This window comes from Providencia rettgeri, from assembly GCF_013702265.1.
In the GTDB taxonomy this organism is placed as follows: domain Bacteria; phylum Pseudomonadota; class Gammaproteobacteria; order Enterobacterales; family Enterobacteriaceae; genus Providencia; species Providencia zhijiangensis.
Window position 1 is genome coordinate 2,304,688 of the sequence record NZ_CP059348.1, and the last position, 115,343, is coordinate 2,420,030.

A 115,343-nucleotide genomic window follows, 5' to 3' on the forward strand; every position below is an offset into this window, starting at 1 on the left:
TACCAATCCACGCCATATAAGCTGGGTCATCAAAGCTCACAGAATGTTCTTTGTGGGTTAACCAACTAATTTGACGAATATTCACTAAGCCGTTTTGACGTTCTTCAATCACCAACCAGTTATTAAATAATGCAAAATCTTCAAGGTCTATATCATCGCGAGGTGCGATAAAACTCACCCATGGTGCCGTGGCATTATCCGCAATATACAACCCAAATAATGGATGCTGATGATTAGAACGAATATAGAATTTACCGTTGAAATGATCAGGGTAATATTCCACACCCGTTTTGCGAGGTTGTAGTACTACCGCATCACGTTCCGGTTGGTTCGCATCCAGAAGGCGATATTCTGACGTTTCGGTGCTAGTGATCCCAATCAGAATATAATCTTTAGAGGTGGATTTCGCTAAACTGACATAGTAAGTATCATCTTTCTCTTCATACACCAATTTATCAGTAGATTGCGCCGTTCCATATTGGTGTTTAACCACTTGATAAGGCAACAGTGTTTGTTTGTCTTTATTAACATAAAACAGTGTGCGATTATCATTTGCCCACACAATATTGCCGGAGGTGTTAGTTAGGACATTCTCTTGCCACTTTGCATCATCAACTTTGCGGAACGAAACCGCATAATCATTACGACCTTGGCGGTCTTCAGCAATCGCGATCGTGGTGTTATCTGGGGAAATGGCTAACGCCCCCATTCGGTAATATTCAGTGCCTTCCGCGCGTTGGTTACCATCAACCAAAACTGTCCATTCGCCATCACTATTAATAGGGCGTCTTTCATAAATGGAGTAGTTTTTACCGGCGACAACGCGAGAACGGTATGTATAGCCATTGTAATTGTATGGCACCGACTCATCATCTTGCTTTACGCGAGATAATAATTCGTCGTAAATTTCCTGTTTTAATGGCTCACCCAATTCAAGCTGCTGCGTGGTATAGGTATTTTCTTGATTCAGATATTCAAGGATCTCTGGGGCTTCACGGTTATCGTCTCTTAACCAATAATAGTTATCGACGCGCTGATCCCCATGGATAGTCATAGTGTGGGGCTGTTTTTTCGCTATTGGTGCTAGCATTTTGTCCTCCGCAGCACTGCTGGCCGCATATAACCCAAGTAGTGTAACCACGCAATAAGTGGTGATTCTATTACGCATGGTTTTATTATGTATGGTTTTATGACGCATGGTGAGTCCAATCTATTTATCATTAAGAGTAAAATCAATAGGTAACCTAACCGTTATCCGTCCATTCTTGAGAATTTCTGCTGGCGGTACGGGTAACGGCGCCGCGCGAGATAACACCTGCTGCGCTTCTTTGTCTAAAGAACGTGTGCCTGATGAGTTCACTAAACTGCTATCAAGTAAAAAACCTTGGCTATCTACCGTAAACATCACCACCGGTTTCCCTATGCGGTTACGCCTTCCTGCATCTTCAGGGTAACGTTTATATTTATTCAATTTTCCAAGCACCATCGCTTCCCACTGTTTTTGTAGGCTATCAAGGGCTTCGGACTGGCTATTAAGTTCCGCAGCAATTTGCTGGCTTTGGACGAGTGCCGCCGCATCGCTGGTCACTGGCGCATCGCTGGCTTTCGAATCTGTGGTTTGCACCTTCTTCACTTGCTGCTGCTCTTGTTTCTGTTTTTTTAACTCGGGCTTTGGTTTTTTCGCCGTTGTTTTCGTCAACTGCACTTCCGCTTGCTCATTAACAGGCAATGGGGGAATAATGGCTTCTTCTGCTTGCGCTTTATGGGATTCACTCGCCACAGCCAGCTCTTGAGTTTGACCAATATTCACTTCCGTTAATTGTTTAGCTTGTGCTTCGATAGATAATTCCATCACCACTGAAGGGGGCGGCAGTGACTCCTCCCATCGCGCATTGTGTGTTATCCAGATAAAAAAACCCACAATGACAATATGCAGTGCCACGGCTAAAACCAGCCAGCCGCCCATTTTGGAGGTTCTACTCACATACCCACTTTCAAACGTTATTGTGCTCATATTCATCTTACGTGCTTTTACAGAGTTGCAAATGATAATTAATAACGAATGCAAATGGAAATTATTTGTAAATAAATGTGATGATTACTTCACAAAATTAACGATTTTAAATCATCATATTGCTCGCACTTGTTGATTATTTCGGCGTGTACCACACATAATCTGCATGCAAGTTATCGATTTCCTCGCCTTGCTCCGAAAGAATCAATACTTTCAATGACTCATCTGGCGCTAAATCGAGTACATGTAACGGCACACCAATCGCTCGCGTTGCATGATAACCCCCTGCAAATAGCAATGCGGGTGCCGGAGCATCCAATAATCCTTGAGCCATCGCCCTATCTCTTAGTTGCTGGATCACCAGCATCTTTTCCGCTTGTTTATCATCCAACTCACCATTGTGTGAGCGTTTAATGGTTTCGCTGATCAGTTCCTGAATAACGGGCTGCGTTGAATGTGTTCCAGTGAGCGTAGGCGGATTGTCATAAGCCTTCAGTACAGCATCTCGGTTAATATTCGCCGCTAAAACTGGGGATGGCTGAGCCAGTAAATACTTCACGAGTTCCCCATATTGCGCCCACGGCCAACCACTATTCCAATGTATAACCTCTTGCAGTTTTTCATCCCGAATATACGGGTTCCCCTGCATCTGTTTTTGAACATTGTTTACTCGACTTTGTTGATCAGGGGTAAGCATTTCCAGTAACACCGCACCTTGGGGGCGTATTTTCTGCATTTCTTGGGCGACCCACTGCTCGATTTGATGATGGTAAATATTGTCGTGTTTCTCCCCGACAATCACGCGAGGTGAGGCAGCAAGCTCTTGAATTAACTGCTGAGGAGTGATGGATTTGCCCGAATCTAAATCAATGATTTTGCCGGTTTGTGTGAGTTGGGGATCCAGTTGTTGGGCGGGTTTTGGTGTTTGTGAGGTACATCCTAACTGTGTGAAACTCAAAACGAAAAGCATCCCTAAACTCAACAGTGAGGGTTTTTTCGTTAAATAATTCAAAGAACGTGCTGATATCATTATCTTTTCCATATAGTGACTTTGAAGTCATTCAAAATACAGATAATGATAATCATTTTCAAATAAAAAAGACTCCCATTAACCACAATGGAAGTCTTTATGCGGAACTCGATGATTAATCAATCATTCGAGAAACTATTATAATGATGCTAATTACAGTGGGTTCGTTTGAGCTTCCACTGCGGCTAACGCCACCATGTTGACAATACGACGAACAGATGCAATAGGCGTTAAGACGTGGACAGGTTTTGCAACCCCCATTAGCACAGGCCCCACGGTGACACCATCAGAACTTGTCACGCGCAGCAAGTTATAGCTAATACGCGCTGCTTCCATATTTGGCATAATCAGTAAGTTCGCTGAGCCTTTCAGCGGGCTATCTGGCATCACATCTTTACGGATTGACTCAATCAACGCCGCATCCGCATGCATCTCACCGTCAATTTCCAAGTTTGGTTCACGCGCTTTCACTAATGCCAGTGTATCGCGCATTTTTTGTGCTGAACCACAATCTGAAGAACCAAAGCTTGAGCGAGATAACAGCGCCACTTTAGGCTCAATACCAAATCGACGAACCGTATCCGCTGCCATTAACGTGATTTCCGCTAACTCTTCTGGCGTTGGATCTTCGTTCACATAAGTATCGGCAATAAAGGTATTACCGGTTGGTAATAACAAGGCATTCATTGCCCCAGCTGTATGCGCACCTTCGCGGAAACCGAACAAGTCTTTGACGACTTGGTAGTGTTCACTGTAGCTACCGATTGAACCACAGATCATCCCATCAGCTTCACCACGCAGAACCATAATACCGCCGATAATCGTTGGGTTAGCAACTAATGCGCGACGCGCCATTTCTTGAGAAACACCACGACGTTTCATGATTTGATAATATTCTTGCCAGTACTCTTTAAAGCGTGGGTCATTTTCATTGTTGACCACTTCAAAGTCTTTACCTAGCTCAATATGCAGACCCAGTTTTTGGATACGCATTTCAATTACGCTAGGACGGCCAACCAGAATAGGGAATGCTAAGCCAAGGGAAACCAGCTCTTGAGTCGCATGTAATACACGCTCTTCTTCCCCTTCCGCTAATACGATGCGTTTTAGCTCTTTTTTCGCTTGAGAGAAAATTGGCTTCATAAATAAGTTTGTTTTATGGACAAACTGATTCAGTTTTTCAACATATGCATCCATATCCGTGATTGGACGTGTCGCAACGCCTGATTCCATTGCCGCTTTTGCCACTGCTGGCGCAATTTTCACGATAAGGCGCGGGTCAAATGGTTTTGGAATGATATATTCAGGGCCAAAGAATAAATCTTGGTTACCGTACGCTGATGCAACTTCTTCACTTTGCTCCGCCAGCGCTAAGTCCGCGATAGCGTAAACACAAGCCAGCTTCATCTCTTCGTTGATTGTTGTTGCGCCGACATCCAGCGCGCCACGGAAGATGAATGGGAAGCACAGTACGTTGTTCACTTGGTTCGGGTAGTCTGAACGACCTGTACAGATAATGGCATCTGGGCGAACTTCTTTCGCTAATGGTGGCAGAATTTCTGGCTCAGGGTTAGCTAATGCTAAGATCAGTGGGTCTTTTGCCATGGTTTTCACCATTTCTGGTGTTAACACGCGAGGGCCTGAACAACCTAAGAAAATGTCAGCATCAGGAATAGCATCCGCTAATGTGCGTTGACCGTTATCGTCAATGGCATACGCGGCTTTAGTCGCATCCATTCGCTCATCACGACCTTTATAAATCACCCCTTTTGAATCGCAAACGGTGATATTTTCGCGCTTTAATCCTAACGCCACTAATAAGTTCATACAGGCAATCGATGCGGCACCCGCACCGGATACAACTAAACGAACATCGCCAATGTCTTTTTTAACAATGCGCAGACCATTAATCACCGCCGCAGTACAGATAATTGCGGTTCCGTGTTGGTCGTCATGGAACACAGGAATATTCATGCGTTCACGTAATTTTTGTTCAATATAGAAGCACTCTGGCGCTTTAATATCTTCGAGGTTGATACCGCCGAATGTTGGTTCCAGCGACGCGATGATATCAATCAGTTTATCAGGATCGGTTTCATCGACTTCAATATCGAAAACATCAATACCCGAGAATTTCTTAAATAGTACCCCTTTCCCTTCCATGACAGGTTTACCTGCCAATGCACCGATGTTCCCTAAGCCTAGTACCGCAGTACCATTAGAGATAACACCCACAAGGTTACCTTTCGCTGTATAGCGATACGCTTTTAGAGGTTCTTCTGCGATTTCTAGGCAAGGTACGGCAACGCCCGGGGAATACGCTAAAGCTAGGTCACGTTGCGTGGTTAATGGTTTGGTTGGTGTTACAGTAATTTTCCCAGGATGAGGAAACTCATGAAAATCGAGAGCACTTTGTTTTAATTTATCATCCATCATCAAGTCCTTTCAAAATTTGGTAAGGTAAGAGCCATCACAGTATAAACACATCTTGTTAGCAAATCATGATCACGCCTATGATTTCCAGAAAAATCTTTCATTTACAAGGAATTTACACGGATTTGCCACAAAAATACAATGGTGAATTTCTAGAGATACACAATATTGTTATTATTTTTATTCATATCATTTTTTAAATCACTTTAATTTTTTTCAATCTTAGTTATTATTTTTTTGAAATTAATGTATTATTCGAAAGCTCGTTTCTTTTTAGCCTTAAATATATCCAGCTTCATAGTTTTCGCTTCCATTATTCATGCTTTTATACAGCTAATTAATTTATCAATTAAGAATAATGATTTCATGTAATCTTAAATATATTATATTTTAACTATATCAATTCTAGTTAATCTAATAAGTTGTCAGACATAAAAAAGGAACCCACTATGTCTAATTATACGGTTATGATTATCGATGAACATCCTATCTTTCGTTTTGGACTATCTCATTTATTAAAATCAAAAGCTGACTTTGACGTAACGGCGGAGGTTTCAAATAGTAAAGAAGCGCTGAATATCGCTACCAGCAAACAACCCAATATGATACTGATAGATACTATTCTTCATGGTAATAAAACATTCGAGACGATTCGATTACTACGTAAGCATTGCGCTAACAGTTATTTGCTGGTTCTTTCACTCTCAACGATGAAAACCGATATCTACGCCGCTATCGATGCAGGTGCTCAAGGCTATTTATTAAAAAATAGCGAACTCGATATGCTGCTTAATAGTATGAAAAAAGCAATGGAGGGGCACCATGTATTTAGCGAAAAAGTTTATCAGCATCTGATTACCCGGCATCAATCCAAAGATCCTCTTTCCACATTAACTCGCCGTGAATGCGAAATATTGCACGAAATGGCAGCTGGATTAAAAAACCGAGAAATCTCTCAACTATTATTTATTTCTGAAGAAACCGTTAAAGTTCACATCCGAAATGTCTTAAAGAAATTACGAGTTCGATCTCGTTTAGAAGCCAGTTTAATATACATGCGTTCAAAATAAATTCATCTGATTTAATTTAATTAACGTAAGCTTCCTAAATTAATTATTTTATTATTTATATATAATATTATGAATATTAACTCTGCCTTAGTTATTATTAAATCGCTTATTAGATTAATAAATCTTTTCGATTCAAAGGGGTAGACCATAATTGTATTTTCCCGCATTATGTAGGGCATACATTGTTCGCCATTAGAGGAAAATCATATGTCCAACACCCCTGCATCCCCTTATATCATGTACGGAATTAAAAACTGCGATACCATTAAGAAAGCTCGCCGTTACTTAGACGATAACGCAGTTAGCTACCAATTCCATGATTACCGTGTTGATGGCATCACTGATGCACTCCTTTCTACATTTTTGCAACACATCGATTGGGAAACCTTGGTGAATAAACGCGGTACAACTTGGCGTAAGCTCAGCGATGAAGAGAAAAATGCAGTTGTCGATGCTGATAGCGCGAAAAAAGTCTTACTGGCTGAACCTGCGATGATCAAGCGCCCTGTTCTTGTTTCTGCTAATGGTCATTACCTTGTCGGGTTTAATGCCGACGACTACAAAAAATTCACAAAATAAAAGGTGACTCAATGAACTGCCCTGTCATTGAACTTGCAAAACAACTTATCGCCCGTCCCTCTATCAGCCCGGATGACCAAGGTTGCCAAGATTTACTCATCGAACGTTTGAATAAAATCGGCTTTACGGTGGAAAAAATGCCATTTGGGGATACTCTCAATTTTTGGGCTCACCGTGGCAATAATGGCAAAACCCTCGCCTTTGCGGGTCATACCGATGTCGTCCCTGCAGGCGATCACAGTAAATGGCAAACTCCGCCATTTACCCCAACAATTATTAACCAACATTTATACGGTCGTGGTGCTGCCGACATGAAAGGCTCCATTGCCGCCATGGTGGTTGCCGCCGAGCGCTTTGTAGAAAAACACCCTAACCATACTGGTCGTCTTGCGTTTTTAATTACCTCTGACGAGGAAGCGAAAGCTACCCATGGTACCGTGAAAGTTGTTGAAACCTTGCAAGCCCGTAATGAACCAGTCGATTACTGCCTAGTGGGAGAACCATCCAGCCAGTCTGCACTTGGTGACATCATTAAGAATGGTCGTCGCGGCTCTATCACCGCACACTTAACTATTTTGGGTACTCAAGGACACGTTGCCTACCCACATCTTGCTGATAACCCAGTACATCGTGCAACCGGCTTTCTGCAAGAGTTAGTCTCCACTAAATGGGATGATGGCAACCAATATTTCCCAGCTACCAGCATGCAAATCGCCAATATCAATGCGGGTACTGGTGCCGATAACGTCATCCCCGGTGAGCTAAAAGTGCAATTTAATTTCCGTTTTAGTACCGAACTGACCGATACCATGATCCGCGAACGCGTGACAGACATGTTAGAGCGCCACGGACTGAATTATCATTTAGATTGGTTCTTATCGGGTCAACCATTCTTGACGGGTGACAGCGAATTAGTGAGTGCAACGGTGCAAGCCATCCAAGAAGTGACGGGACATGCCACCACCTTATCCACCAGTGGCGGCACCTCTGACGGACGTTTCATCGCCCAAATGGGAACCCATGTTATCGAACTCGGCCCTTTGAATGCGACGATCCATAAAGTGGATGAGTGCGTTAACGTCGATGATTTGCAACAGATTGCCGTTATCTACGAACGCATCATGGAACTACTATTACTATGACTCTCTCCATCGAAATGTTGACTGGGCGCTCCACCGACCATTTAGTGACTTTGGGCGGTAATCATCGCCTACAGTTTAATACCACTAAAGCGTTTCTTGCCATGCAGCAAGCTGCGGCACGCGCAGGGTTTAAGCTACAATCCGCCAGTGCTTTTCGTGATTTTGCTCGCCAGCAAATTATTTGGAATGAAAAATTTGCAGGTAAGCGCCCTGTTCTTGATACCCATAGCCAGCCATTAGATATTTCAACATTAACGGAAGGCGAATTATGTGAGGCAATCTTGCATTGGTCTGCATTACCCGGGGCGAGCCGTCACCACTGGGGAACTGAGATTGATGTTTACGACCCACTACGTATTCCTGCAGGGCAAACCTTGCAATTAGAACCTTGGGAATATCAAGAAGGGGGTTATTTTGCTGAGCTTAATCACTGGTTAACCGACAATATGGCGACCTTTGATTTCTACCGCCCTTTCACCGCCACCAATGCAGGTATAGCGGAAGAACCTTGGCATATTAGTTATTGGCCGTTGTCCCATGAAGCTGAACAGCTATTGACGCCCGAAATTGTTAGACAGGTGCTCACCGAAGAAGATATTAGTGGAAAAACTTGGTTATTAGATAACCTTGAGTATGTTTTTAACCGCTATATTAAAGTGCCTGAATGATTTATCTGTCACTCAGCCTCTTGCTGAGTGACAGCTTTCCTGATTACAAACCTTCGTTATTCTGATCTGAATTTAACACATCGACGACAGGTAAACGGTACATAAAAATCAGCAACCAACACATCCCTAAAAATAGCCCGACTTTTAGCCAACCATAGCTGACCACCCAAATCGAGAAGGCAAACGTAATAACGATTAACGTCATAGCTTTCGGTTTTACACCTTTTGGTAGCGCGCGATGCGCTTGCCAGTGACGTAAATACCCGCCAAACCATGAACGATATAGCAACCAGTTGTGAAAGCGTGGTGAGGAACGCGAAAAACACCATGCCGCTAATAATAAAAAACAGGTCGTTGGCATGACGGGTAAAATAGCGCCAAGAAAAGCTAAGCCAACAGCAATCCACCCTACTGTAATGAATATGATTTTCTTTATATTCACTCAGGCTCTCCCGTTACAACAAAAAACATGGTTAAATGACCCCACTAAAGCCTACCAACTACGTCATGTGGGCAGGGTTACACATTATTATGATTAAAATAAGAAGGCAAATATGCATTGGTTAGCCGATTACTGGTGGGTCATCCTACTGTTATTAGTCGGGGTCATTTGGAACTCAGTCAAAGAGATGATGCGACTCGACCCCAAAAAATATTTAGATGACAAACCAGAGATTCCGCCTCACAAAGATAATAATCACCTGTGGGACGATGAAGATGACGACTGGCCTAAAGACAAAAAGCACTAATTTGTTGCCTTAAACTTTTCACCTCTTCAGGGTAATAACCATTCAGCCACTGTGCGACTTCTGCTCTTGCCCGTTTTAACCACTGTTTTTGCCCTGCTAACCCGAGTTGCCCAGCAATATGTTCAACAGATTGCCCTTGATGAAAATAAGCCCCAAGGGCTGAACCGGTGATTTCAACCGAATCTCGTTGCTGTAAAACCGCTAAAAAACGCTGTAATGACGCCTCACTTGCAGCCAACGAACGGTGATAATCACTAAAGCCAACCAATTCTAGCCAATCTCCATCATCAAGGTGCTGCTCAGATGTGCTTTTCAGACTAAATTCATTCAGATCCTGACGCCAGAATAAATCCCGCTGCAATCGCTGTTGCCCTAAATAGCAAATTGACTGCACTTCTGCGGATAATGGCAACACCGCCATCGCAGTGAAACAGCCACTACTCGCCTCAACATGCCGCCCAATTCGTACGATCTGGAACCCTGATGATTGCCAAAAAGCCAATAACTCTGGGGTTAAACCAAAGCTGACCGATAGGAAATCTAAACCGTCCTGAATGCCTTGTCCAATTTGCAATTCTAATAACCGGTAGCCAATTTTTTGGCGACGATATCCAGCATTCACGGCAATGCGCATCACTCTGCGAGAACGTAATCTCGGGACTTGAGGAAAATAGCAATGCGCTGCGAGGGATTGAGCAACCAGATTTCCCCGTGGTCGCCGTTGTCCTGCCCAAATTTGCCAGCTCAGTTTTTCATCTAAACCACCTTCATCCACCATCCATACAGCGCCGATAACATCCTGATTATGATGGCTTGCGACGGCAAAATGCTGGTGCTGTGCATCCAATAATCGGCGTAAATCCAACGGCGAGGTTCGATAATGTGCCGCGGTCAATAAACCGTAAAATGCATGGAGCTGTTTAGGATCATTAGCCAGTTGCTGCTGGCTAAGTAGCTTGAAGATAATCGGCTCTGACACGGCCTTCGTCGAAGTAGCGCTTTCCAATAATAAACTTTGATTAATCACCATTTCGAGTGGGTCATGTTCTGCAAAGCGGATCGGCTGAGTGAGCGACAGCGATGTGAAATTTTCGAGGCTATCACAAAATTTCATCATAAAACCACGCCCCGTACCTTCATAACCTTCCACCGTCGTGGTCATAAGTACCCGTGGGAAAAAGGCGATAATCTGCCGCAGAATATGAGATGGAATGGCAGCGGCTTCATCAATAATTAACCAATCAGCATTAATCTGCTGCCCTGATTGGCAATAGTGCAAAAGCGCATCAGGTGCCCAAAATTTGAGTTCATGCTGAGCATATTCGGCCATTACGCCAGTGGTCACTTTCGCTGGCGCGCAACACCAACAAACACCTTGCCATTCCTTAATCAGCATACCCGCAACCGTGGACTTACCTCGTCCACGCGGCGCTATCAATCCCCATATTCCATTCTCTGCACTCAGCAATTGTCCAAGAGCCGCTTGTTGCTGTTCTGTCGGCTGCCCCGTGGGGGCTATCCATTTGGGGTGATCGGGTAGCAAATTCAGTCCGTGCGGCTGTTTTTGTTCCTCAAGCTGTTGATCAATAAACAGTACATCAGGGCTATTCCGGAAAGTGCGTTGCAAATGATGCACAAAGTTAGGTGTGGGGATTTCACCAAATTGCTCATTCCATCTCACACTATCTGCATCATTTTGCTGCGCCCACAGAGATTGAGGTGGCGTGCAAAGCACCAATAAACTTCCTGCTTTTAGGGTTCCCGCTAAGATAGCCAGCGCCTCGCTATGTAACCCTTTACGCGCATCAAAAATACCATGAACAAATTCACGTCCAAGCAATAGTTGGGCTTTTTCTGGTGGAATACTATTGGGTAATTCAGGTGAGAGACAGAGCCAATCCCCCGCTAAGAAACCTTGCAACTCCTGAAGTTGAGATGTAACCCACTCATGCTCTCCAGATAAAACCAGTAAGCGGCGGAAACCGATATGATGTAACTGCTCTACAATCGCTTGTAATGAATTTTTCATCGCCAAGGTGACTATTTACCAATAAGTAATGACAGAATCCCTGCGGCAATCAATGGTCCAACAGGAACACCTCGGAATAAGGCAACTCCAATCACTGTCCCCACCAATAGCCCCGCCACCGTGGAAGGCTGGCTTCCCATCAGTGCAACACCCCGACTGCCTAGCCAAGAAACCAATATTCCAATCACGATTGCCAATAATGATTTCCAATTCAAAAAGGAGCTTAATACATCATTCGCTGAGATTTTTCCGCTCGCAATAGGCGCCATGACACCTATCGTCAAGATTAAAATTCCGATGGTTAACCCATATTTTTCGACCCAAGGGAAGAAATTATTCAGCGGCGTGATCCGCACCACCAGCAAAAATAGCATGGCTAACGTCACTGTCATGTTGTGGCTGATAATGCCTAATCCTGCCAATACCAGCAAAATGATCAGTGTAGGATCCACTTGGCTCATAATTTTCCCCTGTAAAATAAATGCATTGCGGCAACACAGTTCCACCGTGTCAATTGAATTAGTATGTTATTGATCTCGCGTTGAAGAGGCAAATCATCCTTCACCTTTAAACGCTATTTTCTATAGTTTATCTGAAAAAAGTTTATCTTAGAAAATAGGCTCTCCTTCATTCACGGAACCCCAATTAAACTTAAGTTAAATAATCAGAATATTCGAGACTCCACATTGTTTTTTCGCCCACTATTCCGACCTTCTTGATCAATATTTTTTAAGATACAGAGTGTTTCACTAAAAAAAACTGAAAAAAATCCCTTTCCCAGACAGCAAGTTATCTATTCGTATAATAGATTGCCGTAATCTATAAACACGATTTACTAGGATCTCGGCTATGTCTCACGATTTAACCACTTATTCAAACGCTCGCTTTATCGCACTGCGTCTACGTCCAGGGGAAGATGTCATTCTTACCTTACGACAACAGGTCAAACATCATCAGTTGCAAGCTGCATTTATTGCTGGCTGCGTGGGTAGCTTGACCGATGTCTCCTTGCGTTTTGCTGGGCAAGAAAATACCCATCTTATTTCTGGTAAGTTTGAAGTTGTGTCACTGATAGGCACCCTTGATGCCCAGGGTGAACATCTGCATTTGGCAGTTTCCGATGAAAACGGTCAAATGCGCGGTGGACATATGATGCCGGGTTGCACCGTCAGAACCACCCTCGAATTGATTATTGGCGAACTGGAAAATAAAACCTTCACCCGCGAGCCTTGCGCGCTCTCAGGATATGAAGAATTGGTCGTCACCTCTCGTTAACTTTCATTTTATTTTGATTTTTATTCTGGCTTTATTTTACAACTTATTAGGGATATTTAATTCATGGCAAACTCGTCAATCATTTCCAGCCGAACATTGGCTTTAATTGTTTTTTCTATTGCAATCAACATGGTGGTTGGGCAATTAAGTTCCATGTTAAAACTGCCTATCTTCCTTGATTCTATCGGCACTATTATCTGTGCACTGCTCGCAGGTCCTTGGGCGGCTATCTTTAGTGGCTTAGCGACTAACTTGCTTTGGGGCCTTTTAACAGGCCCTATCGCGGCGGCATTTGCGCCTGTTGCGATGATGATCGGCTTAAGTGCTGGTTTACTGGCACGCGCTGGCGGTTTTCGTACCCTACCACGCGTTATTTTATCGGGTGTGGTGATCACTATCGCACTGATGATCGTCGCCGTGCCTATTCGTACCTACTTATTTTCGGGTACTACCGGTAGTGGCGCAGACTTTTTTGTAGCCTATTTCCATGCTGTTGGTGAAAACTTATTAGAGTCTGTGGCTATCACCGTTTTAGGCGCTAATATTGCGGATAAAATAATTTCAGCCATTGTGGCTTGGTTGCTTGTTCGTCGTTTACCTGAGCGCGTTCAACGTACTTTCCCGAATATGGCTAAAGTGCGTTAGGGGTTAGGATGCACCCTTTTACTTCATTAACCTTATGGTTCTGGTTTAGCGCTAGCACATTGATGCTACCGCTAGGCTGGGGGTTAGTTCTCGTTGCTTTCGCTACCCTTGCCGCAGTCATCTTACGCTCAGCGTCATTCCATCGCTGGAAATTTATCGCAGCAATTATGTTACCAATGGCGGTAGGACTTTGGCTAATCCACGGAGGGTGGCTAAGTGAATTATTAACAGGCTCACCGCCACAAGCCCTTCAGCAGCAAAAAGCCATGGCTTTATGGCTGCGTCTGCTCGCCATCATTAGTGCATCTCAATTATGGCTACAGTATGTTCCTACTGAACGATTTATCCGAGCGCTATTTGCCAGTCGTCTCCCGGCCAGTTTTGCCTACGTGCTCGCCGGCCCTCTTTTACTTGTTGAACAACTTCGTCAACAGCTTGCCACTATTCGCGAAGCTCAGCTTGCCCGAGGGGTTCCCTTAGATGGCCACTTTTGGCAACGATTAACTACGTTACCCGCCCTATTGCTTCCTCTGGCGAGCCAAGCACTCAGTGAACTAACTGTCCGCAGTGCAGCCCTTGATATGCGAGGTTTTCGCTACACTCGCCATCGCACCACACTGAATAAACCTGCTGATAGCCGCCTTCAATATATATTGCGTTTTGGCTTATTAGCACTGATCGTAATTGAAGGAGGTATGGCGCTATGTTGGTAAATATCACGGAAAACAGGGTGGTAAACCTTCAACAACTTTCTTTTACACCTCAAGGCATCGATCACCCTATCCTTTCCGGGATTGATTTAACGCTAAACCAAGGTAATTGGCATTGTGTTTTAGGGGGTAATGGCAGCGGCAAAACCACATTAGCCCAACTGTTGGCGGGTTGGTTACCTGATCAGTTAACCGGCAAAGTCACTGGTAATGGTATGATCCTTGCTCAACCATTAGGAGAGCAATCTTTAGTTGAGCTATCGATTGAACGTCAATTCGTGCAGCAATCTCCGCAATTACAACTCTCTGGCTGTACGTTTACCGTTGAGCAAGAAGTGGCGTTTGGCCCCGAAAATTTAGGACTTCCACCTGAAGAAATCGTTCAACGGGTTGAACAGGCTCTTGAGTTAACGTTCAGCCAGAATTTACGTCATCGTCACCCAGCCACCCTCTCTGGCGGGGAAGCTCAACGCGTGGTATTGGCGAGCGCTCTTGCTATGCGGCCACGATTATTGCTATTAGATGAAGCTTTTAGCAGATTAACGCCCGCAGCCACGCATCGATTACTCACTCAGTTAAAAAATTACAGTGAACAAACTGGCTGTTGTGTCATTTTGTTCGAACGGCATTTACTGCCAGCTCTGCATTTTTGCAATGATTTTTCGTTGCTGGAACAAGGCATTATTGCTGCTCGAGGGGATATTGACGCCATATTTATACCCGCACAGCAGACAATCAATATGCCCGATGCGTGGCGTGTTGTCGGGAAATTAATGGCGCATGGTAGTTGGCATTCCCCAGTGCCTCACAATGAACAACAACTGATTCAAGGTATTGAGGCGTGTTATGCTGCAAATTAATCAATTAAGCTTTCAATACACCCCGAAAACCGCACATGCCATTGAAGATCTTACACTTACGCTTCGCGCTGGAGAATGGGTGGCATTAGTGGGAGACAATGGTGCGGGAAAATCCACCTTATTGCGTTTAATGGCAGGTTTATTGCCGCCTTCGCATGGGGAAGTCAATTTTAATCAACAACCCATCAGTGGATTGAAAGCCGCGGAACGCGCTCAACAAATTGGCATTTTATTCCAAGAGGCTGAAAAACAGATTTTTCACAGCACGGTGAAAGATGAGATTATGTTTGGATTACGCCGCCAAAAATTATCCTCGTCGGATATTGCTGAAAAATTAGAGCGAGCTTTAACACTTTGCCATTTAACAGATGTTGCGGATAAACATCCGCTTGATTTGCATTCCGCGCAGCGGCGCATGGTCGCTGTGGCCTGTTTAACTGCGGTCCAACCTAAATTGCTGCTGTTAGATGAGCCAAGCCGTGATTTCGATACACGGTGGCTAGGGTATTTTGAGCAATGGCTAGATTATCAAAAGCAATTGGGTACCACGGTTGTTACGATCAGCCATGATTTGGATTTTGCCGCGCGTCATTTTGCTCGGGCAGTACATTTATCCCAAGGTCGCTTAGTGGCTGATGGCAATATTGAAACGGTGTTACGCCACCCTGAGTTACAGCCAGATTCCGTTTTGCCATCCCCGACTTTGCATTCACTCAGCCATCAGCTGAATCTACCTATCGAAAGCCAAGCTGAGCGTTGGATTCAGCAATTTCTGGTAAAACCATAATTTAAAGGCAAAAAAATAGCCTGCGGTTGGCAGGCTATCATTGTTTCTTTCAAGATGATTTTAGAAACTTAGTCGAGTTTAACGCCGATACGACGAGCCACTTCTTCGTACGCTTCAATCAAGCCACCGAGGCTTTGACGGAAACGGTCTTTGTCCATTTTGTTCAGGGTTTCTTTATCCCATAAACGGCTACCGTCTGGAGAGAATTCATCACCCAGCACGACTTCGCCTTTGAATAAACCGAACTCCAGTTTAAAGTCGACTAAGATCAAACCTGCGTCCGCAAAAATCTTGCTTAAAACATCGTTCGCTTTGTAGCTCAGTTCGCGCATTTTCGCTAAGTTTCCTTTGCTCACCCAACCAAACGTTTCGCAGTAAGATTCATTCACCATCGGGTCATGTTTAGCGTCATCTTTCAGGAATAAATCGAACAGAGGCGGGTTTAAAATCATCCCTTCTTCAACCCCAAGGCGCTTAACCAGAGAGCCTGCCGCGCGGTTACGGATAACGCATTCAACCGGCACCATATCCAGTTTTTTAACCAAGGCTTCGGTATCAGATAACAAAGCTTCCATCTGTGTAGGAATGCCTGCTTCTTGCAACTTAGTCATGATGAAATGGTTAAATTTGTTATTAACCATACCTTTGCGGTCAAACTGTTCGATACGCTCACCGTCGAGTGCTGATGTATCATTACGGAACTCCAGAACTAATAAATCTGGATCCTCTGTGGTATAGACCGTTTTTGCCTTGCCACGATACAACTCAGCTTTCTTTTGCATCTTAAACACTCCAGGGATGTGATTACACTCAATAGAAATCAACCTGCACAGCAGATTCAGATAAGTAACAGTAGAATAAACCGCTAAAAATAGCGGATTCATTGTTAATTTTCTGCTCTGATTCAGTCAGTTATCCAAAAATTATTGATACCGTGCTAACTAACTGATATTCAATATTTTATGATTAACTGCTAATTATGATAATAAAATTCTCGCGCATACGCAAACGATTACTTAGCTGCAAATACTGATTTTTTGTCCATTTGTTTCACTGAGAATTTTATGATGGATAGATGTGCAGATGGGTAGTTAAAGTAATGGATGTTTGCTGATAACAATCAGTTTGTGGGTATATACGTCGATATCTCTACCCCAAAGTTGATTGACCCATTGCTCAAAGAATTCAGACTCAGTCTGGATTTGTGTTAGTGGTCTGTCTTCGAGCGTGCCATCGGAAGCATAAATATAATAGCGCTGGTAAAATGCCCAAGAAATCATAATTTCCCAGAAGCGCTGTCCATCTCGAGTATGCTCTTCATCCGTTACCATGATGCTATGATTGTCGAGTAAATGAATGAAAAATATTCGAGGTAAATCTCCAATATTATTCCGATGCAAATGAGATATGGTGCGCCAAACTTTAATTTGAGTGCATGTAGTTTCACCAAAGACAATATCACTACGCAGTTTCAATTCTAGCAAATATATCGTTTCTGGCTCCCTTCCAGTAGTCACCATCCGATATTGGTTTTTCTTACATACTTTCATTAATTGATATCCTTGAGGTACCACATAATTTGGTAAATTAAAAACAGTTGCACCCTCCTCTAGAAAACTTCTTGTATGAGCAATATTATTTAATGAATTTAGTAAATTATCATTAAAGTTTGTCCCGGCAATTCTTCTTGGCATCGTTATATTATTCCTACTATCCATTGGTTTCGATGCGTTATTATCCATAACTTTTCTTTCACTGTTAGCCATTACAGCCTGAAGTTTATCCAAAAAAAACGCCATCCCATAGGACGGCGTTTTCACTTGATAGAACAAATAAATTAGCTAACTAAACTTATTTTTTAGTCGGTGCTTTACTGAAAGCGGCTTTCAGTGCGGCGACCATTTCATCATTCTGTTTCTGAGTTAATGGTACGCCTTTGGTGTTGATAAACTGTAGGCTACTACGGTTATTCAAATCACCCACTTGAACTTTATAGTCATCTTCCGGTACCGATGGGTCATCAATACCCAGCGCTTGCCACTCAGAGCTGCTCAAGCCTTTGTAAGTCACCATGACGGAACCTGCTGAACGGCTACGGTCACCCACTTTCATACCAACGCTTTCTAATGCGTGAGGTAAACGCTCCCAAACTGCATCGTACGGTGCACGAACGATAACTACTGGTAAGCCAGTGTCATTGCTGCCAGTTTGAACATCAATGATGCCATAGGCGCTTTGCAGACTATTTTTGCTTGAGGTATCACGCAGGGTGTACAGAGCATCAGTTAAATCGTTTAATAACAGTTTGTTATAGCGTTGAATTTCCGCTGCATCTGTTACCGTTTCATCACCTTGGCGTAAGCCTAGGTTAGTCACGGTTAATGCAATCATGCCGTTTTCTGGCTGAACAGTGACTTTATGACGGCTCTCTAATGGGACGTTTTCGTCTGCACGATCCCATTTAATCCAGTCAGTTTCGATAGAACGAGAACCATCGTTCTTCGTAGAAACTGGGATGCCACGCTGTTCTAAAATCATGGTCACTTGTGACCACAACGCATTATTTTCAGGAGTATTATCTAGCAACAAACGGCTGGCTTCTGCGCTGTTTTCAGTGCGTGAACCGGCTAATTGTGAAATCGTCAGTACTGGTGGGCGAATATCTAACGCTTTCCCAACCGCCCCTGTTGAGGTGGTTTTAGGAAGATCATATTCACCGTTAGTTGCTGGTAAAGTGATCCCCTGCGGCGCATTCAGCACTTTCAATGGCGCAGCATTAAGATATTCCTCATCACCACTGACCTGACGTTTATAGCGCTGATCGCTGGAGCAGGCTGCCAGTAACACGACAAGTGACAGGCCAGCAACCTTCATAACCTTCGATTTTTGCAATAATGTTGCCATTAAAATTCCCTAAATTTTACAGTAAACCCGCGAGTTTCAAGGCATCTTCAACCTTTTGCTGTCCAGATACAGTTAACGGTGTCATTGGTAACCGTAAAGTATCATCCGCAATAAGACCTAAACGATGACAAGCCCATTTCGCAGGGATTGGATTCGGCTCAACAAATAACTGATGATGAAGTCCCATCAGCTGTTTATTCAATTCACGGGCCTCAGTATATTTGCCCGCAAGCGCTAAGTCACACATTTTTACCATCTGTGCAGCCGCGACGTTGGAGGTGACCGAAATGACGCCCTTTCCACCGAGTTGCATAAAATCAAGTGCAGTCGCATCATCACCAGAAAGCAGAACAAAATGGTCATCAACCAACTCTTTGATTTGATGAACACGTGCTAAGTTCCCTGTGGCTTCTTTAATTGCCACAATATTCGCCAATTTCGCCAAGCGGCCCACAGTTTCAGGTAATAAATCACATCCAGTGCGCGATGGTACATTATAGAGAACCTGTGGCAAGCTGGTGTTTTCTGAAATTGCTTTAAAATGCTGATATAAGCCTTCTTGTGACGGTCTATTATAATAAGGCGTTACTGTTAGGCACGCAACTACACCACTGTTTTCAAACTCATTTGTTAGCGAAATCGCTTCTGCGGTCGCATTTGCACCTGTTCCCGCAATAATTGGGATACGGCCATCAGCTAGCTCAAGCGTCGCTTTCACTACATCAACGTGCTCTTTATGGTTTAATGTTGCTGATTCCCCCGTTGTTCCCACTGACACAATCGCAGAGGTTTTATTTGCGACATGGTAATCCACCAGCTGTTTCAAGCTTTTTCTATCAACGTTACCCGCTGAATCCATTGGTGTGATCACAGCAACAATACTGCCTTGTAAAAAGTCTTTGTAGTTTACGTTTTGATTAGCCATCGCAATGCCCCCTAAATAGTGAGTTTCCATGTTACGTTTTCATTTCACAGAAGAAAACCACCCAAACGCAAGATTTTAATGAATTTTGTTAATGCCGATGACATTAACTTAAATAGAAGTAATAATTCAGCCATATTTGTCGCAAGAGTGAATCGCCCCACTTGGCAGATTCACAATTTTATGGTTTCCTTACCAGCATCCTGAGTCAATATCATTGACCTAAATTTAGTCAAAATAAGGAAGATACTTTGCCTAAGACTGAACCGCAATTTCTTGTTATTACTGCGCTGGGAACAGATCGTCCGGGCATTGTGAATACAATTACACGCCTTGTCAGTGAATGTGATTGTAATATTGAGGATAGTCGACTCGCTATGTTTGGCGAGGAATTTACTTTTATAATGATGTTATCCGGCAGTTGGAATGCTATCACGCTTCTAGAGGCGATTTTACCAACTAAAGGGGCAGAGTTAGATTTGCTGATTGTGATGAAACGCACGCATAGCGTACAAAAAACCTACTATCCGTCTACTGTAACCGTGAATGTGATGGTCGACGATGCGCCGCGTATTATTGAACAATTTACCAATTTGTTTACCACTCAACAGTGCAACATCGCAGAATTGATTTCTAAAACACAGCCTGCAAATGATACACAACCGGCTCAATTGGAAATTCAAATTACAGCCCATGACCCACTGGATGATAATGGCATAATTATAAAGAATAAATTTCAACAACTATGTACAATGCTAAATGCCAAAGGCAACATCAGTATTGTTAACAACCCCAAAATGCAGAGTTAACGGAGATATATGTAATGAACCCATTGAAAGCCGGTGATAAGGCACCTCAATTTAGCCTTCCTGACCAAGATGGTGAAATCATCAATCTTTCTGATTTCCAGGGTCAACGCGTATTAGTTTACTTTTATCCTAAAGCGATGACGCCAGGCTGTACAGTTCAAGCATGTGGACTGCGTGATGAGATGGATACACTAAAAGCAAAAGGTGTCGAAGTTTTAGGTATTAGTACAGACAAACCAGAAAAATTGGCTCGTTTCGCTGAAAAAGAGTTATTAAACTTCACACTGTTATCCGATGAAGATCATCAAATTTGTGAACAATTTGGTGTGTGGGGTGAAAAACAATTTATGGGTAAAACTTATGACGGTATCCACCGTATTAGTTTCCTTGTCGATGCAAATGGCACCATCGAGCACGTATTTGACGATTTCAAAACCAGTAACCACCATGAAATCGTATTAGCGTACATCAACGCTAACGCCTAATTACTGATACATAGTGACTAAAACCTAATCACTAAAAAGGGTTGCTAATTTAGCAACCCTTTTTTCTTACTGGCTCTTTTCTAGCCTTCTATTTTCTCTGTTGTCTCACTATCACTTAAATCTTGTGGCCACGCGTTAATCACCGCTTTGATTAAAGTTGCAAGCGGGATCGCAAAAAACACGCCCCAGAATCCCCATAACCCGCCAAAAATCACCACCGACAAGATAATCACGAGTGGGTGTAAGTTCACGGCTTCTGAGTACAACAGCGGCACGACGATGTTGCTGTCTAGCCCTTGGATCACCAGATAAACAATAAACAGTGACCAGAACTCAGTACCTATGCCCCATTGGAATAATGCCACCAGCACGACAGGGATCGTCGCCGCAACCGCACCAATATAAGGAATAAGCACCGAAACACCCACCAGTACGGACAACAACACTGAGTAACGCAAATCAAAATAAGCAAAACCAATGTAGGTACAGACGCCCACAATCACCATTTCCGTGACTTTACCACGCAAATAGTTGGTAATTTGCTGATTCATTTCCAACCAGACTTTACTCACTAACTGGCGATTTTTCGGGAGAAGTTTAACAAAGCTTTTGGTGATTTTTTCTTTATCTTTTAATAAGAAAAACATCATCAATGGTACTAAAACCAGATAGATAGCTAAGGTGAAAATACCAATTAGTGAGGCCACCGACGCTTTCACCACAGACTCCGCAACAACTGACAACCTACTGCGCACATTATCTGCCATCATATCAATGATGCCAGCATCTACCAGTGCGGGATATTGCTCCGGTAATCGGCGAGCAAACTCGCTAAAGCGATTGACCATGTTAGGTAAATCCGCCACGAGGTTGATCCCTTGTTGCCACGCTGTTGGTGCAATAATTAAGATCACCATGGCACTTATTCCAGCAAACAAGGTCAAAATGATGCTAACCGCTAAAACGCGGGATAAACCCAGTCGTTGGAGTAAATGTGTTGGCCATTCAAGTAAATATGCTAAGACAATTGCGACTAATAATGGAGCCAGTATACTGCTGAAAAAAAAGATGACCAGAAAGCCAATAACCAGCAAACTAAACAACGCAACTGCTTGCGGGTCAGCAAAGCGCCGACGGTACCATTGTAAAAACATTTCTAACATTCATTGGCTCCTGGGAATGTAAAAAAAAGACAGTTCCTAAATTGAAGAAAATTATACCGAATAACAGATTTTACGATAGCTTTTGCTATCATATCTCCCAATTAATTCGCGTTTTTTGTAGGTAATAAGTGAAGATATGCATGATGACTAAAAAACTGAAATATCCACTGCTCGCTATCCTGATGTCCGCACTTATCCATGGTGCTGTATTACCTGCCTATAGTGCTGTTGAAGATACCCTACCCGATATTGGTACAACCGCGGGAGGAACGCTCAGCATTAACCAAGAAATCATTATGGGTGATGCCATCACTCGTCAAATTCGAGGAAGTACCCCCCTCATTTATGACCCATTACTAACCCAGTACGTGAATAAACTGGGGCAACGTTTAGTGACGAATGCCGATTCTGTCAAAACGCCATTTAAATTTTACCTAGTCAATAACCCGAATATTAACGCTTACGCCTATTTTGGCGGTAACGTGGTTCTTCACTCTGCACTGTTTCGTTATAGCCAAAATGAAAGCCAGCTTGCTTCCGTTATGGCGCACGAAATCTCTCACGTGACTCAGCGCCATCTGGCGCGAATGATGGAAGACCAAAAAGCCACAACGCCGTTAGCTATCGCAGGTACTATCGGTTCTCTATTACTGGTGATGGCGAACCCGCAAGCCGGTTTTGCCGCATTAACGGGAACATTCGCGGGAATGCAGCAAGGGATGATCAGTTTTACACAAGCCAATGAGCAAGAAGCCGACCGTATTGGCCTGCAAACATTGCGTCGTTCAGGGTTTGATCCTCATGCCATGGCTGATTTTATGCAAATCATGTCGGACCAAACCCGCTATATGTCTAAACCGCCAGAAATTTTACTGACTCACCCCTTACCAGACAGTCGTTTAGCCGATGCCCGTAACCGTTCAAACCAATATCCTAAAGTCCATGCCCCATCTTCATTAGACTTTATGTTGGCACGTGTTCGTATTTTGTCCATGTACAGCCCTGCGGATCAACGCAATGCACTGGATCAAATCATCGAAAACTACAGTAAAGGCAATGCTCAAGAGCAAATGGCGGCGAAGTACGGTAAAGCATTATTATTATCTCAAGATAAAAAATACAGCGAAGCGGGCGTTATTATTTCTGAATTGTTAGCCAAGCAGCCGGATAACCCGTGGTTTATCGACTCCATGACCGATATCGATATTGAGCAAAAACAAGTTGGCAAAGCAGTTGCTCGTTTGCAAGATGCCTTGAAAAAATCACCGAAAAATACGGTGTTTATTGTCAACTTAGCGAACGCATACGTCAGTAACGGGCAATATAAAGAAGCCACTAATTTATTGAATAAATATACGTTTGATTACCCTGACGACCCTATTGGTTGGGATCTGCTTGCCGAAGCCTCAGCAAAACTAGGGGATCGTAATGCAGAATTGGCGGCGTATGCTGAAGGCATGGCACTGCGCGGTAACTATGACACTGCCATTAATTATTTAAGCGAAGCGAGCCGTAAAAGCCGCTTAGGCAGTTATGAACAACAACGTTTTGATGCGCGAATCGATGAACTTACTCGATTAAAAGAGCGCGATAGCAACGCAAAACCGTAAGGAATAAAAATAATGACGGATTCAATTAAAATTTATCACAACCCTCGCTGCTCCAAGAGCCGTGAAACGCTGGCTTTATTGCAAGAAAAAGGCATTACGCCAACAGTCGTTGAATATTTAACGACGCCACCTTCAGTGGCTGATATTGAAAAATTGCTGAAGATGCTTGGATTTGCCGATGCGCGCCAATTAATGCGCACCAAAGAAGATATCTATAAAGAGCTGAAATTAGCGGATAACAGCGTTACTCAAGCGCAGCTTATTCAAGCCATGCATGATAATCCAAAGTTAATTGAGCGCCCGATTGTGGTAAAAGGTAAAAAAGCCAAGTTAGGTCGCCCACCAGAGCAGGTGCTGGAAATTTTATAAGCAGGCTATTTGGCAGACAATAAATTGGCAGTCGATGGGCTGCCAATTTTTTATAATTTGAGAATATCTTTAACGAAAGGAATGGTCATTTTACGTTGAGCGACAATCGAGGCGTGATCAAGCTTATTTAAGATATCAAATAAGGTGCCCATCTTTCTGTCTAACCGTTTTAATACAAACCGACAAACATCTTCAGGCAATTCAAATCCACGAATACTGGCACGTAATTGCAGCGCACAAATTTTGTCTTCATCACTTAAAGGGTGCAGTTTATAAATTTGCCCCCAATCTAGGCGAGAGGCTAAATCCGGCAGCTTCAAATCAATCTGGCGCGGTGGGCGATCCCCAGTGATCAGTAAGCACGTTCGACCAATTTCTAAAATGCGGTTATACAAATTGAAGATGGCCATTTCCCACTCTTCATCTCCCGCGATGCATTGAATGTTATCAATACAGACCAGAGAAAGATGTTCCATACCTTCGAGCACATCAGGCACAAAGTAAGCGCGTTTATCCAACGGCACATAACCCACAGCAACACCTTGCTCAGACAACTCAGCACATGCCGCATGCAGTAAATGACTCTTACCGCCCCCTTCTCTTGACCAGTAATAGATATAACTACCATGAGGCTGATTAATCGCCGTTTTTAGCGCAGAGAGTAATCCCTCATTTTCCCCTGCATAGAAACTGGCAAAGGTTTCATCATCAGGAAGAGAAAGTGGTAATGAGAGTTGAGATGGTGTATTCAGAAGCGCCTCTGATTGTGCAGTTCAATTAACGCCATTGAGTTTATCATAAATAACAAGAAGAGATGAACAGCCTGACGGTTAATTGCCGGAGCTTTAGCCACTCCGGCAATCTATTTTACTTAATCGTGACTTATTTTTTATTTTCGTCTAAGACTTTCACTTCTGAAGTCACAAACTGTTTTTCTGGGCGAACAAAGGTAATAAAGCGGAATAACAGCGCCATCAGAATACCGACGATAGTCGCCAGCGCCATCCCTCTCAGTTCAGCTTGACCAATGTGGATCACCGCGCCACTCACTCCGATGATTAAAATCACTGAGGTTAAAATCAGGTTTTGTGGTTTGTTATAATCCACTTTTGAATCAATCAGAACGCGAATACCCGAAGCGCCGATGACTCCGTACAGTAACAGTGAAACACCACCCATGACAGGTACTGGCACTAATTGAATTGCCGCCGCTAATTTACCCACGCAAGAGAGTAATATAGCGATAATAGCCGCACCACCGATAACCCAAGTACTGTAGACCTTAGTAATCGCCATTACGCCGATATTTTCGCCGTAAGTGGTATTTGGCGTTGAACCAAAGAAACCCGATAACATGGTAGAGAAACCGTTTGCAAACATGGAGCGATGTAAGCCAGGATTTTTCATTAAGTCGCGCTCAACGATATTCGCAGTCACCACTAAGTGCCCAACATGTTCAGCAATGACCACTAACGCCGCAGGTAGGATGGTTAAAATCGCAAACCACTCAAAACGTGGCGTATAGAATGTTGGAATAGCAAACCATGGCGCTTCAATTACTGGTGTAAAGTCCACAATCCCCATAAAGTAGGAAAGCGCGTAACCTGATAGGAAACCGATTAAGATTGGGATAATCGATAAGAACCCACGGAAAACCACGGCGCACAAGATAGTGACCGACAATGTGGTGATCGAGATAATTAAGGTGCTTGAATCAACCGCTGCGCCTTCTTTAGGTAATAAGCCCGCCATACCCGCTGCCGTTTGCGCTAATTCTAGACCGATAACCGCGACAATCGCCCCCATCGCTGCAGGTGGAAACATCACGTTGATCCAGCCGCGCCCTGCCACTTTGACAATCAGTGCTACTATACAGAACAGTGCCCCGCAAATAATAAATCCGCCAAGCGCTAGCTCATACCCAAGAGGCAGTAAAATTAATACTGGAGAAATAAAGGCGAAGCTCGACCCTAAATAAGCGGGAATTTTGCCCTTACAGATAAATAAATACAGCAGCGTACCAATCCCGTTGAATAATAAAATCGTTGCCGGGTTCACGCCAAATAAAATAGGAACAATAACCGTTGCCCCAAACATGGCAAACAAATGTTGAAAGCTTAATGGAATGGTTTGTAGTAATGGTGGTCTTTCTTCAACACTTATCGTGCGGCGTGTCATGCTCGTCATCCTCTTATGCGTCGTGAATATTATTTTTTTTATCAAAAAAAAGCCGACTCTTCAGTCGGCTTCATTATTATTTAGTACCAAATATCTTATCGCCCGCGTCTCCTAGACCCGGAACAATGTAACCTTCATCATTTAAGTGTTGGTCAATTGAAGCCGTGTACAGTTCAACGTCTGGGTGCGCTGCTTCTAATGCAGCAATACCTTCCGGTGCAGCAACTAAAACTAAGACTTTAATGGAATTACAGCCGGATTTTTTCAGGAGGTCGATGGTTGCAATCATAGAACCACCCGTTGCTAACATTGGGTCTACAATCAGCGCCATACGCTCATCAATGTTAGAAACTAATTTTTGGAAATAAGGGACAGGTTGTAACGTTTCTTCATCACGGTAAATACCCACTACGCTGATACGTGCGCTTGGGATGCTTTCCAATACGCCGTTCATCATGCCAATACCGGCACGTAGAATAGGCACTACAGTGATTTTTTTACCTTTAATTTGTTCAATTTCTACAGGACCACACCAACCATCAATTGTTACTTTTTCAGTTTCTAGGTCAGCGGTCGCTTCATAAGTCAGTAGGCTACCAACCTCTGAGGCCAGTTCACGAAAGCGCTTAGTGCTTATGTCATGATCTCGCATCAGGCCGAGTTTATGTTTAACGAGAGGGTGTTTTACCTCAACGATCTTCATGGGTTTCTCCTACTTTTTTAAAACGTCACCGGACAAAAAAATCGCGGGATTATACCGCTTTTTTCCCTCAATGCCACTAGTATCATCTTGATTCAGGTCAAACAATCATCAATCACACGTTATTTGCTGAATTAGTATACACATAATATTTTTTATGGTGTAGGCAGCGAATAAAATCATGCGCTTTGCGTCACGACATCACGATTTATTGCATCAAATATTTCAGTCAGAAAGCTATCGCAAACGTTTGCGGAGCCTGATAGAATATCGGCAAATGAAGTTATCTTTTCCAAAATGCAATTGCCTTGGGGGCCGTAGTGACTGATAAAACCTCTCTCAGCTATAAAGATGCCGGTGTTGATATTGATGCAGGTAACGCATTGGTTGAACGTATCAAAGGTGTGGTGAAAGAGACTCGCCGTCCAGAAGTGATGGGAGGATTGGGAGGGTTCGGCGCACTGTGTGCCCTGCCACAAAAATACCGTGAACCTGTTTTAGTTTCAGGCACTGACGGTGTGGGAACTAAACTACGCCTTGCGATGGACTTAAAACGTCATGAATCCATCGGTATCGATTTAGTCGCTATGTGTGTCAACGACCTGATTGTTCAAGGTGCTGAGCCACTATTTTTCTTAGACTACTATGCAACCGGTAAGCTTGATGTGGATACCGCTGCAAGCGTTATCACTGGTATCGCTGAAGGCTGTAAGCAGTCTGGCTGTGCATTAGTCGGTGGTGAAACCGCTGAAATGCCGGGCATGTACCACGGCGAAGATTATGATGTTGCTGGCTTCTGTGTGGGTGTTGTTGAGCGCTCTGAAATTATTGATGGCACAAAAGTCAGTGCGGGCGATGCACTGATCGCGTTAGCCTCAAGCGGCCCTCACTCTAACGGTTATTCATTAGTGCGTAAAATTCTGGAAGTGAGCAAAACCAATCCAGAAACCACGCAATTAGCGGGCAAACCTCTCGCTGATCACCTGTTAGAACCAACCCGTATCTATGTTAAAAATGTCTTAGAACTGATCGCTAAAAACGACATTCATGCCATTGCACACATTACGGGCGGCGGCTTCTGGGAAAATATTCCTCGCGTTTTACCTGACAACACTCAAGCCATCATTGACGGCAACAGCTGGGAATGGCCTGCAGTCTTCGAATGGCTGCAACAAGCGGGCGATGTCACCACTCACGAAATGTATCGTACATTTAACTGCGGCGTCGGTATTATCATTGCCCTGCCACAAACCGAAGTTGAGTCTGCATTAAAACTGCTGACTGCGTTAGGTGAAAATGCATGGCAGATCGGAACCATTGGCGACTTACCTGCGGGTGAAGAGCAGGTTGTTATCCGCTAATGAAAAACATCGTTGTTTTGATTTCAGGCAGTGGCAGTAATTTGCAGTCGATTATTGATGCCTGCCAACGCCATGAAATCGATGGGCAAATCGTCGCAGTGATCAGTAATAAAAGCGATGCTTACGGTTTGGTTCGCGCACAAGAGGCTGGCATTCCAGCCCTTTGTGTTAGCTCAAAAGCGTTCACTGACCGCCAAGCCTACGATGCTGCACTGTTAAACGCTATCGAGCAATACCAACCGGATTTAGTGGTCTTGGCTGGTTTTATGCGCATTTTAACCCCTGATTTTGTGAAACATTTCACAGGGAAAATGCTGAATATCCACCCTTCTTTACTGCCTAAATATCCGGGGCTGCATACTCATCGACGCGCACTTGAAAATGGCGATAAAGAACACGGCACTTCCGTGCATTTTGTCACTGAAGAGCTCGATGGTGGTCCGATTATTTTACAAGGACATGTGCCGGTTTTACCGCAAGACACCGAAGATGATTTGGTTGAACGCGTTAAACTGCAAGAGCACCTGATTTACCCTCAAGTTATTGCGTGGTTTGTTTCTGGTCGCCTCGTGATGCAAGATGGTAAAGCCCTGCTCGATGGCCAGCCGTTATCGGCAACGGGCTATCAAGCAAATTAATGCGCGGTTAGATAAGTTTAAATATATTCGCTCAGATTTGGTGGCAGGTCTGAGCGAATAACTCAAGTTCAGCCATCTCCCCTCCGCAAGAAATGTTTTGTCGGGCAACCCGAGAGGTAGTTTTGAGCGGAAAGCAGGCGTCTGAATGAAATAAACAGACACCCGATAATATTAACCTGAAAAGTTATTTCACTCGTTTCCCTATTTCATCAATAACCCTTTCACCATCCTCTTTAGTAAAAGAGCCTTTCTGAGCTTCAGGTAGAATATCCAGCACAACTTCTGAGGGTCGACAAAGACTTGTACCAAGCGGCGTAACTACAATTGGTCGATTAATCAGGATCGGATGCTGGAGCATAAGATCAATCAACTGCTCATCAGAGAATTTGTCTTCATCAAGACCCAGCTCCTCATATGGTTCAACGTTCATACGCAGTAATGATCGTACAGAAATCCCCATATCTGAAATTAGTTTAATAAGCTCATCGCGGGTTGGTGGCACATCAAGATAGTAAATAATCGTCGGTTCATTACCGCTGTTACGTATCATCTCCAGCGTGTTACGTGAAGTGCCACAGGCTGGATTGTGATAAATAGTAATGTTGCTCATATCAGTATCTCATTACAAAATGATAGATAGCCGCCACGCTAGCGCGGCCAGAGTAAAAAATAAAACTGGCAAGGTCATGATAATGCCAATACGGAAGTAATACCCCCACGTGATTGTCATATTTTTCTGAGCCAGTACATGAAGCCATAACAATGTGGCAAGACTGCCTATCGGGGTAATTTTGGGACCTAAGTCGCAACCAATCACATTGGCGTAAATCATCGCCTCCTTGATAACACCAGTCGCAGCACTTCCGTCTATCGACAGCGCTCCAATCAGCACCGTCGGCATATTATTCATCATCGACGATAAGAATGCGGTCAGGAAGCCAGTACCGAATGTCGCAGCCCATAAGCCTTTATCCGCCAGTATATTGAGTAAGGAAGAAAGATACTCAGTGAGCCCAGCATTACGTAAACCATAGACAACCAAATACATACCCAGCGAGAAAATCACGATCTGCCAAGGCGCACCGCGAAGCACTTTCCCAGTATTAATGGCTTGTCCCCTCTTGGCTACCACTAGCAATACCACCGCACCAACGGCTGCTATCGCACTGACAGGGATCCCCAACGGCTCCAGAACAAAAAAACCAACTAATAGGAACAGCAGAACAATCCAGCCAGCTCTAAACGTTGCGGGATCCTTAATCGCACTACTAGGTATTCTTAGTAATGAAACGTCATATCTGGCAGGGATATCGCGGCGGAAGAAGAGATGCAGCATAACCAGAGTAGCAGCAATAGCCGCCAGATTCACAGGAACCATCACGGAGGCATACTGTGTAAAGCCCAGACCAAAGAAATCCGCTGAAACAATATTGACTAGGTTAGAAACAATCAACGGTAGGCTAGCGGTATCAGCGATGAATCCTGCCGCCATGACAAATGCCAGTGTTGTTGCCTGACTGAACCCCAGTGCGAGTAACATTGCAATCACAATCGGTGTCAGTATCAAGGCTGCGCCGTCGTTTGCAAACAGTGCAGCAACAGCAGCGCCAAGCAGGACTATCCAAGTAAACAACAGACGACCGTGCCCTTTTCCCCATCGGGAAACATGCAATGCCGCCCATTCAAAGAAACCAGATTCATCTAGCAACAAGCTAATGATGATGACCGCAATGAATGCCGCTGTAGCATTCCAGACGATATGCCAGACGACGGGTATATCATCAAATTGGATCACCCCCGTTCCCAGCGCTAGCACGGCTCCAATACTTGCACTCCAGCCAATACTGAGTCCTCTAGGTTGCCAGATGACTAAAACCAACGTCAGTATAAAGATACTCCCGGCAAGAAACATTTCCAGACTCCTTTATATATGTTTATGTGTATATAATTAAACTTATCAGCAAGAAGTACATGCAGATTTTTTCAGGCGTTCACGTATATCATCGCGCAGGCAGTGCCATACCGTCGTTACTGTTTCACTAGCCCATGCGGGAATGTGGGGAGAGAGACGATAGTGAATCCATTTTCCTTCCCGACGATCTAGCACCAGCCCAGCCTCACGCAGGATGGCCATATGACGAGAAATTTTAGGCTGTGATTCAGTAGTAACCGCACATATATCACATACGCACAGTTCACCCGATTCTCTGAGAAGCATGACAATGGCGAGGCGAGTTTCATCCGATAAGATTTTAAAAAGCTGAACAGGTTGTAGCATTACTTACTCCGTTTAGCACACCAAATACATATGATATATCATATATGTTTATTTTGAAATCATCAAAACATCTCGTAGATGAAAACGTAATTATGGCTTGGTTCTGCACATGAGTGAGCACTGTAAAGCGAATGACAAGACCTCGCGTTTCAATCCAACCATGAAAAATACGATGGTATTGTCTGACCGATGCATGAAACGATTGTGTAGAAAAATCAAACACACCTTTAAAGAAAACCGACTTAATCTAGCGTTTTTATTTCTATACTATGTTTATGTTTTCCTTAACGATGTCAAACTACATGCTAACCACTCCCCCTTAAACAAACTAATCTTCGACAAACTCACCCTCACCCTGCTTTCTGTCATTATTTTATTGCAAATAAGTGGTATCCTTATAACAGCGCTAAGTAATTAATTTTCTAGTTGATACTTTCGCCATAAATAGTTTTATAATTAACAACAATCGAGGTGTTTTATGACGACCGGGCAAGCTCATCTGTTTAAGTTGCGCCCACTTGAGCGTGAAGACTTAGCTTTCATCCACCAGCTGGACAATAACGCCAACATTATGCGTTATTGGTTCGAAGAGCCTTATGAGGCATTCGTTGAGCTCAGTGATCTTTACGATAAGCATATTCATGACCAATCCGAGCGCCGCTTTATTGTCGAATCTGACAGTGAAAAAGTCGGTTTAGTCGAGCTGGTTGAAATTGATTATGTTCACCGTCGTTCTGAATTCCAGATTATCATTGCACCCCGCTATCAAGGCAAAGGGTATGCAAGCCGCGCTGCAAAACTGGCCATGGACTACGCTTTTTCAGTGCTCAATTTGTACAAACTTTATCTAATAGTCGATAAAGAAAATGTCAAAGCTATCCATATTTATAATAAACTCGGCTTCCACACAGAAGGCGAGCTGATTGACGAATTTTTCGTCAATGGTCGCTACCACACCGCAATCCGTATGTGTGTGTTCCAGCACCAATATTTTGCAATGAAACAGCAGTCTGAAAACGCGTAATATTTCCAAGAATAGCGCGATAGAAGTCAAAGGTGATAATCGGTTTTTTTATCAGCATTAACCAGTCGAATACGGAGCAACAATGTCCCAAGAACGCCTCTATCATGAAAAAGAGCTCAGCTGGCTCTCTTTTAACGAACGAGTTCTCCAAGAAGCCGCGGATAAGCGGAACCCTCTTATAGAACGAATGCGTTTTTTGGGCATTTACTCCAATAACTTAGACGAATTCTATAAAGTCCGTTTTGCGGATGTAAAACGTCGCATCTTAATCAATGAAGAGCGCGGTTCCGCTAGCGGTGCCCGTCATCTGCTCAAACGCATTCAGTCTAAAGTGGCCAAACAGGAGCAAGAGTTCGACGTTCTCTATAACGACCTGCTCCTTGAAATGGCACGTAACCAAATATTCTTAATTAACGAGCGTCAAATTTCACCTCGTCAGCAAATTTGGTTACGCCAATACTTTCGCCAAAATCTACGCCAACATATCACGCCAATTTTAATCAATCGTGATACTAACTTAGTGGAATTTCTGAAAGACGATTACACCTATCTCGCCGTTGAAATTATTAATGGTGCTGAAGTGCAATACGCTTTATTGGAGATCCCATCGGATAAAGTTCCGCGTTTTGTTAATCTCCCGCCGGAGATGCCAAAGCGTCGCAAATCAATGATTTTAATTGATAATATCCTTCGCTATACCCTTGATGAAATTTTCAAAGGCTTCTTTGACTATGACAAACTCAACGCCTATTCCATGAAAATGACCCGTGATGCGGAATATGATATTGCCACGGAGATGGAATCTAGCCTGCTGGAAATTATGTCATCCACGTTAAAACAGCGCTTAACCGCTGAGCCAGTTCGCTTTGTTTATCAACGTGATATGCCCGATGAAATGGTCGCGCTGCTACGAGAAAAACTGGGATTATCGAGCGATGACTCGGTGATTGCCGGTGGTCGTTACCATAATTTTAAAGATTTTATTAACTTCCCGAATGAAGGAAATAAAAACTTACTCAACAAACCGTTACCACGCCTGCGCCACCGCTGGTTTGATAATTTTCGTAACGGATTTGATGCCATTCGCGAGCGCGATGTGCTGCTCTACTACCCTTATTACACCTTCGAGCACACATTAGAATTGCTGCGCCAAGCGTCGTTTGACCCGAATGTGTTATCCATAAAAATCAATATTTACCGCGTGGCAAAAGATTCTCGCATCATCGACTCCGTGATCCACGCAGCCCACAATGGCAAAAAAGTCACTGTAGTGGTGGAGCTGCAAGCGCGTTTTGATGAAGCCGCCAATATTCACTGGGCAAAACGCCTGACTGAAGCGGGTGTTCACGTTATCTTCTCCGCGCCGGGGCTTAAAATTCACGCCAAGTTATTTATTATCTCCCGCATGGAAGAAGGACAAATTGTTCGCTATGCCCATATCGGTACGGGTAACTTTAACGAGAAAACCGCTCGTCTTTACACCGACTATTCATTACTCACCTGTAACGAGCAAATCACCAACGAAGTGCGCCGAGTATTTAGTTTTATTGAAAACCCGTATCGCCCTGTGACTTTCGATAATTTGATGGTGTCTCCACAAAATACGCGCACCAAAATCACTGAATTAATTGACCAAGAAATTGCGAATGCTGAAGCTGGGTTGCCTAGTGGCATCACGCTCAAAATTAATAACTTAGTCGATAAAGAACTGACCGATAAGCTCTACGATGCCTCCAATGCAGGGGTTAAAATTCGCTTGTTAGTGCGTGGCATGTGTTCACTCGTCTCAGGGCAACAAGGCTATAGCGAAAATATCCAAGTCACCAGTGTGGTGGACCGATTCTTAGAGCATGACCGCGTTTATGTCTTTACCAACGCTGGCGATGAAAAAGTGTTTATCTCCTCGGCCGATTGGATGACCCGCAACATTGACTACCGTATCGAGGTGGCTGTTCGTTTGCTGGATCCGCGACTTAAACAGTTGGTTTTAGATATCCTCGAATTACAGTTCAGTGATACCGTCAAAGCCCGCTTTGTTGACAAAGAACTCAGTAATCATTATGTTCCCCGCGGCAATAAGCGCAAAATTCGCGCTCAATTAGCTGTTTATGAATTTTTAAAAGCACTCGAAATGCCTGAAACAAGAGCTTGATACTATGCCAATTGCCAGTTCATCTACCCCAAGACCACAAGAAATTGCGGCGATTGACTTGGGTTCAAACAGTTTTCATATGGTTATTGCGCGTATTGTCAATGGAGCACTACAAGTTCTAACCCGTTTAAAAAAACGTGTTCATCTTGCTGATGGGCTGAGTGATACCAACGAACTCAGTGAAGAAGCCATGGAGCGCGGCTTGGCGTGTTTATCGCTATTTGCTGAGCGTCTACAAGGCTTCACGCCTGATAACGTCTGTATCGTCGGTACCCATTCATTGCGTGTCGCCACCAACGTTGAAGAATTTTTGCGCCGTGCTAAAGCCATTATCCCCTACCCGATTGAGATCATTTCAGGGCAAGAAGAAGCGCGTTTGATTTTTATGGGCGTTGAACACACGCAGCCGGAAAAGGGTCGTAAACTGGTCATCGATATCGGTGGCGGTTCCACAGAGTTGGTGATTGGCGAGAAATTTGAACCAATTTTAATTGAAAGCCGCCGTATGGGCTGCGTGAGCTTCGCGCGTCACTATTTCCCTAATGAAACCATTTCCCCAGATAATTTTAATCGCGCCTATTTAGCCGCCTGCTTAAAACTGGAAAGCACCGCTATCCTATTTAAAAAGCAAGTTTGGGATGTGGCGATGGGAGCCTCCGGCACCATTAAAGCGGTACATGCGGTAATTGTAGAGATGGGCGATCGTGATGGCATTATTACCCGCGAACGCCTCGAAAAAATCAAACAAGTAGCATTGAAGTACAAAACGTTTAAATCATTAGAAATTCCGGGACTTTCTTCTGATCGTAAACAAGTTTTTGTGCCGGGTTTAGCTATCTTAATTGCGGTGTTTGATTCCCTCGACATCAAAGAATTGCGACTCTCCGACGGCGCCTTACGTGAAGGTGTTCTCTATGAAATGGAAGGTCGCTTTCGTCACCAAGATATTCGGCAACGCACTGCATTAAGCCTTGCCGAACACTATAATATCGACCGTGAACAAGCCAAACGGGTTTTGAAAACCATGGAAGAGCTGTATTATCAATGGCGCCAGCAGAACCCTAAACAGGCCAATCCACAATTAGAATCCATTTTAATTTGGGCGGTTATGCTGCACGAAGTGGGATTGAGTATTAACCATAGCGGCATGCATCGCCACTCCGCTTATATCTTACAAAACACTAACTTACCGGGATTTAGCCAAGAGCAACAATTACTATTAGCTACATTGGTTCGTAATCATCGCCGTGCCATTAAATACGATGAAATCCCTAAGTTTAACTTGTTTAAACGCAAGCAATTTATGCCGTTGATTCAAATTTTGCGCTTATCTATCTTATTGAATAATCAGCGCCAATCAACGACAACGCCTTCGTCTATGCGCATTGAAACCGACGAAGGTCATTGGACACTTTTCTTACCTGCGCAGTATCTCGCCCACAATGCGTTAATGCTGCTCGACCTTGAAAAAGAGAGTGCCTACTGGGAAGAGGTTCCGGGCTGGAAACTCACCATTTGCGCAGAAAATGAGCCATAGGCTTAAATGACTCAGAAATGAGTCTGATTTAGAAAATAGAAACAAAAAATAATGATTTGCGGTCAGTGTTGTTTTGTTCTTCTTATTCGAATTATGAACAAATTTGATATTTTTTTGGGATCAGCGACAATACTGGGTAGAAGTTTCGTCACCTCGCAGGCGAATTAATTTAAAGCGCTTCGGCGCCGAATGGTTTAAGGATTAACATGTCACAAACTGCTTTTTCAACTGATGCGGCACCAATAATCAATCCGCATTCACAAAGACTGGCGTACATCCGCCAGCAAATACTGACGTTATTCATGGAAGACGAAGAGTTTGTTCATGCTCTTGTCGAGAAAGACCAACACGTCAGTATGGATGATAAAGCATTTAGTGAAAAAATTAGCACAGTTAAAGAACTGCTTGTTGACCTCCACACCGCGGATATCGCCGATATTCTTGAAATGCTACCGTACGACGAACGTCTCGCACTGTGGCGCTTAGTCGACAACAACGAACGCGGTGAAGTGCTGGTTGAGGCCTCCGTCTCTGTTTGGGACAGCCTGATTAAAGATATGTCAGACCGAGAACTGCTGCGAGCGGTTGCTGGCTTACATGTGGACGAACAAGCGTATATCGCAGAGCACTTGCCCCGCGATACCATGCGCCGTCTCCTCACCTACTTAGACCCAAGCTTACGCAGCCGTATTCGTGAAGTTCTCCAATACGCCAAAGACAGCGTTGGGCAGATGATGGATTTCGAATTCGTCACCGTGCGTTCAAACGTCACCCTGAAAACAGTGCAACGCTATCTACGCCAACGAGGAAAAATTCCTGAAGCAACGGATAAAATTTTCGTTGTCGATAAAGATAATTATCTGCAAGGCGAATTACCCCTGACCACCATTTTGATCCAAGCGCCAGAACGTATTGTTGCCGACGTGATGAAAACCGATACCGTCACCTTCTTACCCGATGAAAAAGGGGAAGATGCAGCGAGCGCGTTCGAACGTTACGACTTAATTTCTGCCGCGGTTGTGGACAGTAACGGCTTGCTGATGGGGCGTCTAACCGTTGAAGATATCGTTGATAATATCAGCGAAGAAAACGATAACAGCATCCGCCGTATGGGGGGGTTAAGTCCTGAAGAGGACGTATTCGCTCCTGTTGGTCAAGCGGTTAAAACCCGTTGGACATGGCTTGCCATTAACCTGTGTACCGCTTTCGTCGCTTCCCGTGTTATCGGTGTGTTCGAAGATACGATTTCACAGTTGGTTGCCCTAGCGACCTTAATGCCAATCGTAGCGGGTATCGGTGGTAATACGGGTAACCAAACTATTACGATGATTGTCCGTGCCATCGCGTTGCACCAAATTCAGAACGGTAGTTTCTCCTTCCTGATGGTCAGAGAGCTTGGAGTCGCCTTTATTAACGGGGTGGTTTGGGGCGGTATTATGGGCGTCGTCACCTACCTTCTCTATGGGGATCTCGCTATGGGTGCCGTGATGACCCTCGCAATGGTGCTCAACCTCTTGATGGCTGCCATCATGGGTGTTCTGATCCCATTAATTATGATTAAGATGGGTAAAGACCCTGCTATCGGCTCTAGCGTGATGATCACCGCAATCACTGATACTGGCGGTTTCTTTATCTTCTTAGGGTTAGCTACCCTATTCTTAGTTTAACTGCCTACCCGCGTACTTTGCCTTAAGCTAGGTACGCGGGTTTATAAAAACCTGCCGTTTCCTGAAAAACCTCCTAGTCATACTAAAATAGAAATAACTGACAGATCACATCCGCGAGTATTATTTATTTAAATAGCCTTATCCACTGCAAATTAATTATATTATTTTATCTATACCTGTTATTTACTCTATTTAATTTCACACTTAATAAATGAGTACCATTATATTTTTTGCCTTTTTTGTGATTATTTTGCACATCAAAATATACAATCGTCTGTAATTGCTAGTTTATTAATATCATATCGTGGCATTCAATTATCATTTAGAATGGTAATTTGACCTTTTTTAACTAAAAAGAATCTTATGCTTGTTTTCAAGGTGGCGGTTTACAGAATATGAAACTTTCTGCTATAAATGAAGGCACGTTAGAGATACAGAGTATTACCTTGGTTTATTTTCCCTCGTTTTATCTCTCATATCCTTTGCCAAATAATATTAATTACTTCGCTATTTAACGTACCTATTATTACAAATAACCTCATCGCGCTAATATTGAAATGTTGTGTATTTAGAAGGACAGAATTATGACATCGCAAACAACCAGCCAGCCTGCGGCCAGACCGTTAGGCAAAGAAGATTATAAAACATTGGGCTTATCCTCTTTAGGTGGCACATTAGAATTTTATGATTTCGTTATTTTCGTTTTTTACGCGAAAATTATCTCCCAACTATTTTTCCCGGGCGATAATGAATTTCTCGCATTAATGGCGACGCTGGGTCTGTTTGCTGCGGGTTATCTTGCTCGCCCATTGGGCGGCATTATCATGGCCCACTTTGGCGATAAAATCGGTCGTAAGAAAATGTTTACTTTAAGTATTTTCTTGATGGCATTCCCAACTTTTATTATTGGTTTCTTGCCAACATTTGAGACCATTGGTGCCGCTGCACCACTGTTACTGTTATTAATGCGTATCATGCAAGGAGCTGCTATCGGCGGTGAAATGCCAGGTGCATGGGTGTTTATTGCCGAACATACTCCGAAACAGCGTTATGGTTTAGGCGTGGGAACATTAACCTCAGGGATCACTGGCGGGATTTTATTAGGGTCTATCGTCGCGATTATCATTGAGCGTTCTTATACCACCCAAGAAGTGCATGATTTTGCGTGGCGTATTCCGTTTATCTTAGGGGGCATTTTTGGTTTTATCTCTGTCTATCTTCGTCGTTTCTTACAAGAGACCCCGATTTTCAAAGAGATGGCAGCTAAAAAAGCATTAACCAAAGAGTTACCAGTAAAAACCGTGGTTAAATCCCATAAACAAGCTTGCATGATCACCGCTGCACTGACGTGGTCGCTGTCTACCGCTATCGTTGTCACCATTTTGATGACACCTGACGTGGTATTAAAAGGTATTTATGGCATCGATCGTAATATTGCGTTGCAAGCCAACTGCGCGGCAACTTTGACCTTAACTTTAGGCTGTATTTTCTGGGGTTGGTTAGGAGATAAAACAGGGACTCGTACATCGATGACCTTGTCTTGGGGCGGATTAGCGGTTACCGCTATCTACTTCTATTCATCATTGTCATCCGATATTTCTGCGAATACCTTAACGTTTAATTACGCATTAATGGGCTTCTTCGTGGGAGCAATTGCGACAACGCCAATTATCAGTACTCGCGCATTTCCACCAGAAATTCGTTTCTCTGGATTATCCTTTGCGTATAACTTGGCGTATGCGGTATTTGGCGGGTTGACCCCAATCTTAACAGGGGCATGGTTACAGCAATCCCATATGGCACCAGCATACTATGTTGCAGGAGTTTCCTTGTTAGCCGTTGCCGTGGCGTTTATCCCTCTGTCATACAAAGGTTGGACTCGTACCGCAGAAGAGGAACGTAATCCTGCGGCAGTATTGAAAACCAGCGTAACTCAATAAAACGAATTAGAACAATTACTCGCCTGTGGCTGTAAAGTCACAGGCTTTTTTATTTTCTTACGAAAAACCGTGCTTTTATCCATAGTTCTTTTCCATTTTTTCATATTTCCTCCATTTTCTTTTGTTCCCCTCAAGCTAAACTATTAAAATACGCAACTGATTAATTTTTAATATATACCTTATTATATTCAGTTAAATTTATTGGAATGGTTCCTAACTGATTTTACTCAACCTTGAGTTAAGCGAATTACCCACCATGACGACACAGAAACGCCGTACAATTTTGACTCGCTCTGCCCTGTTTGTTGCTCTGTTAGCTGCGGCTGGCGCAACGTGGTATGCCTACCATAAAAATAACCAAAATGAAGTACCAACCACAGCCAGTGCAACCCAAGGCGGACAAGCGAAAAAAGCAGGTGGAAGACCATCACGCCCACTTGCACCCGTTCAATTTGCCACTGCCCAAGAAAAAATCGTGCCGCGTTTTCTATCTGGTTTAGGTACCGTGCAGGCCGCTAACATGGTGACGGTCACTAGCCGTGTTGAAGGCCAACTCATGAATATCTACTTCACCGAAGGGCAATCCGTCAAAGCGGGTGATTTACTCGCGCAAATTGACCCTCGCCCTTTTGAAGTGCAACTTGCCCAAGCTGAAGGTCAATTAGCCAAAGATAAAGCGACTTTAGCCAATGCTCGATTAGACTTGACCCGCTACCAAAAACTGGCGGGAACCAAAGTCATCTCCCAACAAGAGTTGGATAACCAGCGCGCTACTGTATTACAAGCCGAGGGTAGCATCAAAGTTGACCAAGCCGCCGTTGATAACGCCAAGCTGCAACTGACCTACAGCAAAATTACAGCCCCTATTTCTGGACGCATCGGTTTAAAACAAGTGGATGTGGGTAATTTTATCTCTTCAGGGACTTCCACACCGATTGTGGTGATCACCCAAACGCAACCTGCTGACGTACTATTTGCCTTACCTGAAGGTGACATTCCTGCTATCCAACAAGCGCAAGCAGCAGGGAATAAAGTCCTGATTGAAGCGTGGGATCGCAATAATATTGCCATGATTGCACGCGGAGAGTTATTGAGTACCGATAACCAAATTGACCCAGCAACGGGCACACTGAAAATCAAAGCACGCTTTACTAACGAAGAGCAAAAACTGTTCCCGAACCAGTTTGTGAACGTCAAAATGCAGGTAGAGACCTTACAAAATGCCGTCGTGATCCCAACTGCTGCTCTGCAAATGGGCAATGAAGGTCACTATGTTTGGGTATTGAGCGACGATGATACCGTGACGAAACACATTGTGACGGTGGGCATTCAAGACAGCCAACAAGTGGTGATTGAAAGCGGTTTATCCGCTAACACCAAAGTCATTACCGATGGCGTCGATAAGTTAACAGATGGCGCGAAAGTTGAAGTGGTCAACGCTTCAAGCCTCGAAAAGAAACCGGCTTCCACAGAGAGAAAACCTCGCAATAGCGCGGAGAAAGCCTAATGCAGCCGGAAACACATAAAGGCGGTGGCCCATCCCGCCTCTTCATTCTACGCCCTGTCGCAACCACCTTATTTATGGTGGCGATTTTGCTCGCGGGGATCATCGGTTATCGGTTTTTACCTGTCTCGGCATTACCGGAAGTTGACTACCCGACTATTCAAGTTGTGACCTTATACCCCGGAGCCAGCCCCGATGTGATGACGTCGGCTATCACGGCACCGCTAGAAACGCAATTCGGTCAAATGTCCGGCTTACAACAGATGTCATCACGTAGCTCCGGTGGCGCGTCAGTGATCACCTTGATGTTCCAGCTCTCTTTGCCTCTCGATGTGGCGGAGCAAGAAGTCCAAGCGGCGATTAACTCTGCCACCAGCTTGCTGCCCTCAGATTTACCATATCCACCGATTTACAACAAAGTAAACCCTGCGGATCCGCCCGTTTTAACGCTCGCCGTTACCTCAGATGCAATGCCATTAACGCAGGTACAAGATATTATTGAAACCCGCGTGGCGCAGAAAATTTCCCAAGTGACTGGGGTGGGCTTAGTCACCTTAGCGGGGGGGCAACGCCCAGCTGTGCGCGTCAACCTTAATCCACAAGCCATGGCGGCAAAAGGATTAGACAGCGAAACCATTCGTACCGCTATCAATAATGCGAACGTCAACTCCGCAAAAGGGAGTTTTGATGGCCCAACCCGCTCTGTGACGTTATCTGCGAATGACCAGATGAAATCCCTTGAGGATTACCGCAAGTTGATTGTGGCTTTCCAAAATGGCGCACCAGTACGTTTGGGGGATATTGCGACTATTGAACAAGGTGCTGAGAACGCCTATCTCGGTGCATGGGCCAATAGCCAACAAGCAATTGTGATTAACGTTCAGCGCCAACCGGGCGCGAACGTGATTAGCACTACAGATACTATCCGCGCATTGTTGCCTGAATTGATTGAGAGCTTACCGGCATCCGTTAATGTGGATATTTTGACCGACCGCACCAGCACCATTCGCGCCTCCGTCAATGATGTCCAATTCGAATTAATGCTCGCTATCGCCCTCGTGGTGATGGTGATTTACTTATTCCTGCGTAATGGGATTGCGACGCTGATCCCCGGCATCGCCGTGCCATTATCGTTAGTCGGCACCTTTGCCGTCATGTATTTTTGTGGTTTTTCCGTCAATAACCTCACATTGATGGCGCTAACCATCGCCACGGGATTCGTGGTGGATGACGCTATCGTGGTGATCGAAAATATCTCCCGCTATCTTGAAAAAGGGGACAAACCGGTTGTTGCCGCCTTAAAAGGTGCAGGAGAAATCGGTTTTACCATCATCTCCCTGACCTTCTCTTTGGTTGCCGTGCTGATCCCGCTGCTGTTTATGGGGGATATTGTCGGGCGCCTATTCCGTGAGTTTGCGATTACGTTGGCGGTGGCAATTTTGATCTCCGCCGTGGTATCCCTCACCCTCACCCCAATGATGTGTGCCCGCTTGCTTAAACCGGAATCCCAACATAAACATAACCGCTTTGAAATCGCCTGTGAGCATTTCTTTGAGTGGATGATTGCAGGTTACGGTGTTTGGCTAAAACGGATCCTTAACCACCAATGGTTAACTCTGTGTGTGGCATTAGGAACTTTGGTACTAACCGTGCTGCTGTATATGTGGATCCCGAAAGGGTTCTTCCCTCTGCAAGATAGCGGCATTATTCAAGGTACCATTGAAAGCCGCCAATCTATTTCGTTTGCTGCAATGTCGAAGAAGCAGCAAGAAGTGGCGGGCATTATTCTGGCAGATCCGGCGGTTGAGAACGTCACCACCTATGTGGGGATCGATGGCAACAATGCCACTCTGAATAACGCCCGTATTCAAATCACATTGAAGCCCCTTGATGAACGCGACGATCGTGTTCCTACGATTATTCCTCGCTTACAACAAGCCACCAGCGGTATTACAGGGGTTAATCTTTACTTGCAGCCATCACAGGATTTAACCATTGATACGCAAGTTTCCCGTACCCCGTATCAATTCACGCTGCAAGCAGGCTCACTGGATGAACTTAGCACTTGGGTACCAAAATTGCAGGAAGCCTTAAATCAACAATCCGCACTCATTGATGTGAGCAGCGACTGGCAAGATAAAGGTTTAGTCGCGTATGTAAATGTGGATCGTGATACCGCGAGCCGTTTTGGTATTACCATGTCAAATATCGATAACGCGCTGTATAACGCGTTTGGTCAACGCATGATCTCCACCATTTACACCCAAGCTAACCAGTATCGCGTGATTTTAGAACACAATACCCAAACCCGTGATGGAATGGAGGCGCTCAATGATATTCGCTTAAAAGGCACTGATGGCGCCATTGTTCCGCTGAATACCCTCGTGAATATTCAAGAAGGTTATGGGCCTTTAGCGATTAATCACCTCGACCAATTCCCGTCAGTCACTTTCTCTTTCGATGTAGCGGGAGATTCTTCATTAGAAGAAGCAGTCAATGCGGTGAAATTGGCTGAAAAACAGATTGCGATGCCAAAATCGATTACCACCCAATTCCAAGGTGCCACCCTCGCCTTTGAAGCGGCGCTGAGTAGCACCGTTTGGCTGATTTTTGCCGCGATCATCGCGATGTATATCGTGCTGGGTATTCTGTACGAAAGCTTTATTCATCCAATCACTATTTTGTCCACTTTGCCGACTGCTGGGGTGGGTGCTTTACTCGCGCTAATGATGGCGGGCAATGAGCTCGATGTGATCGCCATTATCGGGATTATCTTGCTGATAGGGATCGTGAAAAAGAACGCCATTATGATGATTGACTTTGCCCTCGCCGCAGAGCGTGAGCAAGGTTTATCTCCATATGATGCGATTTATCAGGCTTGTTTACTGCGTTTTCGCCCAATCCTGATGACTACCATGGCCGCATTGCTTGGTGCGCTCCCGCTGATGCTCAGTACCGGTGTCGGCGCAGAACTGCGCCAGCCTCTGGGAGTCTGTATGGTAGGTGGGTTGATCATGAGCCAGATTTTAACCCTGTTCACCACGCCTGTGATCTACTTGATGTTTGACCGTTTAGCCCATCGATTCAATCGTCGTGGGCACAAGGCACAGGAGTCTTAATGAAACGCTTCTTTGCTTTATTTATTAGCCGTCCGGTGGCGACCACGTTAATCAGTGTCGCCATTACCCTGTGCGGTGCATTGAGCTTTCTATTTTTACCTGTGGCGCCATTGCCACAGGTAGACTACCCTGTGATAAGAGTGACAGCGTCACTTCCAGGTGCCTCTCCTGAAACTATGGCCTCCTCTATCGCGACACCGCTTGAGCGCTCATTAGGTAGTATTGCTGGATTAAATGAGATGACCTCGAGCAGTTCGTTAGGACGAACCTCCATTACCTTAGAGTTTGATTTAACCAAAGATATCAATAATGCCGCGCGGGAAGTACAAGCAGCGTTGAATGCCGCACAAAACTTATTACCTAGCGGTATGCCAAGCCGCCCTCGTTACTATAAATCAAACCCATCTGACGCGCCGATCATGATTTTAACCCTCACATCAAAAACCCTCAGTACAGGGGAAATGTATGATGTGGCGTCTACACGCTTAGCTCAGCGTATCGCGCAAATCGATGGGGTCAGTGAAGTTGCAGTAGGGGGTGGTTCTCTTCCTGCTGTGCGTGTGGAACTCAACCCAACAGCCCTATTTAATCAAGGGGTTTCCCTTGATGCAGTGCGCTCTGCCATCAGTAGTGCTAACGTGCGCCAACCACAAGGCTATATCAATAATGACGATAATCGCTACCAAGTTCAGACTAACGACGAACTGAAAAAAGCCGCCGATTACCGTCCAATTATTGTCCATTACAGTAATGGCAATGCCGTCAAACTCAGTGATGTCGCCGTCGTAAAAGACTCTGTCCAAGATGTGCGAGCCGCAGGGATGTCCAGTGGTGAACCCGCAATTTTGATCATCATTCGCCGCGAAGCGGGTGCCAATATCATTGAAACGGTCAAACGCATTCGCGAGGAACTCCCAGAATTTAAGGATATGATCCCCGCCGCCATTGATTTACAGGTTGCCCAAGATAGAACTCCGACCATCAAAGCATCGTTGGCAGAAGTCGAACGAGCATTAATGATTGCGATTGCGCTGGTGATCCTCGTCGTATTGCTATTTTTACGTTCAGGTCGTGCCACTTTAATTCCCGCCATTGCAGTACCTGTCTCGTTAATTGGTACCTTTACCGCCATGTATTTATGCGGGTTCAGCCTCAATAACTTGTCATTAATGGCCTTAACCGTCGCCACCGGATTTGTGGTGGATGATGCCATCGTGGTATTGGAGAACATTTCTCGGCACATTGAAAATGGTCGAAAACCGTTTATCGCGGCTGTTAAAGGGGTTTCTGAGGTTGGCTTTACCGTCGTTTCGATGAGTATTTCTTTAGTGGCGGTGTTTATTCCACTGTTACTGATGGATGGATTAGTTGGGCGATTATTCCGCGAATTTGCCATTACGCTCTCGACTGCCATCGCGATTTCACTGATTATCTCCCTAACGTTAACCCCGATGATGTGCGCACATTTACTGAAAAAACGCGGCGCAGCCAATACCAAGCAACGAGGATTTGGACGCGTTCTTATTCGGTTACAAGAAAGTTACGGCGTCACGTTAAATTGGGTATTATCTCATCGTCGCAGTGTGCTGGCGGTGCTGATTGCGGCAATTGGCTTGAATGTTTATCTGTATATTTCGATTCCTAAAGCCTTTTTCCCTGAGCAAGATACAGGACGTTTGCTGGGATTCGTTCGAGCAGACCAAAGCATTTCATTCCAGTCAATGAAACAAAAAATGACCAGCTTTATGCAGCAAGTGAAAGCGGATCCTGCCGTGGATAGCGTCACTGGATTTACGGGCGGCAGCCGCGTCAACAGCGGGTCTATGTTTATCTCCTTAAAACCGTTGGATGAACGCAAAGAGAGTGCCAACAGCGTGATTAACCGCTTGCGCATGAAACTGGCGAACGAACCCGGTGCCAACTTATTTATGATGCCCGTGCAAGATATTCGCGTGGGCGGACGCCAATCCGAAGCCAGCTATCAATTTACCCTGTTAGCCGACGAGCTGGATGCATTACGTTCATGGGAGCCCGCTATTCGCCGAGCGCTGGGGGATTTACCTCAGTTAACCGATGTGAACTCCGATAAAGAAGATAAAGGCGCGGAGATGGCATTAACCTATGACCGCGATTTGATGGCACAACTGGGGATCGATGTGCGTGATGCGAACAATCTGCTCAACAACGCCTTTGGTCAACGTCAAATTTCCACCATTTATGAAGCTATGAACCAATATAAAGTGGTGATGGAAGTGGCGCCGGAATATACCCAAGACGTCAGTTCGCTGGATAAAATGTTTGTGGTGAATAAACAAGGAGAAGCGATCCCCCTCTCCTATTTTGCTCGCTGGCAGCCCGCCAATGCACCGTTAAGTGTTAACCACCAAGGGTTATCAGCCGCGTCCACCATTTCCTTTAACGTGGCAGACGGCTATACCTTAAATGATGCCATTGTGGCGGTAGAGAAAACCATGACCGCTTTAGGCGTTCCCTCGGCGGTGCGTGGCACTTTCGCCGGAACCGCCCAAGTTTTCCAGGATACCTTAAAATCTCAGTTGTTTTTAATTTTAGCGGCGATTGTCACGGTCTATTTGGTACTGGGTATTTTGTATGAAAGTTATATTCACCCACTTACCATTCTGTCGACGCTGCCATCCGCAGGTGTCGGTGCGTTATTAGCCTTGGAATTATTTGATACGCCATTTAGCCTCATTGCCTTAATCGGCATTATGTTGCTTATTGGTATTGTGATGAAAAACGCCATTATCATGGTGGATTTTGCCCTTCAAGCCCAACGCAATGGGAACTTATCGGCGAAAGAGGCTATTTTACGCGCGAGCCTGCTGCGTTTTAGGCCGATTTTAATGACCACCCTTGCTGCGATTTTTGGGGCGCTCCCTTTGATGCTAGGCACGGGTGATGGCGCAGAGTTACGACAACCGCTGGGGATCGCGATTGTCGGTGGTTTGGTTATGAGCCAACTGCTGACCCTATTCACCACTCCGGTGGTGTATCTCAGTTTTGATAGTTTGAGACAGCGTTTTTCACGCAAAGCGCCTTCAATGCAGGAGAAATCCCATGAAGCTTAAACTCTCGAGCCTCAGTACTCGGTTATTTATCGCTATCTTTGCCACCTGTTTGCTGCTGGTTGCTATCATGCATCAAGGAGTCAGAATGGGCTTCCAGCATGGTTTCATCGACTACATTAAAGAGAATGACCAGCAACGCGCTGAGTTACTCGCTTTAGCGCTTGCCGAACAATATGAGGAGCAAGAAAGTTGGCGTTTTTTGGCGGTGGATGAGCGGATGTTTTTCCGTATTTTACGCAATGTCGATAATCAGCACCAAGGGCAAGGTCATGGCGGTGGTCATAAGCGAATGCGCGGTATGTTTTGGGTTTATGACACCAAAGACAACCTGATTTGGGGGCGTGACCTCCCCCCACCGGATCAAGTCATCCGCGTGCCCGTCAAAACGAACCGAGGCGCAACCGTCGGCTGGCTAGTCGCCAGTTATGAAAGTGGGATCAGCAACCAATTAGACCAACGTTTCGATACCCAGCAGATGCACATTAGCTGGGTAATTGCAGGGTTATCGCTGTTCGTGGCGCTACTAGTGACCCTATTTTTAGCTCGCGGCTTTTTAAAGCCCATCACCCGATTGCTGGAAGGTACTCAACAACTCGCTAAAGGTAATTTCAGTGCGCGGGTATCTGAAGTGGGTCAAGATGAGTTGGGACAGTTGGCGAAAGACTTTAACCATCTCGCCTCTACCTTGGAAAAAAATGAGCAAATGCGCCGCGATTATATGGCGGATATTTCCCATGAATTACGTACCCCGCTCTCCGTTTTACGCGGCGAACTTGAAGCCGTGCAAGACGGTGTGCGCCAAGCAACGCCTGAAACCATCAATTCCCTACTCAATGAGACTCAAACACTGATAAAACTGGTCAATGACCTGCATCAGCTTTCGTTATCCGATAGAGGCTCCTTGGTTTACCGTATGGAATTTATCGATATTATCCCGATTATTGAGATGAATTTAGGGCAAGCCAAATGGCGATTGGAAGATAGGCAGCTAGCGTTAGAAACTCAATTTTCTGCCCATTCCCATCTATTTGCTGACCCTGATCGCATCAACCAACTGTTTTATAATTTGATGGAAAACAGCCTGCGCTATACCGATCCTCACGGTAAAATTTCCGTCAACGTGAGCCAACATGACCAACAATTAGTGATCACGTGGGAAGATAGCGCACCGGGATTAAGTGTTGAACAGTGCCAGCGTCTGTTTGAACGATTTTACCGTGTGGAAGTTTCTCGTAACCGTGCGAGTGGCGGCTCAGGTTTGGGGCTGGCGATTTGCTATAATATTGTCGAAGCCCATAATGGGACTATTTCTGCGGCACCCTCTCCACTCGGTGGCGTGAAGATAACCATTCAACTTCCCATTGCGACGCAGGAGGAGCAATAGTGTCTTTGTCTGAATCCCCTTTATTGGGAGCCAATAGCGCCCATGTTCTGATTGTTGAAGACGAACCTAAACTTGGGCAGTTACTGTTTGATTATCTGCAAGCGGCTGGCTATGTTCCCGCCTTGCTGATGCGCGGTGATGAAGTCATCCCCTATGTACAAAAGCACTTTCCTGACCTGATTTTATTAGATTTGATGTTACCAGGACTCGATGGTATTTCAGTCTGTCGTGAACTGCGTAAATTCAGCGACGTTCCAGTGATTATGGTGACGGCTAAAACGGAAGAAATTGACCGTTTATTAGGGTTGGAAATTGGTGCCGATGACTACGTTTGTAAGCCCTTTAGCCCGCGAGAAGTGGTTGCCCGTGTGAAAACGATTTTGCGCCGTTGCCAAAGAGCCCCTTCTTCTGCGGGAAGCCAAGAGACTCAACTGATTATCGATGAAAATGCGTTCCAAGTCCGTTATGGGGATAAATTACTGGAATTGACCCCCGCAGAATTTCGCCTGCTAAAGTTTTTGTCAGATAACGCAGGTACGGTGTTTTCTCGGGATCAATTGCTGGATATTTTGTATGACGACCATCGTGTGGTCACCGACAGAACCATTGATAGCCACGTCAAAAACTTACGTCGTAAGCTCGAATCGCTGGATGACGAAAAAACCTTTATCCGCTCCATCTATGGTTTAGGCTATCGCTGGGACGACATCTAATCACAGCCAGCGTTTCTGTAACAAAATTATAACCCTGTTTTTTACATGGGAAATTTGGCATTCCCGTCATTTAGCGTTAAAATCCCCACCCTCGAATTTTTACACCAAGCCATCCGGCTTGGTGCTGACCTGACATCAGACTGAGAACTAACATGTTTACACCAGAATTATTATCCCCAGCAGGTTCCTTGAAGAACATGCGCTATGCTTTCGCTTACGGTGCCGATGCGGTTTACGCCGGTCAACCTCGTTATAGCTTACGCGTGCGCAATAACGAATTTAACCATGAGAATCTCGCTAAAGGGATCAATGAAGCCCATGAGCTGGGTAAAAAATTCTATGTGGTCGTCAATATCGCGCCACATAACGCCAAGTTAAAAACCTTTATTCGTGACCTCACTCCCGTGATTGAAATGGGCCCCGATGCACTGATTATGTCCGACCCCGGTCTGATTATGATGGTGCGTGAAGCCTTCCCGGAGATGGATATTCACTTATCGGTTCAAGCTAACGCCGTCAACTGGGCTTCCGTGAAATTCTGGAAACAAATGGGATTAACTCGCGTGATTTTATCCCGCGAATTATCGTTGGAAGAGATCGCTGAAATCCGCCAGCAAGTGCCTGAAATTGAGCTGGAAGTCTTTGTACACGGCGCGTTATGTATGGCGTATTCCGGTCGCTGCCTGCTATCTGGTTATATTAATAAGCGTGACCCGAACCAAGGTACCTGTACTAACGCGTGTCGCTGGGAATATAAAGTTCAGGAAGGTAAAGAAGACGATGTGGGTAACATCGTGCATGTCCATGAGCCAATCCCAGTTAAAAACGTAGCGCCAACACTCGGTGAAGGTGCTCCAACCGATAAAGTTTACATGATTGAAGAAGCGATGCGTCCGGGCGAATACATGACAGCCTTTGAAGACGAACACGGCACTTACATCATGAACTCAAAAGATTTACGCGCCATCGAGCACGTTGAAACGCTGACAAAAATGGGCGTTCATTCACTGAAAATCGAAGGCCGTACTAAATCATTCTATTATTGTGCTCGTACTGCCCAAGTCTATCGCCGCGCCATTGATGATGCAGTAGCGGGTAAGCCATTTGACCCAACCCTGCTTTCTACCCTTGAAGGGTTAGCACACCGCGGTTATACCGAAGGTTTCTTACGTCGTCATACCCATGATGCCTACCAAACCTATGAATATGGCTATTCCGTTTCAGATACCCAGCAATTTGTCGGTGAGTTTACAGGCAACCGAGTGAATGGCTTAGCGGAAGTCGATGTGAAGAACAAATTTAGTGTCGGTGACAGCTTAGAGTTAATGACACCGTCAGGTAATATCGTCTTCACTCTGGATGCATTAACTAACCGCAAAGGCGAATCTGTTGATGTGGCTCCTGGTAATGGGCATGTGGTTTATCTGCCGATCCCCGAAGATGTGGATGTAAATTTTGGCTTGTTGATCCGCAATCTTGCGGGAACGACTACTCGAGACCCGCATCAAGCCCAAGAAGAAAAAGCGTAAAAGCGGAAAAAGCGGAAACTACCGAGCATTCCATTAGCTTATTGCTAAACACGTTTTACTAAATAGAAGCCCATGGTCGATGACTATGGGTTTTTTCTTAGGTATTCGTGTAAAAAACGGTCATTTTATGCTTTATTTTAGTTGAGAATCATTCTCGTTATTGACAGTTTCGTTAAAAAGTGCACTCAATATCCAAATTTATGCAACAGATCACATCAATTGGTTATTCTATATCGTATAGTCACTGTCGAAAACGAAGAACTAGAAAGTCATAAATTAAGACTAGGAACCACCTCCTTGGCTGGCTCAATCTCCCTTGAGCTAGCCATTTCTTTTTTCTAGCTCCCCAAATTCTTACCACCAGCGATGAAAATGGTGTACAGGTCCAAAACCACTGCCGACTTCTAAACTATCCGCTTGCTCCAACGCCCCTTGCAAATAGGCTTTTGCTTCCACAACCGTTTGTTGCCAATTCGCAAAACGCGGTCTCAGTGCGGCTAACGCGGCTGATAATGTACATCCTGTACCATGGGTATTTTTGGTATCGATACGCACCGACGTAAAACGCCACTCGCCTTCTGGGGTGATCAACCAATCAGGGCTTTGAGAATCGATTAAGTGCCCACCTTTCATCAAGACACTTTGGCAACCCAATTGCAGTAAACGTTGTCCTTGCTCACGCATTTGTTCTTCAGTTTGTGCCATTTGCTCATCAAGTAATACGGCTGCTTCGGGCAAATTTGGCGTGATCAGCGAAACCATGGGTAAAAGCTCGCGTCTTAGGGTCTCTACCGCGTCTGGTAATAATAGCGGGTCTCCACTTTTGGCTACCATCACCGTATCGAGTACCACATAAGGTACGGGTGTTTTTTTCAACGCATTGGCGACCACTTGGACATTATCGCGATTAGATAACATACCGATTTTCGCGGCATCAATACGGACATCACTTAAAACAGAGTTCAATTGGGCCGCAACAAAGTCTGAAGGGATATTATGGATGGCTTGAACACCTTGCGTATTTTGTGCCACCAGCGCAGTCATCACACTGGTTCCATACGCACCGAGTGCGGAAAATGTTTTCAGGTCTGCTTGAATACCGGCTCCGCCTGATGGATCCGTTCCCGCAATCGTTAATGCATTCACTCTCATTAATGCCCCTCCATTGTCTTCAGAAAAATAATTGTCTTCAGAAAAATAATTGCCTTCAGAAAGATAATTGACCTTAGTCATATTGCGCTTATTGCATCTTTTTAACTTAATAAAAATCATTAAGTTAATTAAATAACGTCCTTAAATGAATTGTCTCATACACAATGCTAATTACTAGCAGATTATCCATTGACCTCAATAATTAAATGCGATTGATTTTCATCAAAAACAACGAGTTTAATTTGTATTTGAAAATCATCATGTTGCATGATGAATATTCATTGAAATATCTATTTTTGCTATGAATATCGAATTGATTTCTTACAGCAAATTACGATCCCAATAAGTCATTATCCTAATTTAACCATTTATTGCTGTCCTATTTAGCTTATCTTTATTAAAATAATTCACACTACAATTATTACAATTGCGATAATGATGTCATCATTGTCAATGTCTATCATGACTCATCTATCAGATAACACTAGATTGGATCCACAATGAGAGTTAATAAAAACATACAGTTGGTTGTAGGCGCATCGGCAATTCTGAGCGCTTCAATCTGCATGTCATCACCTGCGTTGGCTGAAGAGCAGTCAGTCGGTTTATGGGATAAATTCACCAATAATGTCAGTACCACTTGGGATTCTGACAAATATGAGCTGTATATCCCGTTCTTCACTTGGCATAACCGTCTTATGTACGATAAAGAAAAAACAGATACCTATAATGAAGAGCCATGGGGCTTTGGTATCGGTAAATATCGTTATGATGAAGATAATGACTGGCATGCGCTCTACGCGATGGCATTTATGGATTCCCATAATAAAGTCGAGCCAATCGTAGGTTATGGTTTCCAAAAAATGTGGATCCCAGGTGACCTTGATGGCTTCCGTATGGGAGCAGGTTTCACATTAGGTATCACCGCACGTGAAGAATATAGCTATATTCCACTCCCTGCACCCCTGCCTTTAGTTTCTATTGAATATGATAAGCTTTCTGTTCAAGCGACCTATATTCCAGGAACATACAATAACGGTAACGTCCTGTTTGCTTGGTTACGTTGGCAGTGGTAAGCGCTTGAGCTTACGCTCATCTCGCTAGAAACTGATTTAGCAGAACTGATTTAACAGAAAATAAGCGCATAAAAAAACCGGTAGATTAAGCATCTTACCGGTTTTTTGTTTTTTATTTATCAAGACTTTTTACTTATGCAGCCTTGCTCTCTACACCTTGTTTTTTGGCACCTGAGAATTGATAACCAACCCACAGAACCGCGACCCAGAGAGGCATAATCAGTACAGAAACGCGTAACCCATCCATTGTCAGAATAATAATCAAGATCAGCGACAAGAACGCTAAACATAGATAGTTACCAAACGGATACCAAATACTCTTAAACTTCGTTTCAATGCCCTGTTTATTCATCGCGGCTCTAAACTTCAAGTTAGAAACACAAATCATAATCCAGTTTAGCACCAGCGTTGTTACCACTAAGGACATCAGTAATTCAAACGCCTTGCCTTCCATCACAAAGTTAATCAAGATCCCGCCAGAAGTCGCGATACCTGAAATAATTAGCGCCATTACAGGCACGCCGCCTTTATTCACTTTTGCCATAAAGCGCGGTGCGTTACCTTGTTGTGCTAAACCATACAGCATGCGGCTAGTACAATAAGCACCACTGTTATAAACCGACAGCGCAGCAATCAAAATCACCACGTTCAATGCGTTGGCAACAAGCAAGTCACCCAACTCATGGAAAATCAGTACGAATGGGCTAGTTTTACCATCCAGTTGTACCCATGGATACAGCGCCAGTAATACCGCCAATGAGCCGATATAGAATATTAAGATACGGTAAACTACTTGGTTGATGGCTTTTGGAATGCTTTTATCTGGATCTTCCGCTTCTGCTGCGGTGATCCCGACTAACTCCAGTCCACCAAATGAGAACATAATAATCGCCAGCGCAACCAATAGCCCGTTATAGCCTTTGGCAAAGAAGCCGCCGTATTCCCACAAGTTACTTACTTTGGCTTGAGGGCCGCCATGGCCACTAAACAGCAAGTAACAGCCAAATAAAATCATCGCGATAACCGCAACAACTTTGATCAGCGCAAACCAAAACTCTGTTTCCCCGTAGGAGCGAACGTTAATCAGGTTAATCGCATTAACTGCAATAAAAAACACCAGCGCCGAAACCCAAATAGGTAACTCAGGCCACCAATGCTGCATATATTTACCCGCCGCAGTCAGTTCAGTCATCCCCACGAGGATAAACATCACCCAGTAGTTCCAACCCGAGAGGAATCCGGCAAAACCGCCCCAATATTTGAATGCGAAATGGCTAAATGACCCTGCAACAGGCTCTTGAACAATCATTTCACCTAACTGACGCATGATCAGAAAAGCGATAAATCCACACAATGCATACCCGAGTAATACCGACGGACCTGCCATTTGGATAGTGGTTGCTATCCCTAAAAATAGCCCTGTACCGACAGCGCCCCCCAAGGCAATTAACTGAATATGCCTGTTTTTCAATCCGCGCTTTAACGTCTGTTGCGCCATATCTTTACCCTTCGTCCTCTAGCTTTTTGTTATCGTCCACAGCTGTGATAATCACGCAAGTTTATTTGAATTTTTGCATGAACTCCACTCGCAATTACACCACTGTAAAGCTGGCTTTCTGCCTGTCTTCTAATGTTTCCAAATAATGACAAACTAATATCCAGTAAGACGTTGCAAAATGCAAACTCAAAATGGTAACAAACCCGTCACGCGGCAAACGCCGAGTTGAAAGTCATCCCCACCCTGATCGCAGAGATTATTCATCGCTAAGAGGTATAAAAAAGCACAAATAATTACAATGCTGATGATTAATAGCATATTTCGCATAGATAATGGGGTTCTTAATAGTCACATCATCTGGCAATATTAATCGATATTACCGTCTTTAGTTGCGTAAAATGGGCTATTCATCGTTTTCAAGAAAACAATTGTTTATTTTTGCAGCTCTTGATAAATAACTGGCTATTGTTGTGTGATTTTTATACATAAATCAGTAATACCGCACAACCAACCTTTGTCATGGTGAAATGAAGTTGTGTATACTTCAGTTACCGTAAAATAAGAATGAATTTGAGATGGCACAAGATAACCACGTAGCACTTGTTAATGCTCTAAGTAAATGGATTGAAGAGCATTTAGGTCGAGTCATCCACTTGGAAGAACTCGCTGCCTATTCTGGGTATTCCCTTTGGCATATGCAAAAAATCTTTAAGGAAGTCACAGGGATATCCTTAGGAAAATATATCCGTCAACGTCGACTGGCTGGCGCCGTATATTTATTAAGAAATAGCAGCCAAAGCATTTTTGATATTGCGTTAGATTTTGGCTTCGGCTCGCAATCTCATTTTACCTATATGTTCCGCAAAGAATATGGCATTACACCGTTTGATTTCCGTCAAAATGACCAAATTCATTTGGATGTAAAAGAGCCATTACACCTAACCCCGGATGATGAGTGAATTTGTTTTACGCGCATTAACCTGCATTTTTTCAGTTTTAATGCGATAAAACATGGGCATTCTCATCCTTTTTACTGAGCAACTTATTCGTTGCCCTCTTAGATAATTTACATTCTCGATAATCAGAGTAAGGTACGTGTAAAAGTTCTATTTTAGGAGGCATTGATGTCAATCAAACTGGTCGCCATTGATTTAGATGGCACGTTACTCAATTCGCAGCACCAAATTTCTCCCGCAGTGAAAGAATCCATTACCCGCGCGCACAAACAAGGTGTGCGAATTGTCCTTGCCTCAGGTCGCCCCTATTCTGGCATTTTACCTTACCTTCAAGAACTTGGATTAGATACTGCCAGCAACTACTGCATCAGTAACAATGGCAGCGTGATCCATCAAGCCAATGATGGCAGCCACCTGTATGAAAATCTGTTAGATTTTGAAGATTATCAATATTTTGCTGATCTGGCTAACAACGTGGGGGTCCATATGCACGCCCTTGCGGATAACACCATGTTCACCGCTAATCGCCATATTAGCCGCTATACCATTCATGATGCCTATTTCACCAATACACCTCTGGTCTATTGCCCCGTTAACGAAATGGATAGCTCGCTCAGTTTTACCAAAATCATGATTATTGACCATCCTGAGAAACTGGATGTGGGTATTAGCTATATTCCTGAAAATACCTTTGAAAACTATTCGCTAATCAAAACCAGCCCTTATTTTCTCGAAGTTTCGAATAAGGATGCAAGCAAAGGCTCTGCGCTGAAAGTGTTATGTGAAAAATTATCCCTCACGCCAGACAAAGTCATGAGCATCGGTGACCAAAATAATGATGTTGCCATGCTACAGTATTCGAGTGTTTCGGTTGCAATGGGAAATGCTGCACCACATATTCGTGAAATAGTGAAATTTGTCACCGACACCAACGATTGTGATGGCGTTGCTGTCGCAATAAACAAATTTATTATCTAGTGAGCGGTTAATTTAGAGTTCAAATCTCTAGACCAAAATACAATTTAACGGGATATGCCTAGACATCCCCATTCTGGCATATCCATCTCCTGCACTCCTTTTAGAACTATTTTATCCTTCACCTTACTTACTCTTCCAAATTTGATACTATCTGCCTCTTTCAAAAATTGTCATTCAACTATAAGTACAATAAAACCCACATCACTAACAGGTAGTAAAATGTTTTCGACTAAAGATATGTTAATTCTGGGGATGATGGTATTCGCCTTATTTCTAGGCGCGGGAAATATCATCTTTCCACCCATGGCTGGCTATCAATCAGGGACAGACTGGTTTGATACCTCATTAGGCTTTCTGATCACCGGTGTTCTGTTACCTTTCCTAACCTTGGTAACGGTTGCAGTAAAAGGGCGTGGTGAAAAGCTGTCTGTTGATTTACCCAAATGGGTTGCCGTCATTTTTTGGGTTGCACTCTACTTAATCGTCGGCTCCACATTTGCGATGCCAAGGGTAACGAATACCGCGTTTGAAATGGGCTTCTTACCATTAGGCTTTGTTGAAAAAAGTACATTCTCGCATCTCACTTTCGCACTCATTTTTAACTTTACCTCGATGTTCTTCATGTTGAAGCAAGGCACCATGATCAGCGCGATTGGTAAGTTTATGACTCCAGCGTTACTTATTTTGTTAGTGGTTGTGGGAATTGCCGTGGTCATTAACCCGCTTTCTGACATGAATCCGCCTGTTAAACAGTATGCTGAATTCGCCTTCTTTGGCGGTGTAATTGATGGCTATCAAACCATGGATGTACTTTCTGCGATGGCGTTTGGTGGGATTGTGGCGCGTGCATTGGCTTCGAAACAGATCACTGAACCTCGCCAAGTCGCGACTATCACCATTAAAGCGGGTTTAATTTCAGTAAGCTTACTCGCGGCATTGTATATCTGCCTGTTCTATTTAGGCGCGACCAGTGAACAAGTGGCGAATACAGCCACCAATGGCGGACAGATCTTCTCTCGTTACGTCGATGTCCTGTTTGGTGCAGTCGGTACGTGGATCATGTGCGGAATTGTATTACTGGCAAGCATGACCACGTTAGTGGGTGTGACCAGCGCCTGTGCGGATTACTTTGCGACTTTCCATCACCGTTTAGGTTATCGCTTCTGGGTGGTTTTCTTCACAATGCTAACCACCGTCGTGTCCACGTTTGGTCTCGACACCTTATTGCGCGTCACCATTCCGGCGCTGCTGATGATTTATCCTTCATCGGTCACTATCGTGTTCCTGCAATTTGCGCGCAAGTTTATGGCTGCTCCTCGAGTCACTTATGGGATCACCATTGCTGTCGTAGTTCTGATGAGTTTGTTTGATACGCTCAATAATATGAAACTGCTTAATGAGACGGTAAAAGCAAACCTGATCACCTACTTACCGCTGTTTGAGCAAGGTATGGGGTGGTTAATCCCTGGAATTATCGCGTTTATTATCTCGATGTTTATCGGCAAATTGACCGCAAAAAGCGAGCCTATTGCTGAGCAAAACTTAGCTTAATTTTGATATTTAAAAGCCGAATGTTGGCATATCGCTGACATTCAGCTTTTATTTTTTAGCATGAGCACGCACCCCCCAAAATTTAACTCAGCGCCTTGTGGCAATAAAACAGGTGATTGACCCTATGGTTACCATCAAGACACCTTGCCAGAAGCCCAGAGTTAATGCGGTGCTCAATAACATTGAAGAGAATGCCGTAGAGATCACTGGAGTGAAATAGGACAATGTCCCAAGAAAAGCCACATTGCCTTTGATGATTGCCACAGTCCAAAGCGCATTTGCCCCACCGGTTGCAATGGCAGTAACAAATAACAAACTGACACTATTCACATTGATATTAAATGGCGCTGGCGTCGAGAAGATAAATAAGATCCACAATCCGACCGATGTCATGATAAAAAACAGCACCATACCATTGCAGCCATTCGACATTCGTTTCGTAATATTGCTATAAAAAGCCCACAGCAGTGCACCAACAAAGGCTAAAGCGTAGCTAAGCGGGTTGCTTTGAATATTTGAAAGAATCGCATTTAGGGACAAAGGTTGATCCCCAGAGATAACCCACAATAAACCTGCAAACGCTAAAATAAGCCCAATAATCAGTAATAGGCTAAAACGCTGCCGATTAAATAAAACCGCTAACGCAATTGTGAAGCTCGGCCATAAGTAATTCACCATCCCCAGCTCAATGGCTTGCTGACGATTATTGGCAAGCCCTAGCGCTAAAATAAAGCAGATTTCATAGCTAACAAATAAAAATGCCCCCCAAAATAAATAGCGTCTAGGGAAAAGATGAATTTTCGGTAATCCCATTACAACAACCAAAACCAGGCTGCCTATCGAATAGATCAGTGCCGCACCACCAATAGGACCAAAGTTTTCGCTCGTACTGCGAACAAGGCCTACCATCGTGCTCCACAATAAAATGGATACGACCCCGTAAAATGTTGCTGCATATCGTCCGAGTTTCATCTTCCTGATCAACACCTTATTTCATATTTATCTTGGTTATTATTTTCCTCCAAAACCTTACGCTCTAAAGGCAATAAAGCAAGTTTTTTATATTTATTGACCAGAGAATGAAGAATAAAAAAGGCGCCTAGAAACAAATCTAAGCGCCTTCTATTTTCTTTCAACTGTGGTCAATTGCAGCCAACAGCGATCAGCGGCTTCAAAACTAATGGGCTTCGTTCTTAACCCACTGCTCAACTGACTCTTTTTCCCAAATTCCTTCATTGAGCTGTTTTTTCAGCTCTGGATGTTCATTAATATCAAATGTTGGAATTTTTCCAGCGCCTAATTGCTGGTTGTAATCTTTCGCGAGTTTGAATGCCACACCGGACAACAAGAGGATGGCAATCAAGTTGGTAATTGCCATTAATCCCATCGAAACATCTGCAAGCTTCCAAATCAGTGGCATTTCACCGAGTGCCCCGAACATCACCATCCCCAATGTTGCTAAGCGGAAAATAAACAGCCCGGCTGTATGGTTATTTTCCAAGAAAATCATATTGCTTTCTGCATAAGCATAGTTGGCAATGATTGATGTAAAGGCAAAGAAGAAAATTGCAATCGCAACGAAGATACTCCCCCAACTGCCCACCGCAGAAGATAAAGCTAGCTGAGTCAGCTCAATACCATTGATTTTACCCACTGGACCATCTAACACGCCAGAAGCCAAAATAATAATGGCTGTAGCGCTACAGATCACAATGGTATCCATGAATACACCCAACATTTGCACGTAGCCTTGGGAAGCTGGATGCGGTGGATAAGGTGACGCAGACGCCGCGGCATTTGGTGCAGAACCCATTCCGGCTTCATTCGAGAATAATCCGCGCTGAATGCCTTGCGTCATCGCTTGAGCGATACCATAACCAATAGCGCCGCCTGCGGCTTCCTGTAAACCAAAGGCGCTACGGAAAATCAGCATAAAGACATCAGGTAAACGCTCAATATTTTGACCAACTACCCAGAAAGCCAGCACTAAATAAGCAACAGCCATAATTGGCACAACAAATTCGGCAACTTTAGCAATTGATCTTAATCCACCAAAAATAATGATGCCACTGAGGATCACTAAGGCGATTCCAACATAGAGTGGGTTAAAATCAAATGCCACAGCAGTTGCTTGTGCAATGGAGTTCGCTTGAACTGCATTAAAAACCAAACCAAATGCAATAATTAAAAAGATAGAGAACAGTACACCCATCCAGCGTTGTTTTAAGCCTTTCTCCATATAATAAGAAGGCCCGCCGCGATAGTTACCTTGGTCATCTTTGGTTTTATAAAGCTGCGCTAATGTGCATTCAACAAATGACGTTGCCATTCCTAGTAATGCAACGACCCACATCCAGAATATAGCGCCAGGGCCGCCCGCCGTAATCGCGATAGCAACACCCGTTAGATTTCCAGTACCGACTCGAGCCGCTAGGCTGGTACATAATGCTTGGAATGAAGAAATACCTGAACTGTCCGATTGAGTGCTATTTTTCAGTACTCCGAACATGTGACCAAAATGCCTGAACTGAATAAATTTAGATCGTATTGTAAAATATAAACCGGCTCCCAGTAATAAATAAATTAATAACGAGCCCCAAATAAGATTGCTGATTGAGTTTATAAATTCTATCAAATTATGCTCCTTTTATTATATCCACTAATAGAGGTATTAGTTGGTGAGTTATTTAGCTCCATATTATTTAAGTAATTAAAAACATAAAAATAAAAACCATGATGGTTCATCATGAATAATCAATGTTATTAAACAAGACCCATGAATTATATTTTTTTTACTTTCTCTGTAAATTTTTTTCTGGCTATCAGCCTATTTAATACTTAAGACAGCGAGCAATCATGTAAATCAGAATAAAAAAATGAAATTAAATAACAGTTAAAACAAAGTGATACGACTTTATTGACTACTTTAAGAACAACCTCAATCAATTGATTAAAAACATGCCAATTTTTAACCAGAATTTACAGTTATAAGTAAAAAAACATTAAATTTAATTAACTGAAAGCGTATTTAATTAAAATGATATTTCCGTACTTTTTAAATTGAATAACTAATTGATGGCTTTTAATTATTACTCTTTTGAATAACCATTGAAGATAAATATTAAATATAGTTTGATACGTCTTTATTGAATTATATTTACGTATTTTAAATCTACCGATTAAACCTATTTCAGATCAAAATAATCATTTTGCAATCATCATAATAAGATTATTGCTAATGTTTTATGATACCAATACACTTATCGCTAATTTGCTTTCTACATCAAAGGGTAATATATGGAAATCCACATCAAAGTTTCTGACGATTTAGTCTCAACGCTCTCTGAAAAATCCTATGACGCGTTCACTGCTGAATTGCACGCCAGAGTTTTAGAAGTATACCCAGGTAGTAACCTTTTCATTACACATGACAGTGGTGCAACCACCTTCAATACCAAAGGCTTCCATGATGATAAAGAAGCGCATATCGTTCTTCATGAACTGGTTGAAGATGTTTTCCATCATGGTCACTGGTTAAAAGCATAATACTCTAGCCCTATTTTCCAGCCTCTCGCGATAACCGCTAGGCTGGAACTCATCGCTCTCACCCTTCTCCCTATTTCAAACCCTGATCAAGATCATAGTTAATGATGATGTTAGTCAACTTTGTATAAAAGTCCTTTTCTTTTAAGCGTTATATGATAATGTATATAACGAATTTTCATTTACATTGCTTTTGCTAATTTATAGCAGCCAGTATCTATTACTGGCTTTTTTTATAGGGAAAATTTAGGCGAACGCCTGAATTGAGTTCTCAGATATTCCGTCAATCTCGCAGAGAAAACTACTGCGATTTTTCACATAATGACACAATGGCAGTGCGTAGTTCCGGTGTATCACTAGTAATCAATTGATGATGCTCAGAGAATTTTCCACCTTGTACACTGACGCTAGCAACAAACGGTAATTTATCACTTTGCTCACTGGTTTGATAAAAACCACAGACTCGGTAACTTTCACCTTCTTTGAATTCGCTTTTCAGAACAATTTTGACATCATCAAAAGTCAAAGGGCTTCCTGAACTTAACTTGTTCTCGATAAGCTTTTCAGCTTGCTTGGTGACATCGCTATCACCGATTGTTGTATAAAACTGATAAGCAAATACGCCTAACGCCAATAAAATCACTATCAGTAGCTTGCTTTTTATACGTTTCAATCTCAAATCCTTCTCATACTACACTTATGGGCTTATCGATTATGTTAACACCTTTACCCTGTCAATAATAAGTATCTCGATATTCATGCCGCACAAAAAGCTCCATCTAATTGACAAAATAAAAATGAATTTGTTTTACATTTAAAATTTTATGATTTATATAATATTGACTCTCAGCCTTTATAATACGACCACAATTTATTTAACAAATATTTATCAATGTGAGGAAATAATGAATAACTGTGTTTGAAATATGAAACCCTCCTATATTTAGGTAAATCAGATTGAAATAAAAAACCACAATGACAAACTGATAATAAATAAAGAGGAGAATCAAAATGAAAAATTTAAAATCACTTATTTTAATCGGTAGTTTATTAGCGGTGAGTTTCTCTACATTTGCTTATCATGGTAATGGTTATCACCGAAATGGCAATGGAAGTTGGTGTAATGGATCTAACCAAGCTCAGTATGATAGACCATGCGATGGTAACTACCGTGGGCAATACATGGGGCGCCATCAAGGCATGATGCAATACTCCACAGCTGTACAAACCACTCAACCAGAAGAGGCGTTAAAGAAAATTACAGCGGAAGTGCCAAAAGGTGAGAATAACAAAAAATACATGGTGAAAGTGGCAGTGGTTGAAATCTCACCAAGCTTAGCCACACAGGAAGTCCAATAAATTTTACTCTGTATAACAATAGCCAGTAATATCTTTAATAATGCTGGCTATTACATATTAACTAAAAGTTAGCTATTTATACCTATTGGTAAATATCCTTGCCATAATGCTTGATATTTATTTCCATTCTCATTTTTGTTTAGGTGAATATAATATTCACCAACTTTTTGCAGTAATAAACAATCATCGACATCTTTTAAATTATCTTTATGCTGTTGCTGGCTATTAACTAAAAGTTGGCTAATTGCTTTTTGTTTAGCTTCTTGGGCATTTTTTGCCACAAACAGATCAAACTCATGCAGCTCTGCAAGTGTAGATGAAATATATCCGCCTACATTGATAAAATAGAGTTTGTATTCACTGTCTGATGGTTCTTTGCTCAAACTGATGTCGAATCCATCTGCCCAATTGATATCTGCATACCCATTCACATGGATTTTATCTTTATCCCCAAACCAAGCATCTCGCAATAATGGCCAAGCTTCTTCTGGCGTGTTGACTGCGGCAAACTGCACATCATGTACTTCAATATTGGATTTTCCGGCATTACCACCAACATAAAACATAAATAGCTTCATTATTATCTCTCTGTGATTAGTTATCGTTGTATATTTTAATATATAACCATATCAATTCAACGTGCAATAATTAACATTATTGCAAAAAATAACCATTAAACTAAATTGCTATTTAAAATCAAATAATTATATAAATTTAAAAATTAACCCCATCTAAAACCACTCCTTACAAACATAACAAAATGAATAAAAAATCACTTTAACTATATATTTATTTACAACTGAATTATTTCTAGTAATCTAATCACACAAAATAAATATATTTCAGGGACTCATTATGGATCGTCGTTCATTTCTAAAATCAAGCTCACTTGTTGCTGGTGGCTTAGCACTAAATTCAGTTTTAAATCAAGCAAGTGCAAATACTAACGCCCTCGTCAAACCGAATGCTCAACATCCGTTATTACTCAATTTCAATGAGAACTCATTGGGAATGTCACCTAATGCACAAAAAGCGGTCATCGAAGCCTTACCAGGTTCATTCCGTTATCCTGATGATGCGCGCTCCGAGCTTATCGGCAATATTGGTACACTGCATAGCCTAGACAGCAAGAATGTGACCCTCGGAAATGGTTCGTCAGAAACCATTCAGGCGGCTGTCGCCATGCTCGCAAATAAGGCAAGAAAAGAAGGCATAAAAATTCAGCTTGTTACCCCAGATCCTACATTTAACTATGCTGAACTCTATGCACTCCCACTCGGTGTAGAAATTACTAAAGTTCCATTAAAATCAGATTTGAGTTTTGACCTGAAAAAAATGGAGCAAATCGCCAATGATTTCGACGGTTTATCCATTATCTATATCTGTAATCCAAATAACCCAACGGCAATGATAACGCCACATACTCCGCTCGATAGCTGGATGAAAAAAGTTTCAGACAAACAGTTTTTTATTGTTGATGAAGCCTACGCCGAGTTTGTTGAAGATCCACAATTTGTGAGCGCAATCGAATTAGTCAAAGCAGGACAAAAAAACCTGATCGTGACACGGACTTTCTCGAAGATTTACGCATTAGCAGGCTTGCGAGTGGGATACGGTATTGCTACCCCAGAAATCATTGAAGCAGTCGATGAGTTTATCTCGATTGATAACACCAATACTGCGGGTGCAGTCGCTGCCATTGCTTCATTAAAAGATAAAAAATTCTTAGAATATAGCCTTAAATCTAACAATCTTTCGCGTAAAATCGTTGAAACTGCGCTCAATGAATTAGGCTTAGAATATGCGCCATCACAAGCTAACTTTATTTTCCACAAAGTAAAAGGCGATGTGAAAACCTATAAACAGCGCATGAAAGAGGCCAATATTATGGTTGGCAGAGAGTTTCCACCTGTTATGGGCTGGAACCGTTTAACCTTAGGTACCCCACAAGAAATGGAACAGTTCGTTGCGGTACTTAAAGAATTTCGTCAAAAAGGTTGGGTGTAAGTAAAAACTCCCTTCTTTACCAAGCATCTTCTACCATTCTCTATAAAGTAGAAGATGCTGATAACTAAAAAGGGCCTTTAAAAATAAAAAATGCGCCTGCAAAAATAAGAATAAAGCCAATAATATGGTTTATTGTAAAGCTCTCACCGAGATAAAGCACTGAGAACCCAACAAATACACATAACGTAATCACTTCCTGCATCGTTTTCAATTCAGCAGCGCTGTAATATTGATGCCCTAAGCGATTTGCAGGTACCGCGAAGCAATATTCTACAAATGCAATTAACCAACTAAAGAATATGACAATATATAATGGCTTATTCGTAAATTTTAGATGCCCATACCAAGCGAACATCATAAATACATTGGAAATAACCAATAAGATGACAGGATAAAATTTTGCAAGCATGATAAGCCAATGGCAAGTTCAAATATGCATATATTATGCGAATAACTCCCCCTAAGTTCAACCATCTTCCCATACTTGTTCATTATTGCTCTCACGTATAACCAACTAAATAGCTTGCATTTTTTCCCAATAGGAGAATAAATTGTACTTACTGGTACATTCTCTTATTTACTTTAATCTCACCGTGACTACAATAAACTCAATTAATGTATTTAGAGGTACACTTTATGACGGATTTTATCATTGCAAATCAAAAGGCATGGGATCAACAAGCTGCATCTCAACAACCTTGGTCTACTCCGGTTGACAGCCAAACAATTGAAGAAGCAAAAAGAGGAAATTGGGAAATTCATCTAACGCCAACCCCATTAAATAAAGCTTGGCTTGGTAACGTAAAAGGGAAAAAAATTCTCTGTTTAGCTTCTGCCGGTGGACAGCAAGCGCCTGTCCTGGCCGCTGCGGGTGCCATCGTGACAGTATTTGATTTGTCAGAAAAACAGTTAGAACAGGACAGCATGGTGGCTAAGCGGGATAATTTAACATTGACGACAATTCAAGGAGATATGCGTCATCTCCCTATGTTTGAAGACAATTCATTTGATATTATTTTTCACCCAATTTCAAACTTATATATTCCTGATGTTAATCCTGTATGGCAAGAATGCTTTCGGGTACTTAAACCGCAAGGTCGATTGCTCTCAAGTTTTTTTAACCCTGTCGTATTTGTTGGTGATAGAGAATTTATGGATGATAAAGAAAAAAGTTCTGCTGAAAATACCATTATTCGACCTCGATATACCATGCCATTTTCAGAATTAGATCATTTATCTCAAGAACAAATGGCGTTAAAACAAGCGAAGCAAGAAGCGTTTGTCTTTGGTCATTCACTGACTGACTTAATTGGTGGGCAAATACAGGCGGGCTTTAACATTGCAGGTTTTCAAGAAGATTGGCAGCCGAATCCTCGTTTTGTTATCGATAATTTCTTACCGACATTCCTAGCGACACTGGCAATAAAACCATAAGATCATAAGATCATAAGATCATAAGATCATAAGGCAGAGTTGATAATACAAAGACTAGTCTGCCTTTTAATTATTATGATTTATGACTATCGATTGCAATAACGTTCCCAGATCGGGTCAAATTGTTCAACGGGGACAATGTCATCAACTTTTTCAACCAGTGGAATAGATACCACTGTTTTACCATCTTTGTTTTTATGTAAACGAACAATGAATCGTTTATATCCGTAAGGTAAACCATCTTCAAACCCAAAAACTTCACCACAATAGTAGCCAGTCTCATCGCCCTCTTCATTCTGATTCAGGACATGATATTTCACATTTTTGTATGTTGCGGCTGATGGATATACCAGAAAATCTTCAACGGCGCTTTTGACTTTACTCTCCGCGTCCATCTCAGTATCTGAAGAAACTTCTGTCATCACACCTGCTATGTAGGAACAGCCAGCAACTAATAATAATACAAGGACTCTTAGTAACATTTTTCTCTATAGAATGGCGAATTAGAACACACTAAGTATTATTATAAATCGTCTAAAAAATAATTCGAGTGCAAATCTAACACAGAAATGTTGTATATGAATTTAAATGCTAAAAATCGCATTTTTTATTTGGTTTACGCCACGAAGGCGTTAAATTGATAAATTTCACTGGGTAAGCTGCCAGAAATACACTAAAACAGCTGCAGTGACTATCCAAATCAATGTTGCTAAACTTAAACAAATCCACGGTGTTAATTTGGTTGCAAAGACATAAACAGTGATTAAATACATTGCATAAGGGATTAATGACCATAAACCAAATAATGCTGTTTTTCTTAAGGCCTCCGCTCCTTGCTCCTGAACCACAATCACATGGGCAATTAATGCAAAAGTGGGAAACAAAGGAACCAATCCCGCAATATAATAAACTTTGCTTCGCGAGAGGATCGCAATAACTAAAACAGCAAGTGCACCAAATAGGCATTTTATTAATAAAGAAATCATAGCAAACTCAATAGGGTTAAGAGTAATTGTACTGATTATCACTCTAAACTACTCACATTGACTAGTTAGCTTTCATGAACAATCCTTTCCCGATCACATATTTAGACATGTGATTTTTTACACCCTATATGTTTATCGATGGTTGAATATTTTTTGCCATTATTCTGATATAACCTCTTTGTATAATGAAACAACTAAAGAGATAAAAATGACAATAAAAATTTCTGTACTCGTTGATAACAACACCCTGATTGACAGCTATTTCTGTGGTGAACCCGCAGTTTGCTACCACATTGAAGCTGACGGTAAAAAAATCCTATTTGATACTGGCTATTCCGACGTTTTCATTAACAATGCCAATATCCTCAATATCGACCTTGCTCAAATTACTGACCTCGTTTTATCCCATGGTCATAATGATCACACATGGGGAATTAATCACCTTATTCAATATTTAGACCGCCGAAATGTTGAATCACAGCAATCCAAAAAATTGATTTATCACCCAGACGCTTTGCAACCTAAAAGTTATCACTCAAAAGTTATTGGCGCGAATACCCCAAAAAATGTTTTAACAGCCTACTTTGATACTGTTGAAACCAAAGGTGCTTACTCTGTTTCTGAGAATGTGATTTTCTTAGGTGAGATCCCAAGAAATAACACATTTGAAGGGAAAGAGCCGGTAGGTAAAACTATCGATGAACATAACAACAGCGTTGATGATTATGTTCTTGATGATAGCGCCCTCGCGATTAAAACCTCCGAAGGGCTGATTGTTATTACGGGATGCTCACACTCAGGGATCTGTAATATTGTCGAGCATGCTAAGCGAGTCACCAAAATAGACAAAATTGTGACTGTCATTGGCGGGTTTCATTTACAAGAAGCTTCCGATGAGCTGTTAAACCAAACCAGTGACTATTTTAAAAAACAGAATTTATTGCAGATCCACCCATGCCATTGCACTGACTTGGCTGCCAAAATTCATTTAGCGAAACACGCCCCTGTTCAAGAGGTCGGAGCCGGCATGCAACTCATCTACCCTGCATAAAATAACACTTAATCATGTAGCTAATTGAAATAGCATTTATATTAGCTACATGGCTTCATACTGATTGCCTTTACAAATATATTTATGTTCTTGAGCCCAGATCATTATCGTGTTTTGAGCCTGATAACATTCTCGTCAGCTCTTCACATCGAATAATTTTTCCATTCATCAAATGGAAACAAGCAAATACTTCAAATTCACTCACTGTGCCCTCTTTCTTTATTGCTCTCGCAATATGTTGTGTATGAACACAGTTTTCACCTTCTGCAATTGACTTAATGTCTATCGTGATGCTCTCGGTGGCTTCTTTTAACACTTGCATATGCGTACAGAACTCAGTGAAGTCAATCAATTTCCCATCAACTACTTGCACATAATCCGATGAAAAAAATTGTTTAATTACTACCAAATCCCCAATTTGTTTACCAAGAACCGCTTTCAATGCCTGTTCCACAAATACCATCTTATTCATGCCTATTCCTCTATATAATATTATTTTTTCATTTCTTAATATTATATTTGGCCAACTCACATGACTTTCAATCACACTGCTTTTATTAGAATAAAAATAATTCTTATTTACATTAAGCAAATCCATTCATCTAATTTTTATCATCAAAACAAACTTATTGAATTTCATAAGTAGAAAGACTACAACGTAGAGTAATCGAGAAAGATTTCTTTTAAGGAATAATATGAAGCTGTTTAAATCTATTTGGCAGTTTTTTGGTATTTATCAAACACCCGCCGTTCGCTTAACTCATTGCATGATATTTTTATTGGTCATTGGCCAAATTATCATCAGCAATTGGATGTCTGTCAGTAAAAGTGGCGTGATCCCAGCAAGTGGGCTTGCGTATTATTTTACTTGGCTACACATTATCATTGGGTTTTGTTTATTATTTTTGGCGACTATTCTCATTTTTATCTGCCTTTCAAATCGAGGATTTAAATACTTCTATCCTTATTTATGGGGAGATCTCACTCAGATAAAAAATGATGTCAAAAGCTTATTTAATTTAAAGCTTCCCGACAGCTCACCAAAAGGGTTAGCAACAAGTGTCCAAGGGCTTGGATTGGGTGCATTGGCGCTAGTTGTCCTTTCTGGTGTGACTTGGTTTATTTTATGGTGGCAAAACTCACCATTAGCCCCTGAAGCGAGAAATATTCATAAAACACTCACGGGGTTAATCGAAGCTTATATTGTGGGGCATGGTCTCATGGGATTATTGCATTTTATCCTATGGAGAAAAGCACCCCATTAACCTACAGTTAATAGAATGAAGCATCCGTCGTACTATGTTTCTTCAATGTAATTTGCTTTCCATCCGAAATAAGTGTCAATACAAATTGGCACTTATGCGACACGCCCTGCTGGTTATACTCACATTGAGTATCAACAGTTAGCACAGACTGATCGAGCACTTTAACTTCTAGAATAAGATCATACGGCTTAGTTTCATCACTTGTATACCTTACGGAAATCTCTGAAAATAATTTATTATCATTGTAATAGGCAACATTGTATGAGCGATTATTTTCATCATAGTGAAACGTACTGAGCTTAGTTTTAGGTTCCGCGACCCATGAGCTATTAATGAAACCATCAGCATTATACTGGTAGGTTAATTTACCATCGGAGTCTTTTTTAGATAGAATTAAACAATTATTTCCAACTTCCATTTCTACTGGCCCATTAGAATCTTGACCAATCAATTTATTCTTCTCACGTTTAACAGAAAGCTCATTATGTACACTGTTGATATACTCATCTTTTGTACGAGTCATGCTAAAGCTTTCTATACAACCATCCTTTGCTATTTTCAAATCTGACTCATAGTTTATAGAACCATCTTCATTATAAACGACAGATTTAACATGCTTAACATTGCCTTTTACTGGATTAAAATCATACAGTTGAGCCATATTAAAAACAACCGGGTTATATTTATCCATAGGGACTGCACCGGCCTGAAATGGTAAAAAAAATGTTGTTATGCTGGAAGCCAGTGATAAGAACTTAATATTCATGCTGCCCTCTAATTTTTATATTTATTCTGATAGTTAAATTACTATTTATTTTAATGAACTTGAAATTTTATACGTAAAAACACCACCAGAAGGATGCGCCTAATTTTACTGTGCTTACGTTTAAAGTTAAAGGTAGACTACCTCACTGAGCTCAAGAAATTTAGAGCTTAGACGCGCTATCATACAAATGCTCTCGGCCATACTATCTTTATCTCTAACATAAAACTATTTTCATTTAAGTCATACATTTTTAAAATAAGAAAAAACCAGCACAATCTTTTAGCAAAGTGAAATAAGCTGCTAGAATTAATGTAAAGTTTCGCAAGTATGCCTGTTTTTAACAGATTATCTCATGGAAGATAAATTAATTTATTGAGAGTTATCTTACTGTTATATTGAAATATACAGATAATGCTGATTTACACAAATTTAAGTTCTACCTATACTCACCACTCAATTTTTCGTTAAGGAATAAACATGAATTGGTATTTAGAAGTCATCAAGAACAACTATGCTAATTTCGAAGGTCGTGCTAGACGTAAAGAGTATTGGATGTTTACTCTTATTAACATGATCATCATTATGGTTCTATATGCATTGATCATTTCATCTGTTGATTACACAACAGGTGAAATGGGTGGATTAGGAATGATTGCTGGAATTTTATTAGGGATCTATGCGTTAGCCACTATCGTCCCTTCTATTGCTGTATCAGTCCGTCGCTTACATGATACTGAAAAATCAGGTTGGTGGTATTTAATCTCATTTATCCCATTTGGTGCGATCGTATTGCTCGTTTTCATGTGCTTAGAGGGTACTAAAGGCGATAACCGTTTTGGCGCAGATCCAAAAGCATAAAAATAGTGCCCCTTATTAAGTAAGGGGCTTATTTAACCGTCTTTTAAAACTCTCTTCATAGCATCTTTAATCTATTTACTTCAATCCATTAGCCGCTAGTAAAATACAGTTTCCGTAACACTTCTTTTAGGTAACTTTATTGTTTTTCCATTTGATACGATTGTGAGTATAAAATTGCATTTGTGTGCAATATTTTGCTTGTCATAATCACATTTAGAATCGACAACTAAGATTGGCAATCCAAGTGCCTTAATTTCCATTTGAAGATCAAATGGCTTTGTTACGTCCTTGCCGTAACTAATGATACTTTCCGAGAACACAATATTATCTTTATAATATTTTATCGTCTCAGGAAGGTTATTTTTGTTATACGTGTTTTCGCTGTATTGAACTTTAGGCTCTGCACTCATTGAGCCTATAATTATCCCATCATTATTGTACTGATATATTAACTTTCCGTTACTATCAGTTCTGGAAATAATCAAGCAATTCGCAGCCACTTCCATTTCAACTGGCCCATTCGCATCTGAACCCACCAATTTATTTTTTTCTCGTTTGATTGAAAGCCAGTTATCAATGCTATTTAAATACTCATCTTTTTTTTGTTTCATCGTAAAACTATCAACACAACCATCACGACCAACCTTTAATGCAGATTGATAATTAATGGTTTCATCCTCATTATAAACAAAGGTATTCAATTCTTTGATATTGCCTTTAACTGGATTAAAATCATAGAGTTGAGCAAGATTAAAAACGATCGGGTTATACTCATTTTTTTGAAATGCAGCAGATTGGAAAGAGACGGTAAATAATGCCAATTGAACAATTGAACAATTGAAGCTAAGCATTTGTTATTCATATAATTCTATACCTCAGAATTGCTAATTTGCTGTGTTCTAAATTTATAACTATTCTTTTCTAATTTTTATTTACATCATTAATTTTACTACAAATAATCCTAGTCATATTAACATTTATCAAACTAACTTCCAGCGCCATTTTTTATAAAAAAACAGCAAATACGTATAAACACTTATTTGTTAAATCTCTTCACGTTGCATTCAGATAATCTTTAGGTAATAAGATTTACACGTATTTATACCTATTTAATTATTTAAATTTAATAAAAAACCGCACTAGGCGGTTATTGGTTCAAAACGAAACGGGATTAATTAATATAACTTTCAACAGGTTTTAGCGATAAAATAGCGCTTATTTTGTAGCCCGTTTTGCAGAAGAATTTTTCAAGGCACAAAAAACGGGAACTATTAAGCTCCCGTTATTAATAACACTAAGCAATAAATTACATGTGCTTAATGATTGCGTCGCCGAATTCGCTACATTTCAGTAATTTAGCGCCTTCTAATTGACGTTCGAAATCGTAAGTTACAGTTTTAGCCGCGATTGCGCCTTCCATACCTTTAACGATTAAGTCTGCCGCTTCAACCCAGCCCATGTGGCGCAGCATCATTTCTGCGGACAGAATGATAGAGCCTGGGTTTACTTTATCTTGGCCTGCATATTTCGGTGCAGTCCCATGAGTTGCTTCGAACAGTGCACATTCAGAACCGATGTTTGCACCAGGTGCAATACCAATACCACCAACCTGTGCAGCTAATGCGTCAGAAATATAGTCACCATTTAGGTTCATACACGCGATAACATCATACTCTGCTGGACGCAGCAGGATTTGTTGTAAGAATGCATCCGCGATAACGTCTTTAACAATGATATCTTTGCCAGTTTTTGGATTCTTGATTTTAACCCATGGACCGCCATCGATTAATTCACCGCCGAATTCTTCTTGTGCTAATTGGTAACCCCAATCTTTAAATGCACCTTCAGTGAATTTCATAATGTTGCCTTTATGAACTAAAGTCACTGAATCACGGTTATTATCGATCGCATACTCAATTGCCGCGCGAACTAAACGTTTTGTACCTTCTTCAGAACATGGCTTGATACCAATACCGCAATCTTGTGGGAAACGAATTTTCGTCACGCCCATTTCATTTTGCAGGAAGTTGATCACTTTGTCTGCTTCTGCGCTGCCCGCTTTCCACTCAATACCTGCATAGATATCTTCTGAGTTTTCACGGAAGATCACCATATCAGTGAGTTCAGGCTGTTTAACTGGGCTTGGTGTCCCTTTGTAGTAACGTACTGGTCGTAGGCAGATGTATAAATCAAGCTGTTGACGAAGTGCAACGTTGAGGGAACGAATGCCGCCCCCAACTGGAGTGGTTAATGGGCCTTTAATAGAAACGCGGTAATCGCGGATTAAATCGAGGGTTTCTTGCGGTAACCAAACATCTTTGCCATATAACTGAGTGGATTTTTCGCCCGTATAAATTTCCATCCAAGAAATTTTACGCTCACCGTTATAGGCTTTTTTAACTGCAGCATCGACAACTTTTAACATTGCTGGAGTGACATCAACCCCAATACCGTCACCTTCAATGAAAGGGATAATTGGGTTGTTCGGAACGTGTAATTTGCCTTTTGAATCAATGGTAATTTTAGCGCCTTCTGCCGGAACTACTACTTTGCTATCCATTAACCTCTCCTTCACTTGCGTATTTTGCTTGTTAATTTTTTGTAAGAGACCTGTCAATACTACTGCAATCTGCGTCGAACGCCAATGATTACTAAGCTAAGCTTTTATGCAGATCGCATTTAACGCATTATCTTCGTGTCCAAACACTCAATGAAACCAAAACAACTTCAATTAAATCATAATATTAAAACAAACATCAATACTCTAAAAAGTCAAATGCTAAGCTAAATAACCACCTAAATACTGAACGACCTTATTCCATAGCTTATCTAAAATACTCTACCCAAACATTCGTACTGCTCACAGAAATTAATATATTGTCATATTATCTTTATGATTTAATAGATTTAATTAAATTATTCGTACTTAATGGTTTTAATGCACACAAACCAAAATCGCATTGATTTTTAATAATTTTAAATTATTGCCAATTTGATTAAATTCTATTTAAATAAATAATGAAATACCGTAATAGATTAAGAAAGATAAACTTTTATTTATTAAAAATATAATTATTAATTCAAGATAATATAAAAGGTGAATATATGGAAAAGTTATCGGACTTAATCAATCTCAAGCAAAAAATCTTCTTACAGCATCCTTTTTTTCTAAAACCCATCAACCCATCCTTACCCGTCAAAGAGTCACTGGCATTTTTACCGAAACTTACATTCTTTATTTTGGCCTTTGGGGACATTAATAAATACATTCTTCCCTTTGAAAATCCTCAAGATGATTTAGAGATAGCGGTCAATAATCATGCTTTAGAAGATTCCGACCATTGGTATTGGTATATCGATGATCTCCGCACATTGCGTATGAATGAGTCACAACTTATTACGGATACCTTGGTATGGTTATGGTCGCCACAAATGGAAGCTAACCGTAAGCTCGTTTATGAATTAATCAGCGCCATTGTCAATCAACCGGCTAAAATTCGCTTAGCTGTCATTGAAAGTATGGAAGCAACAGGGCGTACATTCTTCACTTACGTCAATCAAATCGCTAAATTATCGCCAATACCACTGAAATATTGCGGTGAGATTCATTTGGCTCACGAATCTGGTCATGCCATGGGCAGTGATGCAGAATTAATTGATACCATTAATTATACAGATGAAGAACACGCTCTTTGTGTGCATTTGATAGAACGAATATTTATCGCTTTTTCTCATTTTATCGATGAAATAAATCAATAAGCTATAAATCAATAACACCATAAATCAAGGGAGAGCTGCCTGTTGATTGCTCATACCTCTCCCTTAAATAACCAACCAAGACAGCCTTACTTTATCGCCAAAATATCGCTATTCTATTGCGCATTACATAAATGACTTTCAATAAATAATGATGAACGCACCTAACCGTAACCGCACCAAGCACACATCCTCACCGTCAAAGCCACGCCGTTCATTGGCAACGAATTCATCTTCTCGCGTGGCACGCCCAACCCAGCCACGTAAAGTGATTATTTTCAATAAGCCATTTGATGTACTACCGCAATTTACAGATGAGCAAGGACGGGAAACGTTAAAAAACTATATTCCCATCTCTGATGTTTATGCCGCGGGACGTTTAGATAGAGATAGTGAAGGTCTGTTAGTCCTCACCAATGATGGCAAATTACAAGCTCAGCTTACCCAGCCGCAGAAAAAAACAGGAAAAATCTACTATGCTCAAGTAGAAGGCATTCCCGATGAAAGCGCGCTCGCAAAATTTCGTCAAGGATTAACCCTAAATGACGGACCCACCCTACCCGCAGGCATCGAATTAGTCAGTGAGCCAGAATGGTTATGGGCGCGAGTTCCACCGATCCGTGAGCGGAAGAACATTCCTACTTCTTGGTTGAAGATCACGCTTTATGAAGGAAGAAATCGACAAGTTCGTCGGATGACTGCCAATATTGGTTTTCCCACATTGCGATTAATACGCTACGCCATGGGGAATTTTACGCTCGATAACTTATCTTCCGGCGAATGGAAGGAGGTCACTGTTGTTTAAACCCAATGTTACCGTTGCCACCATTGTCCATGCCCAAGGGCGTTTTTTAGTGGTCGAAGAGTGGATTAATAACAAACCCACATGGAATCAACCCGCAGGACACCTTGAAGCCGATGAAACATTAGTACAAGCTGCCGTTCGTGAACTGTATGAAGAGACAGGCATTATTGGTAAGCCTCAGACATTAATTAAAATTCATCAATGGATAGCCCCCGATAAAACCCAATTTATTCGTGTCTTATTCGCCCTTGAACTGGATGCTCCATGTGAAACTCATCCTCACGATGATGATATCAGTGCTTGTCATTGGGTTAGCGCAGAAGAAATTCTGACTAGCCAATGCCTTCGATCCCCTTTAGTTGCCCAAAGTATCCGCTGCTACCAAGAAGGTACTCGCTATCCTTTAAGCGTTTTAGCCGCCTTCGGTGATCATTACGAGTAACATTATTCTCCTAACGCTGGTGCAACAAGGGGGCAACGTGCTAAAGTATGGGGCTTGATTTTTCCGCATTGAGACTATTTCCCATGTCAAATAACAGTACCAAATCAGATAACAGCCAAATTAAGGTCATCGTCGGTATGTCCGGTGGTGTTGATTCATCCGTTTCCGCTTACCTGCTCAAGCAGCAAGGGTATCAGGTGGTCGGTCTGTTTATGAAGAACTGGGAAGAAGACGATAACGAAGAATACTGCACCGCAGCGACTGACCTTGCAGATGCGCAAGCGGTATGCGACAAACTCGGTATCGAGCTACGCACTATCAACTTTGCCGCTGAATATTGGGACAATGTATTCGAACACTTTTTAGAAGAATACAAAGCGGGTCGCACCCCAAACCCGGATATTCTGTGTAACAAAGAGATCAAATTTAAAGCCTTCTTAGAGTTTGCCGCCGAAGATCTGGGCGCAGACTATATCGCAACGGGTCACTATGTTCGTCGCCGTGATGTTGACGGCAAAAGCCAGCTATTACGCGGCTTAGATAACAACAAAGACCAAAGCTACTTCCTGTATACCCTCAGCCATGAACAAGTGGCAAAAAGCTTATTCCCTGTGGGTGAATTAGAAAAACCAGAAGTACGCCGCATCGCCGAAGAAATCGGCCTAGTGACCGCGGAGAAAAAAGACTCTACCGGAATCTGCTTTATCGGTGAGCGTAAATTCCGTGACTTCCTTGGTCGCTACCTCCCTGCTCAACCGGGTCCAATCGTTACCGTTGACGGTGAAACCATTGGCCAGCACGAAGGCTTGATGTACCACACATTAGGTCAACGTAAAGGGTTAGGCATTGGCGGCACCAAAGACGGTTCTGAAGAACCATGGTATGTGGTGGATAAAGACGTTGAAAACAATCAATTGATTGTGGCGCAAGGCCATGAACATCCACGTTTAATGTCTACTGGCTTAATTGCTCAGCAATTAGATTGGGTCGATAGACAAACGCTAACGGAGCCATTGCGCTGCGTGGTGAAAACCCGTTACCGTCAAGCGGATATCCCTTGTACAATCACCCCATTGAGTGCCGAGAAAATCCAAGTCACTTTCGATTATCCGGTTGCGGCTGTTACTCCGGGACAATCTGCGGTATTTTATATCGACGAAGTCTGCCTCGGTGGCGGCGTTATTGAAGCCCGTATTCAGGAGTAAATGTGGCTAAAAACTATTACGATATCACGCTAGCTTTAGCGGGTATCTGCCAAGCAAGTCTGATGGTACAAAAGCTCGCTCATGAAGGTACCTTTAATGAGCAAGATGGTAAAACCATGGTCGATAGCCTGACCAACATGAATCCATCCACCACGCTGGATGTGTTCGGTAATGACGAAGCGAATTTAAAAACCGGTTTAACTGCCCTGCTGGGTATGTTAACCGGGGGTAATAGCGGGATCTCTGCGGAAATGACCCGCTATATGCTTAGCATCATGGCATTAGAGCGCCGCTTAAGCAAAGATGACAATGCCATGAACCAACTCGGTCAACGAATTGAGCAATTCGAGCGTCAAGCCAGCTATTTCGAACCGATGTCTGAAGGTGTTTTTAACGCACTCGCCGGAATTTATGTGGATGTAGTCAGTCCCGCAGGCCCCCGTATTCAAGTGACTGGCTCCCCTGATATTCTGAAAAATACCGTTGTTCAAGCCAAAGTTAGAGCCACATTGCTCGCAGGTATTCGCTGCGCAGTTCTCTGGCAGCAAGTTGGTGGAAGTCGCCTCCAACTGATGTTTTCTCGAAGCCGTCTGTCTAATCAGGCGAAACAAATTTTGTCTCACCTATAAATCTGGAGTTGCTACCAATGGAATTATCCTCACTGACCGCTGTATCCCCGATTGACGGCCGTTACGGTGATAAAGTCAGCGCTTTACGCACTATTTTTAGTGAGTTTGGCTTACTGAAATTTCGTGTGCAAGTTGAAGTTCGCTGGCTGCAAAAACTGGCTGCAACCGCTCAAATCAAAGAAGTTCCTTCATTTGATGCCAACGCAATCGCTTACTTAGATGAAATCGTCGCGAACTTCTGCGAAAAAGATGCAATGCGTATCAAAGAAATTGAGCGCACAACTAACCACGACGTTAAAGCAGTAGAATATTTCCTGAAAGAAAAAGTGGCGCATATCCCTGCTCTACATGCGGTCTCTGAGTTTATTCACTTTGCTTGCACCTCTGAAGACATCAACAACCTGTCCCATGCATTGATGCTGAAAACTGCTCGTGAAGAAGTTTTACTACCACAATGGCGTCAAATCATTGATAAAGTTAAAGCGATGGCGCACGAATACCGTACTTTACCTTTACTGTCACGTACTCATGGGCAACCAGCAACACCATCCACTATTGGTAAAGAATTTGCTAACGTTGCGTACCGTTTAGAGCGCCAATTCCGCCAGTTAGAACAAGTGGAAATCTTAGGTAAAATCAATGGTGCCGTTGGTAACTATAACGCCCACATTGCCGCTTATCCAGAAGTTAACTGGCACGAATTCAGTGAAACATTCGTGACCTCATTGGGCATTCAATGGAACCCGTTCACCACGCAAATCGAACCACACGACTATATCGCAGAACTGTTTGATTGCGTTGCACGTTTTAACACGATCGTGCTGGACTTTGACCGTGATATCTGGGGCTATGTTGCTTTAAATCACTTTAAGCAAAAAACCATTGCCGGTGAAATTGGTTCATCCACCATGCCACACAAAGTTAACCCTATCGACTTCGAAAACTCAGAAGGTAACTTAGGTTTAGCAAACGCTGTATTAGGTCATTTAGCAAGCAAATTGCCAGTTTCTCGCTGGCAGCGTGACCTGACTGACTCAACCGTTCTGCGCAACTTAGGTGTCGGTTTAGGCTATGCCCTGATTGCTTACCAGTCCACAATGAAAGGCTTGAACAAGTTAGAAGTTAACGAACAGCACTTACTGGATGAATTAGATCAAAACTGGGAAGTCCTAGCTGAGCCAATCCAGACCGTAATGCGTCGTTATGGCATCGAAAAACCATATGAAAAACTGAAAGAATTGACTCGTGGTAAACGCGTTACCGCAGAAGGCATGAAACAGTTTATCGATGGTTTAGAGCTTCCAGAAAGCGAAAAAGAACGTCTGAAAGCGATGACGCCAGCTAACTATATTGGCTATGCAGTTAATTTTATTGATGAAATCAAGTAATCAATAGTTGTTAAAATAGGCGGCATTCGTGTCGCCTGTTTTTTTCCTTTCCAAAAAATCTCAGATTCGACTATTTTTCCGATCTGTTTGACTTATATTTAGTTAAGATCTTGTTCCCTATCCCATCTCTTTCTACCATACTCACTATAATATTATCATTTGCATGCTTTCTTTATGTGAGGTTCTCAGATGCGCATTCTTATCGTCGAAGATAACGCCCTACTTCGTCACCATTTAACGGTTCAACTCAAAGAATTAGGTCATCAAGTGGATTCTGCTGAAGATGCAAAAGAAGCGGACTATTTTCTGAATGAAAGCCATCCCGATATTGCAGTCGTGGATTTAGGTCTTCCTGATGAAGACGGGCTTTCCATGATCAAGCGCTGGCGCAGCAACCATGTCAGCATTCCGCTTCTCGTCTTAACCGCACGAGAAAGTTGGCAAGAGAAGGTTCAAGCGCTCAATAGTGGCGCAGATGACTATGTCACTAAGCCTTTTCAATTAGAAGAGCTGGTCGCGCGTATGCAAGCGTTGATGCGCCGCAACAGCGGGTTAGCCTCCCAAGTGCTTGAACTTGAAAATTTTGTTATCGACCTTTCCCGCAAAGAATTTACGGTTAACGGCGAGTCGGTCAAACTCACCGCATTTGAATACACGATTATTGAAACCTTGCTGCGTAATAATGGAAAAGTGGTCAGTAAAGACTCCCTTATGCGCCAGCTCTATCCAGACGCAGAATTACGCGAAAGCCACACCATCGATGTGCTTATGGGGCGTTTACGTAAAAAAATCCAACAGTTCCATTCCCAAGAAGTGATTGTGACTGTTCGCGGTCAAGGCTACCGTTTCGATGTGAACAGCTAATATGAAACTGAGTAAATTTAGGTTCAAGCCCCTCTCTTTACAGGCGCGTTTTATTTGTGCAACGTCAGCCGTCATCCTTGCGCTAACCCTCGCCTATGGGATTGTGGCTGTTGTGGGTTATTTAGTCAGTTTTGACCGAACCACCTACACCTTACTACGTAGCCAAAGTAACCTAATTTACAGCCTTGCTCAGTGGCAAGATAATAAAATTGATATTCGCGTTCCCCCAAACTTTACGTTGAACAACCCCTCGTTGATCATTATTTATGATAAGAATGGGCAAACCGTCTGGCGCCAACGTGAAGTCCCTAGCGTCGAGCGTCTTATTCAACTCGACTGGTTAAAAAAGAATGGGTTATACGAAATTGATACTGATTTCGATGAAACGCGTCAATTGATGAACAATAACCCAGACTACAGCCATCGACTCAATGATATTGATAATGTCGATGAGCCATTAACGCACTCCGTTTCAGTTAACCAGTATTTAGAAACTGAAACCATGCCAGCACTGACGATTGTTGTTGTCGATACATTACCTCAAGACTTACAAAGCACTGGCGTTGTCTGGGACTGGTTTGGTTACGTGTTACTCGCTAACTTTATACTGGTGATCCCACTGTTATGGCTCGCAGCCTATTGGAGTGTGCGCCCCATTAAGTCACTGATTTCGCAAATTAGTAGCCTTGAAAAAGGCGAACGAGAAACGCTGGATGAAAACCCGCCAGCAGAGCTGCGAGGCCTAGTGCGAAATTTGAATATTTTGCTGAGCAACGAACGCAAGCGCTATAGCAAATACCGCACTACATTGTCCGATTTAACTCACAGCCTAAAAACGCCTTTGGCGGTCTTACAGTCCACATTGCGGCTCCTACGTTCCGGTAAGCAAATGACCATCGAACATGCAGAGCCTATCATGTTGGAACAGATAGGACGTATTTCTCAGCAAGTTGGCTACTATTTGCATCGCGCCTCGAACCAAGGGGATGAAAACCTGATGCTACGGGAAATTGCATCGGTGCCGTCTATCTTAGATAGCCTCTCTAGCGCACTGCATAAAGTGTATCTCAACAAAGGTGTCTCCATCACCGTCGATATCTCCCCTGAAATCACATGGCTAGGCCAGCCTAATGATTTTATGGAAGTGATGGGCAATGTTATGGAAAACGCTTGTAAATATTGCCTTGAGTTTGTGGAAGTCACCGCGCTTGTTGATCATGATAGCCTAACCATTTTTGTGGATGACGATGGTCCTGGCGTTCCCGAAAGTAAACGCAGCATGATATTTATGCGTGGGCAACGCGCTGATACCTTGCGACCGGGACAAGGTTTAGGGCTATCAATTGCGGTGGATATCATCGACCAATATGATGGCGAAATCACTATTTCGGATAGTCCACTTGGTGGTGCTCGCGTCGCCGTCACCTTTAGGCAGCAAGCGGTGATTGAAGATGCTTAGGCCTTGAATTGAGATAGCTAGGCATAAACGAAGATAATTCGTTCATCCGCATATGAAGATGGCTAATCTGTGAACTGACGCCCTCTAAGCCCTGTTTTACAATCCATTTCCGGTATACTATTTAGGAAGTTTTGTCATAACTAGGGAACAATAAGATGGATTATAAACTGAATCTTGACTGGCAGAGTTTTCTGGACAGTCATTGGCAGAAACGACCTCTGCTTATCAAACAGGGTTTTACGCGTTTTATTGATCCTATCTCGCCTGATGAACTCGCGGGATTAGCGATGGAAGATGAGGTTGATAGCCGTTTAGTCAGTCATCAAAACGGCCTCTGGCAAGTTGCCCACGGCCCATTCGAGAGCTACGATCATTTAGGTGAAGAAAACTGGTCAATCTTGGTTCAAGCGGTTGACCACTGGCACCACCCAAGTGCCCAACTGATGAAACCTTTCCGTGTCCTTTCTGATTGGCGTATGGACGATTTAATGATCTCCTACTCCGTTCCGGGTGGCGGTGTAGGCCCTCATCTCGACCAATATGATGTATTCATTATTCAAGGCGAAGGTCGTCGCCACTGGCGTGTTGGGGAAAAAATCCCAATGAAACAACACAGCCCACATCCTGACCTACTGCAAGTACAGCCTTTTGACGCCATTATCGATGAAGAGATGGAACCCGGCGATATCCTGTATATCCCGCCTGGATTCCCACACGAAGGTTATGCCATTGAGCCATCACTGAATTATTCTGTCGGTTTCCGTGCACCCAATGCCCGTGAATTAATGAGCAGCTTTGCTGATCATTTAATCTCCAATGAGTTAGGTAGCTACCGTTACAGCGACCCTGATCTTTCTTTCCGTGATAATCCGGCTGAAATTTTGCAAGGCGAACAAATTAAGTTGCGCGAAATGATGGAATCACTGATTCATGATCCTGAGCTATTCCGTAAATGGTTAGGTGAATTCATTTCTCAATCACGTCACGAGCTGGATTTGGCACCGCCAGAGCCGCCTTATGAACAAGATGAGATTTATAATTTATTGAAAGACCAGCAAGAAACCCTATATAAACTCAATGGGTTGCGCGCTCTTCGTGTTGGTGACCAATTCTTTGTTAATGGTGAGTCTTTAGAGACTAAATGCTATGAAGCCGCAGATAGCCTGTGCCGTTTCGACTCCGTCAACCATGCAAATCTTGGTGACGCGTTAGACGATGTCAATTTTATCGCCTTAATGACAGCATTGATTAATAGTGGATATTGGTATTTTGACGACTAATTATTCCTATAATTAACCGCCAAAAAACAGCAAAATGCCCCGAATGTCATCACCTCACATCGGGGCATTTTTATCACTAATTTTTATATTAAGAACGTATCAAAACTATTTATCAGTATTACGTTTTGCATGGATAGCCGTTAATTCCGCAATTCGCATAATCACGCTCACCGCCTGCTCCATGCCTTCTTGAGTAATAAACTCATGTTTACTATGGAAGTTATAGCCACCAGTGAAAATATTCGGGCATGGTAAGCCTCGGTATGATAACTGCGCACCATCCGTTCCTCCACGGATGGGCTTGATAACAGGTTCAATATCGCAATCCAGCATCGCTTGTTTAGCTAATTCAACAACATGCGGATATTTCATCACTTCTTTATGCATATTGTAGTAGCTATCATCCAATGTCAGTTCGATATAGCAGCTTGGGTGCAGCCCTTCACCTACTTTTTCCGCGATGCGAATAATATTTTTCTTTCTCGCTTCAAAATTGGCTAAGTCAAAATCACGGATAATGTAGTTCATTTCCGCTTTTTCCACGTTCCCCTTAATGGATGTTAGGTGATAAAAACCTTCATAACCTTCCGTATTTTCAGGGGTTTCATCCGGCGGTAACATGGAGTGAATTCGCGTTGCTAAACCTAGCGCATTAACCATCACGCCTTTGGCACTACCGGGATGGGTATTGTTCCCCACAATTTTGATGGAGACGTTGGCCGCGTTAAAGTTTTCGAATTCGAGTTCACCAACGCCACCACCATCAACGGTATACGCCCAGCGAGCATCAAATTCTTTAAAATCGATATGTTGTGCACCACGACCGATTTCTTCATCTGGCGTAAAGGCAATACAGATTTTTCCGTGTGGAACATTTTGCCCTTCTAAACGCACAATCGCGGTAATAATTTCTGCGATACCCGCTTTATCATCCGCCCCTAATAAAGTTTTGCCATCGGTCATAATCAGCGTTTTGCCAATCATTTCGTGCAATACAGGGAACATAACGGGGGATAAAACTTCATCACCAATACCCAGAGCAATATCGCCACCACGATAATTCTCAAGCACTTGCGGGCACACATTTTTGCCCGAATAATCTGGGGCGGTATCCAAATGCGAAATGAAACCTATCGCAGGCACATCCCAATCAACATTGGATGGCATGATAGCCGTTAAACAGCCGTGTTCCGACAGCGTCACTTTTTCAAAGCCAAGGATATTTAATTCTTTGGCTAACGCGCGGGCAAATTTTAGCTGGCCTGTGCTACTAGGTACTGTTTTTGCATTCAGTTTTGATTGTGTATCAAACGCAGTGTATTCAAAAAACCGCTCCAAGAGTTTGTCCATACTTCCTCCCCCTAAATATCAATGGGGATATTATGGGAAAGATCACAGAAACAATTATTGTTTCAAATCAGATTTGCAGCTAAAGAGTGAGGAAGATAACTAATTAATTTAATTTATTGTTCATTTTGGGCTGCACTTTTGGATAACGCAACGCGTTAAGTACTATGTTATATAATGACTATCTTATATAACTAAATGCGCTATAGCATGATTTCTAAGGTGGGAATACGATGGCAAAAACATTTTTAATTTACGGTGTCAGTAAAGGGTTAGGTAAAGCATTAGTTGAAGGCGTGCCTGACCAAACTGATACTGTGTACGGTGTTTCTCGCACTGAACCACCTTTCGGTGATGCGCAATTTCACTGGATACCCGCTGATCTTAGTGACACTCAATCAGCCTCAATCATCAAAAAGCAGCTAGGCGAAAAACCCATTGATACCCTCATTTATAATGTCGGCATTTGGGAAAAGCTCGCCTTTACTGAAGAGTATGATTTTGAGTCCACCAGCGATATTGAATTACTCACCATGATCCAGACCAATATCAGCGCCTGCCTGTTGAATTTGAAAGCACTTCTTAGCAACTTGCGTTTAGGTACCAATAGTAAAATTATTTTAATTGGCTCTACGTGGGGGCTGGATAATCATAATGGCAAAGAAGTCACCTTTAGCGCAACCAAATATGCCTTACGCGGGATTGTACAATCACTGAGAGAAACCTTGCGCCAAGATAATATTGGTATTTCTATTTTGAACTTAGGTTATCTCGCCACCGAATATCCGTTATCCATGCCCGTTGATGAAGTGATTGCAAAAAGTGAAGGTGCCTTAATTCCGCTTCAAGATGTGGTCAATGCCGTGCGCTTTATTCTTAGCACCAGCAGCGCCACCTGTGTAAAAGAAATAACCATGCCTGCTATGTTAGATGAGAATGTTTGATATCTACCATAAAAAAGGGAGCCAAAGCTCCCTTTTATTTTTATTCTTCGCTGTTTAACTTTGCCAGCAAATCATCCACATATTCACTAACCACTTTACTCGCCAACCCATAATGGCGCTCTTCAAATTCGCTTTCCACTTGGCTTGGTTCTAAATTCAGTTGTACCGTATGAGCACCTTGTAAACGCGCCTCATGTACAAACCCTGCCGCAGGATAAACATGCCCCGATGTTCCGATGGAAATAAACAGCGTGGCTTCCCCAAGTGCTTGGTAGATCCTGTCCATTTCAAACGGCATTTCACCAAACCACACAATATGCGGGCGTAATGGCTGTGGGAACTGGCAGCAATGGCAACGCTCTTCTACGGATAAATCCCCTTTCCATTCGAGGACTTGGTTTGACCAATTACAACGCACTTTTAATAATTCACCGTGCATATGCACCACGCGCTTGCTACCTGCACGTTCATGTAAATTATCAATATTTTGCGTCACTAGCAGAAATCTATCCCCGAGCACTTGTTCTAATCTTGCTAATGCGTAGTGCGCTGCATTAGGTTGAATATTCTCTTGTTGCAGCTGTCGACGCCGTTCATTGTAAAAGCGCTGAACTAATTGCGGATCACGGGCAAAGCCTTCAGGCGTTGCCACATCTTCCACACGATGCTCTTCCCATAAACCATCTGCTGAACGGAAGGTTTGAATCCCTGATTCTGCAGAAATACCCGCACCGGTTAATACAACCACGTTAATGTTTTGCATACTGAGCAGTCTATTATCAATGTAGTAAGAACGATTACGAAGTCGCTGACGGCGTTTACATTTATTTTTACTTATTTTTTTCAATCTACGGCGAAATCGCAACATCGGAAATTTCCTTTCATCCTTGCAGTGAATTTGTCGGTGTAAAAAGTGAAAGTATAAACAGGGTAAATTATGTTATTTATACATAATTTGGATAGTAACATACTAAAACCCTTCACCTCCTGCAAAGTAAAACAAATATCTCAATAACCTCGATTTAATAACTTTTTTATCATCAAAAAGACATTTTTTTCACTTTCAGATGACAAAAAACTTTATCCCCATCACACCTAACGGCTAAAATAGTCGCCATCTCACTATTTTGATTTCTCTTATTTGAAGGATTTGCATGGAAAAGTTTTTTGAAAGAATGATGTACGCTTCACGTTGGATCCTGGCGCCCATTTATTTGGGGCTATCACTGACATTGCTGGCGTTAACCATCAAATTTTTCCAAGAAGTATTTCATATTCTGCCCGATATTTTTAACATTCCAGAATCTGATTTGATCCTCACATTGCTGTCGCTCATTGATATGGCGTTGGTGGGTGGATTACTGGTGATGGTAATGTTCTCAGGTTACGAAAACTTCGTCTCCCAATTAAATTTGTCTGATCATCATGAAAAGCTGAATTGGATTGGAACCATGGATGCAACGTCACTGAAAAATAAAGTGGCAGCCTCCATTGTCGCCATTTCATCCATCCACTTATTGAAGATTTTCATGAACCTCAAAAACGTCGAAAACGATAAGTTGATGTGGTATGTGATCCTTCATTTAACCTTCGTGCTATCAGCGTTTGTAATGGGTTATTTGGATAAAATGACCAAGAAAGCCAAGTATTAATCTCTCTCAATACACGCGATTCGGCATAAAACAAGGGAAGCTTACCGTAGCTTCCCTTTTTGTTTCCAAAATTATTTTTTCAAAAACGGTAAAATATAGCTCATTAACTGCTCAGGACACTCTTCTGTCACAAAGTGGCCACACTCACCAAGCATCGCTCCTTGTAATTGGGTTGCTCGCCCTTGTAATGTCAATTGCGGCGCATCCCGGGTTGCCTGATCCGCCCCTATCGCCAATACCGGCATAGTGAGTTTTTTTTGCGCTCGCAGTTTATTTTGCTCAATCGTCTGTGGAATAGCGCGATAATAGGCAAAACCTGCCCTCAGCCCACCCGGTGAAGCATACGCATCAATATACGTCTGTGCGGCAACGCGATCACGACGATATGCCCAATGATCAAAAATAAAGTTAAGATACTCACGCTCTTTACCTGCTGTCAGCGTTTCCGGTAAATCTCGCACTTGGTTAAACATAAAATGCCAGAGGAAAATATTCTCCTCAGGATCCACAAAAATACTCGGTGCTGGCGCTAACCCTGGAATAACCGCTTCGGTTAAGGCTATCTTTTTCACGTCTGCGGGATAATCACTGGCCAGTGCATACCCCACCCACATGCCAATATCATGCCCTATCACTGAATAGTGAGTATGACCTAGTTGCTTCATCATTTCGTGTAATGTAGTTGCGGCAGCGCCCGTATCATAGCCATTGTCTGGCTTATCAGAATACCCTGTTCCCAGTGGATCGACAGCAATAGCGGTATAACCATTAGCAGCGAGCTCCGTCATCACATAGCGCCATGTATACCACGTTTGTGGCCAGCCGGGGATCAATAAGACCGGCTCCCCTTCCCCTGCGGTAACATAGTGAAGGCGCTGCCCGTTCACTTTCACATAGTGATGTTGAAAGCTGGCTTCATTCGCCTCAATGGTAGGAAGCGCAGCACTTTTGGCTGTTTGAGTTAGATTTCCTGCTGCTAACGTAGCTGTTGATTGCAAAGAGAGCGTCATCAGAGAAACGAGCAACACCTTTTTAAATACCGAATTCATATTTGTTCCATACACTTTTATGTGAGTAAAAAAGCCACTCATTCACGAGTCGCATTAATTATTTGTCGATCAACAATAAATAGGTTAAAGGTTTTTTTAATTCTTTGTCAATCGATAAACAATAATTATTTGTCATTCGACAAAGAAGTGATAGTATGAACGCATTCTCATTCAGCGCATCATTATCATGTTTTAGGGGGATCATAGTTATGGCGGGAAGACCGAGAGAGTTCGACCGAGACGCAGCATTGAATAAAGCTAAGCTTGTCTTTTGGCAGCGCGGTTATGAAGGCACGTCGATGTCAGATTTAGTTTCTGCTCTGGGCATCGCTTCTGCTCGCATTTATGCGGCGTTTGGCTCGAAAGAAAACCTATTTCGCGAAGCTATCGCCCTGTATCTAAGCCAAGAAGGCGCTTTTGCAGATACCGCGTTACAAGAACCAAATACACGTCTAGCGATAACGCAGTTATTAACCCAAGCTGTCGAAACTTACACCCAACAAACGCATCCACAGGGGTGCATGATTGTTTTATCATTGACCAACTATGCCAGTGAAAATGAAAACATTATGTCTTGGCTGGCGAGTTACCGGAAAGCCCGTACCATCGCCATCATACAACGTTTAAATGAGGGCGTAACTCAAGGGGATTTACCCAAGGAAACGAATACCCAAGCACTTGGCGATTATATATCAACACTATTTCACGGCATTTCGATTCAAGCTCGCGACGGGGTGAGTAAAGCGCAGTTGCTCGCGATGGTTAACGTTGCTATGACCGGGTTTGATTCTTTTATAACAGCATCAACTACCCACTGATTATCCGCTTCAATTTTAGGAAAAAATCGCTATGTCCTCATTCGGTTCATCTCGCAGTCATGCATGGGTTTGCACATGGCTTTCAACATCTCAACCCACCACCGGTGAGGCATTTCCGTTTCCATTGGAGATCCCAAACTTATTGAATAACCAAACCCTACAGCAAACACTGCGCATCACATTAGGCGGACAACAATTACGCCTTGTGTTTTCGAATCGTTATGGCTCTCAACCCTTAGTGCTGGGTGAAAATGCCATTGTTGTAAACTCACCATCTGGAAAATCATGGAGTGCGCCTGTTCTGTTTAATGGGCAATCTGGTGTTTCTATCCCCGCAGGACAAGTGGTGTACAGTGATGAAATCATCCATCCTATTGACGATTTGTCTGAAGTCACCCTACGAACCTATCTACCGGCCCCTACGCTTGTAGAGACCTTTCATTGGGATGCGCGACATTATTCTCAATTAACATCGGGTAACGGCGTTCATTCCAAAACGACGAAAGAAAGCCTGCCAATTAGTTCGCGTTTATTATTAGAGGCTGTTGAAATCCAGAATCAGGCGCCAAGCCAAGCGATTGTTGTCATTGGCGATTCCATGGTGGATGGCAATGGTGTCGAAATGGGAACTTATCACCGTTGGGTGGATTTTCTTGCTGAGCGTACCGTTTCTCAACACACTGCGGTGATCAATGCGGGGCAATCAGGCTCCCGTTTACTCAAAGATGGAATTGGCATCAGTACATTATCTCGCTTTATTCGGGATGTTATTGAGCAAGCTGGCGTAACCACTTGCGTTGTACAAGTGGGTCTCAATGATATAGGGCTTGCTCAAACTGCCCTAGCGCCTGCGGATATGACGCCTTCCGCTAGCCAGTTGATTGAAGGTTATCGTCAGTTACTTGATATAGCGCATCAGCATAATATTCGCGTCGTCGGCGTCACTCTTGTTCCGTTACGTTGTATAGACGAATATGGATTAGATAACTTCTATACCCCCGAAAAAGAAGCTATTCGCCAAGAAGTGAATGAATGGATACGTACTAGCGGTGAATTTGACGCATTAATTGACACTGAGCAACTTGTGCGCGACTCACAAAATCCTCAGCAATTAGCATTAATCTATGATTCCGGTGATCATCTCCACCTTAACCACGCAGGACATCTGTTGGTTGCGAATTCGATTTCCCTTGATACTGTTATTGGAGTTTAAAACAGTCATTAGCATTGAAAACCTTATCATTGAAAACCTTATCATTGAAAACCATAGGTACGAGAATAGCTTTTCGTACCTAATTATTCCGCTATTCTTTGATACGGCTTAACATTATCTTCAGCCACGCCATCATTCCCTATGTTACTATCCACCTACCTAATCCATCATTTAAAACAGCCTTGGATAACAGAATGAGTGACCATTTTGTCGGGAAATTTGAAGCCGAAATTAAGTTCAAACTACCCAATTCTGACACTTTTCTTAAGCAGCTTATCAATGATAACGCTGAAGCATTTACCGTAAATAATCATGAAGTTGATGACTTTTTTGATTATCAAGATGGGCACTTAGCCGCACAAAATATCAGTATGTCCGTGCGGGAGATGACGCCGTCTGGGATCAAACTCTGGATAGTCAAAGGACCAAGCAGCTCCGAGTGTAAAGCGATTGATATTGCAGACTGCCAACATGTCAAAAATATGCTGAGCACTTTGGGATATCAATGTTACCTAACGATTGCGAAACAGCGCAGCATCTATTTCCTGGGTGATATTCATATCACCATTGATTACTTAGAAGGTATTGGTTGGTTTGCTGAATTTGCGATTATGACGGACGATGAGAGTGAGCTAGACAACTTATATACAAAGTTACTGTCTACAGCGCAACATTATGGTTTTACTGAAGCACTAATTGAAACCCGCAGCTACAAGCAGATGTACCTAGAGAGTTTGATGAAATAGCCTTAGATAACATGATGAAATAAGGCGCGACTGTTGCCACTCGCGCCTTGTTGATTACTGACCGCTTAGAATACGGGCTGGGTCTAACTTACTTGCGCGTCTTGCTGGATACCAGCTGGCTAATAAGCTCAGAACAACCGTGGTGAACAGCACGTAAATCACATCCATCACATGCAGTTCGGAAGGCAGGAAGTCAATAAAGTAGACATCCCCTGATAAGATAGGATGACCGATAATCACTTCAAGTCCCTTAATCATCGTGGTTAAATTCAGGGAGATTAATACCCCCAGCACCACGCCGATAAGTGAACCAACCAGCCCCCCGATTAAGCCATACCACAGGAAGATAGCGCGAATTTGCCTGTCTTTTGCCCCTAATGTCCGCAGAACCGCAATATCGCTACTTTTATCTTTGACGGCCATCACGAGCGTGGAGACGATATTAAAACAAGCGACCCCGATGACTAAAATCATCGCCAAGTACATGACACTGCGAACCACCTGAATGTCGTTGTACATATAGCCGTAATCACCTATCCAGCTTTTCACCACCACATGATGCATGGTTTTCAGCCCAGCGTCATACACCACTTTATCGGCTTCGAAAGGATCTTTCGCTTTAATTTCAAAACCGCTAATGCCGTTTCCATAACCGAGATATTCCTGTGCATCCGCCAGCGGAACTAAGGCGAGCTGATGGTCGAGTAACCCACTTAAGCGGAAAATCCCCGTTACTTGGACACGAATACGCTTAGGCTGCTGAATTTTCATGCTGTCATCGGTATTCGGGATCATAATAGTCACCCAATCCCCGACTTTCACATTCAGTGAATTCGCTACCCCTTGACCTAAAATGATCGACTGTTTACCCGCTTCAAAATGTTGCCACGCATCATTTAAGATAAACTCTGGCAATGCACTGACTTGGGATTCGGTCTCGTGAGACACCCCCATAATCTGGATGGCTTTCAGGTTCGCGCCGCGCTCAAGTAGCCCCGTGAAATTCACATAGGGGCTGACCCCTTGAACACCCGGCGTTTTGCGGATCACATTTTGGGCGAATTCCCAATCTTGATAAGGGGCTTCAACAGCGTAAATTTGCCCGTGAGGCACCACCGAAAGCACGCGGTTATTCAGTTCTCGCTCAAAGCCATTCATGGCGCTTAAGCCGATAATTAATACCGCAACACCTAAAACAATCCCGAGGGTCGAGACAATCGATACCAAAGACACCATGCCTGTCCTACGGCGTCCTCGGCTAAATCGCAATGCCGCTAATAGCGTCAGAGGCATTTTAATCATTACATTGCCCCCAACGTAATTTCCTGTTGCAGATGACCATCACGCATTTCTAAACGGCGGGATAAACGGCTCGCCAGTTTCATATCATGGGTGACCACTAAAAATGCGGTTTTTTGCTTACGGTTTAACTCACCCAATAATTCAAAAATCGCATCCGCATTACGCAAATCGAGGTTACCTGTTGGCTCATCCGCCAGCACTAACGCTGGGTCATTCACCAATGCACGGGCAATCGCAACACGTTGACGCTCACCACCGGATAATTCAGATGGACGATGATTGGCTCGGTGCTCTAACCCTACCGCTTTTAACATTTCGGTGGCTTTCGCAAATGCCGTTGCTTTCGCCACACCGCCAATTAACAGTGGCATAGCCACATTTTCTAATGCCGTAAAATCAGGCAATAAATGGTGGAATTGATAAATAAAGCCAAGGTCTTTATTCCGAATAGCCGCACGCTCATCAGAAGAAAGCTGGTTAATCTGCTGCCCACGGAAAATCACATTACCTTGAGATGGCGTATCTAACCCGCCAAGTAAATGCAATAAGGTACTTTTACCGGAACCGGAGCTACCCACGATAGCCATGGTTTCGCCTTCATTCATCGTGAAGCTGACATTCTTTAACACTTCTGTGGAGAGTGCGCCTTCTTGATAAATCTTGCTTAAATGTTCACAGACCAGAAGTGGTTGGTTATTCATATCGTAAAGCCTCAGCAGGTTGTACCGCTGCCGCACGCCAAGAAGGATAAAGCGTCGCCAGCAAAGAAATCAGCATCGCGCACAGCGCAATAATTAAAATACCCGGATAGTCGAGTACAATTGGGAGTGCCACTCCCCGTGGTAATAAGCCAATTAGCGGCATAATTACGTTCAGTTGGCTCGACAGCAGCGTGCCCAATACGGTACCAATCAATGTCCCGATAATGCCCGCGCCCGCACCTTGGATCATAAAGATAGTCAGGATTTTGCTACGCTTGAGCCCCAAGGTTTTCAAAATCGCCACTTCGCCTTGTTTTTCCATGACTAATAAGGATAACGAGGTAATGATGTTAAAGGCCGCTACCGCGATAATCAGGCTCAGTAGCAAGCCCATCATGTTTTTTTCCATTCTCACTGCTTGGAAAAATTCGCCTTTACGCTCACGCCAATCTGTCCAAACTAACCCTTCTGGCAGTGTCTGTTTACTCGCCACATCCACTTGCAGAGGTTCGTCCAGATATAAACGCCAGCCAGTAATATTTCCGGTTGGATAACGTAGCATTCGCGCTGCATCAGGCTGAGCAACAATCAATTCGCTCGTATCCGCTTCGCCATTGGTTTGAAAAATACCCGCAACCGTAAATAAACGCTGGCTAGGTATACGCCCCATTGGGGTTAATTGGCTCACCCCGGGGATAATCAAGCGCACTTGGTCACCGCGTTTTACGCCGAGGGTTTCTGCCAGTCGATTACCGAGAAAAACGTTGTATTCACCATCGACTAAATCACGGCGATCCCCGCTTATCAGCTTATCGAGCAACAAGGAGGACTCATCGGAACGAATTCCCCCCATCATGCCCACCCCCACGTTAGTTCGGCTTTGTAAAACCACTTCCGACTGAACAATCGGCTCGATTTTCTTAACGCCTTTGAGGTTTTTTAAGTCCGTGATGGGATGTTGATTGGGATCGATATTTCCGGTATTTGAGGTCAATATGGCCTGTGGCATATAAGCAAGTATGCTATCTTGTAACGAACGTTCAAAACCGTTCATCACAGACGTCACGGTAATCAATGCCGCAACACCAAGGGTTATGCCTATCGCCGACAAGCTGGACACAAAACGTCCAAATTTATCGACCGCGCGCCCACGCATATAGCGCAGACCTATAAAGAGTGAGACAGATTGATGCATGAAAACGTAATGTCCCTGTTGCCAAAGCGAAGTGTTCAGGGATAATAAAGGGTACGATTGATGAATGGAACCACCCAACCGCGCTTTTGTGGTTTTTTTTATTATAAATACTATTTGTTTAGATCACTTTCAGACTACTCAATGAGTTCTGTGGGTCGTTTAATTAATTTTTAATTGCCTAACTAATCATTAATTAACTAGTTAGCTATGAGAAGCTGAATATTTCTATGTCGTCAAATTATCGTTATGAACTGCCCAGTCGTGCTGGAGATGTCCGCCATTTAGGCTGCTTAATTGGTGCTGCAGGCCCCTTAGAATGCGCAGAAATGATTGAACGCCATCAAGGTCCTGTCGTGATTGTCACACGTGATATGCAAAACGCATTACGCGTTCGTGATGAACTTCAACAGTTTACCCAACATCCTATAGAGACACTGTCGGATTGGGAAACGTTACCCTACGATAATTTTTCGCCACATCAAGAAATCATCTCTCACCGTTTATCCACTCTATACCGATTGCCAACCCTGCAAAAAGGGGCGCTGATCCTCCCAGTTAATACCTTAATGCAGAAAGTGTGCCCTGCTGATTTTCTAACGGGACATGCCTTGGTGATGGCTAAAGGCGATAAACTCTCGCGCGATAGTCTACGAGACGAGCTGGATAAAGCTGGATACCGCCATGTTGAGCAAGTACTTGAACACGGTGAATATGCCATTCGCGGGGCATTACTTGACTTATTCCCAATGGGTAGCGACCTGCCATTTCGTATCGACTTTTTTGATGATGAAATTGACAGCTTACGTACCTTTGACGTTGATACCCAACGCACCTTAGAAGAAGTTAGTGCAATCAACTTATTGCCTGCTCACGAATTTCCGACCGATAAAGACGCTATCGAGCGTTTTCGAAGCCAGTGGCGCGAACGCTTTGAAGTTCGCCGTGATCCCGAACATATCTATCAGCAAGTGAGTAAAAATACCCTACCAAGTGGGATTGAGTATTGGCAGCCACTGTTTTTCGCTGAGCCATTGCCTTCTTTATTTGAATATTTACCCGCTAACACCCTATTTGTTTCGCAAAATCTGCAAGAACCTGCAGAACGATTCCAACAAGACGCTCAACAGCGTTATGAAAGCCGTGGCGTTGACCCAATGCGCCCATTACTTCCCCCTGCCGAGTTATGGTTAACCGTCGAACAACTGAATCAGAACTTAAAAAATTGGCCTCGGGTGCAGCTGTCTACGGAAAAGTTACCGAAGAAAGCCGCCAATACCAATTTAGACTATCAGCCACTTCCGGATATTAGCACTCAAGGGCAAAGTAAAAATCCACTGGAAAAACTGCGTCAGTTCACCGAACAGTTTGATGGCACGATTGTGTTCTCCGTGGAGAGTGAAGGACGCCGTGAAACGGTGAGTGAATTACTCGCACGCCTGAAAATCCGTCCTGAAATTATCAGCAACTATTTTAGTCAAACCCAAGACCGCTTTGCCATTACGATTGGGGCGGCTGAACATGGTTTTATTCAACCAGAAAGCCACCGCGCATTAATTTGCGAAAGCGATTTACTGGGTGAGCGAGTCGTACGCCGCCGCAGTGACCAACGCCGCACCATCAATACTGACACGCTCATTCGTAACCTTGCAGAGTTACGCCCGGGTCAACCCGTGGTTCATATTGAACATGGTGTCGGCCGCTATCAAGGCTTAATCACCTTAGAAGCAGGTGGTATTCCCGCGGAGTATTTGATCCTCACCTACGCAGGCGAAGATAAACTGTATGTCCCTGTCTCTTCATTACATTTAATTAGCCGTTATGCGGGTGGTGCCGATGAAAATGCGCCGCTGCATAAATTGGGTAGTGACAGTTGGGGACGCGCTCGCCAAAAAGCGGCGGAAAAAGTGCGGGATGTGGCCGCTGAACTTCTGGATATTTATGCTCAGCGAGCCGCGAAAGCAGGCTTCGCCTTCAAACATGATAAAGAGCAGTATCGGGAGTTTTGCCAAGGTTTCCCATTCGAAACCACCACTGATCAAGAAATGGCGATTAACGCAGTATTGAGTGATATGTGCCAGCCACTAGCAATGGATCGCTTAGTCTGTGGCGATGTGGGCTTTGGTAAAACTGAAGTCGCCATGCGCGCCGCATTTTTAGCGATCAACAATAATAAGCAAGTGGCTGTACTGGTTCCTACCACGCTATTAGCCCAGCAACATTATGATAATTTCCGCGACCGCTTTGCGAATTGGCCAGTACGTATCGAAATGCTATCGCGTTTTAAAACGGCCAAAGAGCAGCAGCAAATTATTGCTGAGGCCGCTGAAGGCAAAGTGGATATTTTGATTGGTACCCATAAATTGCTACAAAGCGATATTCAGTGGAAAGATCTGGGTTTGCTGGTGGTGGATGAAGAGCATCGTTTCGGGGTTCGTCATAAAGAGCGCATTAAAGCGATGCGCGCTGACGTGGATATTCTGACCTTAACGGCGACGCCAATTCCACGTACCCTGAATATGGCAATGAGTGGCATGCGAGATTTATCGATTATAGCGACCCCACCCGCTCGCCGCTTAGCTGTAAAAACCTTTGTTCGCCAATATGATGATTTAGTCGTGCGCGAAGCGATTCTGCGGGAAACGTTACGCGGCGGTCAGGTTTATTATCTTTATAATGATGTGGAAAATATCGAAAAAGCCAAAGCGCGCCTGGAAGCCTTAGTACCTGAAGCGCGATTTGTTGTCGGTCATGGGCAGATGCGTGAGCGCGAACTTGAGCGAGTCATGACAGATTTCCACCATCAACGGTTTAATGTCCTGATCTGCACTACGATTATTGAAACGGGTATCGATATCCCAACGGCGAACACCATCATTATTGAACGTGCTGACCACTTCGGTTTAGCACAATTGCATCAGCTACGCGGTCGTGTGGGGCGTTCCCATCACCAAGCCTATGCTTACCTTCTGACGCCGCATCCAAAAGCCATGACTACCGATGCACAAAAACGCCTCGAAGCCATTTCTTCCCTTGAAGATTTAGGGGCTGGCTTTGCACTGGCGACCCATGACCTTGAAATTCGTGGTGCTGGCGAACTATTAGGTGAAGACCAAAGTGGGCAGATGACCACCATCGGCTTCACCTTATATATGGAGCTACTCGAAAGTGCGGTCGATGCACTGAAAGAAGGACGCGAGCCATCCCTTGAAGATCTCACCAGCCAGCAAACTGAAGTGGAACTGCGCATGCCAGTACTGCTGCCTGATGAGTATATCCACGATGTGAATATCCGCCTGTCTTTCTATAAACGTATTGCCAGTGCTAAAGACCAGACCGAACTGGATGAGCTGCGTATCGAGCTGATTGACCGCTTTGGGACTTTACCTGATGCAGGTAAATTCTTGCTATCTACAGCAGGCATTCGTTTACAAGCACAAAAACTGGGCATGAAACGTATTGAAGCTCATGAAAAAGGCGGGTTTATTGAGTTCAATGAACGCAACAAAGTCGACCCGATGTTCTTAATCAGCTTACTGCAAAATCAGCCAAAAACGTTCCGCATGGAAGGCCCTGTCCGTTTGAAATTCTTCCACGATTTAGCCGACAGAGCGACGCGTTTAGACTTTATCAAGCAGCTAGTCGCTGATTTTGATGAGCATCAGCTAGCGTCATAAACCAGAAATTGACAACAAAAAAGCCATCGATTCATGATGTTTCGATGGCTTTCTTTTATGTGGTTTTAACCAATAAATGACTACTTTTTATTATCTATAGAATGACCTATTGCTTCTAAGTGCCCCAGTGCATTGCTATTGCCCTGCGCCGCAGATTTTTGGAACCATTCTAAGGATAGGTGAGAATCATCGGATAAATGCTCACTGGTTTCATACATCATTCCCATCATATATTGCGCTTGAGAATGCCCTTGGCTAGCGGCTTTCAGATACCACTCAATGGCTTTTTCCTCATTCTCTTCAACCCCTTCCCCCACATCATACAGAGTACCAATTTCGTACTGCGCATCGAGGTCGCCACTTTTGGCTTTCAACATGAGTTCATTAAACGAGGGAATATTGCGCGACGTGAAACCTAAAAATCCCAGTAATTTTTTAAGCATGGTTTCTCTTTCTACTCAAACATTCCAAAGGTATTTTTGCCCGTTTTAACTTCCAGTACGGTAGACGGCTGGTAAGCTTTTGGTAGGTCATCTGGCTTCATACAGTAGAATGGCAAAATACTTTTTGCCCCTTCGCGCAGGGTTTCGCATGCTGCTTTACTGGACATGGTTAAATCTAACTGCCCATTTTCATTGAGAGGAATAAACACCGTTGGCTCATACGGCATTCTCACCTTACCAATCGTATCGCCAATACGGTAAATTACATCATAACCCACAATAATCTGCTCTAAACTTTTGGTGATCACACACGTTCTTGGTTCATTGCTCGAAAATGGCGGTAGCGACCTTCCTTGTAAGGATTGGATCATCAAAATGGTTCTGCATTCGCGTTGTGCGGGGTGCCAGCGAGATAACGACTCTTGCGTGAATGTGCCTAGAATACCCGTGACCGAACAGTTTTCATGTTCCACCATACGCGTTGCTCTAATGGGTTCGGTAGATAAAACAGTGGCAATTTTCACTTCGTCACTGCGCACAAAAGAGAAATAAACGACAGCAATTAGGCAAACAACAACGAATGCGGCTAACAACAACTTAATTTTTAGCTTCATCGCTTGCCCTTTTTTAAATAGTGAATGTGTTAGCTATTGTAGCTTATCTAGTATCAACTACATTAATTACATACAATAAATATGGTTTTTTAGATTAGTCTGAGTATGAGACATACATCTTATTTACTTACGCGTAATAAGTTTACCGCGAATAGTCGTAAATAATTAACTAAATCCATTTCAATATATTACATAAAATAAAAAAGCCATCTATTTATTTGTTTTATAACAAAAAAATAAATCCTACCAATTAATGAGTATCAAGAGTGAATTAAATTAAAAATATGTCGCCTTTTTGTATTAAATCACACTTAACCCAAACTCATTAGGGTAATTAGCTGACTTTATGGCGTCTATTTAATGAATAAATATTTAAAATATATGTACCGCTTTAACTGGGTACTATTATTCTAAATACATCTTTATTCTGATTGGAGGATACACACGATTATTCACTAATAACCGTATGTATCCTTGCGATTGCAGAACCGAAAAAACGATAACTACAGATTAATGTAATTTCAGTTTAGGTCGAATAATACGGTTAATGCTGCCAACCAGCATCATTAAGCCCGTTTTTATATAGCCATGTAATGCAATTTGGTGCATGCGATATAGGGAAATGTAGACGAAACGCGCTATACGCCCTTCTACCATCATATCTCCACGCATTAAGTTCCCCATCAAGCTACCTACAGTACTAAAGCGAGATAACGAAACGAGTGAACCATGATCTTTGTAAATGTAGTTTTTCAGTGGCTTATCTTTCATTAATGCCACGATATTGTCATAGCAAAGGCTTGCCATTTGATGAGCTGATTGCGCGCGTGGTGGAACAAAGCCGCCTTCCGGTTTTGCGCAAGATGCACAGTCACCAATCGCGAAAATTTTATCATCCAACGTGGTTTGCAGTGTCGGCTTAACCACCAATTGATTGATACGGTTGGTTTCTAACCCTGCAATATCTTTCATAAAATCAGGTGCTTTGATCCCTGCAGCCCACACCATTAAGTCCGCATAAATTTTGCCATCTTCTTTGGTATTTAAGCCATCGGCATCCGCGCTGGTCACCATGGTTTTGGTTAATACTTTTACGCCCAATTTATTCAATTCTTGGTGTGCAGCGCTTGAAATACGTGGAGGTAGCGCAGGTAAAATACGCTCGCCCGCTTCCACTAACGTCACATTTAGCGCATCAGTGTCTAACCCTTTAAAACCATAGCTCGTTAACTGCTCCACCGCATTATACAGTTCAGCAGAAAGCTCCACACCCGTTGCTCCACCGCCGACAATAGCGATATTCACTTTTTCTTCCGCATTATCACGTACTGAATAACGTAAGAATAAATTCAGCATTTCATCGTGAAAACGGTGAGCTTGTGCAGGACTATCAAGGAAAATGCAGTTTTCTTTTACGCCTGGGGTACCAAAATCATTCGAGGCACTTCCCAACGCCATGACTAAAATATCGTAATCAATTTCACGCAATGGCACTAACAGCTCGCCGTCTTTGTCACGCAATTCACCGAGAACCACTTTTTTATTTTCTCGGTCAATATTCGTGAGGGAGCCTAATTGGAAGTGAAATGCATTGTGACGGGCATGGGCTAAGTAGCTGATAGCATCAACACCATCATCCAGTGAGCCTGTTGCGACTTCATGAAGTAATGGTTTCCATAAATGACTTGGATTACGGTCAATCAGCGTGATATCCGCACGTTTTTTACGCCCTAATTTACGTCCTAAACGTGTTGCCAGTTCTAAACCACCAGCACCACCGCCTACAACAACGATTTTAGGTTGAGTTAAGGTCATACGCCCCTCATATAAAATATATTAATGTTATTTAAGATTTCTAATAACAAAAAACTTAAATAACACTAATTCGCCATGTTTTATTTTGTTTGAGTTTGAAGAATATCACGCTTGGGTATTTGGTCATACCAAATGTTGATGCAAATCAATTTAGTTGATTATTATGACAACGATCACGCTCGTCAAATCATTTTTTGAAAAAAAAGAAACGAGTCAGCTTTATTTAACTTAGAGACAAAAAAGCCCGAGAATGGCGTTATTCTCGGGCTTGGAAACCTAGCATTTTGTGAGGGTATTTTACTTCACTTTCTTAATACGCTCGTCCGTCGGTAACTGAATTGGCGAATTATCTTTGAAGTATTTCATCAGCGCTTCGTTATCCGGCAAGCTATAGATACGATCTTTACCTTGTTTAAAGGCAGAGAAACGGCTACCACCAGTTGCCAGAAATTCATTGGCAGCGACACGATAGCTTTTTTTCATATCGATTGGCTTGCCATTTAATTTCATGGAACCTGCAATCACTTTATCACCTACCGCACGACTATCATCCCATTCGTAATAAAAACCGTGGGAAACTGGCATGACTTGCGGGCGTTCACGATCCCACTGTTGCTCTAACGCTTGTTTAATTTGCGCTCCAGTTAATGATTGCGTAACGACCACATTCGAGAAAGGCTGCACCGTAAAGATATCTCCGTAGGTCAGTTCCCCTGCTTTAAGATCAGCACGAATACCACCGCTGTTCATAAAGGCAATTTGGGCGCCGCCCGCATCTGGAGTAGCAGCAGCATATAATTGAGCATCCGCGATAATCTTACCTAATGTTGAATCGCCACCCGCCGCTAATTTCTTATCCGCAGGCGCACTCAACGTACCCATGACTTGCTCAGCAATCGGTTTAGAAATGCGTTCATAGTTTTGGATAAAGCGGCTTAATTGTGGGTCTTTCTCATAACGGCTGGTTTCAACCGGAATATTTTTCGCATTAATACTGACGATATCGTTGGTTTTTCTATCAATTTCAATATTCAATTGAGACAATAATGTCCCGTTAGATTGTGCTGAAATAACTTTTTTACCATTAATATCACAGTTATACGCTTGATGCGTATGGCCGCTCACCACAAAGTCCACATCGGCATCGAGCTGCTTAACGATCTCAACAATAGGTCCTTTGATGTTATCGCAACGGTTAATATCTTTAACCTTGGTATCCACTTGCTGAGTTGCCCCTTCGTGGATCAACACACCAATGCTACGAATACCTTGCGCCTTAAGCAATTTCACTTGTTGGTTAATGGTTTCGGCTTCATTTTTAAACTCTAAGCCCGCAGTACCACTTGGTGTAACGATGGCAGGAGTTCCTTCCAGCGTTAAGCCAATAAATGCCATTGGTACGCCATCAAATTTCTTAACGTAATAAGAAGGGAATAGCGTTTCACCGGTCTCTTTGACAATCACGTTCGCGGCTAAATAGTTAAAGTCAGCCCCAGCAAAAGACTCTTTACCCACACAGCCTGCGGTTGGATGGCATCCACCATTTTGCTTTCTCAGTAACTCGATTTTACCTTTATCGAACTCATGGTTACCGACAGCACTGGTCTCAAGACCAATTGCGCTAAGCGCTTCAATAGTAGGCTCATCGTAGAACATCGATGACAGTAATGGACTCGCGCCCACTAAATCCCCTGCGCCCACAATAATGGTGTTGGCGTTTTCCGCTTTTAATTGCTTGACCAGTGTCGCAATGGATTCGATTCCACCGAGTTTACCATCCCCCGGCGCTTGTAATGCACCGTGGAAATCGTTAATACCAATGACTTGAACTTTGACGGTATCGCTCTGTTTCGTGGCACAGCCTGCTAATAAAGCACCTGATACCAGCAATGTCACTAAACTGATTTTATGATTCATCTATTCATTGCCCCCAATTACATTTTAAAGCGATAAGTGGTTGTCATCGAACCGGACAACGAATGTGCGCGACGCGACTCACCATCATACAGTTTTGGTGTGGAGTTATCAGACTCTTGCTGATGGTGCCAACCCATACCGCCACTTAATGAAACTGACAAGTTCTCAGTTGGTTTCCAGTAAGTAAATAAGCCAACCTGACCTTGTTTTAAACGCTCACCTGAGTAAGAGAATTCACTGTAGTTACTATTAGCCCCGACTGACCAAGTTGGGTTAACTTGATATTCAGCTTTTAATGCCAGCATGGTTTCGCCATCACGCACATAGTCGATATCTGCATAAGCTGGTGAGTTAAAACGTCCACGGGTGTTACCAATTGGGTTACGCGCAAATTGCCCTACACCATTAGTTTTATGTGCGGTGGTATGCGTGATACCTGTCATTAAAGTCCATGGCGTTTCTGGAACGCGCCACTCAATTTCACCCGCATAGTGCCAAGCACACTTATCAAAGTTTTGTTTGCCGCGTTTGGTATCTGTCGATGTACGTTTACCATCGCTACCGTATTCATGACCATAAATTTGAGAAGATAAGGTGATATCTGAGTTTAGTTTGTATTTGATCTCTAAGCCTTGTTGACGGAAAACATCATCCGCCTGACCAATAAAGTAAGAGGCTTTCAATGGTTTGGTGTTGTAGTTAATGCCACCCGTAACCACATGGTTGATATCATGATTGACACCATTTCCGTCACGGAAATACATTCTGTCAATATTCGGGCTATCACGACGCATTACTTTGCCATCAAGATAGAGTAAATCTAAGTTCCAATCGCTAATTGCGGTGTTGGTATAATAACCATTATAGGTGTTTAAAGATAAACGCTGGGAGTTGGTAAAAATACCTGTATTTTTCAACGTGAACCAACCCGCTTTACCTTTGAAATTAACGGATTCTAAGTCTAATTTGAATTTAGCGTAACGTTGACCAATTTTGTTATAGCCTTTCGCTTCACCATCATCGTTATATAAAATCGCTCGGGAGGCGAAGTCTTTACTTGCCGCCAGTTTGATCGCGCCATAATAAGAGGCATCAAACCCGATAAAATCGGCAAAATATCCGGATTGGTAATCTAACTGAATATTCTGACCCCAAGCTTGTGCAACTTGTTTTCTGTAACGCTGCTCATTGGCATCGTAACGGTTTTCTGACTTTAGGTATTTCCACATATTTCGTGTAGAAAGCTCTAACTCAGAGTCTGCAACAAATGAGTTTTCCTTGATGGCATTTTCCCAATCGCCAGCATTAGCCCCAAACGCAACGAAACAAGATGGAAACAATATTAACGCTATTTTTTTGACTTTCATTTAAATTAAACCTAGTCGTGATTATTAGAATATAACTACCCACACCCAATTTTTATTGGGCGTTATGACACCTTGCTATCTTTCAATAAGTAACAATTTTATTTAGCTTTAATTACTGCAATAGTCTTTAATGATTATTTAATTTAAGTTGCATCCTCTATTCTTTAAGCACAATTTATTTTCTGAGCATTAAGAATAAAATTTAATTATTTTATAAGTCGAAATAATTAATCCAAACATACGGATTTGATTTAAGTTCACACTATGATTTCAGACTTATTTGGGCAATATTCAACCACACTCTTAAGGAGCGTTTTGGGTTGATATTCATAATGAAAAGTATGCTAACGTAATTTTGTGTCAATTAACACGATCGGTGTCACAACAAACTAGATGCATTGCAAATCACACATCATTCGATGTGATATTAATCACTTTATTGGTATTACATCTATTAATTGAATTTCATATTTAAACAATAATTTTGCTATTTTAATCGCCTATATTTTAATGAAATGTTATTTACTAAAGTGAAATAACATTTTTATTTAAACCAATAATATTAAAGCATGACCTAGCTCTCCATTTTAAATAAATGGCCAAGTCAATCATCCTGTTTTTAAGCAATATACTGGTTTGATCAGTCACAATGGAGAATATTTATCACATATAGATAGATTATTTAACGCCAAATTTTTATTTGAACTAGGAATTATTCCTAGTCAATTCCATGTGGCAGCCAATATTGGCGCGTGTTTTTTACACATATATTGAATATAGATACAGTATTACTAATCAAATAGGACAATCTCTTTCCTTGTTCCTATTCAATTTATACCAATAAGGTTACCCGTAACTTATTCAGTGAATTTAAGATAAAAAAAACCGATGAGTTATTATCCCATCGGTTCATTTTCAACACGATTTAATTAGCGGCTACGGTGTTCTTGCCACTTTTCATGTAATTCGACTAATTGACGGTGACTTTGCTTCCAACGATCCACAGATTGTAGCTCATTCAATGAATACTGGCGGCCACTGTGATACAGCTTAGAAGCGCGGCTGTCATTTTGTTTCGGTAGGTTATCCAGTACGCTCACCGCACCTTCACGATTATTACAAACAAGGATCATGTCGCAGCCCGCATTCAATGATGCTTTCGCTCTTTCTGGATAACTGCCCATAATGGCAGCACCTTCCATCGATAAATCATCAGAGAAGATAACGCCATCAAAACCAAGCTGCTCACGTAATACCGATTTTAGCCAGAATGGTGAACCACTCGCAGGACGATCGTCCGCTTGAGTATAAACCACGTGAGCTGGCATAATCGCATCAAGCAATTCACGCTGAATAAAGTCTTTAAAAATAGACATGTCTTTGCCGCGAATTTGCTCGAGTGGGCGGTCATCTCGTGGCGTTTCTTTATGGGAATCGGCTTTGACGGCGCCGTGCCCTGGGAAGTGTTTACCTGTGGTTTTCATTCCTGCGCTGTGCATACCGCGAATAAAACGCTCTGCCATCACCATTGCAATTTCAGGATCTGCATGGAATGAACGTTCACCGATGGCGATGCTTTCATGTCCTAAATCCAGTACAGGCGCAAAGCTAATGTCGATATCCATAGCAATCATTTCTGCCGCCATTAACCAGCCTGCTTCTTGTGCTAATTTAGCGCCGTCCATCTGGTTGTTCAGTGCAGCAAAAGCTTGCGCAGAAGGTAATGCGGTAAATCCATCACGAAAACGCTGTACACGGCCACCTTCTTGATCCACAGCAATCAATAAACGGTGTCTTGATGCATCACGGATTTGTCGCACTAACTCACGCAACTGTGCCGCATCATGGAAGTTACGGGTAAATAAAATCAACCCGCCTACCAGTGGATGAGCTAAAATTTCACGCTCTTCGTTGTCCAGTTCATAACCCTGAACATCCAGCATTATCGGACCCATAACATGCCTCACTTGATTAATTTTCACAAATTCTCGTGTATTCACGGAGATTTTATATTGCCCAATCAAAGACCAAAATAGTCTCGTAATGGGGAAGAATCATTTAAAAACTGCGCTTCTTGACGCTGGCACCACTGAACTTCATACCACATTAACGTCATATATTTGACCCATGGCTCCCATTGTAGGCAGCGCTCTGCTAAACGCGGTTTATCTTTATAGGCGCCATAGGTGTGGCAATATTGCGTCAAAAAATAATCTCGTTGTTCTACCGTCAAGCTATTGAATTGAAAATAGGTTTCTAGGGACAACCCAATATCGGTATTTGCTGCATATTCCCAATCCACTAGCATTTTTGGCACCCCTTGCTCACACAGCACATTGCCCGGGTGAATATCCATATGGGCGGGTGCGAGCTTTAACACCTTTGGCATTGGCGTGCGGAGGAAGCGACGATGTATTCGCTTCCAGCGTGCAGAGACTCTTTTATTATCAATTAAATAGCCATAATGAGCAATCTCATTACGTAACGGTAACCGGTAATTTAATACGTCATGATTATGGAGCTTAGCAACGATCCCTGCCAAGTTTTTTTGAAATTCAAAGGAAAGAAATTGTTCGCGGCTAGGATGATCTCCATCAACCCATTCCAATAATAACCAATGGGCATTCCGCCCAATGACTTGGGGGGAATAAGAAAAATCTTTCAGTTCCTTAAGAACATGCGCTTCTTTACGGCGATTAACATACAACGCATTTTGCACTTGCCCATCTGAGCGGGCGATTAATTTAATGGTGGGAGCTTTGTCTTGGGTTTGAGTAGAGTCTCGATATTCAACTAAATAGCTGCCACCCGATAACCCCGCTAATGGAGAGACTTCCCAGCATGATGCTAAAACTGCTGGGAAGCATTCAGAAAGTAATGCAAACAGTGATAATTGATTACTCAATACTCTGTTTTCCAGACCACACAATTTCACCGGTTTGCACTTCCATTAACTGCATTTCAATGCTGCGTTCTTTGGTAGAGCCTGACATGACACTGTAAATCACATATTGCGCTTGGACATAACGCCCTAAACCAATCGCTTTACTACGAGTGACCAGACTATCATCCTGCGACAATCCCAATGTTTTGCGAGCAGCACTGACGACGCCTTGAGGAACCACTTTAAACTTATTGGTTTTCATGACTTCATTGGTTAATGCAGCCGTTACTGCCTGTGAAGGCAAGCTTCCACTGGTATTATTTTTGACAGAATCAACCAGTAAGACTTTGCCACTTTCAACGCCATCATCCGCCACCATTTTATTGACTAAAGGCTGTAATGCCCCAGCCCAATCAATGGTTTGCTGCTTTGGTGGCATCGGTACTGTGTCTGTTGGTGGTGGCGGTGTTAATTCCGGCTGCTTTTCAGGCTGTTTCGGTGTTCCACCCGGTTCAACAGGAACAATTGGGGGTTTAGGCCCTTGAGGGACTGACGGACAACCTGCCAAAATAAATGCTGCTGCTGCGACCAATAAGATCCGTTTCATTGTGACTCTCCAGCCGTTGAAGGTAAGAAAACATAGATACGCGCATTACGTGCAAGCGGGGATGTCGTGACCTCTTTTAGCATCACTGACGAATTAGCAGGGATAACTTGGGGTTGACTCTTTGTTGAATCCACTCTCAGTCCTTGCTCGTCATACCAAAAGATGCGATACATCACAGTGACCGGTTTCTTTTCAATATTGCTCATATTGATCGTTGCGGTCGCCGTTACGCTACCGACCTTAATCACCGGTTTTTCTACAATCACGCCCGCGGCTAGCACGGAAGGCTCCATCACGATGCGCTGCTGATCATTAAATGATAACCCTGTTTTTTTGTTCCAAGCACAACCACTGAGAAACAGCATAAGTAAGCCCAGTGTGGCGACGTATTTTAAGGTTGATGCAGCGCGTTTCATGATGAATTACTTAGCCAATAATGGGCCTAATGGACGTCCACCCACTAAGTGCATATGAATGTGGAAGACTTCTTGTCCTGAATGTTTGTTGCAGTTCATAATCAGGCGATAGCCATCTTCTGCAATCCCTTCTTCTTTCGCAATTTTCGCCGCCACGGTAAATAAGCGCCCTAATGCCAGCTCATCATCAACCGTCACATCATTCACGGTTGGAATTAATTTGTTCGGAATGATCAAAATATGCGTCGGCGCTTGTGCCGCGATATCACGAAATGCTGTGACCAGTTCGTCTTGATATACGATCTCAGACGGGATTTCACGTCGAATGATTTTACTGAAAATAGTCTCTTCTGCCATGACAAATTCCTTAATAATTTAATAGTTATCTATTTATTGCCCAGCGCGTAAATGGAATAAACGGTTGAAGTTTTCGGTGGTGATTTGTGCCATTTCCTCAACACTCACCCCTTTCAATACAGCCATATACTCCACCACATCACGTACATACGCAGGTTGGTTCTCTTTACCACGATGCGGTACTGGGGCTAAGTAAGGTGAATCTGTTTCCACTAAAATTCTATCCAATGGCACAACTCGTGCAGCTTCTCGGATCTGTTCAGCATTACGGAACGTGACAATACCGGAAAAAGAGATGTACATCCCTAAATCCAGTAAATCGATAGCCGTTTGTTGGTCTTCCGTAAAGCAGTGCAACACACCGCCACACTCGTCAACTTTCTCTTCGCGTAAAATAGACAGTGTATCTTCTCGAGCGGAACGAGTATGCACAATCACTGGCTTATTCACTTGACGACCAATGCGAATATGCTGACGAAATGACTCTTGCTGCAGTGCCGCATTCTCTTGCTGATAATAGTAATCTAAGCCCGTTTCACCGAGCGCGACCACTTCACTCCCCGCCGCTAATTGCGCCAACTTTTCAAAATCATAACCTTCATCCAAATTTAGTGGATGAATACCGCAAGAAAACGCGACATTGTCGCGCTTTCCAATTAACTGTTTCATGCTTTCAAAACCTGGCAAGGTGGTTGCCACGGCTAACATAAAGCCGACATCTCGTGCAGATGCCTTTGCGATAACATCATCGACGTTAGTGTGTAATTTTTCATAATCTAAACAGTCGAGATGGCAGTGTGAATCAACAACAAACATAGTCTACTCTTTTTATCTTGAAGGCGAAGCGAATAACGCTTCCCAGTGTAATAATTGGTTGGTCAGGATCAATTCCTGGTTCAGCGCAGGCACGGTTAATAGCTGATAACGACACGCTTGCCACTGGCTATACACATCTAATAGCTGCGAGCTGCTCATGGATGTTGCCAACAAAGTGACGCACGCCATTTTATCTTGGTTAACAACATACTGTCCTGCTTTTTGCTGCAATTTTATGCCATCGGCAATTAACCCGAGTAGCCAATTAATGCATTCAGGCCCATTGTCGGTATTTAACGCTGGCAGAAGCTTTAAAAAATCTTTCTGACGTAAGCTCTGCTCTAACTCGTTGCACAATAGCAGACGTCGTTGCCACTGCTCCGGCTCAAGCAACTGTAAAGCGGCAACAGGCGCGCCTTGGCACAAGGTTAACGCAGTCACTGCATCCTCTACGGATAAACCCGCCTGCTGTTTTTGCAGCCAATACAACGCAACTTGCTGGTCAGGCGCCGGTAAAAAGTGAGTTAAACAGCGACTTCTTAATGTGGCCAGCAAGCTATCTAATTTTTCACAGCTTAATAAAAAGTAGGTCTGCCCTGCGGGTTCTTCTAAGGTTTTGAGCAGCGCGTTAGCCGCAGCATCCGTCAATACTTGTGCATCGGGAATGGAAACGACTTTTGCACCACTTTGCTGCGCATGACCACTTAATGTATCAGTTAGCTTACGAACCGCATCAACACTGATGGTCGTTTTCCCTTTTTCAGGTTCTAGAACATGATAATCAGGATGTGTACCTGCCAACATTAAGCGGCAACTATGGCATTCTCCACAGCTTTTTAAACCATCTTTATTTTGGCAAATCAACCAACGGCTCACACCATAGCTTAATGCTTCAGCCCCATTGCCCGCTATTGAGTGAATCAACAACGCGTGGTGTCCACGCCCTGCCTGATAAGCGCTAATTAATTGACGGTAAGTTTCATTAAGCCATGGATACCAATTCATCATTAGTGCCTTATTTTGCCAGCCATGTCAGTAATGTGCTGCGAATATCGGCTTGCACTTGTTCAATATTTTGACTCGCATCGATGATTAAAATAGTGTCATCTGCCGCAGCCAGTTCTAAATAACGCGCTCGGGTGCGTTCAAAGAAAGCCAGCGATTCTTTCTCAATACGGTCTAATTCACCGCGAGAACGAGCTCGTTGTAAACCCAATTCTGGCGGTAAATCTAAATAAAGAGTCAGAGCTGGTTTAAATTCACCAAGAACTAAATCTCTTAATGAGGCCATTAAATGGCGATCGATTTCACGACCACCACCTTGATAAGCTTGGGAGGATAAATCGTGTCTATCACCAATAACCCATTTTCCTGCTGCAAGTGCAGGTTTGATGACGGTATCAACTAACTGAACACGTGCCGCGTACAACATTAATAGCTCAGCTTTGTCGGTGACTCTATCACCTTCAATGCCTTGCTTTATCAATTCACGTAGTTTTTCCGCAAGCGGCGTACCACCCGGTTCGCGGGTAAATACCATATCATGGATGCCAGCTTGCTTTAATGTGTCAACAACGGTGTTGATTGCCGTCGTTTTACCCGCACCTTCTAATCCTTCAATAACAATAAATTGGTTTTTCATTTCGTTTATCAATTCTTTTGCTCAATTTGTCGGTAAACCTTAACAGCGCGGTTATGGTCATTAAGATTGCGACTAAAAGTATGTCCACCTGTACCATCGGCGACAAAGTATAAATAATCTGTTTTTGCTGGGTGAGCCGCCGCTTTTATTGAGGCAAGGCTCGGCATGGCAATTGGCGTTGGTGGTAAACCATCAATTTTATACGTGTTATACGCGGTGTAGTTATCTAAGTCACTGCGATAAATTTTACCACGATAGTTTTCCCCTAACCCGTAGATAACCGTAGGGTCTGTTTGTAAGCGCATGTTTTTCTTCAAGCGATTCACAAATACCGAAGCAACCTGTGCACGTTCGTTGTCCACGCCAGTCTCTTTTTCAACAATCGATGCCATGATCAACATTTCATAGGCATTCTTATAGGGTAGATCTTTATCGCGACCTTTCCACTCTTCTTCCACCGCGGCTTGCATACGTTTATAAGCACGCTTAAGTATTTCAACATCACTAGTGCCCGCAGTGTATAAATAGGTATCAGGGTATAACCAACCTTCAAGGTTATCACCCTCTTTAAAATCCAGCATGGCATAAAGCTCAGTTGGCGTAGCATCTTGAGTCTTATGTTGCATATAAGGAGCGTCACGCAAAATATTGCTCCAATCCGCCAGTTTGTTACCTTCAATAAAACGAATACTAAATTGTGCTTCTTTGCCACTGGCAATCAACGCTAATAATTGCTCCACCGTCATGTTTGGCTGTAAGCGATAGGTTCCCGCTTTGAACTGAGCTAATTCAGGGCGTGCTTTTAGAAGAAGTTGAAAATTATGACCCTCTTCAATAAATTTTTCCTTGATAAGCAACCCTTCTAAGGCCACTCGCCCTGTCCCAGCAGGCACAGTAAAGATTGTCTCTTGGACAACGTTGATAGGCTTTTTCGCATAATCAAGAACTTGGCGATATTGCAGATACACCACAATCGCGCCGATAACCGCAAGGACAAAGACAATCAGTGTTATTTTTTTCGCTAATTTCATTATGGGTCACTTAAATGTATTTTTTGTCGATGAATGATAAGAGTTAAATGGTTATCAGCTTTAAATTTGTCGCTGTAATAGTAAATACTCAAACAGTTCTCTTGATTGATAACTGATTGTTTTATCCTCTGAAAATCGGATGCTTTTCACCGGTAAAACCGGCATTAAAGCATTGCAAATAATCACTTCATCACATTGAGTCAAAATGGCAGGAAAGCGCTCAACTTCTGCCAGATGGTACTGGCTATTATTGAGCTGCGCTATGATCTTTTGTCTCATTAATCCATTAACGCCGGAGTGACTAAGAATAGGCGTATAAACATCACGCCCTATACGCCAAAAAATATTGGCGCTACAGCATTCAACAATGACGCCATTCGTATCCAACACCACGGCTTCATCCAATTTAGCATCGTCAATTTCTTGGCGGATCAACACTTGCTCTAAGCGATTTAAGTGCTTCATGCCTGCTAAGAGTGGATTGCGGCTTAATGGAATTTGGCTGAGCAACAATGATGCCCCTTGGCACTGTAATGCGGCGTAGTGTTTCGGGAAAGGCGAAACCATTACGATGATTGTCGGGTGTTCAAACCCTTGAGAGCTATAACCTCGACCACCCTGCCCACGACTTAACATGACCTTCACCACAAACTCTTCATCAGTTTGTTGTTCACAAATCTCTTCAATATGTTGCGTCAGTTGTGGCCAATCTATCACTGGTAATTTGAGTCGAGCGGAATCTTGCTGTAAGCGTAAAATATGCTTATCTAACATCTTTGCTTGTTGATTCACGCCATGGATAGTCGTAAAGCAGCCATCACCAAAGGCGATAGCGCGATCGGTAATATCAATTTGTTGACAAGAAACCCCGTTAACCCAATAAGTCATGACCATTTCTTATAATAAAAGCTGATAAATCAGGCAGTAACATAGTGTGTAATATCATAAACTAAAGCAAAGAGTACTGCAAAAAGAAGGCAAAAATAAAGCCCCAGCATCAAAGACACTGGAGCTTAGAAATGCACGGTATTATTGATTATTCCGCGTGATAGCGACGGAAAATTAAGGAACCGTTAGTACCACCAAAGCCGAATGAGTTACACAGAGCATACTCCATGTTTTCAACTTTACGGGCTTCACCAGGAACAAAATCAAGCTTACAACCTTCATCAGGATTATCTAAGTTGATTGTTGGTGGAACGATTTGGTCGCACAGAGACAGAATAGTGAAGATAGATTCAACTGCACCCGCTGCACCTAATAAGTGACCTGTCATGGATTTTGTTGAACTGACTAATACTTTTGTGTCTTCGCCAAATACAGAGATAACCGCTTGCGCTTCCGCTAAGTCACCTGCTGGTGTTGATGTACCGTGAGCATTGATATAGCCAATATCACTTGGCTTAACGCCTGCATCGTTTAGCGCATTTTTCATCGCTAATGCAGCGCCTTCACCATTTTCTGGTGGTGACGTCATGTGGTAAGCATCACTGCTCATACCAAAGCCTGCGATTTCTGCGTAAATTTTCGCACCACGCGCTTTAGCATGTTCATATTCTTCAAGTACGATGATCCCTGCGCCATCACCAAGAACAAAACCGTCACGGTCTTTGTCCCATGGGCGACTAGCCGCTTGTGGGTCATCATTACGGGTTGATAATGCACGCGCTGCACCAAAGCCCGCCACACCTAATGGTGTTGTTGCTTTTTCAGTACCGCCAGCCAGCATTACGTCTGCATCGCCGTACGCAATCATACGTGCTGCGTGTCCAATATTATGAACGCCTGATGTACAAGCTGTTGCAATTGAAATGCTTGGACCACGGAGACCATACATGATGCTTAAGTGACCAGCAGCCATGTTGATAATTGTTGAAGGTACGAAGAATGGGCTCACTTTGCGAGGACCACCGTGTAACATCGATTCACAGTTGTCTTGAATGAGACCTAACCCGCCAATACCAGAACCAATCGCTAAACCGATACGAGTAGCATTGGCTTCTGTTACTTCCAATCCAGAATCTTTGATGGCTTGATAACCAGCTGCAATGCCATACTGAATGAATGGGTCCATCTTCTTCGCATCTTTGCGAGAGATGTCAAAATCTTCGTAATTGAAATCTTTTACTAAGCCTGCAAATTTAGTTGCGTGGTTAGTAGTATCAAAATGATCAATTAGGCTGATACCACTCTGTCCGCCACAAACAGCTTTCCATGATGAATCAACTGTATTGCCGACAGGAGATAACATGCCAAGTCCGGTTACAACTACACGACGCTTAGACACGTATGTCCTCCAAGGAGGGAATTAGTTACAAAAGAAACATAGGCGATCGAATGATCGCCTAGATAAGTTTTACCGCTATTACTCAGATGCTTTGACGTAGTCAATTGCAGCCTGTACTGTAGTGATCTTTTCAGCTTCTTCGTCAGGGATTTCGCAATCGAACTCTTCTTCCAGAGCCATAACCAGTTCTACTGTGTCAAGAGAATCAGCGCCCAAGTCATCAACAAATGAAGCTGTATTCACAACTTCTTCCTCTTTAACACCCAGTTGTTCAACGATGATTTTCTTAACGCGTTCTTCGATAGTGCTCATACTATTAAAATTCCTATCAAAACTCGCTTTCGCGATGGTTTTCGTAGTTTATGAAATACAGGAAAAGATACAACCCAATCCCGGCTGTGGAAACCATTATTTTGCATAATTTTGCATTAGGCAACACAAAAATATGCAAATGGTTCCCTCATTTCTTTAGATCATGTACATGCCACCATTGACATGCAATGTTTCACCCGTGATGTAAGCAGCTTCGTCAGAAGCTAAAAATGCTACAGCACTGGCAATTTCTTGTGCATCACCCAGTCTATCCGCAGGAACCTGAGATAAAATGCCTGCACGTTGTTCGTCTGTCAATGCCTTAGTCATATCAGTTTCGATAAAACCGGGCGCTACAACGTTAACAGTGATACCACGAGAAGCGACTTCACGAGCTAATGATTTACTAAAACCAATCAGCCCAGCTTTCGCTGCCGCGTAGTTTGTTTGTCCCGCATTTCCCATAACACCCACAACAGATGCAATGGAAATAATTCGCCCACAACGCTTTTTCATCATGGCACGCAAAACGGATTTAGACAAACGGTAAACGGATGAAAGATTCGTGTCAATAATATCTTGCCACTCATCATCCTTCATACGCATCAATAAGTTATCACGCGTAATACCTGCATTATTGACCAAAATATCAATTTCGCCAAATTCCGCACGGATCTGGGTCAATGTTTCTTCAATTGATGCAGGATCTGTCACGTTTAACGCTAAGCCTTTACCTTTCCCATCTAAATAGGTAGTAATCGCTTCCGCGCCTTTTTCGCTTGTTGCCGTACCGATAACAGTCGCACCGCGTGCAGTTAAG

The 115,343-nt window shown here is 42.9% G+C and carries 108 protein-coding genes and 1 pseudogene (2 of these 109 only partly in view); 53 read left to right on the forward strand and 56 right to left on the reverse strand.

Annotated features, from left to right (window positions below):
• The 4 genes from H0913_RS10600 to maeB form a co-directional block, all read right to left on the reverse strand.
• A protein-coding gene (locus tag H0913_RS10600; RefSeq protein WP_181478750.1) for a S9 family peptidase crosses the window boundary here: on the reverse strand, positions 1-1,168 show its 5' portion. 965 nt of this gene lie to the left of the window's left edge; the window shows 1,168 of its 2,133 coding nt (coding positions 1-1,168); it begins with the start codon at positions 1,166-1,168; the stop codon falls past the left edge of the window.
• Between the two features lie 42 nt (positions 1,169-1,210).
• A complete protein-coding gene (locus H0913_RS10605) occupies positions 1,211-2,014 on the reverse strand; it encodes an energy transducer TonB (protein ID WP_181477224.1) in 804 nt (267 codons plus the stop codon).
• A 136-nt stretch (positions 2,015-2,150) separates the two neighbouring features.
• On the reverse strand, positions 2,151-3,044 hold the full coding sequence (locus H0913_RS10610; RefSeq protein WP_282552275.1) for a ChaN family lipoprotein: 894 nt from the start codon (positions 3,042-3,044) through the stop codon (positions 2,151-2,153).
• A 153-nt stretch (positions 3,045-3,197) separates the two neighbouring features.
• The gene (maeB, locus tag H0913_RS10615) at positions 3,198-5,477 is read right to left on the reverse strand and encodes an NADP-dependent oxaloacetate-decarboxylating malate dehydrogenase (protein WP_036953259.1); all 2,280 of its coding nucleotides are present in this window, start codon (positions 5,475-5,477) and stop codon (positions 3,198-3,200) included.
• Between the two features lie 449 nt (positions 5,478-5,926).
• On the opposite strand from maeB, the gene H0913_RS10620 reads away from it, so the two are divergent.
• The 4 genes from H0913_RS10620 (at position 5,927) to H0913_RS10635 (ending at position 8,936) form a co-directional block, all read left to right on the forward strand.
• A complete protein-coding gene (locus tag H0913_RS10620) occupies positions 5,927-6,547 on the forward strand; it encodes a LuxR C-terminal-related transcriptional regulator (protein WP_154603657.1) in 621 nt (206 codons plus the stop codon).
• A 207-nt stretch (positions 6,548-6,754) separates the two neighbouring features.
• Entirely contained in the window at positions 6,755-7,126 is a 372-nt protein-coding gene (locus H0913_RS10625; RefSeq protein WP_154637728.1) for an ArsC family reductase, read from the forward strand.
• Between the two features lie 11 nt (positions 7,127-7,137).
• Positions 7,138-8,268 (forward strand): succinyl-diaminopimelate desuccinylase, encoded by a 1,131-nt coding sequence (gene dapE / locus H0913_RS10630; RefSeq protein ID WP_154637729.1) that lies wholly within the window; start codon positions 7,138-7,140, stop codon positions 8,266-8,268.
• Positions 8,265-8,936: a M15 family metallopeptidase gene (locus tag H0913_RS10635; protein WP_154603655.1), complete on the forward strand. Its 672-nt coding sequence runs from the start codon at positions 8,265-8,267 to the stop codon at positions 8,934-8,936. The genes dapE and H0913_RS10635 overlap by 4 nt, the downstream gene beginning before the upstream one ends.
• Before the next feature lie 43 nt (positions 8,937-8,979).
• On the opposite strand, the gene H0913_RS10640 is transcribed toward H0913_RS10635, so the two are convergent.
• The gene (locus H0913_RS10640) at positions 8,980-9,372 is read right to left on the reverse strand and encodes a DUF454 family protein (RefSeq protein ID WP_181478752.1); all 393 of its coding nucleotides are present in this window, start codon (positions 9,370-9,372) and stop codon (positions 8,980-8,982) included.
• A gap of 118 nt (positions 9,373-9,490) precedes the next feature.
• Between H0913_RS10640 and H0913_RS10645 the strand changes: the two genes are divergently transcribed.
• A complete protein-coding gene (locus H0913_RS10645) occupies positions 9,491-9,685 on the forward strand; it encodes a YpfN family protein (RefSeq protein ID WP_154603654.1) in 195 nt (64 codons plus the stop codon).
• Here the strand turns inward: H0913_RS10645 and H0913_RS10650 are convergent.
• Together H0913_RS10650 and H0913_RS10655 are read right to left on the reverse strand one after the other, a co-directional pair.
• Complete coding sequence (locus H0913_RS10650; RefSeq protein WP_154637730.1) at positions 9,666-11,714, reverse strand: tRNA(Met) cytidine acetyltransferase TmcA; 2,049 nt, start codon at positions 11,712-11,714, stop codon at positions 9,666-9,668. The two genes, H0913_RS10645 and H0913_RS10650, sit on opposite strands and share 20 nt — an antisense overlap.
• An 11-nt stretch (positions 11,715-11,725) precedes the next feature.
• On the reverse strand, positions 11,726-12,175 hold the full coding sequence (locus H0913_RS10655; RefSeq protein WP_154603652.1) for a DUF441 domain-containing protein: 450 nt from the start codon (positions 12,173-12,175) through the stop codon (positions 11,726-11,728).
• A 388-nt stretch (positions 12,176-12,563) separates the two neighbouring features.
• Here H0913_RS10655 and H0913_RS10660 point away from each other — a divergent pair, with 388 nt between their 5' ends.
• From H0913_RS10660 to H0913_RS10680, 5 genes are all read left to right on the forward strand, one after another.
• Entirely contained in the window at positions 12,564-12,989 is a 426-nt protein-coding gene (locus tag H0913_RS10660) for a PPC domain-containing DNA-binding protein (protein ID WP_154637731.1), read from the forward strand.
• 63 nt (positions 12,990-13,052) lie between these two features.
• Positions 13,053-13,634: an ECF transporter S component gene (locus H0913_RS10665; protein WP_154603650.1), complete on the forward strand. Its 582-nt coding sequence runs from the start codon at positions 13,053-13,055 to the stop codon at positions 13,632-13,634.
• Between the two features lie 8 nt (positions 13,635-13,642).
• Entirely contained in the window at positions 13,643-14,347 is a 705-nt protein-coding gene (locus tag H0913_RS10670; protein ID WP_181477226.1) for an energy-coupling factor transporter transmembrane component T, read from the forward strand.
• Positions 14,338-15,204: an energy-coupling factor ABC transporter ATP-binding protein gene (locus H0913_RS10675; RefSeq protein WP_154637732.1), complete on the forward strand. Its 867-nt coding sequence runs from the start codon at positions 14,338-14,340 to the stop codon at positions 15,202-15,204. Before H0913_RS10670 ends, H0913_RS10675 begins: the two co-directional genes overlap by 10 nt.
• Complete coding sequence (locus H0913_RS10680) at positions 15,191-15,991, forward strand: energy-coupling factor ABC transporter ATP-binding protein (RefSeq protein WP_154637733.1); 801 nt, start codon at positions 15,191-15,193, stop codon at positions 15,989-15,991. Before H0913_RS10675 ends, H0913_RS10680 begins: the two co-directional genes overlap by 14 nt.
• A 68-nt stretch (positions 15,992-16,059) precedes the next feature.
• On the opposite strand, the gene purC is transcribed toward H0913_RS10680, so the two are convergent.
• The 4 genes from purC to dapA form a co-directional block, all read right to left on the reverse strand.
• A complete protein-coding gene (gene purC / locus H0913_RS10685) occupies positions 16,060-16,773 on the reverse strand; it encodes a phosphoribosylaminoimidazolesuccinocarboxamide synthase (protein ID WP_181477227.1) in 714 nt (237 codons plus the stop codon).
• A gap of 309 nt (positions 16,774-17,082) precedes the next feature.
• Positions 17,083-17,778, reverse strand: coding sequence for a hypothetical protein (locus H0913_RS10690; protein ID WP_232368781.1), 696 nt, complete (start codon positions 17,776-17,778; stop codon positions 17,083-17,085).
• Positions 17,779-17,842: 64 nt separating this feature from the next.
• Complete coding sequence (gene bamC, locus H0913_RS10695; protein WP_154603646.1) at positions 17,843-18,895, reverse strand: outer membrane protein assembly factor BamC; 1,053 nt, start codon at positions 18,893-18,895, stop codon at positions 17,843-17,845.
• A gap of 16 nt (positions 18,896-18,911) precedes the next feature.
• The gene (dapA, locus tag H0913_RS10700) at positions 18,912-19,820 is read right to left on the reverse strand and encodes a 4-hydroxy-tetrahydrodipicolinate synthase (RefSeq protein WP_051422710.1); all 909 of its coding nucleotides are present in this window, start codon (positions 19,818-19,820) and stop codon (positions 18,912-18,914) included.
• A 248-nt stretch (positions 19,821-20,068) separates the two neighbouring features.
• Between dapA and H0913_RS10705 the strand changes: the two genes are divergently transcribed.
• Entirely contained in the window at positions 20,069-20,626 is a 558-nt protein-coding gene (locus tag H0913_RS10705; RefSeq protein WP_036953236.1) for a glycine cleavage system transcriptional repressor, read from the forward strand.
• A 14-nt stretch (positions 20,627-20,640) separates the two neighbouring features.
• Positions 20,641-21,111: a thioredoxin-dependent thiol peroxidase gene (gene bcp, locus H0913_RS10710; protein WP_036953234.1), complete on the forward strand. Its 471-nt coding sequence runs from the start codon at positions 20,641-20,643 to the stop codon at positions 21,109-21,111.
• 80 nt (positions 21,112-21,191) lie between these two features.
• Here the strand turns inward: bcp and H0913_RS10715 are convergent, their stop codons facing one another.
• Positions 21,192-22,274: an AI-2E family transporter gene (locus H0913_RS10715; RefSeq protein WP_154603645.1), complete on the reverse strand. Its 1,083-nt coding sequence runs from the start codon at positions 22,272-22,274 to the stop codon at positions 21,192-21,194.
• 143 nt (positions 22,275-22,417) lie between these two features.
• On the opposite strand from H0913_RS10715, the gene H0913_RS10720 reads away from it, so the two are divergent.
• Together H0913_RS10720 and arsC (H0913_RS10725) are read left to right on the forward strand one after the other, a co-directional pair.
• Positions 22,418-23,884, forward strand: coding sequence for a tetratricopeptide repeat protein (locus tag H0913_RS10720; RefSeq protein ID WP_154637750.1), 1,467 nt, complete (start codon positions 22,418-22,420; stop codon positions 23,882-23,884).
• 12 nt (positions 23,885-23,896) lie between these two features.
• Complete coding sequence (arsC, locus tag H0913_RS10725; protein ID WP_154627093.1) at positions 23,897-24,253, forward strand: arsenate reductase (glutaredoxin); 357 nt, start codon at positions 23,897-23,899, stop codon at positions 24,251-24,253.
• 50 nt (positions 24,254-24,303) lie between these two features.
• Here arsC (H0913_RS10725) and hda read toward each other — a convergent pair whose 3' ends face one another.
• From hda to upp, 3 genes are all read right to left on the reverse strand, one after another.
• A complete protein-coding gene (gene hda / locus H0913_RS10730) occupies positions 24,304-25,005 on the reverse strand; it encodes a DnaA inactivator Hda (RefSeq protein WP_036953226.1) in 702 nt (233 codons plus the stop codon).
• A 130-nt stretch (positions 25,006-25,135) separates the two neighbouring features.
• Positions 25,136-26,431, reverse strand: a complete 1,296-nt coding sequence (uraA, locus tag H0913_RS10735; protein ID WP_181477228.1) for a uracil permease — start codon at positions 26,429-26,431, stop codon at positions 25,136-25,138.
• A 76-nt stretch (positions 26,432-26,507) separates the two neighbouring features.
• Positions 26,508-27,134: a uracil phosphoribosyltransferase gene (upp, locus tag H0913_RS10740; protein ID WP_006658899.1), complete on the reverse strand. Its 627-nt coding sequence runs from the start codon at positions 27,132-27,134 to the stop codon at positions 26,508-26,510.
• 317 nt (positions 27,135-27,451) lie between these two features.
• Between upp and purM the strand changes: the two genes are divergently transcribed.
• Together purM and purN are read left to right on the forward strand one after the other, a co-directional pair.
• A complete protein-coding gene (gene purM, locus H0913_RS10745; protein ID WP_181477229.1) occupies positions 27,452-28,492 on the forward strand; it encodes a phosphoribosylformylglycinamidine cyclo-ligase in 1,041 nt (346 codons plus the stop codon).
• Entirely contained in the window at positions 28,492-29,130 is a 639-nt protein-coding gene (gene purN / locus H0913_RS10750) for a phosphoribosylglycinamide formyltransferase (protein ID WP_181477230.1), read from the forward strand. Before purM ends, purN begins: the two co-directional genes overlap by 1 nt.
• 184 nt (positions 29,131-29,314) lie before the next feature.
• Here the strand turns inward: purN and arsC (H0913_RS10755) are convergent, their stop codons facing one another.
• From arsC (H0913_RS10755) to H0913_RS10765, 3 genes are read right to left on the reverse strand one after another with little or no spacing between them, the layout of a single operon-like run.
• A complete protein-coding gene (arsC, locus tag H0913_RS10755) occupies positions 29,315-29,740 on the reverse strand; it encodes a glutaredoxin-dependent arsenate reductase (protein WP_181477231.1) in 426 nt (141 codons plus the stop codon).
• Between the two features lie 12 nt (positions 29,741-29,752).
• Complete coding sequence (locus tag H0913_RS10760) at positions 29,753-31,042, reverse strand: arsenic transporter (RefSeq protein ID WP_154603639.1); 1,290 nt, start codon at positions 31,040-31,042, stop codon at positions 29,753-29,755.
• A 45-nt stretch (positions 31,043-31,087) separates the two neighbouring features.
• A complete protein-coding gene (locus H0913_RS10765) occupies positions 31,088-31,408 on the reverse strand; it encodes a metalloregulator ArsR/SmtB family transcription factor (protein ID WP_154603638.1) in 321 nt (106 codons plus the stop codon).
• A gap of 478 nt (positions 31,409-31,886) precedes the next feature.
• Between H0913_RS10765 and speG the strand changes: the two genes are divergently transcribed.
• The 11 genes and pseudogenes from speG (at position 31,887) to yegQ (ending at position 51,066) form a co-directional block, all read left to right on the forward strand.
• On the forward strand, positions 31,887-32,432 hold the full coding sequence (speG, locus tag H0913_RS10770; RefSeq protein WP_132496064.1) for a spermidine N1-acetyltransferase: 546 nt from the start codon (positions 31,887-31,889) through the stop codon (positions 32,430-32,432).
• 82 nt (positions 32,433-32,514) lie between these two features.
• Positions 32,515-34,584, forward strand: coding sequence for a polyphosphate kinase 1 (ppk1, locus tag H0913_RS10775; protein ID WP_154603637.1), 2,070 nt, complete (start codon positions 32,515-32,517; stop codon positions 34,582-34,584).
• A gap of 4 nt (positions 34,585-34,588) precedes the next feature.
• On the forward strand, positions 34,589-36,121 hold the full coding sequence (ppx, locus tag H0913_RS10780) for an exopolyphosphatase (protein WP_181477232.1): 1,533 nt from the start codon (positions 34,589-34,591) through the stop codon (positions 36,119-36,121).
• A gap of 386 nt (positions 36,122-36,507) precedes the next feature.
• Positions 36,508-37,788, forward strand: a pseudogene (gene mgtE, locus H0913_RS10785) (magnesium transporter); the annotation flags it as partial.
• 584 nt (positions 37,789-38,372) lie between these two features.
• Positions 38,373-39,728 carry an MFS transporter gene (locus tag H0913_RS10790; RefSeq protein ID WP_154603635.1) on the forward strand — a complete coding sequence of 452 codons (1,356 nt, stop codon included), beginning with the start codon at positions 38,373-38,375 and terminating at the stop codon, positions 39,726-39,728.
• 256 nt (positions 39,729-39,984) lie between these two features.
• Positions 39,985-41,235 carry an MdtA/MuxA family multidrug efflux RND transporter periplasmic adaptor subunit gene (locus H0913_RS10795; protein WP_154637737.1) on the forward strand — a complete coding sequence of 417 codons (1,251 nt, stop codon included), beginning with the start codon at positions 39,985-39,987 and terminating at the stop codon, positions 41,233-41,235.
• A complete protein-coding gene (locus H0913_RS10800) occupies positions 41,235-44,351 on the forward strand; it encodes an MdtB/MuxB family multidrug efflux RND transporter permease subunit (RefSeq protein ID WP_181477233.1) in 3,117 nt (1,038 codons plus the stop codon). Before H0913_RS10795 ends, H0913_RS10800 begins: the two co-directional genes overlap by 1 nt.
• On the forward strand, positions 44,351-47,440 hold the full coding sequence (mdtC, locus tag H0913_RS10805) for a multidrug efflux RND transporter permease subunit MdtC (protein ID WP_181477234.1): 3,090 nt from the start codon (positions 44,351-44,353) through the stop codon (positions 47,438-47,440). The genes H0913_RS10800 and mdtC overlap by 1 nt, the downstream gene beginning before the upstream one ends.
• Complete coding sequence (gene baeS, locus H0913_RS10810) at positions 47,430-48,824, forward strand: two-component system sensor histidine kinase BaeS (RefSeq protein WP_181477235.1); 1,395 nt, start codon at positions 47,430-47,432, stop codon at positions 48,822-48,824. Before mdtC ends, baeS begins: the two co-directional genes overlap by 11 nt.
• Complete coding sequence (baeR, locus tag H0913_RS10815; RefSeq protein ID WP_420720230.1) at positions 48,824-49,537, forward strand: two-component system response regulator BaeR; 714 nt, start codon at positions 48,824-48,826, stop codon at positions 49,535-49,537. The genes baeS and baeR overlap by 1 nt, the downstream gene beginning before the upstream one ends.
• A 152-nt stretch (positions 49,538-49,689) precedes the next feature.
• The gene (gene yegQ, locus H0913_RS10820) at positions 49,690-51,066 is read left to right on the forward strand and encodes a tRNA 5-hydroxyuridine modification protein YegQ (protein ID WP_154603630.1); all 1,377 of its coding nucleotides are present in this window, start codon (positions 49,690-49,692) and stop codon (positions 51,064-51,066) included.
• A 354-nt stretch (positions 51,067-51,420) separates the two neighbouring features.
• Here the strand turns inward: yegQ and thiD are convergent, their stop codons facing one another.
• On the reverse strand, positions 51,421-52,218 hold the full coding sequence (thiD, locus tag H0913_RS10825; protein WP_154604392.1) for a bifunctional hydroxymethylpyrimidine kinase/phosphomethylpyrimidine kinase: 798 nt from the start codon (positions 52,216-52,218) through the stop codon (positions 51,421-51,423).
• Between the two features lie 500 nt (positions 52,219-52,718).
• On the opposite strand from thiD, the gene pagP reads away from it, so the two are divergent.
• A complete protein-coding gene (gene pagP / locus H0913_RS10830; protein ID WP_154603629.1) occupies positions 52,719-53,294 on the forward strand; it encodes a lipid IV(A) palmitoyltransferase PagP in 576 nt (191 codons plus the stop codon).
• Between the two features lie 133 nt (positions 53,295-53,427).
• Here pagP and H0913_RS10835 read toward each other — a convergent pair whose 3' ends face one another.
• On the reverse strand, positions 53,428-54,792 hold the full coding sequence (locus tag H0913_RS10835; protein ID WP_154637740.1) for an amino acid permease: 1,365 nt from the start codon (positions 54,790-54,792) through the stop codon (positions 53,428-53,430).
• A gap of 186 nt (positions 54,793-54,978) precedes the next feature.
• Positions 54,979-55,119, reverse strand: a complete 141-nt coding sequence (mgrB, locus tag H0913_RS18910) for a PhoP/PhoQ regulator MgrB (RefSeq protein WP_071992159.1) — start codon at positions 55,117-55,119, stop codon at positions 54,979-54,981.
• Positions 55,120-55,367: 248 nt separating this feature from the next.
• On the opposite strand from mgrB, the gene H0913_RS10845 reads away from it, so the two are divergent.
• The 3 genes from H0913_RS10845 (at position 55,368) to brnQ (ending at position 58,277) form a co-directional block, all read left to right on the forward strand.
• Positions 55,368-55,751, forward strand: a complete 384-nt coding sequence (locus H0913_RS10845) for a helix-turn-helix domain-containing protein (protein WP_154603627.1) — start codon at positions 55,368-55,370, stop codon at positions 55,749-55,751.
• A gap of 165 nt (positions 55,752-55,916) precedes the next feature.
• Positions 55,917-56,726: a sugar-phosphatase gene (gene yidA, locus H0913_RS10850; protein ID WP_154603626.1), complete on the forward strand. Its 810-nt coding sequence runs from the start codon at positions 55,917-55,919 to the stop codon at positions 56,724-56,726.
• A gap of 219 nt (positions 56,727-56,945) precedes the next feature.
• A complete protein-coding gene (gene brnQ / locus H0913_RS10855) occupies positions 56,946-58,277 on the forward strand; it encodes a branched-chain amino acid transport system II carrier protein (protein ID WP_154637741.1) in 1,332 nt (443 codons plus the stop codon).
• An 87-nt stretch (positions 58,278-58,364) separates the two neighbouring features.
• On the opposite strand, the gene yddG is transcribed toward brnQ, so the two are convergent.
• Entirely contained in the window at positions 58,365-59,249 is an 885-nt protein-coding gene (yddG, locus tag H0913_RS10860; protein WP_154603624.1) for an aromatic amino acid DMT transporter YddG, read from the reverse strand.
• Between the two features lie 205 nt (positions 59,250-59,454).
• Entirely contained in the window at positions 59,455-60,912 is a 1,458-nt protein-coding gene (locus H0913_RS10865) for an alanine/glycine:cation symporter family protein (RefSeq protein ID WP_181477236.1), read from the reverse strand.
• Between the two features lie 662 nt (positions 60,913-61,574).
• On the opposite strand from H0913_RS10865, the gene H0913_RS10870 reads away from it, so the two are divergent.
• On the forward strand, positions 61,575-61,823 hold the full coding sequence (locus tag H0913_RS10870; RefSeq protein WP_036953155.1) for a DinI-like family protein: 249 nt from the start codon (positions 61,575-61,577) through the stop codon (positions 61,821-61,823).
• Positions 61,824-62,121: 298 nt separating this feature from the next.
• Here H0913_RS10870 and H0913_RS10875 read toward each other — a convergent pair whose 3' ends face one another.
• On the reverse strand, positions 62,122-62,493 hold the full coding sequence (locus H0913_RS10875) for a hypothetical protein (RefSeq protein WP_154637743.1): 372 nt from the start codon (positions 62,491-62,493) through the stop codon (positions 62,122-62,124).
• Between the two features lie 338 nt (positions 62,494-62,831).
• On the opposite strand from H0913_RS10875, the gene H0913_RS10880 reads away from it, so the two are divergent.
• Entirely contained in the window at positions 62,832-63,179 is a 348-nt protein-coding gene (locus tag H0913_RS10880; protein WP_181477237.1) for a hypothetical protein, read from the forward strand.
• Positions 63,180-63,247: 68 nt separating this feature from the next.
• Here the strand turns inward: H0913_RS10880 and H0913_RS10885 are convergent, their stop codons facing one another.
• A complete protein-coding gene (locus H0913_RS10885) occupies positions 63,248-63,757 on the reverse strand; it encodes a DUF1543 domain-containing protein (protein ID WP_181477238.1) in 510 nt (169 codons plus the stop codon).
• Positions 63,758-64,034: 277 nt separating this feature from the next.
• Between H0913_RS10885 and H0913_RS10890 the strand changes: the two genes are divergently transcribed.
• Positions 64,035-65,186, forward strand: coding sequence for a pyridoxal phosphate-dependent aminotransferase (locus tag H0913_RS10890; RefSeq protein ID WP_154637745.1), 1,152 nt, complete (start codon positions 64,035-64,037; stop codon positions 65,184-65,186).
• Positions 65,187-65,250: 64 nt separating this feature from the next.
• Here the strand turns inward: H0913_RS10890 and H0913_RS10895 are convergent, their stop codons facing one another.
• On the reverse strand, positions 65,251-65,595 hold the full coding sequence (locus tag H0913_RS10895) for a DMT family protein (RefSeq protein WP_154603617.1): 345 nt from the start codon (positions 65,593-65,595) through the stop codon (positions 65,251-65,253).
• Between the two features lie 227 nt (positions 65,596-65,822).
• Between H0913_RS10895 and H0913_RS10900 the strand changes: the two genes are divergently transcribed.
• The gene (locus tag H0913_RS10900) at positions 65,823-66,620 is read left to right on the forward strand and encodes a class I SAM-dependent methyltransferase (protein WP_181477239.1); all 798 of its coding nucleotides are present in this window, start codon (positions 65,823-65,825) and stop codon (positions 66,618-66,620) included.
• Between the two features lie 86 nt (positions 66,621-66,706).
• Here the strand turns inward: H0913_RS10900 and H0913_RS10905 are convergent, their stop codons facing one another.
• Positions 66,707-67,042 carry a hypothetical protein gene (locus H0913_RS10905; protein ID WP_232368782.1) on the reverse strand — a complete coding sequence of 112 codons (336 nt, stop codon included), beginning with the start codon at positions 67,040-67,042 and terminating at the stop codon, positions 66,707-66,709.
• Between the two features lie 225 nt (positions 67,043-67,267).
• A complete protein-coding gene (locus H0913_RS10910) occupies positions 67,268-67,606 on the reverse strand; it encodes a GlpM family protein (protein ID WP_154603614.1) in 339 nt (112 codons plus the stop codon).
• A gap of 208 nt (positions 67,607-67,814) precedes the next feature.
• On the opposite strand from H0913_RS10910, the gene H0913_RS10915 reads away from it, so the two are divergent.
• On the forward strand, positions 67,815-68,657 hold the full coding sequence (locus H0913_RS10915; RefSeq protein ID WP_181477240.1) for an MBL fold metallo-hydrolase: 843 nt from the start codon (positions 67,815-67,817) through the stop codon (positions 68,655-68,657).
• Positions 68,658-68,739: 82 nt separating this feature from the next.
• On the opposite strand, the gene H0913_RS10920 is transcribed toward H0913_RS10915, so the two are convergent.
• Positions 68,740-69,129, reverse strand: coding sequence for a nuclear transport factor 2 family protein (locus H0913_RS10920; protein WP_154603612.1), 390 nt, complete (start codon positions 69,127-69,129; stop codon positions 68,740-68,742).
• A gap of 223 nt (positions 69,130-69,352) precedes the next feature.
• On the opposite strand from H0913_RS10920, the gene H0913_RS10925 reads away from it, so the two are divergent.
• Complete coding sequence (locus H0913_RS10925; RefSeq protein ID WP_154637749.1) at positions 69,353-69,922, forward strand: cytochrome b/b6 domain-containing protein; 570 nt, start codon at positions 69,353-69,355, stop codon at positions 69,920-69,922.
• Positions 69,923-69,929: 7 nt separating this feature from the next.
• On the opposite strand, the gene H0913_RS10930 is transcribed toward H0913_RS10925, so the two are convergent.
• Positions 69,930-70,688, reverse strand: a complete 759-nt coding sequence (locus tag H0913_RS10930) for a YnfC family lipoprotein (protein ID WP_154603610.1) — start codon at positions 70,686-70,688, stop codon at positions 69,930-69,932.
• Positions 70,689-71,165: 477 nt separating this feature from the next.
• Between H0913_RS10930 and H0913_RS10935 the strand changes: the two genes are divergently transcribed.
• The gene (locus H0913_RS10935) at positions 71,166-71,546 is read left to right on the forward strand and encodes a DUF805 domain-containing protein (RefSeq protein WP_036953139.1); all 381 of its coding nucleotides are present in this window, start codon (positions 71,166-71,168) and stop codon (positions 71,544-71,546) included.
• A gap of 95 nt (positions 71,547-71,641) precedes the next feature.
• Here H0913_RS10935 and H0913_RS10940 read toward each other — a convergent pair whose 3' ends face one another.
• Both H0913_RS10940 and icd read right to left on the reverse strand, forming a co-directional pair.
• A complete protein-coding gene (locus H0913_RS10940) occupies positions 71,642-72,397 on the reverse strand; it encodes a YnfC family lipoprotein (protein WP_232368783.1) in 756 nt (251 codons plus the stop codon).
• Between the two features lie 455 nt (positions 72,398-72,852).
• Positions 72,853-74,106 carry an NADP-dependent isocitrate dehydrogenase gene (icd, locus tag H0913_RS10945; RefSeq protein WP_154603607.1) on the reverse strand — a complete coding sequence of 418 codons (1,254 nt, stop codon included), beginning with the start codon at positions 74,104-74,106 and terminating at the stop codon, positions 72,853-72,855.
• A gap of 545 nt (positions 74,107-74,651) precedes the next feature.
• Between icd and H0913_RS10950 the strand changes: the two genes are divergently transcribed.
• The 9 genes from H0913_RS10950 to H0913_RS10990 all read left to right on the forward strand — a co-directional run bounded on the left by H0913_RS10950 (position 74,652) and on the right by H0913_RS10990 (position 83,374).
• Positions 74,652-75,305, forward strand: a complete 654-nt coding sequence (locus tag H0913_RS10950) for a hypothetical protein (protein ID WP_181477241.1) — start codon at positions 74,652-74,654, stop codon at positions 75,303-75,305.
• A 151-nt stretch (positions 75,306-75,456) separates the two neighbouring features.
• On the forward strand, positions 75,457-76,107 hold the full coding sequence (gene rluE, locus H0913_RS10955) for a 23S rRNA pseudouridine(2457) synthase RluE (protein WP_181478756.1): 651 nt from the start codon (positions 75,457-75,459) through the stop codon (positions 76,105-76,107).
• Positions 76,100-76,549, forward strand: coding sequence for an NUDIX hydrolase (locus H0913_RS10960; protein WP_154603605.1), 450 nt, complete (start codon positions 76,100-76,102; stop codon positions 76,547-76,549). Before rluE ends, H0913_RS10960 begins: the two co-directional genes overlap by 8 nt.
• 83 nt (positions 76,550-76,632) lie before the next feature.
• Complete coding sequence (mnmA, locus tag H0913_RS10965) at positions 76,633-77,754, forward strand: tRNA 2-thiouridine(34) synthase MnmA (RefSeq protein WP_181477242.1); 1,122 nt, start codon at positions 76,633-76,635, stop codon at positions 77,752-77,754.
• Between the two features lie 2 nt (positions 77,755-77,756).
• The gene (hflD, locus tag H0913_RS10970) at positions 77,757-78,383 is read left to right on the forward strand and encodes a high frequency lysogenization protein HflD (RefSeq protein WP_181477243.1); all 627 of its coding nucleotides are present in this window, start codon (positions 77,757-77,759) and stop codon (positions 78,381-78,383) included.
• Positions 78,384-78,400: 17 nt separating this feature from the next.
• Entirely contained in the window at positions 78,401-79,771 is a 1,371-nt protein-coding gene (gene purB / locus H0913_RS10975) for an adenylosuccinate lyase (RefSeq protein ID WP_154603603.1), read from the forward strand.
• A 189-nt stretch (positions 79,772-79,960) separates the two neighbouring features.
• Positions 79,961-80,635, forward strand: a complete 675-nt coding sequence (gene phoP / locus H0913_RS10980) for a two-component system response regulator PhoP (RefSeq protein WP_154603602.1) — start codon at positions 79,961-79,963, stop codon at positions 80,633-80,635.
• 1 nt (position 80,636) lies between these two features.
• Positions 80,637-82,094, forward strand: coding sequence for a two-component system sensor histidine kinase PhoQ (gene phoQ, locus H0913_RS10985; protein ID WP_269749693.1), 1,458 nt, complete (start codon positions 80,637-80,639; stop codon positions 82,092-82,094).
• Between the two features lie 155 nt (positions 82,095-82,249).
• Positions 82,250-83,374 carry a cupin domain-containing protein gene (locus H0913_RS10990; protein ID WP_154603600.1) on the forward strand — a complete coding sequence of 375 codons (1,125 nt, stop codon included), beginning with the start codon at positions 82,250-82,252 and terminating at the stop codon, positions 83,372-83,374.
• Between the two features lie 105 nt (positions 83,375-83,479).
• Here the strand turns inward: H0913_RS10990 and pepT are convergent, their stop codons facing one another.
• Entirely contained in the window at positions 83,480-84,724 is a 1,245-nt protein-coding gene (gene pepT / locus H0913_RS10995) for a peptidase T (protein ID WP_154603599.1), read from the reverse strand.
• A 230-nt stretch (positions 84,725-84,954) separates the two neighbouring features.
• Here pepT and H0913_RS11000 point away from each other — a divergent pair, with 230 nt between their 5' ends.
• Entirely contained in the window at positions 84,955-85,665 is a 711-nt protein-coding gene (locus tag H0913_RS11000) for an SDR family oxidoreductase (protein ID WP_181477244.1), read from the forward strand.
• Between the two features lie 40 nt (positions 85,666-85,705).
• Here the strand turns inward: H0913_RS11000 and cobB are convergent, their stop codons facing one another.
• On the reverse strand, positions 85,706-86,530 hold the full coding sequence (cobB, locus tag H0913_RS11005; protein WP_181478760.1) for a Sir2 family NAD+-dependent deacetylase: 825 nt from the start codon (positions 86,528-86,530) through the stop codon (positions 85,706-85,708).
• A 289-nt stretch (positions 86,531-86,819) separates the two neighbouring features.
• Here cobB and H0913_RS11010 point away from each other — a divergent pair, with 289 nt between their 5' ends.
• Positions 86,820-87,317, forward strand: coding sequence for a TIGR00645 family protein (locus H0913_RS11010; protein ID WP_154603597.1), 498 nt, complete (start codon positions 86,820-86,822; stop codon positions 87,315-87,317).
• A gap of 71 nt (positions 87,318-87,388) precedes the next feature.
• Here H0913_RS11010 and H0913_RS11015 read toward each other — a convergent pair whose 3' ends face one another.
• Positions 87,389-88,366: an alpha/beta fold hydrolase gene (locus H0913_RS11015; RefSeq protein ID WP_181477245.1), complete on the reverse strand. Its 978-nt coding sequence runs from the start codon at positions 88,364-88,366 to the stop codon at positions 87,389-87,391.
• Between the two features lie 209 nt (positions 88,367-88,575).
• Between H0913_RS11015 and H0913_RS11020 the strand changes: the two genes are divergently transcribed.
• The 3 genes from H0913_RS11020 to H0913_RS11030 all read left to right on the forward strand — a co-directional run bounded on the left by H0913_RS11020 (position 88,576) and on the right by H0913_RS11030 (position 91,143).
• Entirely contained in the window at positions 88,576-89,184 is a 609-nt protein-coding gene (locus H0913_RS11020) for a TetR/AcrR family transcriptional regulator (protein ID WP_181477246.1), read from the forward strand.
• Between the two features lie 31 nt (positions 89,185-89,215).
• Positions 89,216-90,397 carry an SGNH/GDSL hydrolase family protein gene (locus tag H0913_RS11025; protein WP_181477247.1) on the forward strand — a complete coding sequence of 394 codons (1,182 nt, stop codon included), beginning with the start codon at positions 89,216-89,218 and terminating at the stop codon, positions 90,395-90,397.
• 194 nt (positions 90,398-90,591) lie between these two features.
• Positions 90,592-91,143, forward strand: a complete 552-nt coding sequence (locus H0913_RS11030; RefSeq protein WP_181477248.1) for a class IV adenylate cyclase — start codon at positions 90,592-90,594, stop codon at positions 91,141-91,143.
• A gap of 54 nt (positions 91,144-91,197) precedes the next feature.
• Here the strand turns inward: H0913_RS11030 and lolE are convergent, their stop codons facing one another.
• Genes lolE through lolC form a run of 3 tightly spaced genes read right to left on the reverse strand, consistent with a single transcriptional unit; the run spans position 91,198 to position 94,341 of the window.
• Entirely contained in the window at positions 91,198-92,445 is a 1,248-nt protein-coding gene (gene lolE, locus H0913_RS11035) for a lipoprotein-releasing ABC transporter permease subunit LolE (protein WP_154603592.1), read from the reverse strand.
• On the reverse strand, positions 92,445-93,146 hold the full coding sequence (lolD, locus tag H0913_RS11040) for a lipoprotein-releasing ABC transporter ATP-binding protein LolD (protein WP_181477249.1): 702 nt from the start codon (positions 93,144-93,146) through the stop codon (positions 92,445-92,447). Before lolD ends, lolE begins: the two co-directional genes overlap by 1 nt.
• Positions 93,139-94,341: a lipoprotein-releasing ABC transporter permease subunit LolC gene (lolC, locus tag H0913_RS11045; protein WP_154603591.1), complete on the reverse strand. Its 1,203-nt coding sequence runs from the start codon at positions 94,339-94,341 to the stop codon at positions 93,139-93,141. The genes lolD and lolC overlap by 8 nt, the downstream gene beginning before the upstream one ends.
• Positions 94,342-94,568: 227 nt before the next feature.
• On the opposite strand from lolC, the gene mfd reads away from it, so the two are divergent.
• Positions 94,569-98,015, forward strand: a complete 3,447-nt coding sequence (gene mfd, locus H0913_RS11050) for a transcription-repair coupling factor (protein ID WP_154639322.1) — start codon at positions 94,569-94,571, stop codon at positions 98,013-98,015.
• Between the two features lie 80 nt (positions 98,016-98,095).
• On the opposite strand, the gene H0913_RS11055 is transcribed toward mfd, so the two are convergent.
• The 18 genes from H0913_RS11055 to fabG all read right to left on the reverse strand — a co-directional run.
• Complete coding sequence (locus H0913_RS11055) at positions 98,096-98,458, reverse strand: tetratricopeptide repeat protein (RefSeq protein ID WP_181477250.1); 363 nt, start codon at positions 98,456-98,458, stop codon at positions 98,096-98,098.
• A gap of 11 nt (positions 98,459-98,469) precedes the next feature.
• Complete coding sequence (gene umoD / locus H0913_RS11060) at positions 98,470-99,072, reverse strand: UmoD family flagellar biogenesis regulator (RefSeq protein WP_154603588.1); 603 nt, start codon at positions 99,070-99,072, stop codon at positions 98,470-98,472.
• Positions 99,073-99,582: 510 nt separating this feature from the next.
• Positions 99,583-100,887: an NAD(P)/FAD-dependent oxidoreductase gene (locus H0913_RS11065; protein ID WP_154603587.1), complete on the reverse strand. Its 1,305-nt coding sequence runs from the start codon at positions 100,885-100,887 to the stop codon at positions 99,583-99,585.
• Positions 100,888-101,184: 297 nt separating this feature from the next.
• Positions 101,185-102,804 carry a bifunctional metallophosphatase/5'-nucleotidase gene (locus tag H0913_RS11070; protein WP_154603586.1) on the reverse strand — a complete coding sequence of 540 codons (1,620 nt, stop codon included), beginning with the start codon at positions 102,802-102,804 and terminating at the stop codon, positions 101,185-101,187.
• Positions 102,805-102,821: 17 nt separating this feature from the next.
• Positions 102,822-104,171 carry an OprD family outer membrane porin gene (locus H0913_RS11075; protein ID WP_181477251.1) on the reverse strand — a complete coding sequence of 450 codons (1,350 nt, stop codon included), beginning with the start codon at positions 104,169-104,171 and terminating at the stop codon, positions 102,822-102,824.
• Positions 104,172-105,100: 929 nt separating this feature from the next.
• Positions 105,101-106,126, reverse strand: coding sequence for a beta-N-acetylhexosaminidase (nagZ, locus tag H0913_RS11080; protein WP_154603585.1), 1,026 nt, complete (start codon positions 106,124-106,126; stop codon positions 105,101-105,103).
• A gap of 65 nt (positions 106,127-106,191) precedes the next feature.
• Positions 106,192-107,076: a phosphotransferase gene (locus H0913_RS11085; protein WP_181477252.1), complete on the reverse strand. Its 885-nt coding sequence runs from the start codon at positions 107,074-107,076 to the stop codon at positions 106,192-106,194.
• Positions 107,069-107,662, reverse strand: a complete 594-nt coding sequence (gene lpoB, locus H0913_RS11090; protein ID WP_154603583.1) for a penicillin-binding protein activator LpoB — start codon at positions 107,660-107,662, stop codon at positions 107,069-107,071. The genes H0913_RS11085 and lpoB overlap by 8 nt, the downstream gene beginning before the upstream one ends.
• Positions 107,659-108,078: a YcfL family protein gene (locus H0913_RS11095; protein ID WP_154603582.1), complete on the reverse strand. Its 420-nt coding sequence runs from the start codon at positions 108,076-108,078 to the stop codon at positions 107,659-107,661. Before H0913_RS11095 ends, lpoB begins: the two co-directional genes overlap by 4 nt.
• Before the next feature lie 6 nt (positions 108,079-108,084).
• On the reverse strand, positions 108,085-108,435 hold the full coding sequence (gene hinT / locus H0913_RS11100; protein WP_006660814.1) for a purine nucleoside phosphoramidase: 351 nt from the start codon (positions 108,433-108,435) through the stop codon (positions 108,085-108,087).
• Positions 108,436-108,468: 33 nt separating this feature from the next.
• The gene (locus tag H0913_RS11105) at positions 108,469-109,251 is read right to left on the reverse strand and encodes a metal-dependent hydrolase (RefSeq protein WP_154603581.1); all 783 of its coding nucleotides are present in this window, start codon (positions 109,249-109,251) and stop codon (positions 108,469-108,471) included.
• 12 nt (positions 109,252-109,263) lie between these two features.
• Positions 109,264-110,256: a DNA polymerase III subunit delta' gene (gene holB, locus H0913_RS11110; protein ID WP_181478763.1), complete on the reverse strand. Its 993-nt coding sequence runs from the start codon at positions 110,254-110,256 to the stop codon at positions 109,264-109,266.
• A gap of 10 nt (positions 110,257-110,266) precedes the next feature.
• A complete protein-coding gene (gene tmk / locus H0913_RS11115; protein ID WP_181477253.1) occupies positions 110,267-110,893 on the reverse strand; it encodes a dTMP kinase in 627 nt (208 codons plus the stop codon).
• 8 nt (positions 110,894-110,901) lie between these two features.
• On the reverse strand, positions 110,902-111,924 hold the full coding sequence (mltG, locus tag H0913_RS11120; RefSeq protein ID WP_154603579.1) for an endolytic transglycosylase MltG: 1,023 nt from the start codon (positions 111,922-111,924) through the stop codon (positions 110,902-110,904).
• A 60-nt stretch (positions 111,925-111,984) separates the two neighbouring features.
• Positions 111,985-112,812 (reverse strand): aminodeoxychorismate lyase, encoded by an 828-nt coding sequence (pabC, locus tag H0913_RS11125; protein ID WP_154603578.1) that lies wholly within the window; start codon positions 112,810-112,812, stop codon positions 111,985-111,987.
• Between the two features lie 148 nt (positions 112,813-112,960).
• Positions 112,961-114,211, reverse strand: coding sequence for a beta-ketoacyl-ACP synthase II (gene fabF, locus H0913_RS11130; protein WP_181477254.1), 1,251 nt, complete (start codon positions 114,209-114,211; stop codon positions 112,961-112,963).
• A 78-nt stretch (positions 114,212-114,289) separates the two neighbouring features.
• Complete coding sequence (acpP, locus tag H0913_RS11135; RefSeq protein WP_006660807.1) at positions 114,290-114,523, reverse strand: acyl carrier protein; 234 nt, start codon at positions 114,521-114,523, stop codon at positions 114,290-114,292.
• Positions 114,524-114,679: 156 nt separating this feature from the next.
• Positions 114,680-115,343 carry the 3' portion of a 3-oxoacyl-ACP reductase FabG gene (gene fabG, locus H0913_RS11140; RefSeq protein ID WP_154603577.1) on the reverse strand. 71 nt of this gene lie beyond the right edge of the window, so only the last 664 of its 735 coding nucleotides appear in the window; its start codon lies beyond the right edge, outside the window; the stop codon is at positions 114,680-114,682.

What these genes read in the sequence shown, in the direction of transcription:
- H0913_RS10605 (WP_181477224.1), bottom strand. Translation starts at nt 2,014, where the DNA reads ATGAGCACAATAACGTTTGAAAGTGGGTATGTGAGTAGAACCTCCAAA.
- H0913_RS10610 (WP_282552275.1), bottom strand. Translation starts at nt 3,044, where the DNA reads ATGATATCAGCACGTTCTTTGAATTATTTAACGAAAAAACCCTCACTG.
- maeB (WP_036953259.1), bottom strand. Translation starts at nt 5,477, where the DNA reads ATGGATGATAAATTAAAACAAAGTGCTCTCGATTTTCATGAGTTTCCT.
- H0913_RS10620 (WP_154603657.1), top strand. Translation starts at nt 5,927, where the DNA reads ATGTCTAATTATACGGTTATGATTATCGATGAACATCCTATCTTTCGT.
- H0913_RS10625 (WP_154637728.1), top strand. Translation starts at nt 6,755, where the DNA reads ATGTCCAACACCCCTGCATCCCCTTATATCATGTACGGAATTAAAAAC.
- dapE (WP_154637729.1), top strand. Translation starts at nt 7,138, where the DNA reads ATGAACTGCCCTGTCATTGAACTTGCAAAACAACTTATCGCCCGTCCC.
- H0913_RS10635 (WP_154603655.1), top strand. Translation starts at nt 8,265, where the DNA reads ATGACTCTCTCCATCGAAATGTTGACTGGGCGCTCCACCGACCATTTA.
- H0913_RS10645 (WP_154603654.1), top strand. Translation starts at nt 9,491, where the DNA reads ATGCATTGGTTAGCCGATTACTGGTGGGTCATCCTACTGTTATTAGTC.
- H0913_RS10650 (WP_154637730.1), bottom strand. Translation starts at nt 11,714, where the DNA reads ATGAAAAATTCATTACAAGCGATTGTAGAGCAGTTACATCATATCGGT.
- H0913_RS10655 (WP_154603652.1), bottom strand. Translation starts at nt 12,175, where the DNA reads ATGAGCCAAGTGGATCCTACACTGATCATTTTGCTGGTATTGGCAGGA.
- H0913_RS10660 (WP_154637731.1), top strand. Translation starts at nt 12,564, where the DNA reads ATGTCTCACGATTTAACCACTTATTCAAACGCTCGCTTTATCGCACTG.
- H0913_RS10665 (WP_154603650.1), top strand. Translation starts at nt 13,053, where the DNA reads ATGGCAAACTCGTCAATCATTTCCAGCCGAACATTGGCTTTAATTGTT.
- H0913_RS10670 (WP_181477226.1), top strand. Translation starts at nt 13,643, where the DNA reads ATGCACCCTTTTACTTCATTAACCTTATGGTTCTGGTTTAGCGCTAGC.
- H0913_RS10675 (WP_154637732.1), top strand. Translation starts at nt 14,338, where the DNA reads ATGTTGGTAAATATCACGGAAAACAGGGTGGTAAACCTTCAACAACTT.
- H0913_RS10680 (WP_154637733.1), top strand. Translation starts at nt 15,191, where the DNA reads ATGCTGCAAATTAATCAATTAAGCTTTCAATACACCCCGAAAACCGCA.
- purC (WP_181477227.1), bottom strand. Translation starts at nt 16,773, where the DNA reads ATGCAAAAGAAAGCTGAGTTGTATCGTGGCAAGGCAAAAACGGTCTAT.
- bamC (WP_154603646.1), bottom strand. Translation starts at nt 18,895, where the DNA reads ATGGCAACATTATTGCAAAAATCGAAGGTTATGAAGGTTGCTGGCCTG.
- dapA (WP_051422710.1), bottom strand. Translation starts at nt 19,820, where the DNA reads ATGGCTAATCAAAACGTAAACTACAAAGACTTTTTACAAGGCAGTATT.
- bcp (WP_036953234.1), top strand. Translation starts at nt 20,641, where the DNA reads ATGAACCCATTGAAAGCCGGTGATAAGGCACCTCAATTTAGCCTTCCT.
- H0913_RS10715 (WP_154603645.1), bottom strand. Translation starts at nt 22,274, where the DNA reads ATGTTAGAAATGTTTTTACAATGGTACCGTCGGCGCTTTGCTGACCCG.
- H0913_RS10720 (WP_154637750.1), top strand. Translation starts at nt 22,418, where the DNA reads ATGACTAAAAAACTGAAATATCCACTGCTCGCTATCCTGATGTCCGCA.
- arsC (WP_154627093.1), top strand. Translation starts at nt 23,897, where the DNA reads ATGACGGATTCAATTAAAATTTATCACAACCCTCGCTGCTCCAAGAGC.
- uraA (WP_181477228.1), bottom strand. Translation starts at nt 26,431, where the DNA reads ATGACACGCCGCACGATAAGTGTTGAAGAAAGACCACCATTACTACAA.
- upp (WP_006658899.1), bottom strand. Translation starts at nt 27,134, where the DNA reads ATGAAGATCGTTGAGGTAAAACACCCTCTCGTTAAACATAAACTCGGC.
- purN (WP_181477230.1), top strand. Translation starts at nt 28,492, where the DNA reads ATGAAAAACATCGTTGTTTTGATTTCAGGCAGTGGCAGTAATTTGCAG.
- arsC (WP_181477231.1), bottom strand. Translation starts at nt 29,740, where the DNA reads ATGAGCAACATTACTATTTATCACAATCCAGCCTGTGGCACTTCACGT.
- H0913_RS10760 (WP_154603639.1), bottom strand. Translation starts at nt 31,042, where the DNA reads ATGTTTCTTGCCGGGAGTATCTTTATACTGACGTTGGTTTTAGTCATC.
- H0913_RS10765 (WP_154603638.1), bottom strand. Translation starts at nt 31,408, where the DNA reads ATGCTACAACCTGTTCAGCTTTTTAAAATCTTATCGGATGAAACTCGC.
- speG (WP_132496064.1), top strand. Translation starts at nt 31,887, where the DNA reads ATGACGACCGGGCAAGCTCATCTGTTTAAGTTGCGCCCACTTGAGCGT.
- ppk1 (WP_154603637.1), top strand. Translation starts at nt 32,515, where the DNA reads ATGTCCCAAGAACGCCTCTATCATGAAAAAGAGCTCAGCTGGCTCTCT.
- ppx (WP_181477232.1), top strand. Translation starts at nt 34,589, where the DNA reads ATGCCAATTGCCAGTTCATCTACCCCAAGACCACAAGAAATTGCGGCG.
- H0913_RS10790 (WP_154603635.1), top strand. Translation starts at nt 38,373, where the DNA reads ATGACATCGCAAACAACCAGCCAGCCTGCGGCCAGACCGTTAGGCAAA.
- H0913_RS10795 (WP_154637737.1), top strand. Translation starts at nt 39,985, where the DNA reads ATGACGACACAGAAACGCCGTACAATTTTGACTCGCTCTGCCCTGTTT.
- H0913_RS10800 (WP_181477233.1), top strand. Translation starts at nt 41,235, where the DNA reads ATGCAGCCGGAAACACATAAAGGCGGTGGCCCATCCCGCCTCTTCATT.
- mdtC (WP_181477234.1), top strand. Translation starts at nt 44,351, where the DNA reads ATGAAACGCTTCTTTGCTTTATTTATTAGCCGTCCGGTGGCGACCACG.
- baeS (WP_181477235.1), top strand. Translation starts at nt 47,430, where the DNA reads ATGAAGCTTAAACTCTCGAGCCTCAGTACTCGGTTATTTATCGCTATC.
- yegQ (WP_154603630.1), top strand. Translation starts at nt 49,690, where the DNA reads ATGTTTACACCAGAATTATTATCCCCAGCAGGTTCCTTGAAGAACATG.
- thiD (WP_154604392.1), bottom strand. Translation starts at nt 52,218, where the DNA reads ATGAGAGTGAATGCATTAACGATTGCGGGAACGGATCCATCAGGCGGA.
- pagP (WP_154603629.1), top strand. Translation starts at nt 52,719, where the DNA reads ATGAGAGTTAATAAAAACATACAGTTGGTTGTAGGCGCATCGGCAATT.
- H0913_RS10835 (WP_154637740.1), bottom strand. Translation starts at nt 54,792, where the DNA reads ATGGCGCAACAGACGTTAAAGCGCGGATTGAAAAACAGGCATATTCAG.
- mgrB (WP_071992159.1), bottom strand. Translation starts at nt 55,119, where the DNA reads ATGCGAAATATGCTATTAATCATCAGCATTGTAATTATTTGTGCTTTT.
- H0913_RS10845 (WP_154603627.1), top strand. Translation starts at nt 55,368, where the DNA reads ATGGCACAAGATAACCACGTAGCACTTGTTAATGCTCTAAGTAAATGG.
- yidA (WP_154603626.1), top strand. Translation starts at nt 55,917, where the DNA reads ATGTCAATCAAACTGGTCGCCATTGATTTAGATGGCACGTTACTCAAT.
- brnQ (WP_154637741.1), top strand. Translation starts at nt 56,946, where the DNA reads ATGTTTTCGACTAAAGATATGTTAATTCTGGGGATGATGGTATTCGCC.
- yddG (WP_154603624.1), bottom strand. Translation starts at nt 59,249, where the DNA reads ATGAAACTCGGACGATATGCAGCAACATTTTACGGGGTCGTATCCATT.
- H0913_RS10870 (WP_036953155.1), top strand. Translation starts at nt 61,575, where the DNA reads ATGGAAATCCACATCAAAGTTTCTGACGATTTAGTCTCAACGCTCTCT.
- H0913_RS10880 (WP_181477237.1), top strand. Translation starts at nt 62,832, where the DNA reads ATGAAAAATTTAAAATCACTTATTTTAATCGGTAGTTTATTAGCGGTG.
- H0913_RS10885 (WP_181477238.1), bottom strand. Translation starts at nt 63,757, where the DNA reads ATGAAGCTATTTATGTTTTATGTTGGTGGTAATGCCGGAAAATCCAAT.
- H0913_RS10890 (WP_154637745.1), top strand. Translation starts at nt 64,035, where the DNA reads ATGGATCGTCGTTCATTTCTAAAATCAAGCTCACTTGTTGCTGGTGGC.
- H0913_RS10895 (WP_154603617.1), bottom strand. Translation starts at nt 65,595, where the DNA reads ATGCTTGCAAAATTTTATCCTGTCATCTTATTGGTTATTTCCAATGTA.
- H0913_RS10900 (WP_181477239.1), top strand. Translation starts at nt 65,823, where the DNA reads ATGACGGATTTTATCATTGCAAATCAAAAGGCATGGGATCAACAAGCT.
- H0913_RS10905 (WP_232368782.1), bottom strand. Translation starts at nt 67,042, where the DNA reads ATGACAGAAGTTTCTTCAGATACTGAGATGGACGCGGAGAGTAAAGTC.
- H0913_RS10910 (WP_154603614.1), bottom strand. Translation starts at nt 67,606, where the DNA reads ATGATTTCTTTATTAATAAAATGCCTATTTGGTGCACTTGCTGTTTTA.
- H0913_RS10915 (WP_181477240.1), top strand. Translation starts at nt 67,815, where the DNA reads ATGACAATAAAAATTTCTGTACTCGTTGATAACAACACCCTGATTGAC.
- H0913_RS10920 (WP_154603612.1), bottom strand. Translation starts at nt 69,129, where the DNA reads ATGAATAAGATGGTATTTGTGGAACAGGCATTGAAAGCGGTTCTTGGT.
- H0913_RS10925 (WP_154637749.1), top strand. Translation starts at nt 69,353, where the DNA reads ATGAAGCTGTTTAAATCTATTTGGCAGTTTTTTGGTATTTATCAAACA.
- H0913_RS10930 (WP_154603610.1), bottom strand. Translation starts at nt 70,688, where the DNA reads ATGAATATTAAGTTCTTATCACTGGCTTCCAGCATAACAACATTTTTT.
- H0913_RS10935 (WP_036953139.1), top strand. Translation starts at nt 71,166, where the DNA reads ATGAATTGGTATTTAGAAGTCATCAAGAACAACTATGCTAATTTCGAA.
- H0913_RS10940 (WP_232368783.1), bottom strand. Translation starts at nt 72,397, where the DNA reads ATGCTTAGCTTCAATTGTTCAATTGTTCAATTGGCATTATTTACCGTC.
- icd (WP_154603607.1), bottom strand. Translation starts at nt 74,106, where the DNA reads ATGGATAGCAAAGTAGTAGTTCCGGCAGAAGGCGCTAAAATTACCATT.
- H0913_RS10950 (WP_181477241.1), top strand. Translation starts at nt 74,652, where the DNA reads ATGGAAAAGTTATCGGACTTAATCAATCTCAAGCAAAAAATCTTCTTA.
- rluE (WP_181478756.1), top strand. Translation starts at nt 75,457, where the DNA reads ATGAACGCACCTAACCGTAACCGCACCAAGCACACATCCTCACCGTCA.
- mnmA (WP_181477242.1), top strand. Translation starts at nt 76,633, where the DNA reads ATGTCAAATAACAGTACCAAATCAGATAACAGCCAAATTAAGGTCATC.
- purB (WP_154603603.1), top strand. Translation starts at nt 78,401, where the DNA reads ATGGAATTATCCTCACTGACCGCTGTATCCCCGATTGACGGCCGTTAC.
- phoP (WP_154603602.1), top strand. Translation starts at nt 79,961, where the DNA reads ATGCGCATTCTTATCGTCGAAGATAACGCCCTACTTCGTCACCATTTA.
- phoQ (WP_269749693.1), top strand. Translation starts at nt 80,637, where the DNA reads ATGAAACTGAGTAAATTTAGGTTCAAGCCCCTCTCTTTACAGGCGCGT.
- H0913_RS10990 (WP_154603600.1), top strand. Translation starts at nt 82,250, where the DNA reads ATGGATTATAAACTGAATCTTGACTGGCAGAGTTTTCTGGACAGTCAT.
- pepT (WP_154603599.1), bottom strand. Translation starts at nt 84,724, where the DNA reads ATGGACAAACTCTTGGAGCGGTTTTTTGAATACACTGCGTTTGATACA.
- H0913_RS11000 (WP_181477244.1), top strand. Translation starts at nt 84,955, where the DNA reads ATGGCAAAAACATTTTTAATTTACGGTGTCAGTAAAGGGTTAGGTAAA.
- H0913_RS11010 (WP_154603597.1), top strand. Translation starts at nt 86,820, where the DNA reads ATGGAAAAGTTTTTTGAAAGAATGATGTACGCTTCACGTTGGATCCTG.
- H0913_RS11015 (WP_181477245.1), bottom strand. Translation starts at nt 88,366, where the DNA reads ATGAATTCGGTATTTAAAAAGGTGTTGCTCGTTTCTCTGATGACGCTC.
- H0913_RS11020 (WP_181477246.1), top strand. Translation starts at nt 88,576, where the DNA reads ATGGCGGGAAGACCGAGAGAGTTCGACCGAGACGCAGCATTGAATAAA.
- H0913_RS11025 (WP_181477247.1), top strand. Translation starts at nt 89,216, where the DNA reads ATGTCCTCATTCGGTTCATCTCGCAGTCATGCATGGGTTTGCACATGG.
- H0913_RS11030 (WP_181477248.1), top strand. Translation starts at nt 90,592, where the DNA reads ATGAGTGACCATTTTGTCGGGAAATTTGAAGCCGAAATTAAGTTCAAA.
- lolE (WP_154603592.1), bottom strand. Translation starts at nt 92,445, where the DNA reads ATGATTAAAATGCCTCTGACGCTATTAGCGGCATTGCGATTTAGCCGA.
- lolD (WP_181477249.1), bottom strand. Translation starts at nt 93,146, where the DNA reads ATGAATAACCAACCACTTCTGGTCTGTGAACATTTAAGCAAGATTTAT.
- lolC (WP_154603591.1), bottom strand. Translation starts at nt 94,341, where the DNA reads ATGCATCAATCTGTCTCACTCTTTATAGGTCTGCGCTATATGCGTGGG.
- mfd (WP_154639322.1), top strand. Translation starts at nt 94,569, where the DNA reads ATGTCGTCAAATTATCGTTATGAACTGCCCAGTCGTGCTGGAGATGTC.
- H0913_RS11055 (WP_181477250.1), bottom strand. Translation starts at nt 98,458, where the DNA reads ATGCTTAAAAAATTACTGGGATTTTTAGGTTTCACGTCGCGCAATATT.
- umoD (WP_154603588.1), bottom strand. Translation starts at nt 99,072, where the DNA reads ATGAAGCTAAAAATTAAGTTGTTGTTAGCCGCATTCGTTGTTGTTTGC.
- H0913_RS11065 (WP_154603587.1), bottom strand. Translation starts at nt 100,887, where the DNA reads ATGACCTTAACTCAACCTAAAATCGTTGTTGTAGGCGGTGGTGCTGGT.
- H0913_RS11070 (WP_154603586.1), bottom strand. Translation starts at nt 102,804, where the DNA reads ATGAATCATAAAATCAGTTTAGTGACATTGCTGGTATCAGGTGCTTTA.
- H0913_RS11075 (WP_181477251.1), bottom strand. Translation starts at nt 104,171, where the DNA reads ATGAAAGTCAAAAAAATAGCGTTAATATTGTTTCCATCTTGTTTCGTT.
- nagZ (WP_154603585.1), bottom strand. Translation starts at nt 106,126, where the DNA reads ATGGGTCCGATAATGCTGGATGTTCAGGGTTATGAACTGGACAACGAA.
- lpoB (WP_154603583.1), bottom strand. Translation starts at nt 107,662, where the DNA reads ATGAAACGGATCTTATTGGTCGCAGCAGCAGCATTTATTTTGGCAGGT.
- H0913_RS11095 (WP_154603582.1), bottom strand. Translation starts at nt 108,078, where the DNA reads ATGAAACGCGCTGCATCAACCTTAAAATACGTCGCCACACTGGGCTTA.
- hinT (WP_006660814.1), bottom strand. Translation starts at nt 108,435, where the DNA reads ATGGCAGAAGAGACTATTTTCAGTAAAATCATTCGACGTGAAATCCCG.
- H0913_RS11105 (WP_154603581.1), bottom strand. Translation starts at nt 109,251, where the DNA reads ATGTTTGTTGTTGATTCACACTGCCATCTCGACTGTTTAGATTATGAA.
- holB (WP_181478763.1), bottom strand. Translation starts at nt 110,256, where the DNA reads ATGAATTGGTATCCATGGCTTAATGAAACTTACCGTCAATTAATTAGC.
- tmk (WP_181477253.1), bottom strand. Translation starts at nt 110,893, where the DNA reads ATGAAAAACCAATTTATTGTTATTGAAGGATTAGAAGGTGCGGGTAAA.
- mltG (WP_154603579.1), bottom strand. Translation starts at nt 111,924, where the DNA reads ATGAAATTAGCGAAAAAAATAACACTGATTGTCTTTGTCCTTGCGGTT.
- pabC (WP_154603578.1), bottom strand. Translation starts at nt 112,812, where the DNA reads ATGACTTATTGGGTTAACGGGGTTTCTTGTCAACAAATTGATATTACC.
- acpP (WP_006660807.1), bottom strand. Translation starts at nt 114,523, where the DNA reads ATGAGCACTATCGAAGAACGCGTTAAGAAAATCATCGTTGAACAACTG.